Raw genomic sequence first — 85,986 nt, 5'->3', positions numbered from 1 at the left:
GGTTCCGTCGATTCGGTGACGCCGGCGTCGATGACGCAGAGGTCTCCGTACGGGAGCATCGCAGCGTGCTGACGGCCATCGCCGAGGCCGACCCGGCCGCCGCCCGAGCGGCCATGGCCGACCACGTGCGCGCCGTGACGGAGCGGGCGCTGGAGCTGCCCTGACCTCGAGCCCATCCGGCCCTGCACCGCCGCGGAAGCCCGCGCCGAGCAGTTCGTGGAGTGCTGAGCCGTCCGTGGTGCGGGATCGGTCCGTGGAGAGTGATCGGTCCGGGGTGCGCGATCAGTCCTCGGGATCCAGGTACAGCTCCTGGACGACGGTGTGGTCCTCCTGGCCGTGCCCCTTCTCGACCGTCTCGGTGTACAGGGTGAGAAGCGCGGGCAGGAGCTGGGCGGGCAGACCGACGCGCTCGCCGGCGGCGGTCGCGTAGCGGAGGTCCTTGACCTGGTTGTCGGCGGACCCGCCGAGCGAGTACTCCCGGTCCAGGAGCTTGTGCTTCTTCTGCGTCAGCACTTCGCTGCGGGCGAGGCCTCCCTCCAGCAGGGTCACCAGCTGCTGGGCGTCGAGGCCGGAGCGCCGAGCCAGACCGAAGGCCTCGGCGAGCGCCGCGAGCGTCCCGCCGACCACGATCTGGTTGCAGAGCTTGGCGATCGAGCCGGTGCCCAGCTCGCCCAGGTGCAGGACCGTCCCGCCGACCAGCTCGAGGACGGGGCGCACCAGGGCGACGTCCTCGTCCGCACCGCCCACCATGATCGACAGGGTGCCGGCCTCCGCGCCGGCGACGCCGCCGGACATCGGGGCATCGACGACGGCGATGCCCGCTGGGGCGAGGTCCTCGGCGAGCGCGCGCACCTGATCGGGCCCGCTGGTCGACATGATGACCACGCGCGCTCCGGCGGCGCCCCAGGCTGCGAGCGTCTCGTCATCCAGGAGCTCGCGGAGCTGGGCCACGTCGGGGAGCACGGAGAGGATCACCGGGGCCGCGGCCTGCGCCGGGGTGTGCGCACGGATCGCGCCGGCCGCGACGAGATCGTCGGCCCGCTGCGCGGTGCGGTTCCACACGATCGGTGGGGCGCCGGCGGCCAGGAGGGTCGCGGCGAGGGGATGCCCCATCGGGCCCAGGCCGATCACGGATGTCCGGGTGGGGACCATGGGATCTCCTTCACAAGCAGGGGGAACGGACCGTACACTTCGAATCATATTTTATATTCCGTCGCGAGGGGCGGTCGACCGCCCTCTCGCTCGTGCACAGGAGCATCCCATGGCCGTGACCCCGTACCCCGCCGCCGACTTCCCGGAGCAGCCGGCCGCCCTGGTCACAGGGGGCGCCTCCGAACGGGGCATCGGCCGTGCCACCGCGCACCGCCTCGCCCGCGAGGGCTGGGCCGTCGCCGTGATGGATCTCGACGGCCCCGCCTCCGAGACGCTCGCCGCGGAGATCACACAGCGCTACGGCGTCCCGTCCCTCGGCCTCGGGGTCGACATCTCCGACGAGGCGCAGGTGGTCGAGGCCGTCGCCCGGATCGATGCGGAGCTCCCGCAGCTGGTCGGCGTGGTCAACAACGCCGGCATCTCCTCGCCGACACCGTTCACCGAGGTCAGCACCGAGGAATGGAAGCGGGTCTTCGACGTCAACGTCCATGGCACGTTCTTCGTGACCCGAGAGGCCGTGAAGGTGTTCCGCCGTCACAGCCTGGGCCGCATCGTCAACATCTCCAGCGCCTCCGCCGAGCGCGGTGGCGGGGTCTACGGGCGCGCCGCCTATTCCGGGTCGAAGGCCGCGCTGCTGGGGCTCGCGAAGACCTGGGCGCGGGAGCTCGGCGAGTACGGCATCACGGCGAACTCGGTCGCCCCCGGCTCGATCGACACGGACATCATGGGCGGCCGGCTCACCGACGAGCGCAAGGAGGTCCTGCTCCAGGAGCTCCCCGTGGGCCGGGTCGGGACGGTCGACGACGTCGCCGGCGCCGTCCACTTCCTGCTCGGGCGCGACGGCGGCTACCTCACAGGCGTCACACTGGACGTCAACGGCGGATCCCACATCCACTGATCTCGATCCACCGACCCCGATCTCCGACGACCTCTCACACCAGGAGCGATGATGCCCTTCCCCGGAACCTTCGACGTGGACCTCTCCGGCGCGACCGCGGTGGTCACCGGGTCGACCCGCGGGATCGGCCGCGCCATCACGCAGCGCCTGCTGGACTCCGGGGCGAACGTGATCGGTCTGCAGCGCGGCGCCGGCTCCCTGGGGCCCGGCCATTCCTGCGTCGGGGTGGATCTCTCCGACCCGGCTGCTCGCGCGCAGGCCGTCGCCGAGGTGCTCGCCGAGCATGAGGTCGACATCCTGGTCAACAACGCCGGCATCAACCTCCGCCACAGCGTCGAGGACTTCCCGTTGGACGAGTTCTCCCAGGTCATGAGAGTGAACCTGGATGCGGTGGTGCAGCTGACGCAGGCCTTCGGCGGCCCGATGCTCGAGCGTGGCAGCGGACGGATCGTCAACATCGCCTCGATGCTCTCGTTCTTCGGGGGAGTCCAGGCCTCCGCCTATGCGGCGTCCAAGGGCGCGGTCGCCCAGTTCACGAAGTCCGTGGCCAATGAATGGGCCGGGCGGGGCGTCGCGGTCAACGCGATCGCCCCGGGATACATCGCCACCGAGCTCAACGTGGTCCTGCGGGAGGACGCCGTGCGCAACGACGAGATCGTCAGCCGCATCCCGGCCGGGCGATGGGGACGGGCCGACGACATCGCCGGTACCGCGCTGTTCCTGGCCAGCGAGGGCGCCGCCTACGTGCACGGGGCCGTGCTCCCCGTCGACGGCGGCTACCTGGCCCGCTGAGCCTGCCGCGCAGGCCACATGCTGTGACGGTCCGACAACCATCTGCTCGTCGTGGAAGGATCACCTCATGACTGCTCACCCGCCGCTGCTGATCGCCATCCTGAGAGGACTCACCCCCCAGGAGGCCCCTGCTGTCGGGGATGCCCTGGTCGGTGCCGGGATCACCCATCTCGAGGTGCCGCTGAACTCCCCGCAGCCCTTCGAGTCGATCCGGATCCTCGCTGAGCGACTCGGCACCGAGGCGCGGATCGGCGCCGGTACCGTCGTCGACCTCGCGGACGTGCAGCGCGTCGCCGCCGCCGGCGGGGAACTGGTGGTGGCGCCGAACACGGACCCCGAGATCATCGCCCGCTCCCTCGAGCTCGGGATGACCCCGTATCCGGGCGTCGCGACCGCGACCGATGTGTTCGCCGCGCTCCGCGCCGGGGCCCGGCACCTGAAGATCTTCCCGGCCGACGCGCTCGGCGAGAGCCTTCTGAGGGCGTGGAGCGCCGTCGTCCCCGAGGGCACCGCGTTCCTGCCCGTCGGCGGCATCACCACCGAGACCATCCCGGGATGGATCCGGGCCGGGGCGGCTGGCGCCGGGATCGGCTCGTTCCTCTACGCACCGGGGCGGTCTGCCGACGAGGTGGGCACGATCGGCGCGGACCTCGTGCGTGCGGCCCAGGGCGCACAGCAGCGAGAGGACACGGCGCTGTAGCCACGTGATCCTCACGTGACGCCGGCACGCCCGGGCACGGAGTCCCCCGGCACGGAGTCCCCCTGCACGGAGTCCCCCTGCGCGGGGTCGCCCCTGCGCGGGGTCGCCTCGGCACGGAGTTGCCCTTGACCGAAGTCGCCCCTGCCGGGGTCAGCGCGCCGGGCGCTCCAGCACCTCGGGATTGAGGATATTGCGCGGCCGGCGTCCGGCGAGGACCTCCACGACGTTCTCGATCACCCGACGCTTGAGCTCCGTCTCGGATTCCTCGCTGTACCAGGAGGCATGCGGGGTGAGCACCGCCGTCGGGCAGTCCCGCAGGGCGCTGTCCTGGGGAAGGGGCTCGGTCTCGAACACGTCCAGGCCCGCGCCGCGGAGGTGCCCGGACTGCAGGGCCTCGACCACGGCGGCCGTGTCCACGACCCCGCCGCGGCTGGTGTTCACGAGCATCGACCCCGGCCGCATCCGGGCCAGGGCCTCGGTGGAGATCAGGTGATGGGTCTGCTCGGTCAGCGGCACGTGGATGCTGATCACGTCGGACCCTGCCAGGACCTCTTCCTGCGTGCGCACCGCGATCCCGTCCTCCGTGGTGGTGCCGGGCTCCCTCATCGGGTCGTAGCCGTGCACGGAGAATCCGAGTGCCCGGGCCTTGCGCGCGGTGGCGGCGCCGATGCGACCCAGACCGATCACGCCGACGGTCCGGGTGGACAGCCGGTGCAGGGGCTTCACAGGCGCGAGGGAGGTCGTCCCTGCGCGGAGGTTGCGATCCAGTTCGACGATGCCGCGGGACAGGGAGACGGCGAGCGCCACCGCATGGTCGGAGACGTCCTCGGTCCCGTAGTCGGGAACGTTGCTGACCGCGACGCCGAGCTCCGTGGCGGCGACGAGATCGAGGGTGTCCACCCCGACGCCGTAGCGTCCGATCGCCCGCACCTGCGGCAGGGACTCGAGCACGCGACGGGTGATCGGCGCGTACTGCACCAGGAGCGCATCCGCCCCCTGGGCGGCCTCGATCACCTCGTCCTCGGTGCCGGCCTGGGTGAGGACCAGGTCGACTCCGGCGGCTTCGGCGACGGCCTGTTCCTCCGTGATGCGGTCCTGGTCCAGGTCGGTGATGACGATCTTCATGGATGCTCCTCCTCGAGTCCCGACGGGTCGGCAGTGCAGTGTCGGCCGCGCACTGCCTGCAGCGCTGATCAGCTCATTCTGCGGCGAGACACAGGATCACTGCTCCCGCGTCAGCCATCTGGACGGTCCCGTCGGGGGAGAGGGTCGCCTCGCCGAAAGCGCTCAGGATCTCCAGGGCGCGCGGTGCGCCGGCGAGCGGTCCGGAGCTGCCGGCGACTGGATCGGAGCTGCCAGCGAGCGGACCGGGACTGCCGGCGAGCGGACCGGGGCCGCGGTGGGCGAGGACGCCCAGCGTGCCGCGGCGCAGCAGCACGGATTCCTCGGCGAGGATCTCGACGCTCGCGCGGTGCAGATCAGGGTCCTCGAAGGCGGGGTGGGTGCGACGCAGGGTGATGAGCGTGCGGTACCAGTCCAGGATCCGGGCGTGCTCGCCGTCCGTGCGCTCCTCATGGCGCAGGATCGAGGACTCGAAGGTGCTGGCGGCCTGGGGATCGGGCACGGTCCCTTCCCACCCCATGGCGGCGAACTCCTCGACCCGGCCCGCACTGACCAGCGGGCCGATCTCGTCGTCATGATCGGTGAAGAAGGCGAACGGCGTCGAGGCCGCCCACTCCTCGCCCTGGAACAGCATGGGCGTCCCCGGACCCAGCAGGATCAGCGAGATCGCCGCGGCATGCTGCCCCGGGGTCAGCGAGTGATGGATCCGATCGCCGGTGGCCCGATTGCCCACCTGGTCGTGGTCCTGGAGGAAGGTCACGAAGGACTGCGCGTCGTAGTGACGGCTGTCGGGGTCGACGGGGGAGCCCCAGACCTTCCCGCGGAACGTCGAGTGCGTGCCCGCATGGAGGAACATCCGGGTCAGGACGGTGGCCAGGGCCGCGGCCGATCCGAAGTCCGCGTAGTAGCCGGCACGCTCGCCGGTGATCCATGCGTGGACCCCGTGGTGGACGTCGTCGGCCCACTGCATGTCCATGCCCAGGCCGCCGGCGGCCACGGGGGTGACGGTCAGGGGATCGTTCCGGTCGGATTCGGCGATCAGCGTCAGCGGGCGCCCGGTCTCCTCCTCCCAGGAGTCGACGGCGTCGGCGAGCTCGGCCAGGACATGCTGGGGGGAGTCGTCGTGCAGCTCATGGACCGCGTCCAGGCGCAGCGCGTCGATCCCGACATCGACCAGCCACTGCCGGGCGCTGCCCACGAGGAAGTCCCGCACCTGGCGGGACCCGGGCTGATCGAGGTTCACCGCCTCACCCCACGGGGTCTCGTGCTGGTCGGTGAAGTACGGGCCGAACATCCCCAGGTAGTTGCCGGTGGGGCCCAGATGGTTGTGGACGACGTCGAGCACCACCGCGAGACCGCGCGAGTGCGCGGCGTCGACGAACCGTCCCAGACCCTCCGGCCCGCCGTAGTCCGCGTGGGTGGCGTACAGGCCCACCCCGTCGTACCCCCAGCCGCGATGGCCGGGGAAGGTGGCGATCGGCATCAGCTCGACCGCCTCGATCCCGAGGTCCACGAGGTCGTCGAGCCGCTCGATCGCCGAGTCGAAGGTGCCGCCGCGGCCGGTCGGCCCTGAGGTGAACGTGCCCACGTGCAGCTCGTACAGGACGGCTCCGCGCAGGCTGCGGCCGGCCCAGGAGGAGGGTCCGCGCAGCGCACGGGGGTCGACGACCTCGCTCTCCCCGTGCACGCCGTCCGGCTGGGACGCCGAGCGCGGATCGGGCAGCCAGAGCTCGGCGTCATCGAGCCGGAAGGCATATCGGGCCCCGGGGACGGCGTCGACGCCGGGCAGCGTGAACCATCCCTCCGGCGCGGACTCCATCGGATGCTCGACCCCGTCGATCCGGATCGTCACCGCGCTCGCCCGGGGAGCCCAGACCTCGTAGCGGTCGTACGCGCGAGGGGCCGGCCCGTCGGTGTGCGGCGTGCTCATCGGTCCTCCCCCGTCGTGCCGTCGGCTGCTGAGACCTCGTCCCGCACCAGCAGCGCCACCGGCCAGTCGGTGAGCAGCGACTGGAGCGGCACCATCCCGCCGGCGACCTCGACACCGCTGAGGAGGTCGCGCCAGCGCCCCTCGGGGAGGGCGAGCTGTGCGTCGCCCCAGCCACCCCGCTGGGCGAGACCGTGGGCGAGGCGCGTGACCACGGTCGCCGCCTCGATCTCGCCCTCTCCCACCGCACGACCGAAGGCGACCGCGTGACCCGTGGTGGTGGGCAGCGGCCGGTAGCCGGCGTCACGGCCCTGGAACAGCTCGGGCCGCTCCCGGCGCAGCACGAGGGCGCTCCGGGTCAGCCAGAGCTTCTCGTCACCGATCCCGTCGGGGCCGGCGCCCTCGAGCATCCGGGTCAGCCGCTCGGCATGCGCGGCGTGATCGACGGCGCGGCGGTTGTCGGGATCCACGAGGGAGAGGTCGATGGTCTCGTTGCCCTGGTAGACGTCCGGCACTCCGGGCATGGTCAGCTGGATCAGCTTCTGGCCGAGGATCGCCGTGCGCTGGGCGGCGTGCGTGCGCCGTGTCCAGTCGGTCAGGAGCCGGTCCACCTCCTCCGAGGCGAGGGCGGCTCGTCCGAGGTCGAGCACCTGCTGCTCGTACTCGGTGTCCTGGTCGGTCCACGTCGTGAGGGTCTTCGCCTCGCGCATCGCCTTGAGGAGGTAGCCGTCCAGACGCTCCGCCGTGATCCGCGGGGCATCGGCCCCGGGGAGGTCCCAGCACGAGACCAGGACCTGCCACAGGAGCAGTTCCATGGCGCCGTCGACGCGGTCCCCGCGAGAGGTGCTCGTGGCCCGGTCCAGGTCCTGCACCAGCATCGCCCATTCCAGGGGCTGCTCGGTGAGGACCGCGAGCCGTGCACGGACGTCCTCGCTGCGCTTGGTGTCATGGGTGGACAGCGTGGTCATGGCATCGGGATGGGTGTGCCGCTTCTCCAGCGCGTGGTCGTGGAGATCGTCCGGCTCCACCCCGATCCGTTCAGGATCCGACCCCACCTCGTTGACCGCGAGGAATCGCGTGTAGCGGTAGAGGGCCGTGTCCTCGAGCCCCTTCGCGTGCACCGGTCCGCAGGTCTGGGCGAAGCGCACGATGACCTCCGACCGCGCGGCGCTCGCCGTCCGGCCCGCGCTGCCCACCTCGTCACCGCACACCAGGGCCACCACGGTCTCCAGAGTCATGACGACGTCCTCGTCGTCGCCGAGCACCTGCAGGGCCCGGGCCGCCGCCTGGTCGATGACGGCACGTTCGGAGCCGGGTGCCGGTTCCCCGGGCACGATGTAGGCCCGATAGCGGTCCATCGCGCCGAGCAGGGCCCGCACGACCTTCTGGATGTTCCGACGGGTGGTGTCCCGCAGACGGATGTCCTCCTGGCAGATGTGGTGGATCAGCGTGGTCAGGCGTTCGAGCTCCGCCCACAGGCTCGTCGAGACGATCTGCTCGGTGGACTCGGCGGCGATCTCGGAGAAGGGGCGCAGATCCTCCGTGCGGCGCTGCCACAGGTGCGTGAGCCCGAGCGCTCCGTGCGGATCGTGGAACAGGCCGCCGACCCGCCACAGGGCGTCGTAGCCGGTCGTGCCCGCGCACGGGAAGTCCCCGGGCAGCTGCTCGTCGGCCTCCAGGATCTTCTCCACGACGGTCCAGGCCCCGCCGGTCGCCCGCTCGAGATCCCGGAGATAGCCGCGCGGATCGGTCAGACCATCGGGATGATCGATGCGGTAGCCGTCGATCACGCCCTCGCCCTGCAGCCGCAGCAGCGTCTCGTGGGTCGCCTCGAACACCCGCGGCAGCTCCACGCGGATCGCGGCGAGCGTGTCCACGTCGAAGAACCGTCGATAGTTCAGCTCGTCGTCCGCGACCTTCCAGTAGGCCAGGCGGTACCACTGGCGGTCCAGCAGATCCGTGAGTCCCAGATGCTGGGTGCCGGCGGCGACCGGGAGCACGTGGTCGAAGTACCGCACCACGGTCTCCTCGGCGGTGGTGCCGTCGGGCTGCGGGATCTCCTCGACCCCCAGCTCGATCTCGCCGTCGGCCAGCACCGACCCGATGGGTCGCCCCAGGACCGGCACCAGGATCGAGCGCTCGGAGGACGGATCGATGTCGAACCAGTCCGCGTAGGGCGACTCCGGGCCGTCGCGCAGGGTCGACCACAGGGCACGGTTGTGCCAGATCGGGGTGGGGATCGCCATGTGGTTGGGCACCACATCCACGATCAGTCCCAGGCCGTGGTCGTGCGCCGCCGCGGCGAGACGGCGCAGACCGTCCTCGCCGCCGATCTCCGTGCTGATCCGGGTGTGGTCCACGACGTCGTACCCGTGGGTCGAGCCGGGCGCGGCCTGCAGGACGGGGGAGCAGAACACGTGGCCCACCCCGAGCTGCGCGAGATACGGCACCAGGGCGGCTGCGTCGTCCGTCGTGAAGCCGGCATGCAGCTGCAGGCGGTAGGTCGACGTCGGGACGGTCCGCGGGGAGAGCCCGGGGCGGGTGGTGCCGCTGCCGGTGCCGGCCTGGTCGGGATCCGGGGACACGGTGCTCAGGTCGGGGGTGGCCATGGGGTGCTCTCCTTCGTGCCGGGAGCGCTCCCGGGCGGACTCGTCGTCTCAGGCGCGGGTGGTCTGCTCGTGGTTCCCGTCGGCGGGCTCCTCGATGTCCTCCATCGGGGCACGCATGAGGATCAGCAGGGACTGGGCGGGCCGGGTGATCGACTGCGCGGCGCTCACGGTGGCCCCGACGTCATCCGTCTCCCCGGTGCCGAGCGCGACGGTCCACTCCGCGCCATGATCAGCCGGCGGGAGGACGAAGTCGACGTCATTGCCCGAGGCGTTGAACAGGAGCAGGGCGGAATCATCGATGATGCGCTCGCCGCGGAGCGTCGGCTCGGGGATCGAGGAGCCGTTGAGGAACATCGCCAAGCACTTGTTCTGCGGGGATTCCCAGTCCTCGGCGGTCATCTCCATGCCGTCGGTGCCCAGCCACTCCACGTCCGGGAGGGCGGAGTCCGCGTCGTCCCGCACGACGCCCTGCAGGAAGCGGCGCCGACGGAAGATCGGGTGGTCACGGCGCAGGGCGATCATCTGCTGAGTGAACCAGAGCATGTCCATCTGGTCGGTGTCGAGCTCCCAGCTCATCCAGGACAGTTCGTTGTCCTGGCAGTAGGTGTTGTTGTTGCCGCTCTGGGTGCGGCCCATCTCGTCGCCGTGCAGGATCATCGGGACGCCCTGGCTGACCAGGAGCGTGGCCATGAGGTTCTTGGCGCGGCGCAGGCGCAGTGCACGCACGTCAGGGTCCTCGCTGGGCCCCTCGACCCCGGAGTTCCAGGAACGGTTGTGGCTCTCCCCGTCGTTGCCGCCCTCGCCGTTGGCCTCGTTGTGCCGGTCGTTGTAGGAGACCAGATCCCGCATGGTGAAGCCGTCGTGCGCGGTGACGAAGTTGATCGAGGCGATCGGCGTGCGGCCCGTGTGCTGGTACAGGTCGGAGCTGCCGGCCAGACGGGAGGTGAAGTCCCCGATCACGCCGGGTTCGGACCGATGGAAGTCACGGACGGTATCGCGGTAGTGACCGTTCCACTCCGACCACAGGGGCGGGAACCCGCCCACCTGATAGCCGCCCTCGCCGAGGTCCCAGGGCTCGGCGATCAGCTTGACCTGGGAGATGATCGGGTCCTGCTGGATGATGTCGAAGAAGGCGGAGAGCCGATCCACCTCGTGCAGCTCCCGGGCGAGCGTCGAGGCGAGGTCGAAGCGGAAGCCGTCGACGTGCATCTCGGTGACCCAGTAGCGCAGCGAGTCCATGATCAGCTGCAGCACATGCGGGGTGCGCATGAGCAGCGAGTTCCCGGTGCCGGTGGTGTCGTAGTAGTGCGCCTTGTCGTCCTCGACGAGTCGGTAGTAGGCCGCATTGTCGATGCCGCGGAAGCACAGGGTGGGGCCCATCTGGTTGCCCTCGGCGGTGTGGTTGTACACCACGTCGAGGATCACCTCGATGTCCGCCTCATGGAGGTTCTTCACCATCTGCTTGAACTCCTGGACCTGCTGCCCGGTATCGCCGGCGTGGGCGTACTCGTTGTGCGGGGCGAAGAAGCCGATGGTGTTGTAGCCCCAGTAGTTGCGCATGCCCTTCTCGACCAGGTGCCCGTCCTGCACGAACTGGTGGACGGGCATCAGCTCGATCGCGGTCACGCCGAGCTCGGTGAGGTGCTCGATGATCGCGGGCTCACCCATCGCGACGTAGGTGCCACGGATGTCGTCGTCGATGCCGGGATGGAGCATCGTGAGGCCCTTGACGTGGCCCTCGTAGATCACCGTGTCGTGGTACTCGTGCGCCGGCGGATGATCATTGCCCCAGTTGAAGAACGGGGAGACCACGACGGAGTGCATCGTGTGCTGCGCCGAGTCGTCGGTATTGCGCTCCGCGTGGTTCTCGAAGCTGTAGCTGTACAGCGAGGGATGGTTGCTCGCCATACCCGCGATCGCCTTGGCGTACGGGTCCAGCAGGAGCTTCGAGGGATCGCAGCGATGCCCTCCAGCCGGGTCGTAGGTTCCGTGGACCCGGTAGCCGTACCGCTGCCCGGGCTGCACCGACGGCAGGTAGACGTGCCACACGAAGGCGTCGACCTCGGTGACCTCGACGCGACGCTCGGTGCCGTCCTCGCCGAGGAGGCACAGCTCGACGCGATCGGCCGCTTCCGAGAACAACGCGAAGTTGGTGCCGGAGCCGTCGAAGGTGGCCCCCAGGGGGTAAGACTGTCCGGTCCAGATCTGCATGTGGCCAGAGTAGACGCAGAGCCCCTGAACCGGGACCGCGACGTGGGGTACCCGTCTCCCCGGCACGCGGATCCGCTGACCGGTGGGTAGCGGAGCCGTCGGCGGCCGGACAGAGGAGGGACGACGAAGGCCCCCTCGGTGCTCCGAGGGGGCCTTCCGTGGTGGGCGATACTGGGATCGAACCAGTGACCTCTTCCGTGTCAGGGAAGCGCGCTACCGCTGCGCCAATCGCCCAATGCATCCGAGGATGCGGGTGGAGGATGGAGCGGACGACCGGATTCGAACCGGCGACCCTCACCTTGGCAAGGTGATGCTCTACCAACTGAGCTACGTCCGCACATCGGCTGGGCCGACGATCGATAACTTTAGGGCGGTCCTGGCGTCCGCGCAAATGCAGGTGGCCTGCAGTGTCGGACGTCACGGGCTGACGTCGCAGGTAGATGTCTCGGGCCGGTGCCACGGACCCTCAGGTCGGCGCGGGCGGATGTCGGCGCAGTGGTGCCGGAAAGGCAGAGAGGATTCAGGGGTGGGTGCGGCACCCCGTGTGAGTGGAATAGCCCGTGTGAGTGGAATAGAGGGTCGGGTTCCGCGCCTCGGGCTCAGGGCTCCGGATTCCGGGCCCAGGGCTTCGGGCCGTGAGGCTCCGGCTCCGGTGGTCGCGGGCTGCTCGGGGGTGTTCCGGGCGCGACCGTCGGTCGGGCGGTCCGGGGCGCGATGTACGTCACGTCGGATGTGGTCTTCGAGGCCGTTGGACCTCATGTAAGCTTCTTCGAGTCCACTCGGAAGGGTGGGCGACGGCGGTGGAGACACCATCGGGCGATTGGCGCAGGGGTAGCGCGCTTCCTTCACACGGAAGAGGTCACTGGTTCGATCCCAGTATCGCCCACGACGAGTTCCTCGGATCTCGTTGCGCGGACGTAGCTCAGTTGGTAGAGCATCACCTTGCCAAGGTGAGGGTCGCCGGTTCGAATCCGGTCGTCCGCTCCGGGGAGCGGCGCGCTCGACGTCCTGTCGGGAGCGCCGTTTCATATAGATGCGGAAGCATCTCCGGTGGGTTGGCCGAGAGGCGAGGCAACGGCCTGCAAAGCCGTGTACACGGGTTCGAATCCCGTACCCACCTCCGTCGGTGCCTTCGGGTGCCGCCCCGGGCGATTGGCGCAGCGGTAGCGCGCTTCCCTGACACGGAAGAGGTCACTGGTTCGATCCCAGTATCGCCCACCAGCACAGAAGGGCCCCGGTCTTCGGACCGGGGCCCTTCTGCTCTCCCGCGAACACCTCTGCGAAGACGTCGACGAGGGTCCAGGTGGCGCGCAGCCCGTCGGCTCGTCGACGGGGTCCTGGCCCGATACCATCGTCCGTGGAGCCGGCATCGTCGGCCGGCTCGACCCGAACATAAGGAGCACCCCCGTGGCCCAGATCGCCATCACCCTCGACGGATCCCCCCAGCAGCTCGAGGAGGGGACCACGGGCACCGAGCTGTTCGCGGACCGGACCGAGATCATCGCCCTGCGCATCGACGCAGAGCTGCGTGATCTCTCCACGCCGCTCGCCGACGGACAGGCCGTCGAGGGCGTCGAGATCTCCAGCGAGGACGGGCTCTCGATCCTCCGTCACAGCGCCGCCCACGTCCTCGCCCAGGCCGTGCAGGTGACGAACCCCGAGGCCAAGCTCGGCATCGGACCGCCCATCACCGATGGCTTCTATTACGACTTCGATGTCGCCGAGCCCTTCACTCCCGAGTCGCTCAAGGCGCTCGAGAAGGAGATGAACCGGATCATCAAGTCCGGCCAGCGCTTCGTGCGTCGCGAGATCACCGACGACGCCGCTCGCCTCGAAGAGGCAGAGGAGCCCTACAAGCTCGAGCTCATCGGTCTGAAGTCGACCGCCGGTGACGCCGCCGAAGGGGCGAGCGTCGAGGTCGGCGAGGGCGGGCTGACCATGTACGACAACGTGGACAAGAAGGGGCAGACGGTCTGGACCGATCTGTGTCGCGGCCCGCACCTGCCCACCACCAAGCTGATCGGCAACGGTTTCGCGCTGACCCGCTCCGCGGCCGCCTATTGGCGCGGCAGCGAGAAGAACCCGATGCTGCAGCGCGTCTACGGCACCGCCTGGCCGTCGAAGGACGAGCTTCGCGCCCACCAGGAGCGCATCGCCGAGGCCGAGCGTCGCGATCACCGCCGCCTCGGCAACGAGCTGGATCTGTTCTCCTTCCCCGACGAGATCGGGTCCGGGCTGCCGGTGTTCCACCCCAAGGGCGCCACGATCAAGATGGAGATGGAGGACTACTCCCGCCGCCGCCACGTCGAGGCCGGCTATTCCTTCGTCTCCACCCCTCACATCACGAAGAAGAACCTCTTCGAGACCTCCAAGCACCTCGAGTGGTACGCCGAGGGCATGTACCCCCCGATGCACGTGGACGAGGAGGTCGACGCGGACGGCAACGTCACCAAGCAGGGCCAGGACTACTACCTCAAGCCCATGAACTGCCCGATGCACAACCTCATCTACAGCTCCCGCGGCCGCTCGTACCGCGAGCTGCCGCTGCGTCTGTTCGAGTTCGGCAGCGTCTACCGCTACGAGAAGTCCGGCGTGGTGCACGGCCTGACCCGCGCCCGCGGGTTCACCCAGGACGACGCGCACATCTACACCACCCGGGAGCAGATGCGCGAGGAGATCGCCTCCACGCTCGACTTCGTGCTGGGGCTCCTGAAGGACTACGGGCTGGACGACTTCTACCTCGAGCTGTCCACCCGCGATCCCGAGAAGTCCGTCGGCGACGACAGCACCTGGGAGGAGGCGACGGCCACCCTCGAGGAGGTCGCCACCGCGTCGGGCCTCGACCTGGTCCCGGACCCGGGCGGCGCCGCCTTCTACGGCCCGAAGATCTCCGTCCAGGCGAAGGACGCGATCGGGCGCACCTGGCAGCTGTCCACGATCCAGCTCGACTTCTTCGAGCCGGAGCTCTTCGAGCTCGAGTACGCCGCTTCGGACGGCTCCCGTCAGCGTCCGGTGATGATCCACCGTGCCCTGTTCGGCTCCATCGAGCGCTTCTTCGGGGTGCTGCTGGAGCACTATGCCGGGGCCTTCCCGGTGTGGCTCGCCCCGGTCCAGGTGGTCGGCATCCCGGTCGCCGCCGAGTACGCGCCCTACCTCGAGGAGGTCGCCGCGAAGCTCCGCGCCCACGGCATCCGTGTCGAGGTGGACTCCTCGGATGACCGCATGCAGAAGAAGATCCGCACGCACACCAAGGAGAAGGTGCCCTACCTGCTGATCGCCGGTGGCGAGGACCAGGCCAACGGCGCCGTCTCCTTCCGCCTGCGCGACGGCAGCCAGGACAACGGCATCGACGTCGACACCGCCGTCCAGCGCATCGTCGAGGCCGTTGCGACGAAGGCGCAGGTGTGAGCGAGCAGCGCGACCGCGAGGAGCCCTCCATCCCGGAGGGCTCCTCGCACCCGGGCTCCCCGCAGCCGGTCGTCGAGGACGCCCGCCGTTTCGCGGGCGTCCCGGACGACTCCCAGAGGCTGTGGACCCCGCACCGCATGGCGTACATCGGCGGCGAGAACAAGCCCACGGACCCGCACGACGACGAGCAGTGCCCTTTCTGCGCGGGGCCGCAGCGCTCGGACGAGGACGCGCTGATCGTCCACCGCGGCGAGGTCGCCTACGTGATCCTGAACCTGTACCCCTACAACGCCGGACACCTCCTGGTGTGCCCGTACCGGCACGTCGCGGACTACACGGAGCTGGATGACGACGAGGTGCGCGAGGTCGCCGAGCTGACGCGGACCGCGATGCGCGTGATCCGGCAGGTGTCCGATCCGGCCGGCTTCAACCTGGGCATGAACCAGGGGCCGGTAGCCGGGGCGGGGATCGCCGCCCATCTGCACCAGCATGTGGTGCCGCGCTGGATGGGCGATGCGAACTTCCTGCCGATCATCGGCCGCACGAAGGCGATCCCGATCCTGCTCGCGGACACCCGCCGGCTGTACGCCGACGCGTGGCCCTGAGCTAGCATGACCGAGGTCGCCGGCCCCGGGAACGGGCCGACGGCAACCGGCGAGCGGCGTGCGGGGACCACCGGCGCATCCAGGGCAGGGGAGGAACGACCTCGATGAACACGACCGGATTCCCAGTGCGCCCCGCGCACGGGACCGCTGTCCTGGACTCCGGCTACGGGTACGACGTCGAGCGCCCGGATCCCCGCGGACCTGCTCGGCTCGGTGAAGGCGGGTCGCAGCGCTCCCGACGGCGACCTCCCTGGGTGCGCTGGGCGGCCTTCGCGCTGTCCTTCCTGCTCCTCGCCGGCGGCGCGGTGCTCCTCTATCTCTTCGTCATCCTCCCGCTCGGCTTCGGCACCTCCCTGGTCGCCTTCACCGCGGCCCTGGTGCCCGTGGCCATCGTGTTCATCGCGGTGTGGTGGATCGACCGGTACACCCCGCAGCCGCGGATCTCCTTGGTCTACGCCTTCATCTGGGGTGCCGTGGGCTCGGTCGCGCTGACCTTCGTGATCGGCGGCCCCTTCACCAGCTGGATATCGCCGAGCGAACCCAGCGAGGTGACCGCCTCGTTCCTCGGCGCGGTGATCCAGGCGCCGATCATCGAGGAGAGCATGAAGTCCGCCGGCCTGATCGGGCTGCTGATCTGGGGGCGTCGCTACATCGCCGGACCGATCGACGGGGTGGTCTATGCGGCGCTGATCGCCGGTGGGTTCGCGTTCACCGAGAACATCCTCTACTTCGGGAACTCGTTCCATCAGGCGCAGGCCGCCGGCGAGGTCGACGTCTTCTGGCAGACCTTCTTCCTGCGCGGCGTGCTCTCACCCTTCGCCCACGTCTCCTTCACCGCACTGTGCGGACTGGGACTGGGCATCGCGGCGGAGCGGCGCTCGCTGATGCTGTACTTCGGGCTCGGCGTCGGCGGGCTCTCGCTCGGCATGGTCCTGCACGCGCTGTGGAACGGGTCCTCGTTCTTCCTGCCGGTCGATCCGGCGAGCCCCCTCGCCGGATTCCTGCGCTACTACGCCACGGTGCAGGTGCCGATCTTCCTCCTCCTGGCAGGGATCGTGCTCTTCCTGCGGCTGCGGGAGCGCCGCATCCTGCGCCGGCAGCTCTCGGACTACGGGCGGGCCGGATGGTTCGCCCCGTCGGAGATCGACCTCCTGGTCGCGATGGGCCGTCGCCGCAAGGCCGAGAAGTGGGCCGGCCGCCATGGCGCCGTCGCCCGCATGGGGATGCGCGACCTGATCCGCGCCTCGATCGAGCTGGGCATGCAGCGACACAGCGTGCTGCACGGACGCGCCACGGCGAAGACCCGCCGGCAGGAGCGGGAGCTGCTCGAGCGGATCACGGCCGATCGTCGCCTGATCGGATCGCTCACCGAGCCCGTCGTCCGTCGCTGACCCGCGTCTGTCCGTGACCGTCCTGACAGGGACGATGCCGCCGTGGCCCTAGAATGGATCCGCACTGCGCCGGTATCCGGCGTATTCGTCGGGAGGAGAGAGATGTCAGGGCATTCCAAGTGGGCGACCACGAAGCACAAGAAGGCCGTCATCGATGCCAAGCGCAGCAAGGCATTCGCCAAGCTGGTCAAGAACATCGAGGTCGCGGCACGCATGGGCGGGCCCGATCCCTCCGGCAACCCGACCCTCTTCGACGCGATCCAGAAGGCCAAGAAGACCTCGGTCCCCAATGACAACATCGACCGTGCCGTCAAGCGCGGCGGCGGGCTCGACGGCGGAGGGGTCGACTACGAGACCCTGATGTACGAGGGGTATGCCCCGGGCGGCATCGCCGTGCTGGTCGAGTGCCTCACCGACAACAAGAACCGCGCGGTCTCCGAGGTGCGCCTCGCCTTCAACCGCAACGGGGGGAACATGGCGGAGTCCGGCTCCGTCTCCTACCTGTTCGAGCGCAAGGGCGTGGTGACGGTCCCCAAGGGCGACCTCACCGAGGACGCGCTGCTCGAGGTCGTGCTCGACTCCGGCGCCGACGAGATCACCGACGAGGGCGAGTCCTTCGAGATCCTCTCCGAGGCCACCGACGTGGTCGCCGTGCGCACCGCGCTGCAGGAGGCGGGCATCGACTACGACAGCGCCGAGGCGCAGTTCGTCCCCACCATGCGCACCCCCGTCGACCTGGACGGCGCCCAGAAGGCGCTGCGCCTGATCGACGCCCTCGAGGACAGCGATGACGTGCAGAACGTCTTCTCGAACCTCGACATCCCGGACGACGTCGCCGAGCAGCTCGCGGACGCCGAACCCGAGTGATGAGCATCCCCGTAGTGCCGGCCGTCGCCGCACGACGGGGCGCCGTGGGGTGTCCGATCGCCCGGCGCACGACAGCACCGACAGCACCGACAGCACCGACGGCACGGACAGCACGGACGGCAGCGAGAGCGCCGCAGGCAGGGGGGGGGGGGAGGACCGGATGACCTTGAGGGTTCTCGGCGTCGACCCGGGCCTCACGCGATGCGGCGTCGGGGTGATCGACGCCGCCGGCGGACGCCGCGCGACCTTCGTCCACGCCGGGGTCATACGGTCCGGCACCGAGGATCCGCTGGATCAGCGTCTGCTCGCGATCGCGAGGGGTCTGCGTGCGGTGATCGAGGAGTACTCCCCGGATGTCGTGGCGGTGGAGCGGGTGTTCAGCCAGAACAACATCTCGACGGTCATGGGGACCGCTCAGGTCTCGGGGATCGCACTCCTGGAAGCTGCTGAGCGGGGAATACCCACGGCTCTGCACACACCCTCCGAGGTGAAGGCCGCGGTCACCGGCAGCGGCCGCGCCGACAAGAAGCAGATCCAGACGATGCTGGTCAAGCTGCTGGGTCTCGAGGCGCCCCCGCAGCCCGCCGATGCGGCCGATGCGGTCGCGATCGCGCTGACCCAGCTGTGGAGGGGGCCCGGCCCGGTGGCGCTGGATGCCACCGGTGGTTCCCGCACCAGCGCACAGGGCGTCTGGGCACGTGCGGAGCGCGAGGCACGACGCGCCCGGGAGCGCTCGACCTCCCGCCACTGATCGAACACTCGTTCTAGAGTGGGGCCGTGATCGCATCCCTGACCGGCCGCGTGGCCCGCATCGACCTCGACGCCCTCGTGCTCGAGGTGGGTGGCGTCGGCTACCTCGTCCGCACCACACCCCAGGCCCTGAGCTCCACCCGTCACGGCGCGGAGCTGACCCTGCACACCGAGCTGGTGGTCCGCGAGGACTCGATGACCCTCTTCGGGTTCCCGCACCCGGAGGAGGCGGAGACCTTCCGCATCGTGCAGTCCGTCTCCGGCATCGGGCCGCGGACCGCGCTCGCGGTGCTCGCGGTGCTCGAGCCCGAGGAGCTGCGCCGGGCCGTCGCCGACCAGGATGCGAAGACCATCACCCGCACGCCCGGCATCGGCCCCAAGGTCGCCAGCCGCATGCTCCTCGAGCTCGGGGGGAAGCTTCCGGCACCGGCAGGTCCTGCTGCGTCGGAGGGAACGGCGGGGGCGGCGGAGACGAGCTCCCTGCCCTCCGGCGTCGACGCTGACGTCGTGGTCGCCCTGGTGGGGCTCGGCTGGGCGGAGAAGGGTGCTCTCTCCGCCGTCGAGGGCGTCCGTGCCGGGACCGACGATCCCTTGGACGCCGCGGAGCTCCTGCGCCGCGCACTGCGCCAGCTGGGCGGCAGCCGATGAGCCCCGAGGGCGCCCCCGACAACGATCCGCGGGACGCAGGACCGCACGCGCGCGAGGACTCCGTGATGAGCCCGGAATCGGCGCCGCCGGAGCGCACCGCGGAATCAGCGCTGCGGCCCCGCCACCTCGACGAGTTCGTCGGCCAGCAGGTGGTGCGCGACCAGCTCTCGCTCGTGCTCGATGCCGCCTCCGCGCGCGGCAGGACACCGGAGCATGTGCTCATGTCCGGACCGCCAGGGCTGGGCAAGACCACGCTGGCGATGATCATCGCCGCTGAGCTCGAGGCGCCCTTGCGCATCACGTCCGGTCCGGCGATCCAGCACGCCGGTGACCTCGCGGCGATCCTCTCCTCCCTCGACGAGGGCGAGGTGCTGTTCATCGACGAGATCCACCGGCTGGCGCGTCCGGCCGAGGAGATGCTCTACATCGCGATGGAGGACTTCCGGGTCGACGTCGTGGTGGGCAAGGGGGTCGGTGCCACCTCGATCCCGCTGGATCTGCCGCCGTTCACCGTCGTCGGGGCGACGACCCGGGCCGGCCTGCTCCCCGCTCCGCTGCGCGATCGCTTCGGATTCATCGGGCACCTGGACTTCTATGCGCCCGAGGAGCTGCGCGAGGTGGTGCGGCGCTCCGCGACACGGCTCGAGGTGGACCTCGCCGACGAGGCGTCGCAGGAGATCGCGTCGAGGTCCCGCGGGACCCCGCGCATCGCGAACCGGCTCCTGCGCCGGGTGCGGGACTGGGCACAGGTGCGCGGCAGCGGGCGCCTGGACCTGGCCGCTGCGAAGGAGGCGCTGCGCGTCTACGAGGTCGACGACCGCGGCCTGGATCGTCTGGATCGCGCTGTGCTCAGTGCTCTGTGCGGGCGATTCGCCGGGGGGCCGGTGGGTCTGTCGACCCTGGCTGTGGCCGTGGGGGAGGAGATCGAGACCGTCGAGACCATGGTCGAGCCCTATCTCGTGCGGGAAGGATTCTTGCTGCGCACCCCACGGGGACGGTCCGCCGCCCCGGCAGCCTGGACCCATCTGGGGCTCGAGGCTCCGGCCGGAGCCGCGGGGGCGGCCCCGATGCTCGGGCGTTTCTGACCGAGTCCTGCCGCCGCTTCCCGTCCGGATCCCGGCTGGGAAGCATGCCCGGGGGCGGCAGGTACAGTGGGGCGGTCAGTCGTCCGCGGCAGGACGGGCAGGGAGCATGCGCTCCTGGGCACGTCGCTGTCCGCCGAAAGGAAATCCGTGGAATCTCTCCTCCCGCTCCTGCTCATCTTCGCAGTCATGATGCTGCCCCTGCTGTTCATGTCGAATCGCCAGAAGAAGGCGCAGGCGAAGCAGCGTGATGCGGTCTCGCAGCTCGGCATCGGGGACGAGGTGCGCACGCACTCCGGGTTCTACGGTCTGATCGTGGACTCGTTCGACGATGTCGTCATCCTCGAATCCGAGAACGGCGCCCAGACCAAGTGGGCCCGCCAGGCGATCGCCATGGGCGTGGACCCCGTCGACGCCGATGCGGCCGACGCGACCACCGAGGACGAGACCGTCGAGTCCGAGCTCGACCGCGGCACGAACCCCGGCGTCACCGTGGCCGACGACTTCGCCCGCCCTGAGGACCAGCGCGACCGCTGATCCCTCCGGAGGTGCGCCCGTCACAGGACGTGATGGCGCGCATCTCCACACGTAGGTGGCCAGGTGGTGTTCCCGCATGCTGCGGTACCCGGCCCCACGACTCCGAGCGTCTGCTCGGTCCGACTTGTCCGTCGTCCTGAGGAATCCTGCCCCATGCCCGCACGTCGCATCGCCCTCATGGCCCTTGCGGTGCTGATCCTGCTGCTGGGCGGCGGGATCGGTGCCGGGGTCTGGAAGGGGGGCTGGCAAGCCGCTCCCAAACTCGCCCTCGACCTCGAGGGCGGCACCCAGATCATCCTGCAGACGCAGTCCCGCGACGGCGCCGAGGTCGACAGCACTGCCATGGAGCAGGCACGCCAGATCATCAGCCAGCGCGTGAACGCGATGGGTGTCTCCGAGACCGAGATCAGCGTGCAGGGCGGGACGAACATCGTCATCGATGTCCCCGGCACCCTCGACCAGGAGACCTCGAAGGCCATCCGGCAGACGGCCTCGATGTCCTTCCGTCCGGTTCTGGGGGTCGTCGCCCCCGAGAGCACGACAGAGGGCCAGCCCTCCGACGGCGGCGGCGCCTCCGACGGCGGGTCGGCGTCCGATGCCGGGGGAGCGGACGGCAAGGAGACCTCGTCGGCCCCCGCGGATCCGTCCGAGATGCAGTTCGACGGTCTGGTCAGCGATGACACCGAGCAGGCACCGCCCGAGGCACCGGCCGAAGGCGAGCTGAAGTACCCGGCCTGGTCGATGGAGTGGATGACTCCCGAGATCCAGACCGAGCTGATGGAGGCGGACTGCACGGACCCCAGCTCCCAGCAGGAGACGGTCTCCGCGACCCCTGCCGATGAGCCCGTCGTGGCCTGCGACCCCGACGGCACGCAGAAGTTCCTGCTCGGCCCCGAGGTCGTCGCGGGCTCCTCGATCTCCAGCTCGAGCGTCGCGGCCGATGTGAACCCGACCGGTCAGTCCACGGGCTTCTACGTCGTGAACATGAGCTTCAAGGAGGACGCCGCACAGTCGTTCTCCGACATGACCAAGGCGCTGTACAACGGTGAAGTTGCCAGTCCTCCCTTCGGCATCGAGCTGGACGGCATGGTCATCTCGGCGCCCCAGGTGCAGGAGCCGTCCCCGGGCGGCGAGGCGTCCATCTCCGGTGACTTCTCGCAGGACCAGGCGAGCCAGCTCTCCGATCAGCTGCGCTTCGGCGCGCTTCCGCTCGAGTTCGACGTCGCCTCCGAGCAGCAGATCTCCGCGACGCTGGGCACCGATCAGCTCCGGATGGGACTCATCGCCGGTCTCATCGGACTGGCTCTCGTGGTCGCCTACGCCTTCGTCCAGTACCGCACGCTCGCGCTCGTGACCACGACGAGCCTGATGGTCATGGGCATGCTCACCTATGCCACGCTCACGGTGCTCTCGAACATCCCCGACATCGGGTATCGCCTGTCCCTCGCCGGGGTCGTCGGCATGATCGTCGCTGTCGCGTTCACCGCGGACTCCTTCATCGTCTACTTCGAACGTGTGCGGGACGAGATCCGTGACGGACGAGGGATCGTGGGCGCCGTCGACCATGGCTGGGACCGTGCCAAACGCACGATCCTCGCCTCGGACTCGGTGAACCTGATCGCCTCGGTGGTCCTCTACCTGCTCTCGACCGGTGGCGTGCGCGGCTTCGCCTTCGTGCTCGGGGTGACCACGCTGCTCGACCTTCTGGTCGTCTTCCTGTTCACCCATCCCATCCTCCAGGTGCTCGTGCGCACGCGGTTCTTCGGCAAGGGACACCCCTGGAGCGGTCTGGATCCGGCGATGCTGGGCCGGCAGGTCCCCGCCTATGCGGGCCGTGGCCGGGTGCGGACGCTCGAGGAGCGCGGCGAGATCGAGGAGGAGGGACCGCGGGAGACGCTCGCGGAGCGCAAGGCTCGCCTCCGCCGAGAAGCAGCCCCTCAGGACGAGGCGCCCACGGCGGCGTCCGCCGACGGCGGCGGGATCGACCCGATGGATGACGACACCGAGGAGACGAGCCGATGACCGCGACATTCTCCCGGTTCGGGAACGACCTCCACGCAGGTCGCCGCACCGTCCCGATCGTGCGTCGCCGCCGCACCTGGTATCTCTTCAGCCTCATCGCGATCGTGCTCCTCGCCGGTATCGCCGGGCTGCGTGGCCCGAACCTCGGCATCGAGTTCACCGGCGGGTCCGAGTTCCAGATCGCGGGCGTGGCCGATACCGACCAGGTCGCGGCTCGGGACACGGTGCGCGATCACCTTCCCGACAACGAACCCAAGATCACGGTCCTGGGGCGGGACACGATGCGCGTCCAGACCGAGCAGCTGGACTCCGCGGAGACCGCCGCACTGGCGGAGGACCTCGCCACGGCTTACGACGTCCCCGTCGATGCGGTCTCGACCTCCTACGTCGGCCCGGTCTGGAGCGGCGATATCACGCAGAAGATGCTGCGTGCCGTCGTGGTCTTCCTCGTGCTCGTCGCGGTGACCATGGCGCTGTACTTCCGCAATCTGAAGTCCTCGTTGGCGGCCATGGGCGCCCTGTTCCACGACATGCTGATCACCGCCGCGGTCTACGGCGTGGTCGGTTTCGAGATCACCCCGGGCACGGTGATCGGGTTCCTCACCGTGATGGGCTACTCGCTGTACGACACCATCGTGGTCTTCGACAAGGTCCGCGAGAACGTCTCGGGGCTGACGGATCAGACGCGTGCGAGCTTCGCCGATCAGGTCGAGCTCGCCGCGAACCAGACCCTCGTGCGGTCGATCAACACCTCAGTGGTGGCCCTGCTCCCGGTCGGCTCGATCCTCGTGATCGGTGCCTTCCTGCTCGGCGCCGGCACGCTGAAGGACATCTCCCTGGCACTGTTCATCGGCATCATCGCGGGCACCTACTCCTCGATCTTCCTCGCACCGGGCTTCCTCGTGGACCTGCGCCGCAAGGAGCCGGAGATCGCCGCGCACACGGAGAAGGTGCACACGGCCCGTCGCAGCGGCGGCACGGGCGTCGGCACCGCCGGCGATCGACTGATCGACCGCGCCGACGACGCTGACGACGCCGACGATGCCGATGCCGATGATGCCGACGACCTGCCTGCAGGCAACGCCGAGGACGTCACCGATGACCGGGTCGAGGAGGCCTCCGCGCCCGCCTCGGACCAGCAGCCACCGGTCGCAGCGCCCGTGCGTGACGCGAGCCGGCAGCCGCGACGGAGCTCCCGGAGACGGCGCCCTGCCTCAGGAGAGGGTTCCCGATGAACGAACAGGTGGCAACGCCCGAGGAGATCGAGGCGCTGCGCGCGACGCATATCTCCGAGTACCCGGACTTCCCCCAGCCCGGGATTCTGTTCCGCGACATCACTCCACTGCTGCGGGACGCCGAGGCCTTCCGCACGGTGATCCGGTACTGGCTCTCGCTGCTTCCCGACGACATCGAGTACGTCGTCGGGACCGAGGCCCGCGGTTTCGTGGTCGGAGCGCCCCTCGCGTACGAGCTGGGCGCGGGATTCGTCCCGGTGCGCAAGGCCGGGAAGCTGCCGGGGGACCCCGCCAGCCTCAGCTATGACCTCGAGTACGGCAGTGCGGTCGTGCAGATCCCTGAGGGGTCGCTCCCGAGAGGTGCCCGCACCCTGATCGTCGATGACCTCCTGGCCACCGGCGGCACCGCGGCGGCCACGCTCGAGCTGACCCGGCGTTTCGACGTCGAGGTCGTCGGCGTCTCGTTCCTCCTCGAGCTCGAGGGGTTGCACGGCCGCGAGAAGCTGCCCGATGTGCCTCTGACGAGCGTCTGGTCGCTGCCGAACTGAGCCGTCCTCCTGCACCGTTCTGCAGGGTGTCCGCGGACCGCGGACCGCGGACGGCGGTCCTGGGCTCGGTGACCCGCGCGTAGACTGGCGCTCCTAGAGCAGGAGGTGTGCAGTGCAGGAGCGGCCCGCATCCGAGACCACGGGAGACGGCGTGGAGACGCCGCGCGCCCCGTCGCCGGCCTCGCCGAACACCCGACCGATGACGCAGGGACCCCGGAAGTCGCGTTCCCGGCTGGCCTTCTTCTCCTCGCGCTCCGGCACCCCGACCGATCCGCTGCTGTCTCCGCTCCTGGAGACCATGTCCGCTGTGAATCCCAAGGAGAGCCTCGTGCTCGTCCAGCGGGCCTACACGGTCGCGGAGCGGGCTCATCGCGGGCAGACCCGCAAGAGCGGGGATCCGTACATCACCCACCCTGTCTCGGTCGCGACCATCCTCGCCGAGCTCGGTTCGCCGGCCGACGTGGTGGCGGCGGCACTCCTGCACGACACGGTCGAGGACACCGACTATTCCCTCGAGCGGCTCCGCGCGGAGTTCGGGGAGGTCATCGCCGTCATGGTCGACGGCGTGACCAAGCTGGACAAGGTCACCTACGGCGAAGCCGCGCAGGCGGAGACCGTGCGCAAGATGATCGTGGCGATGAGCCGCGACGTCCGGGTGCTGCTGATCAAGCTCGCTGATCGGCTCCACAACGCACGCACCTGGAAGTACGTCCCGGCCGTCTCTGCCGAGCGCAAGGCCAAGGAGACCCTCGAGATCTACGCGCCCCTCGCGCACCGGCTCGGCCTGAACACCATGAAATGGGAGCTCGAGGACCGTTCCTTCCAGGTCCTCTACCCCAAGGTCTACGAGGAGATCGTCGCGCTCGTCGCCCAGCACGCCCCCGCCCGGGAGCAGTATCTGAAGCTGGTGTCCTCCAAGATCCAGGAAGACCTGAAGAAGGCCAAGATCAAGGCGGAGGTCACGGGCCGTCCGAAGCACTACTACTCGATCTATCAGAAGATGATCGTGCGGGGCCGCGACTTCGCCGACATCTACGATCTGGTCGGGATCCGGGTGCTCGTCGACTCCGTCCGCGACTGCTACGGGGTGCTGGGCACTCTGCATGCCCGGTGGTCCCCGGTCCAGGGCCGGTTCAAGGACTACATCGCCCTGCCGAAGTTCAACCTCTACCAGTCGCTGCACACCACCGTCATCGGGCCCACCGGCAAACCGGTCGAGGTGCAGATCCGCACCCGGGAGATGCACCGACGCGCGGAGTACGGCGTCGCGGCGCACTGGAAGTACAAAGCGATGGCCGTGGGCACCGACAGCGGCGACTCGAAGCCGGTGAGCAACGAGGCCGCCTGGCTCCGGCAGCTGATGGACTGGCAGAAGGAGACCACGGACTCCGGCGAGTTCCTGGACTCGCTGCGCTTCGAGATCAACACCCAGGAGGTGTACGTCTTCACCCCGAAGGGAGACGTGCTGGCGCTTCCGCAGGGATCCACCCCGGTCGACTTCGCCTACACCGTGCACACGGAGGTCGGGCATCGGACGATCGGTGCACGCGTCAACGGCCGACTGGTGTCGCTGGAGTCCGTGCTGTCCACCGGGGACGTCGTCGAAGTCTTCACCTCGAAGGCGCTGGAGGCGGGCCCCAGCCGGGACTGGCTGGGCTTCGTGAAGTCCCCTCGCGCACGCAGCAAGATCCGTCATTGGTTCTCCAAGGAGCGTCGCGAGGAGGCCCTCGAGCGGGGCAAGGAGGATCTCGCCAAGGCCCTGCGTCGCCAGGACCTCCCGATGCGCCGGCTGCTCACGCACGAGACCCTGGCCACGGTCGCGTCCGACCTGAACCTCCCGTCGGTGGACTCCCTGTACACGTCCATCGGTGAGGGTCATACCGGGGCGCAGCACGTGGTGGAGAAGCTGCGTGCGGTCTTCGGCGGATCGGACGGCGCGGAGGAGGACGTCGCGGAGATGACGCTGCCGTCCCGCGCACGGTCCCGTCCCCATCGCGGGGACCGCCACACCACGGAGTCCGATCAGGGCGTCGTCGTCGACGGGCAGACGGACCTCTGGGTCAAGCTGGCCAAATGCTGCGCCCCGGTGCCGGGGGATCCGATCGTCGGCTTCGTGACCCGGGGGTCGGGGATCTCCGTGCACCACACCAGCTGCACCAACGCGATCCAGCTGCAGGAGCAGCAGCCCGATCGCATCGTGGACGTGAAGTGGTCCGGCCGTCACAGCGCCGCCTATCTCGTGCACATCAAGGTGGAAGCGCTCGATCGGCCGCGCCTGCTCACCGATCTCGCCCTCGTGATCTCCGAACAGCAGGTCAATCTCCACTCTGCGGCCGCGCAGTCCAACACCGACCGTCTGGCCACGACGTTCTTCTCCTTCGAGCTCGCGGACCCCTCGCATCTGCAGTCGGTGCTGGCCACCGTGCGCCGCGTCGAAGGTGTCTACGACGTCTACCGGGTGACGGCCGACGGCAAGCCCGTCGGCACGGCCGAGCCGCTCTCCGTCTCCTGACCGCAGGGGCCGCGACGTCGGCTCATGCAGCCATCGACGGCGGCTCCAGCAGTGTTCCGACGCGCTCGCGGGCTGCTCCGGCACCGGGATAGCGCTCCATCCGCTGGAGCCGCCGGCGGATCGCGGCCTCGGTGACGTGGCCGTCGTGGATCAATCCGGACAGCCATGGCGCCGCGACGTGGTCAGGTGCGAACCGCAGCAGATCCACGGCCGTGCGCAGCGGACCTGTCACCGGAGCCCCGCCGATGGTCTCCACCTCGCGGGGATGCAGGCGTGCCGTACGCACGGTGGCGCCGACGAGTGATCCCCGATGGGCGGGGGAGAGGAGCTCGGCCGGCGCCGGTGGGTCCCCTCCGAGCGCGACCCAGGCCGCCGAGGGGCCGGCGATGACGTAGTAGGACTGCAGGCGCGACCCCAGTGCACATCCCAGCGCGAGGGCGCGCTGGATCGAGGTACCCAGGATGTCCGGAGGAAGGAACACGCCGGGAAGGATCCGGGCGAGCAGCTGCTGCTCGACCATCCCCGCCGTCGACGGGTTCTCCTCCCACCGCTCGAGGTGCGCGGCGAGCGGGACGGCGAGCTCCGCCGCATGATGGGACCAGGCGGCACAGGCGCCGGTCAGGGGAAGGGCATGCCTGCCAGGTCGGTCGGGAGTGCCAGGTCTGCCGGGAATTCCGGTTCCGCCGAGAAGACCTGACCGACCGGGAACGGCGGGAGCGGCGGGATCAACCGCGCGACGGGAACCAGCGCCCCGTTGCTGCTCTTCGCGTCCGCTCTGTGTCATGGACCGACTCTTGCTCCTCTGCGCACGGACGGCAAACGCCCCGCCTGCCACTGTGGACAGACGGGGCGGGGGAGGAACGGTCCTGCCCGGAAGTCGGCTCAGCTCAGCTCAGCGCGGCTCAGCTCGGTTCAGCTCCAGGGCAGCACACGATCAGTCGAGATCGCGTGCGGACCGCTCGATGACGGCCAGCCACTCCTTGCGCGCTTCGAGGGCGGTCTCCGCCTCGGCGATCTTGCGAGGGTCGCCGCCGGCACGAGCCTTGTCCAGAGCGTCCTCGTAGGAGGCGATCGCGGAATGCAGCTGCGAGGAGGCACCTTCCACCCGTGCCTTGGTCCGCGGGTCGGTGCGGCGCCATTCGTCCTGCTCGGCGTTCTTCACGGCCCGTTCGACGCTGCGTAGGCGGTCGTCGACGCGTCGCATGTCCGCCCGCGGAACCTTGCCTGCTTCCTCCCAGCGGTCCTGGACGGACCGCAGCGCAGTCTTCGCCGCGTCGAGGTCCTTCGCCGGGTCGATCGCCTCGGCCTCGGCGAGCAGCGCTTCCTTCGTCTCGAGGTTCTTGCGCTGCTCCTCCTCGGTCTCGTGGAGGTCGGCGTTGCGAGCCGTGAAGAAGCGGTCCTGGGCGGCCTTGAACCGCTTCCACTGCGCGTCATCCTTCTTGCGGCTGCCGCGCGGTGCCTCGCGCCACTGGCTCATCAGATCCTTGTAAGCGCGGACCGTCGGACCCCAGTCCGTCGAGTCCTGCATCTCCTCGGCGCGCGCGATCAGCGCTTCCTTGGCGCCTGCCGCCGCCGTGTGCTTCTCGTCGAGCTCGGAGAAGAACTGCTTGCGCATGCGATCGAAGGTCGCGCGCGCCGCCGAGAGCCTCTTCCACAGGCCTTCCTCGGTGGGACGGTCCAGGGACACGTCCTCGGCCTGCATCGACTTCCACGTGGGGACCATCTGACGCATGGTCTCGCCGGCGTTCTTCCAGGAGAGCTGTTCCGGATCCGTGGCGACGAGCGCCTCGATCGACTCGACGAACTCGGTGCGTCGCTGCACGGAACCAGCTCGCTCCTCGGCACGCTTGGCCTCGAGCTCCTGGATCTTCTCCTTGGCCTTCTCGCGCAGCTCGTGCGCTCGTGCGCGCAGAGCCGGGATGTCGCCGACGACCTGCGGCTCCTTCATGTTCTTGCGCAGGTTCTCGAGCAGCCGGTTGAGCTCGTTCTGGGTGTGCTCGGGAGCGTTCAACGTGGTCTGCGTGAGATCCAGGAAGGCCACGAGATCGAGGTAGGCACGGGCGAACGGATCCAGCGCCTGGTCATGGTTCGACTCGGTCGTGGTGCCGACGGTCCGGACCTGCGTGCCGTCCTGCACCGTCACCGACCCGTCCTCGGTGACCGCGCCGAAAGCCTTCGCGGCGGCGAGCTGCTCGGGGTCGTACTCGGTGACGGGGGGCATCACCGGCAGCAGAGCGGCACTGGGCTTCTTGCCGGCCAGGGCGGCCGGCGACGGGATTCCGGGCTTGTGGCCCGGCGCCGGACGCGGCGCGGCCGCGGGCGTCGGGCGAGCGGCGGGAGTCTCTGCGCTCTCGGTGCTCTCCGCGGTCTCTGCGTTCTCCGGGGTCGTCTGAGGGGTGGTCTCCTCGGCAAGTGCCGTCCCCGCGGCCTCCTCGGACTCCGAGGTCGCGGCCGGCTCGGACTCCGAAGTGGCGACCTGCTCGGGTTCCGGAGCGGCGGCCGGCTCGGCTTCCGTCGTGGCGGCCTGCTCGGGTTCCGGAGCAGCGGCCTGCTCGGGCTCGGCGGCGGTGACGGGATCCGCGGCGGAGGCGGGCTCCGTCTCCGGTGCAGCGGCAGACTCGATATCCGTCGTGGCGGCCGGCGCCAGCTCTGCTTCCGGGGCCGGTGCGGACTCCGGGGCCGCTGCTGGCTCGGACGAGGTGACGGCCTCGGGGGCGGTGGGCTGCTCGACAGCCGGATCAGTGGTCTGATCGGCGGGGGTCGATGCGGGGAGGGGAGTCTCGGACTCGCTCACGATTGAGCTCCTTCGGAGGGGATCCGCTGCAGGGCGGGACACTGCCACCATGATCGGCGGCCGGGCTGGTACGCGGACGTGCCCCGCATGACGGAGCGCACCACGTCCCGGAACTCTACCGTGACCGGCGCGTCGGGATCGCCCTGTCCGGGGTCGGCCCCCACGGTCGGCGTCGGGGATACTAGGAACCGGCCGCCCAGGCCGACGACCGACGAAGGATGTGCACGCAATGGCGAAGACCTCGAAGAACTCAGGACTGTCCGGATTCCCCGAGTGGCTCCCTGCCGAGCGACTCGTGGAGCAGCACGTGATCGACGTGTTCCGCGAGGTCGCCGAGCTCCATGGGTTCTCCGGCATCGAGACGCGCGCGGTCGAGCCCCTCGACCAGCTGCTGCGCAAGGGCGAGGTCGACAAAGAGGTGTACGTGCTGCGTCGTCTCCACGCCGAGGAGGGCTCGGAGGATGCCGGTGCCGACCCCGCCCGTACCCTCGGCCTGCACTTCGACCTGACGGTGCCGCTGGCCCGGTACGTCCTTGAGCACCAGAACGAACTGGTCTTCCCGCTGCGCCGCTTCCAGATCCAGAAGGTCTGGCGCGGTGAGCGGCCGCAGGACGGACGGTTCCGCGAGTTCTACCAGGCCGATCTCGATGTCATCGGCCAGGACACCTTGCCCGGGCACATCGAGGCCGAGGTCGCGGTGGTGATGGCCGAGATCCTCGACCGTCTGCCGCTTCCCCCGTTCACGATCCACGCCAACACCCGTCGGCTCTCCGAGGGGTTCTTCCGCTCCCTGGGTCTGGAGGACCACACGGCCGTGCTGCGCAGCCTCGACAAGCTGCCCAAGATCGGCGCCGACAAGGTGCGCGATCTGCTGCTGGCCGAGACCGGGGCGACCCCGGAGCAGGCCCAGGCGTGCCTGGACTTCGCCGCGATCCGCACCCGGGACGCCTCCTTCGCCGACAGGGTGCGCGAGCTCGGCGGCACGGGTGAGATGGTCGAAGAGGGCATCGCCGAGCTCACGGCGGTCCTCGAACGGGTCGAGGCCGTCGTCCCCGGCGTGATCCTCGCGGATCTGTCGATCGCCCGTGGGCTGGACTACTACACCGGGACGGTCTTCGAGACCTTCGTCAGCGGCCACGAGAACCTCGGCTCGGTCTGCTCCGGAGGGCGCTACGACTCGCTGGCCGCGGACAATCGGCACACCTATCCCGGGGTCGGGCTGTCCATCGGGCTGTCCCGTCTCGTCTCGCGGATGCTGTCCGCAGATCTCGCCCGCGCCACTCGCGCCGTACCGACCTGCGTGCTGGTGTCCGTCGCCGATGAGGAGGCCCGCCATCTCAGCGACGACGTCGCGCGGAGCCTGCGCGCTCGCGGCGTCTCCTGCGAGGTCGCGCCGACGGCGGCCAAGTTCGGCAAGCAGATCCGGTACGCCGATCGTCGTGGCATCCCTTTCATCTGGTTCCCCGGCGACGCCGGCGAGCAGGGGGAGGTCAAGGACATCCGCAGTGGTGAGCAGTCCGTGGCGGATCCGACGAGCTGGGAGCCCCCGGCCGCGGACCGCACGGTGCGTGTCGTCTCGGCACCGCTGGCTCAGGACTGACGTCCGAGCAGGACGGGCCTCCGCGCAGGACTGGTATCCGATGAGCTGAGTCACATCGCGGCGCTGCGGGAATGATCCGCGGCGCCGCGGCGTTCCACCGGTCATGGCTACCGTCACGCTGACCGCAGAGAACCACGATACGACCGTCGAGGACGGCATCGTCCTGATCGACTTCTGGGCGGGCTGGTGCGTGCCGTGCCAGCGCTTCGCCCCCATCTTCGAGGAGTCCTCCGAGACTCACGAGGACGTCACCTTCGCCAAGGTGGATACCGAGGACCAGCAGCAGCTGGCCATGCGCTACGGCGTCACCTCCATCCCCACCCTGGTCGCCTACCGCGAGGGCATCCCGGTGTTCTCCCAGGCCGGCGCTCTTCCGCAGTCCGCCCTCGAGGACCTCATCGGTCAGGTCAAGGGCCTGGACATGGACGAGGTCAAGAAGGCCTACGCCGAAGCGCAGGAGAACGAGAAGGCCTGATCAGGCCCCGATCGACGCGGAGCCGAAGCGGCTCCCACCACGACGAGAAGGCCCCTCCTCCGAGTAATCGGAGGAGGGGCCTTCGTCGTGCGTGGACGGTCCTGCGGGGGCCGTCCTGCATGGGCGATCCTGCCCGGGCCGGAGGGCCCGGGCGGACCGATCAGCTGTCGGAGGACCGCCGGAAGGGCTTGCGCTTGCCCTCGTAACGGCTGCCGCTGTCATGCCGGCCGCCGCTGCTCTCGGGGCGGCCGCCCCGAGCACCGCCCCCGCGGGGACCGTTGTCCGGACCGATGCGCAGCGAACGACCGCCGACGCGGGCCTTGCCGATGCGCTCGATCTGCGCCGAGTCGAGGGAGCCACGGATCTGCACCAGTGCGAAGGTCGGGAAGATCTGGATCTTGCCCACGTCCTTGCCGTTCAGGCCGCCCTCGCCGGTGATCGCGCCGACGATGCTCGGCGGACGTGCGCCGTGGGTGTGGCCCACTCCGATCTTGTAGGAGGTGTAGCCCTTCTCCGGCTGCATGGACTCGGCGCGCGGGCCGCGGTCGCCGCGACCGCGGTCATCGCGCCCACGGTCGTCGCCGGAGAACTTCGAGGCGGTGAACTCCTCGTCCTCGGACGGGGCACCGGGGCCGTCGTCGCCGACGGACATGGCGCCCAGTGCCGCAGCGAGCTCGAGCGGATCGATATCGTTCTCGGCCACGTACTGACCGACCAGCTCGCGGTACAGCTCGAGGCGACCGCGCTCGACGCGCTCGGGAACCTTGGTCAGCAGCGCGGCCAGACGGTGCTTGGAGACGTCGCGGGGCGACGGGATGACCGCCTCCTCGAGGGTCTGCTTGGTGGCGCGCTCGATGTTCTTCAGCGTGCGTCGCTCGTGGGGGCCGATGAAGGTCAGGGCCTCGCCCGAGCGGCCGGCGCGTCCCGTGCGGCCGATGCGGTGCACGTAGGACTCCGGCTCCTTGGGCACGTCGAAGTTCACGACGAGTCCGATCTTCTCGACGTCCAGGCCGCGGGCGGCGACGTCGGTCGCGACGAGGACCTGCAGCGATCCCTCGCGCAGGCGCTCCACGATCTTCTCGCGCTCCTTCTGGGGAACGTCGCCGCTGATCGACGCGGCCACGAGTCCGCGCCCGACGAGTGCCGTGCCGACCTCTTCGGCGGCGGCGCGGGTGCGCACGAACACGATCGCGGCCTCGGCCGAGGAGGTGGCGAGCACGCGGGCGAGAGCGCCGGTGCGGTGCTTGAAGGGCACCACTGCGTAGGTCTGGTGGACGCTCTTGACCGTCGAGGTCTGCGGGGACACGCTGACGCGCACCGGGTCCTTCATGTGCGTCTGTGCGACGCGCTGGATCGCCGAGGGCATCGTGGCGGAGAACAGGGCGACCTGTCGGCTCGCGGGGGAGTGGGAGAGGATCTCCTCGACGTCCTCCGCGAAGCCCATGCGCAGCATCTCGTCGGCCTCGTCGAGGACGGCGAAGCGGATGGTGTCCAGGCGCAGGTTCGTGCGGCGCATGTGGTCCATCACGCGACCGGGGGTGCCGACGACGACCTGGGCGCCGCGCGCGAGGGCACGCTCCTGCGGGCCGTAGGGGGAGCCGCCGTAGACGGCGAGCACGTCGAGGCCGCCGATCGAGGTGGCGAAGGAGGAGATCGCGTCCGCGACCTGCATGGCGAGCTCACGGGTCGGGGCGAGCACGAGGGCCTGCACCTGGCGCAGGTTCGGGTCGATCGCGGCGAGCAGCGGGAGGCCGAAAGCTGCGGTCTTGCCGGTACCGGTCTGGGCGACGCCGATGACGTCCTTGCCCTCGAGCAGCGGCGGGATCGCACGGGCCTGGATCGCGGACGGGACCGTGAAGCCGAGCTCGTCGACTGCGCGGCGCAGGGGTGCGGGCAGGTCGATGTCGTCGAAGGTGGGGCCTGCCGGGACCTCGGGGGCGGCTGCCTCGGAGGTGGGGGCCTCGGAGGCGGGCGCCTCGGGGGCGTCGGCGACGGAGGCAGGAGCCTCGGTGGCGGGAGCCTCGGCCGCGGCAGAGGCGGGTGCCTCAGCGGCAGGAGCTGCGGCGGAATCCGTGCTCAGGGCAGGATCAGAGACAGGTGAAGCGTCAGACATAACGTCCTTTGAGGGGTGGAGTGAAATCGACAGCCCTCACGAATGGCAGGGCTGATGCCCTGGCAGGTCGCGATGTGAGACGCACACGGAGTGAACAGCGCAGCACGAGCGACAACGGGCTCGAATGACCTGCAATTCCGCAGGTCGGACAAGGTCCCAGTCTACGGGCGGGATGTCCTCAGGGACAGGGGTGCGTGGGCGATATCGCTCACCCTGCGCGGTACCCTGGAGTCTGCCCACCCTGGACACGGAGGTCAGGGGCTCGCCATCGCGATGCCTCGACCCCGCCCCAACGCCCCACTGTGAAGGACACCTCGTGCTGCGCACCCATTCCGCCGGCGCGCTCCGCTCGGAGCACATCGGACAGACCGTCACCCTCACCGGCTGGATCGGCCGTCGCCGTGACCACGGCGGCGTGACGTTCCTTGATCTGCGCGACGCGAGCGGCGTCGCCCAGGTGGTGGTCCGGGAGGACGATGCCCTCCACCTCCGCAACGAGTACGTGCTGCAGGTCGTCGGCACCGTCGGCAAGCGCCCCGAGGGCAATGAGAACCCGCTGCTCCCCACGGGCGAGATCGAGGTCACGGCCCAGACCGTCGAGGTGCTGAGCGCCTCCGCTCCGCTGCCGTTCCAGCTCGATGAGCACTCGGAGGTCGGCGAGGAGGCGCGGCTGCGCTACCGCTACCTCGATCTGCGCCGCCAGGGGCCCGCGAAGGCCCTGCGCCTGCGGTCCGAGGTCAACCGAGCAGCGCGCGACACCCTCCTGGACCAGGACTTCATCGAGGTCGAGACCCCCACGCTGACCCGCTCCACGCCCGAGGGCGCACGTGACTTCCTGGTGCCCGCGCGGCTCGCGCCGGGCTCCTGGTACGCGCTGCCCCAGTCCCCGCAGCTGTTCAAGCAGCTCCTCATGGTGGGCGGGGTCGAGAAGTATTTCCAGCTGGCCCGCTGCTACCGCGACGAGGACTTCCGCGCGGATCGTCAGCCCGAGTTCACCCAGCTCGATGTCGAGATGAGCTTCGTGGACCAGGAGGACATCATCGCCCTGGCCGAGGAGATCCTCACCAACGTGTGGGCCAAGAGCGGCCGCGAGATCAGCACGCCGTTCCCGCGGATGACCTACGCCGAGTCGATGCGCCGCTATGGCTCCGACAAGCCCGACCTCCGTTTCGACCTCGAGCTGATCGAGATGACGGAGTACTTCCAGGAGACGCCGTTCCGGGTCTTCCAGTCCCCGTACGTCGGCGCGATCGTCATGGCCGGCGGTGCCTCGCAGCCACGTCGTCAGCTCGATGCCTGGCAGGAATGGGCCAAGCAGCGCGGAGCCAAGGGCCTCGCCTACGTGCTCGTCCAGGAGGACGGGACCTTCACCGGGCCGGTCTCCAAGAACATCTCCGATGCAGAGAAGGCCGGCCTGCTCGAGGCCACCGGCGCCAGCCCCGGCGACTGCATCTTCTTCGCCGCCGGTGAGGCGAAGGCATCGCGAGCACTGCTCGGTGCGGCCCGCAACGAGATCGCGGAGCGACTGGGACTGATCGATCGCGACGCCTTCGCCTTCGTGTGGGTCGTCGACGCGCCGATGTTCGAGCCTGCGGCCGATGCCCGTGCCGCCGGGGACGTCGCCGTGGGCGAGGGCTCGTGGACTGCGGTGCACCACGCCTTCACCTCTCCGAAGCCGGAGTTCATGGACTCCTTCGACACTGATCCGGGTTCGGCCCTGGCCTATGCGTACGACATCGTGTGCAACGGGAACGAGATCGGCGGCGGCTCGATCCGAATCCACGACCAGTCCGTGCAGGAGCGCGTGTTCAAGGTGATGGGCATCGGCGAAGGGGAGGCGCGGGAGAAGTTCGGCTTCCTGCTCGACGCCTTCCAGTTCGGTGCCCCGCCGCACGGCGGCATCGCCTTCGGCTGGGACCGCATCGTCGCGCTGCTCGTGGGGGAGGACTCCATCCGCGAGGTCATCGCCTTCCCCAAGACCGGTAACGGCTATGACCCGCTGACGGCAGCGCCGGCCCCGATCACTGCGCAGCAGCGCAAGGAGGCCGGCGTCGACACGAAGCCCGCCGCGAAGGGCGCGGACGCCGGGGCGGCCGGCACGTCGGGTGCCCAGTCGGAGGGCGTCGCTCCCAGCGCCTGATCGATCCCGCAGACGACGACGGCCCACGCGAGTGCTCGCGTGGGCCGTCGTCGTCGTGCATCCTGCGTCGTGCATCCTGCGTCGTGCGTCGTGCGTCGTGCGTCGTGCGTCGTGCGTCGTGCGTCGTGCGTCGTGCCCCGGCATCGGAGGGGCCGGAGGAGCCGACGGACGTGCCGAGTGGGCCGGTCGGTCAGCTGCGGAGGATCAGCGGGGGTCCTCGCCGTGCTTGATCTGGGCACGGGGGAGGCGGAAGCGGCGGATCTGGATCGCCCGCATGATGCCGTAACCGACCAAGCCGCTGCCCACGGAGCCGAAGCGCTCGGTGAGGTTCTTGCGCAGATGACGACGCAGCAGGAACGAATCGATCACGCACACCAGGATCCCGCCCCAGAGGACGACGATCATGCCGGTGCTCATCATGAGGTACATCTCCGGACGGATCAGCGGCATGATCAGTGCGACCAGCATGAAGATCAGCGCGATGGGGAAGAAGTACTCCGCCACGTTGCGGCGCGAGTCGACGAGGTCACGCACCAGGCGACGCTCGGGGCCGCGATGCTGCATGGGCATCTTCTTCTCGTCACCGGTCATCAGCGCCTGCTGAGCCTCGGCCCGCTCCTTCGAGGCGCGCTCGCGATCACGCCGACGCGCCTCCTTGCGATCGTCGACCACAAGAGGCCGACGACGGGCCGCTTCGGCCTCCTTGCGGGTACGGGTGGGCCGACCCTTGGAACCGGGGCGCACTGACTGCTCGGGTTCGGGGGTCTCGGGAGTCTCAGACTTGCGGAAGATCACCGGGGCAGTCTAGGCACTGCCGGCTGAGATTCACCGGTATGTCCGCCGTGACATGCTTCTCCGCGCCCAGACGGCAGCCGCCCCCGGCGGTACCGTGAGGGACATGAGCACCACGAACGGACCGTCGACTTCCGCCGCTGCCCCCGACGACGAGGCGAGGGAGATCCTTCGCACGCGGCTTCACGCCCTCCTGCCGGACGCCATCGATGATCTGAAGGATCTCGTGCGTATCCCCTCCATCGCCTTCGAGGGGCACGACCAGGAGCCCGTGCGTCGCAGCGCCGAGGCTGTCGCCGCCCTTCTGCGCGACGCCGGGATGGCCGAGGTGACCATCGAATCCGTCGGCGAGGGCGCTCCTGCCGTCATCGGTCGCACCCCGGCCGCCGCCGGCCGACCCACCGTGCTGCTCTATGCCCACCACGACGTGCAGCCCACCGGCGATCCTGCTGAGTGGACGAGTCCGCCCTTCGAACCGGTCCAGCGCGGGCGCCGGCTCTACGGCCGCGGCGCCGCGGACGACAAGGCCGGGGTGATGGCCCATGTGACCGCGCTGCGACTCGTCGGCCAGGAGCTGGCCGAGGAAGGCCTCGGCGTCACCGTCTTCGTCGAGGGGGAGGAGGAAGCCGGGTCGCCGACGTTCCGCCCCTTCATCGAGGCGCACCGCGATGCGCTGGAAGCGGACCTCATCATCGTCGCGGACTCCGCCAACTGGGCCGTCGGGACCCCGGCACTGACCACCAGCCTGCGCGGTCTCGTCGACGTCGTCGTCGAGGTGCGTGCCCTCGACCACGCGGTGCACTCCGGTCTCTTCGGTGGTCCGGTGCTGGATTCGCTCACCCAGCTCTCCCGCCTGCTGGCCACGCTCCACGACGAGAACGGAGAGGTCGCGGTCGATGGGCTCACGCACGCACCGGATCCGACCGTGGAGATGGACGAGGCGGACTTCCGCCGGGACGCCGGCGTGACGGACGGCCTCGAGCTGTCGGGGACGGGCTCGCTCACGGCGCGGCTGTGGACCCGGCCGGCCCTGTCGGTCATCGGCATCGACGCGCCGGCGGTCCGCGAGGCTTCCAACACCCTCGTGCCCGTCTCCCGGGCGAAGGTCTCCCTGCGGATCCCGCCGGGCGAAGACCCTGAAGCGGCCATGGACGCTCTGGTGGCTCACCTGGAGCAGCATGCGCCGAGGACAGCTCAGGTCACCGTGCACCCGGGGGAGAAGGGCAAGCCCTACAGCGCCCGACAGCACTCTGCGGCGATGGACCTCGCCCGCACCGCTCTCGGGGACGCGTGGGGGACTGCGGCCGTCGACACCGGCCTGGGCGGATCGATCCCCTTCATCGCCGACCTGCTCGAGGTCTTCCCCCGGGCAGACGTCCTGGTCACCGGCGTCGAGGACCCGGAGTCCCGAGCCCACGGCGTCGACGAGTCCCTTCATCTCGACGAGTTCGCCCGGGTGTGCCTCGCGGAGGCGCTGCTGCTGCGCGGCGCCGGGTCCTTGGCCGAGCGGGATGACGAGCGGGACGAGACGTTGGCATGAGCACCCCGCGTCGGCAGCCTGGGCACGAGAGCCCCCGGGTCTCCCCGGCGACGATCCCGCTGCTGTTCCTCGGACTGGTGATCGGATTCCTCGCTGCGTACTTCCTCCTGTGGTGGGGGCTGCTCGCTGTCCTCGCGGTGTGCGTGATCGCCTTCACCCGGGTGCTGGCCGGGAAGAGCCGCGACGCGGCGACCGCGGCGATCCTGGGCGTCGTGGCCGGCTACCTCATCGTGATCCTGCTGGCACTGTTCCGCGGGATCCTCTGACCGGAGGCGGACCGCACGGCGCGGCGCACGACGACGCCGCCCCTCGTCGTGCCCCGCGAGGCCTTCCCCGTTCCTCGGTGCGGGGGCGTACTCTGGCAGGAACACGAGCTTCGAGGAGGACCTCATGACCACGCCCACGACCGAGCGCCCCACCCAGGCGCATGCCGTCACCCTCACTTCCGGCGCGGCCGAGAAGGTCACGTCCCTGCTGCAGCAGGAGGGGCGCGACGACCTTCGTCTGCGGATCGCGGTGCAGCCAGGCGGCTGCTCCGGCCTGATCTACCAGCTCTACTTCGACGAGCGCACGATGGACAGCGATCTCGTCGCCGACTTCGACGGTGTCGAGGTCGTCGTCGACAAGATGAGCAGCCCGTACCTCACCGGCGCAGTCATCGACTTCGCCGACACGATCGAGAAGCAGGGCTTCACGATCGACAATCCCAACGCGGGGAGCTCCTGCGCCTGCGGGGACTCCTTCGGCTGATCCGTCTGCGACGGGCGCCGCATGGCACCGTGAAGGATGGTTCGGGCCCGGCCCGGTGACGATCTCGTCACCTGGTCGGGCCCGTTTTCTGTGCAGCGGCCGTGGGAGACGGATCACGGAGCGGTCTCGAGAGGATCTCGGTGCGTGCCGATGCAATACGCGCTCCGCAGAAGCCGTATGATGACAGCGTGCCGTCAACTGCTGGGCCTCGTGCCTGGCATGGCCCGTTCTCCGGGACGAGCGCGGCACTGTGGGCATGTCTTCGCCCATACAGGTACACACTCCGCAGTCCGGGGCCGTTCGCGCAGCACAGAGTGCGGGCAGGCACCGGGAGCCGGAGACGACGAGCGGAAGGTCATCCCCTGTGATCCCCCAGGTCCCCCAGCGCTCGCGGCGCGGACGCCGCGTGGCGACAGCAGGCCTAGCCCTGGCCACCCTCCTCCTGTCGGGTTGCACCGACGAGCAGCGTCGCGGCTTCCTGCCCGGATACTCCGACGGTCAGGTCACCGACCAGACCGGTCGGATCATGAACCTCTGGGTCGGCTCCTGGTCGGTGCTGGTCATCGTCGGCCTCATCGTCTGGGGCCTGACCATCTGGTGCGCCGTGGCCTACCGTCGCCGTAAGAACGACACCGGCTTCCCGGTGCAGCTGCGCTACCACGTGCCACTGGAGCTGATGTTCACGCTCGTGCCCGTGGTCATGGTGCTCACCCTCTTCTACTTCACGCAGCGCGACGCCCGCGAGGTCGAGATGCACGTGGACGAGCCGGATGTCACGGTCAACATCGTCGGCAAGCAGTGGAGCTGGGACTTCAACTACGTCGACGCCGACGTCCACGAGCCTGCCGGCGTGCAGTCCTTCGCCACCGGACAGGAGGGCGCGGCCGAGTCGCTGCCCGTGCTCTACCTGCCCGTGGGTCAGAAGGTCGAGTTCCGTCTCGACTCCCGCGATGTCGTGCACTCCTTCTGGGTCGTGGACTTCCTGTACAAGAAGGACATGATGCCGGGCCACACCAACAGCTTCCAGGTGACCCCGACTCGTGAGGGCACCTACGAGGGCAAGTGCGCCGAGCTGTGCGGCGAGTACCACTCGGACATGCTGTTCAACGTGAAGGTCGTCTCCCAGGAGGAGTTCGACGCCCACATGCAGGACCTCCGGGACCAGGGGCTCGAGGGCCAGCTCGGTGTGGACCTGAATCGCAACCAAGAGGAGTGGAGCATGCGCGAGAAGCATGACGATGCCGGGAACCGGTACACCACTCCTGCCACCGAGGGAGAGAGCAAGTGAGCGCCGAGACGACGGCCGCGCCGGTCACTTCGGCGCCGCAGCAGCGGTTCGAGAAGTCCGAGAGCACCAGCCTCGGCAGGCACTTCTTCAACCTGCTCACCACCACCGATCACAAGCTGATCGGCATGATGTACATGGGCATGGCCTTCGCGTTCTTCGCGTTCGGCGGCCTGCTCGCCCTCGGTATCCGTACCGAGCTGTGGGAGCCCGGCCTCCAGGTCGTGGTCTCCAAGGACCAGTACAACCAGCTGTTCACCATGCACGGCACGATCATGCTGCTGATGTTCGGCACCCCGCTGTTCAACGGCTTCGCCAACTACCTGGTGCCGCTGCAGATCGGCGCCGTGGACATGGCGTTCCCGCGTCTGAACATGTTCGCCTTCTGGATCACGCTGTTCGGTTCGCTGATCGTCGTGGCCGGCTTCCTCACCCCGCAGGGTGCCGCGTCCTTCGGCTGGTTCGCCTATGCGCCGCTGTCGGACACGACGTTCACCCCTGGCCTGGGTGGTGATCTCTGGGTCTTCGGATTGGCCTTGCAGGGCTTCGGCACGATCCTGGGCTCGGTCAACTTCATCACCACGATCCTGTGCATGCGGATGCCCGGCATGACCATGTTCCGCATGCCGATCTTCACCTGGAACATCCTCATCACCGCCGTGCTGGTGCTGATGGCGTTCCCGCCGCTCGCCTCGGCGCTGCTGGCACTCGGTGCGGATCGTCGATTCGACGCGCAGATCTTCAACCCGGAGAACGGCGGCGCCGTCCTCTGGCAGCACCTCTTCTGGTTCTTCGGCCACCCCGAGGTCTACGTGCTCGCGCTGCCCTTCTTCGGCATCGCCTCGGAGATCATCCCGGTCTTCTCCCGCAAGCCGATCTTCGGGTACAAGACCCTGGTCGGCGCCACGATCTCGATCGCGGCACTGTCCGTCACGGTGTGGGCGCACCACATGTACACCACCGGCGCGGTCATGCTGGACTTCTTCGCCTTCATGACAATGCTGATCGCGGTCCCGACCGGCGTGAAGTTCTTCAACTGGCTGGGCACCATGTGGCGAGGGTCGCTGACCTTCGAGACACCGATGCTGTTCACCCTCGGCTTCCTGACCACCTTCATCTTCGGTGGTCTGACCGGAGTCATCCTGTCCTCGCCGGTCCTGGACTTCCACATCTCCGACACCTACTTCGTCGTGGCGCACTTCCACTACGTGATGGCCGGTACCGTGGTCTTCGAGATGTTCGCCGGCTTCTACTTCTGGTGGCCGAAGATGTTCGGCTACAAGCTCCACGAGGGCATCGGCAAGCTGCACTTCTGGCTGCTCACCATCGGCTTCCACATGACCTTCCTGGTCCAGCACTGGCTGGGCGTCGAGGGTGCACCGCGTCGTTACGTGAACTACCTCGTGGAAGACGATTTCGGCTGGCTGAACCAGGTGTCGACGATCGGTGCGGTCATCATGGGCGCGTCCACGCTGCCCTTCCTCCTCAACGTGGTGCTCACGCACACGAAGGGGAAGAAGGTCGAGGTCGACGATCCCTGGGGCTACGGTGCGTCGCTCGAGTGGGCGACCTCCTGCCCGCCGCCGCGCCATAACTTCCATTCCCTGCCCCGCGTTCGGTCCGAGCGTCCCGCCTTCGATCTCCATTACCCGGAGGTGGCGCTCCAGGACCACATGCTCGAGCAGGAACCCGCTGTGAACCCGAGGACGAACTGACATGAGAGCATCTGCAAAGATCTTCTGGATCCTGGGAGTCTTCTTCCTGATCGTCGCCGTGGCCTACGGCTTCCTGACGGGGACCTTCCAGCCCATGGGCGTGGAGCCCGTCGGATTCCCGGCGATGCTCGCTTTGGCTGGCCTCGCCTTCATGATCGCCATGGTGCTGAGCCTGACGGCTCGCAAGAACGATGTGGGCCCGTCGGATGATCTGAATGCCGAGGTCTCCGAGCACGGAGGCGTGCAGGGCAGCTTCTCCCCGTACAGCTGGGCTCCGCTGTGGACCGCGATCGGGGCGGCCCTGTGCTTCCTCGGTGTCGCCGCCGGCTGGTGGATTCTTGCCTTCGGCGTCATCTTCGCCGTCTACGGACTGCTGAGCTGGGTCCTGGAGTTCTCGGTCGGCCAGCACCAGCACTGAGAGCCTGCCGCTGAACCTGGCGTCCGTCGGGACGCGAATGACGTCGGCCCCGCATCGATCTTCTCGATGCGGGGCCGACGTTTTTGCTGGGTGCGCCGGTGCTGTCTGTGAGCAGTGACGCGAGCTCTGGGTTCCGGTGACCGGCGGCAGTGCTCCGCGGCCGGTGTCTGGTCGGTCCAGCGGGCACGGACCAGGTGCCGTGACTCCTCCGCCACGCACGGCGGAGAGCACTGGGGGTGGGGGCGGGTCTGATCACCAGCAAGCAAGGGCCTTCAGCCGGGTCTGCGCCGAGGCGCCTGGGAGCCGCGGACCGGCTGCGTGGGCCTCGCGACATGGTGGCCAGCTGCCGTGCGGGTCGCTCTGACGCCGTTGACGACCTCCTCGTTCACCAAGACCAGGTCTTCACCCTCTCCGGCGACTCCTCCCGCATTCGAGCCCGCCGCGAGCTCCTGGAGGTCACCATGACCAGCACCACGACGACGAAGCAGACGAACTCGACCCCCGGGCAGAGGGATCGCTAGTCAGCCGTCGACAGAGGGGCCTTCTTCCCGCCGTTGGCAGCGTCCGGATACCAAACCGTTGTGACTACGCACCTTCGCACCTTCGCACCTCCGTACGCCGGGCCTCCCAGGTAACAGATGATAAATGGCGTACCACTGTCTACGCATTGTAAGCAGCGTCATGGTGGTCGGAAGCTTCGAAGGAGCTGAGACGTGGAGGCTTCGAGGCGTTCCTGGCACACGTTGTCTACGCCTGGTCGCTCCACTGAAGTCCGGACCGGGCGCTCATGAGCGACGGTGCTAGCGTGAGCGAGTACACGGGGGCCGGTGAATGTGGATTCCCAACCGGCAGCATCAGCGGCATGCAGGAGGCTTTGACGATGATCAGCGACGACGTGAATCCATCAGCACGCGCTGAACGCCAGCTCGCCGCGGTGTATGCACAGGACGGCGGCATCGACGGCGCCGTCGCATGGGCTCGTCGCACGCTGGAGGCCGCACGCCGGGATCCGTCGAAGCGGCCGCTGCAGTCCGCTCGAGCACTTCGCCGCGCAGACCGCAGGTTGAGCTTGGTCTCCGCGCGCTATCTGGTGAACGCCGTTTCCGGTCGGTCCGATCAGGGGAGAGGGCTCCGCGCGCGGAATCCGCTGCTGCGGTGAGACGGTCTCTGCGCTGAGACCATCCCCGTGCCGGGACGATCTCTGCCGCGATGTCCTGCTCTCGAATTCTGCCGCGATGTCCAGCTCTCGAGCAGAAGGCCGATAGGGCTGTGGAGGGGAGTGGCTGGGCGATCGAGCTCGGTGCGATCGAGCTGGGTAGATCGCAGGACGTCGGCAGACCTCGACGTGCTGCGGGGAGCGAGGGTGCCCGCGGGCCGTGGGCCGTGGGCTGGTGGCCGAGACTCGAGTGTGCCAGCTCGCTCACGAGGGATCCCGCGTCTGTCAGTTCGCTCACGAGGGTTCTCGGGTTTGCCAGCTCGTTCACGAGGGCGCCCGGGCCTGCGCGTCAATATCCCACCGGGATGCGGGGGATGACGTCCGTGTTGTCCGCCGGACGGAAAAGAAGGATGGGCCCCGGGAAACGAATCCCGGGGCCCATCCTTCAACATTGTCCGCGTCAGCGCGGCAGAGAATCAACCGGAGTGGTGTGCCATCTCCGCCGGGGTGCGGTAATCGCCACCGGTTGCCGAGTCGATCTCGTGCTTCTCGTGAGCGAAGTGCTCGAAGGCTTCACGCAGCTCGGCCGGGGAGACGGGCTCGATGCGGTCCTTGAAGAAGAAGCTCGTGGCCTTGGCGCGGAGCGAGGAGACGCCCTTGCCGGCCTGCAGCGGGCGGTAGTCGTCGTGCTGGACGAGCACCCACCGATCGAACTCGTTGAGCGGCTCATGGATCTCCAGCATCTTGCCGGACTCCGTCCGGACCACTCGCGAGGTCTCGGAGCCGTGGAGGGCCTTCTGACGCGCCTGACGCTGGAGCGACAGACAGATTCGTTTCGTGATGAAGAAGACCAGAACCGGGACGACGAAGATGCCGATGCGGAACGCCCACGTCAGATCGTTTATCGACAGATGCAACCCGATGGCGATGATGTCATTCGTCGCTGCGAGGGCAAGGATCAGATAGATGCTGATCCACGAGACGCCGAGACCCGTACGGACCGGGGCGTTGTACGGCAGATCCAGAAGGTGGTGCTCGCGGTCGTCACCTGTCACCCAGGACTCGATGAACGGGTACAGGGCCAGGGAACCCAGCAGGGCACCATAGATACCCATCGGGATCAGCATGTTCAGCGAGATCACGTACCCGAAGATCGTGAACTCCCAGCCCGGGATGAGCCGCAGCCCGCCATCGGTCCAGAGCATGTACCAGTCCGGCTGCGAACCCGCGGAGACGGGGGACGGGTCGTAGGGGCCGTAGACCCAGACGCCGTTGATCGACGTGGTCGCCGAGATCAGGGTGATGATGCCGAAGACCAGGAAGAAGAACCCGCCGGCCTTGGCCGCGTACACCGGGAACACCGGGAAGCCGACCACGTTGCGCTCGGTGCGACCAGGCCCGGGGTACTGCGTGTGCTTGTGCAGCACGAGCAGGACCAGGTGGATCGCGATGAGTCCGAGGATCATGGCGGGAACCAGCAGGATGTGGACGGTGAACAGGCGCGGGATGATGTCGGTCCCGGGGAACTCGCCACCGAACAGGAGCATCGACAGGTAGGTGCCGATGATCGGGATGGCCTTCATCAGACCATCGATCACGCGCAGGCCGTTGCCGGAGAGCACATCATCGGGCAGCGAGTAGCCGGAGAACCCGGCGACCATGCCCAGGACCATCAGGGTGAAGCCGACGATCCAGTTGAGCTCGCGGGGCTTCCGGAACGCACCGGTGAAGAACACGCGGAACATGTGCACGAAGATCGCGACCATGAACACCAGTGCTGACCAGTGGTGCATCTGGCGGAAGAGCAGGCCGCCCTTGACCTCGAAGGAGAGCTGGAGGGTCGACTCGAAGGCACGGGAGACGGTCTCGCCCTGCAGCGCCCTGTACGGGCCGTTGTAGATGACCTCCTCCATGGAGGGGTCGAAGAACATCGTCAGGAAGGTTCCCGAGATCAGCAGGATGACGAAGCTGTACAGCGCCACCTCACCGAACATGAACGACCAGTGGTCGGGGAAGATCTTGCGGGCGATGAACTTGACGAAGCCGCCGCCGGAGAGGCGCTGGTCGAGCCAGTCGCCGCCCACTGCACCGAGCTTGTATGCGCGCGAGCTGCTCGCATCGTCGGAAGTCTGCTTCCGGGTATCGGGAGTCGTGGTCGTCACGGGATCACTTGTCCTTGTGGGTGTCCCAGAAGCTGGGACCGATCGGTTCGGGGAAGTCACCGGTGGCCACCAGGTAGCCCTCGTCGTCGACCTCGATCGGGAGCTGGGGGAGCGGCCGGTGCGCCGGGCCGAAGATCACCTTGGCGCCATCAGTGACGTCGAAGGTGGACTGGTGGCACGGGCAGAGCATGTGGTGGGTCTGCTGCTCGTAGAGGGCCACCGGGCACCCGACATGCGTGCAGATCTTGGAGAATGCGAGGATGCCGTCGACACCGTTCGCCATGCTCTCCGGGTTCTTGCTCAGCTTCGGGTCGATGCGCACGATCACCGTGGCGGCCTTGGCGCGCTCCTCGAGGAAGTGCGGGGTCTCCTCGGTCAAGCCCTCGGGCATGACGTGGAAGATCGAGTTCATGGCGACGTCCGACAGCTTGATGGGAGTGCCGTCGTGGTCGCGCGCGAGCCGCTGACCGGGGTTGTGGCCCCAGAAGGTGTGGTGGAGCTTGTTGCCCGGCAGCGGGCCGAGCGTCGACAGCGGTGCGAGCACGGCGATCGGCAGCGCGGCGAACGCGGCGACCATCGCGGTGACGATCACGGGCCGACGCGCGATCCCGGATTCCTCCAGGCCGTCGGTGATGATCCCGACGGCGATGTCCCGCGTCTCGTCGGAGCTGCGGATGTCGTGGCGCTCCTCGACCATCTCCTCATCGGGCATGAGCGTCTTGGCCCAGTGGACCGCTGCCGCACCGATGAAGAAGACGGCGATCGCCAGCCCGAGGCCAGTGATGAGGTTGGACCACCACAGGGCGTCGGGCGATCCCTTCTCGGCGAAGATGTTCGTGCCGGTCGGCGTGACCAGGAAGTAGGCGGCGATGAAGATCGCCGTTCCGATCACCGAGAGGAGGAACATGGCGGCGACGAGCCGCTCCGCGCGCTTCTCCGCGGCCTTGGAGACATCGGCCTGGCGATGGACGTGCGGGGGGAGGCCCGGGTTCGGGAAGCCTCCACCCTCCTTGGGGGCGATCGCACTGACTCCGCGCGCGGGAGTGGTGCCGTCGAGATTGGTGTTCATGCTCGCATTCACTTGGCCTTCGCCCCCAGCCACACGGCACAGCCGAGAAGCAGGGTCAGGATGATCGTCCAGGCATACAGTCCCTCGGTCACGGGACCGACGGAGCCCAGGGAGATGCCGCCGGGGGAGCCGTTCTCCTCCAGGGCCTCGAGGTACGCGATGACATCACGCTTGTCCTCGGGGGACAGGTTGTTCTCGTTGAAGACCGGCATGTTCTGCGGCCCGGTGTCCATGGCCTCGTAGACGTGCTGGGGGTCGACCCCGATCACAGGCGGCGCGAACTTGCCGCGGGTCAGGGCGCCGCCGGCGCCGGCAGCGTTGTGGCACATGGCGCAGTTGATGCGGAAGATCTCCCCGCCCTTGGTGGCGTCACCCTTGGAGGTGTCGAGGTACTCCTCATCGGGCACAGCGGGGCCGGGGCCGAGCGAGGCGACGTAGGCCGAGAGCTGACGAGTCTGCTCCTCGTTCATCTGCGGCGGCTTGCGCCAAGCCTGTGCGCCGGAGTTCTCCATCGGCATACGGCCGGTGCCGACCTGGAAGTCGACGGCGGCAGCGCCCACACCGATCAGCGAGGGTCCGATCGCGGAGCCGTCGGCGTCCTGCAGACCCTCCGCGTTCCGTCCGTGGCAGGTGGCGCAGTTGGCGAGGAACAGTGCCTCGCCGGCGTCGACGTCGTCCTGGGTGTAGGCCTCGGCCTGAGCTGTCTGCGGCTGGAATGCGACGTACAGCCCGCCGGTCGCCACCAGGGCGAGCAGAAGAATCACGAGTAGCGCCATCGGGTGATGGCGACGTGCGGCGAGTGCCTTCACGGTTCGGACCTCGATTCGTGGAGCGAGCGAGCGGGGGAGGGGATAGAGCTGGTGATCGCACCAGGCGGCGGAGCCTGTGCGGGCGTGGCGATCAGAAGATGGTCCAGTCGAAGTTCACCGGGATGAAGTGCCCGGCGTTGAACGCGTTCGACAGCGGGTCGAGCATGTACACGATGAAGAACAGGACGATCCACACGATGTCGACGAAGTGCCAGTAGTACGAGATGCAGATCGCGGAGACCTGTTCGTGCTGGGTGAACTCGTCAGCGACCATGGAACGCATCAGCACCATCAGGAAGGCGATGAGACCGCCGACGACGTGGATGCCGTGGAAGCCCGTGGCGAGGAAGAAGATCGAGCCGAACGGCGAGGACGACAGCGTGACGCCGTTGTGGATCAGCTCGGTGTACTCGTAGGCCTGGCCGGAGACGAAGACCGCGCCCATGAGGAAGGTGAGCGTGTACCACTCGATCATTCCCCAGCCGGCGATGTTGAAGATCGACCCGGTGCGGCGCTTGCGCGGCGCGAAGGGCTTGCCGCCGGGGAATTGGCCCTCGGCGAGGAACACACCGATCTGGCACGTCACGGAGCTCAGCACCAGGATCGTCGTGTTCACCATGGCGAAGCCGTGGGCGAAGTGGGCCTCGCCGGCGGCGAAGGTGTCCGGAGCCATGGAACGAAGCGTGAAGAACATGGCGAACAGACCGCCGAAGAACATCAGCTCGCTCGAGAGCCAGACGATCGTGCCGATCTGCGTCGGATTGGGTCGGCCTACCGCTGGTACAGCGGAGGCGGAGCGCTCAGGCAGGGTCGCAGTAGTCACGTCACCATTATGTCGTGTCGTCAGGTTCGGTGTGCCGGTTCACGACGCCCGGGCACACCGCAGGGCTCAGCCCCGGGAGGACCAGGCCAGCATATCCCTCCTGACGCCGTGTCACGAACCGGGACACGCATCGGATCGCCGCAGGTGACCGTGCTCTACGGGGGCTGTGATGCATCTGTGATCCGATCCGTGACCGGAACGACCTCAGGGAGCTCCGAGGTGCGATCATCGATGCATGAGCGAGAACACTCCGACCTGGCCCAGGATCACGTCGCGCCTCGTGCGCGGGCAGGAGCTGTCACGGTCCGAGGCCACATGGGCGATGGATGAGGTCATGTCCGGCAATGCGACGGCGGTGCAGCTCGCCGGGTTCCTGGTCTCCCTGCAGTCCAAGGGGGTCAGCAGTGACGAGCTCGCCGCACTTGCGGACTCGATGGTGGCCCACGCCCGGCCGGTGAATGCTCCGCAGCGGTCCATCGATATCGTCGGCACCGGCGGCGACCTGGCGCAGACGGTGAACATCTCCACGATGGCCTCGATGGTCATCGCGTCGACGGGACGCCCGGTCGTCAAGCACGGCAATCGGGCGTCGAGCTCCAAGTCGGGCAGCGCGGACGTGCTCGAAGCGCTCGGCGTCCGTCTGGACCTTCCGGTGCCCGTCGTCGAGGAGCTGGTCGGCAAGATCGGTATGACCTTCCTCTTCGCGCAGGTGTTCCATCCCTCGATGCGCTTCGCGGCCGAAGCGCGACGTGGACTGGGCATCCCGACCGTGATGAACATCCTGGGTCCGATCACCAATCCGGCGCGGCCGCGCGCGAGTGCGGTCGGCGTCGCAGATGAGCTCGTCGCCCCGACGGTCGCGGGCGTCTTCGCGTCACGGGGCACGAGCGCGCTGGTGTTCAGGGGGCAGGACGGCCTGGATGAGCTGACGGTGACCGCGCCCTCCGACGTGTGGGAGGTGCGCGGAGGCGAGGTGCGTCGGCACGTGCTGGATCCTCGGGCTCTTCTCTGCATCGAGAGATCGGCGCACGATGCCCTGCGCGGGGGGACTGTCGAGGAGAACGCCCAGGTCGTGCGGGACCTCTTCGACGGCGTCGACGACGGGCGCATGGGCCCGATCCGGGACGCCGTCCTCCTGAACGCTGCAGCCGGGGTGACGGCCTTCGACGGGATCGGTCAGAGCGCGGAGGACGGTTTCGAGGACAGGTTCGCCGCTGCGTTCGCCCAGGCACGGGATGCGCTGGACTCCGGGCGGCCCGCCGACCTGATCAGGCGCTGGGCCGTTGCCTCGCAGGAGGCGTTCGGCGCTGACAGCTGAGTACGTCCCGGGATCAGCCGGTGCCGCCTGGAAGTGCCCGGCACCGCCGGGGCCGTCCGGGCCGCCCGGAGCGGTGGTCTCTCAGCCGTTGATGCCAAGGTCGAAGGCGGCATCGAGATCTCGCTTCGAGTACGTCTTGAAGGCGATGTTCGTCGAGGTGTTCACCACACCCTGGACCTTGCTCAACTGGTCGGCGATGACCCCGGCGAGGTCTTCGTGGGCACGCACACGGACCACGGCGATGAGATCGACGTCGCCGGTGACCGAGTAGACCTGCTCGACACCGTCGAGGTCGACGATCGAGGCGGCGACCTCGGGGATACGGGCGGACTCCACGACGATCGAGACGATGGCGGTGATCATGAGTTCTCCTTGGACAGGGCGCTGGTCGCGCCGGGACGTGTGCACCGAGCCTATGCCCCGGGAATGGTCGCCGTCCGGGCGAAGCGCTCTGCGAGATGCTGGGCGTCGAAGCGGGCCCGGGAGGGCTGGTGCCACTCGCCGTCGACGAGGACGGTGCGGACGCCGTCGCCCTCGAGCCAGGTGAGCAGGATCTCGGCCTCCTGGTGGTAGCCCTGGCACATCGGGGTGGCGAGCTCCGCCTCGCCGACCCCCGTCGCGGCAAGAGATCTCGCCACAGCGACAGGATCGGCATGGACGTTGACGAGGGCGGTTCCGGAGAAGCGTCCATGGCGGACCGCCAACAATTCCCATCCGCGCCCTCCGACCACCGGATCCGTGCTGGGACGGGCGGCGACCAGCAGGGGCACGTTGCCGATGGCCCGCAGCCGGGCCGCGCGCCGGCCGGCCGCCAGGAAGGTCAGAGCGAGTTGACGCACCTTCTCCGCCTCCTCGTAGCGGCCGCCCTCGACATGACCGCGCATGCGCCCGGCGACGTGGTCGAGCACCTCGCGGGGGTCCGTGAGCATCGCAGCCCGGATCCTGTCGTGGTGCCCGGCATCCTGCGAAGCGGCTGTTCGTGATCCGAGCTCGAACGAGGCCGCGCGGCCCAGCACGGCACCGGTGAGCAGTCCGCGCAGCGGCTCCACGTCGTGGCGAGAGGACAGCGGTCCGATCTGGGCGGATCCGTCGGCCTCCGAGCGGGCGATGCGCGCCGCGCGCAGCCCGTCGGAACCGCTCCCCAGTCGGAGCCAGTTCGCCTTCTCCGGATTCAGGCCGTGGCGGTTGGATGGTGGTTTCTCGGCACCGATGATCCGCAGCTCGCGCACTGCCGCCTCGGTCGCCGTGGTGCACTCGATGACCCGGATCGACTCCGCTCGCGGAAGCATGTCCAGGACTTTCCGCCGCGTCTCCGCGGCGGTGAAATAGGTGCGCACCCGGGACCGGAGGTTGCGGGAGGTTCCCACGTAGAGCACAGCGCCCTGGGCATCGAGGAACTGGTAGACCCCCGGAACCGAGGGGACGGACTCGACGAGGTGCTTCTTGCGCAGCTGCACCGGGGTGGCCCGGCGATGGGCCGAGGCGAGGTCCTCGAGGGTCGAGGCGCCCCGGGCCCCGAGGCGCTCGATGATCGCGTGGAGCACGTCGACTGTCGCCCGGGCGTCCGAGAGGGCCCGGTGGTCCGGCGTGATGCTCGCGCCGACGTGCGCCGCCAGCGTCGAGAGCTTGTGGTTGCGCACTTCGTCGCGCCGGAAGACGGTCCGGGCGAGCGCGAGAGTGTCGAGCACCGGGGGCTTGGCCCACGTGATGTCGCACTGCGCCGCCTGCGCGGAGAGGAAGGAGATGTCGAAGCGTGCATTGTGGGCCACCAGGGCGGCATCCCCGACGAAGTCCAGGAACATCGGGAGCACGACGTCGATGGTCGGGGCACCAGCCACCGACGCGTCCGTGATCCCGGTGAGCGAGGCGATGTACGCGGGGATCGGTCGCCGCGGATCCACGAAGGTGCGGAACTCGCCGACCACCTCGCCTCCGCGCACCTTGACCGCGCCGATCTCGGTGATCGCATCGGCGGAGGGATCGGTCCCGGTGGTCTCGAGGTCGACGACGACGAGCAGAGCATCCACGAGTGGGGTACCGAGGTCGTCGAAGCTCAGCTGGCGGCGGGCGGACATACCCGCAGACTACGACGCGGCTCCGACAGTCAGACACGGCCCCGACGGTCGGGATCTCTGCGCGACAGGCGCACGATCACCCCGGCGTCGGGGCCGCGGTCGAGGAGCGGGTCGGCGTTCTCCCCGAGGATCTCGCCGATGGAGCCAGCCAGTCGACCAACAGACTGACCCGTCGGCCGGTCGACCAAGAGACTGACCCGTCGGCTGACCAGCCAGCGGGCCGAACCGTCGGCCAGCTGGCCAGCAGGCAGATCCGCCAACAGGCCGATCCGTCAGCCAGCCGGCTTGGACTGGGAGTAGATCTTGTCGATGACCTGCGCCATGTCCTTGACGACGACGTTGCGCTTGAGCTTCAACGAGGGGGTGAGATACCCGTTCTCCTCCGTGAAGTCGGTGTCGATGACCTCGAAGGAGCGGATCGACTCGGCGCGCGAGACGGTCTGGTTGGCCTTGTCGACGATCGTCTGCAGCTCGGCATGGACCTTCGGGTCCTCGGCGGCCTCGGCGATCGTCATCTCCGGCAGGGAGTTGTTCTTCAACCAGGTGGGGAGCATCTCGGCGTCGAGGGTGAGGATCGCGGCGACGAACGGCTTCTGGTCGCCGATGACCACGCACTGGCTGACCAGCGGATGTGAGCGCAGCTGGTCCTCGAGCTGGGCCGGGGAGATGTTCTTTCCGCCAGCAGTGACGATGACCTCCTTGATGCGGCCCGTGATCGTCAGGTCGCCGACCTCGTCGAGAGTGCCGAGATCGCCGGTGTGGAACCAGCCGTCCTGCAGCGACTCCGCCGTGGCCTCGGGGTTGTTGTGATAGCCGGCGAATACCATCACGCCCTTGACCAGGATCTCGCCCGTCTCGTCGATCGCGACCGTGGAGCCCGGCAGCGGGGGACCGACGGTGCCCGGCGTGACCGCCCAGGGAAGGTTCACGCAGATCGGTGCGGTGGTCTCGGTGAGGCCGTAGCCCTCCAGGATCGTGACCCCGATGCCGCGGAAGAAGTGTGCGAGGCGCGCTCCCAGCGGCGCGCCGCCGGAGACCGCCCACTTCACGTCTCCGCCCATCGCGCTGCGCAGTGTGCCGTAGACGAGCTTGTCGAACACGGCGTGCTTGATCTTGAGCGCCATCGGCACCTTGCCGGCGGCCTGCGCCGTCGAATAGGCGATCGCGGTCTCCGCGGCGGCACCGAAGATCTTGCCCTTGCCGCCGGTGATCGCCTTCGCCTCGGCGCCGTTGTAGACCTTCTCGAACACACGGGGGACAGCCAGCAGGAAGGTGGGCTTGAAGGCCGCGAGGTCCGGCAGCAGATTCTTGGTGTCCGGAGTGAACGCAGTCGTCACCGGCCAGGACGCGGCGAGGACCGTGATCAGCCGGGCGAAGACATGCGCCATCGGCAGGAACATCAGCAGGCGTGAGCCGGGAGGCAGCACCTGCTTGCCGAGGAGGTTGAGGGCGCTGCGCGTCGTGTCCACGAAGTTCCCGTGGGTCAGCAGTGCGCCCTTGGGCCGGCCGGTGGTTCCCGACGTGTAGATGATCGTGGCGACGTCGTCGAGGCGTCGGGAGGTGCGGCGGGCCTCGAGGTCCTCGTCGCTCACCTCGGCTCCGCGGGACTTGAGCTCGTCGATGATGCCGTTCTCGAGCACGCCGATGTGTTCGAGGGCGGGCAGCTCCCCGCGCACGGAATCCATGTCCTCCTGATGGCGGGAGGCTTCGACCAGGGCGAAACGTGCCCCGGTGTCCGAGGCGATCCATTGGATCTGGCTCGGGGAGGAGGTCTCGTAGATCGGGACGCTGACGCCTCCGCTCCACCACACCGCCCAGTCGGCCAGAGCCCATTCATAGCGGGTGCGGGAGAGGATCGCGACCACGTCGCCGGACTCGAGACCGATCGCGATCAGACCCTTGGCGACCTCCTTGACCTCGTCGATGAAGTCGGAGATCGACAAGGGGAGATAGCTCCCGTCGTCCTGTGTCAGTTCGAAGATGGGGACGGAGGGGTCGTTGCGGAACCGGTCCAGGAGCAGATCCGTCGTGTTCTCGTCGGGCCGGCTCTCGTGCTGTGGGGCAGAGGTGAACTGCTTCATCGAATCTCCTTCGATCCGGACACAGGCTGACTCCGGCATGCCGGACGCCTGAGCGGAAGCGCTGGTGGGGTCGGTCCGATCCTACGGCAGAGCGACCTACGATAGGACACGACAAGCTGGGCACCGGGGAATCCGGACGACGCGATCAGCAGTGATCGGGAAGGAGCAACATGCTCTCCATCGGAGTGGACATCGGGGGCACCAAGATCGCGGCTGGCGTGGTCGACGAGGACGGTGGGATCATCGCCGCGACGACGCGGAGCACCCCGGCCACGGATGCTGAGCTGATCGAGGCCGGAGTGGCTGACGCCGTGGCAGAGCTGCGCGCGGAGCATGAGGTCGTCGGGGTGGGCGTCGGTGCGGCGGGCTTCGTCAGCGCCGACCGCCGCACGGTCCGGTTCGCCGCGAACCTCGCGTGGCGCCAGCGCCCCCTGGCCGACGAGCTCGAACGGCTGACCGGGCTCCCCGTGGTCGTCGAGAACGACGCGAACGCGGCCGGGTGGGCCGAATATCGCTTCGGGGCCGCGACCGAGGCCAAGCACATGCTGATGGTCACCCTCGGTACCGGCCTGGGCGGCGCGATCGTCCTGGACGGGCAGCTGATCCGCGGTGGCGACGGGTTCGCCGGAGAGGTCGCGCACATGACCGCGGTCCCGGACGGCCAGTGGTGCGGATGCGGTCGCAAGGGCTGCCTCGAGCAGTACACCTCAGGGACAGCGCTGGTGCGCACCGCCAAGCGCCGCGCAGCGGCGGGGGACCCCGTGATGGGCCCTCTCGTGCAGGCGGCCGGCGGTGCGAAGAAGGAGATCGACGGGCCGTTGATCACGCGGGTCGCGCAGCAGGGGGACCCCGGCGCGCAGGAGCTGATCGCCGAGCTCGGCACGTGGCTCGGGCTCGGCATGGCGTCGATCTCCTCGCTGCTGGACCCCGAGGTCATCGTCGTCGGCGGCGGTGTCGCAGCCGCCGGGGAGATGCTGCTGGCCCCGGCGAGGGAGGCGTACGCCGCCAACCTGACGGCGCGCACCCATCGCACGCTGGCTCCGTTCGTCCTGGCGAGCATGGGGAATCGGGCCGGCATCGTCGGCGCGGCGGATCTCGCACGCTGACACGGCCTCCGCCTCGTCCTCTGTCCCCGCCACTGCTGCTGGCGGGGGCGGCGCCGGCCGGGCCCCGCTCGCGGAGGAGCGAGCAGGCAGGCGCAGAAATGTTGGCGCCGATCTGTGGGAACAGTGCAGTTAGCACGGACCTGCTGGAACAGTGCTCCTAGAGCTCGGCGCCGTCGTCGTCCCCGTGTCGCGAGCGCGGGACCCGCAGCAGCAAGGAGATGACCCCTCCCAGCGCAGCCAGCCCGCCCAGCCAGCCCAGGATGCCGGGCAGGACCGAGAACATGGGGACGATGACCAGCAGCAGGAAGCCGCCGATGAGGGCTGTCCAGGACCACAGCGACGCCGAGGTCGGCTGCGGGAAATCGGGGTCCGGGGGCTCGAAGTCCCCGTAGAGGACCTCGTCGTCGTCCAGCTCGCGAGGCCGCGGCGCGTCGCGCGGACCGGCGACGGGCTCGGGCGGGCGGGCCGAGGGATGTGCGGCGCGGGCCCGGGCGCGGGACTCGGCGCTCGGTGGCTCCGGCGGGGACTCTGCGCTGTAGGACCACAGGTCGTCACCGGCGGCGTCGTCCGTGGGATCCGGCGTACGCGCCGCGGGCTCATGCGGTGCCTCGCCGGGACGGAGCACCATGCCCTCGCTCTCGAGCATGCGGGCGAACTCGGCGTCGACGTCACGTGGATCGTGGGCGCTGCCCCGCTCCGGGCTCATCGCTCTTCTCCCGGACGGTGGGGGACATGCCGCTCGAGGAACTGGGCGGAGGCCTCGAAGAGACGCTGGGCGTCATGGTCCAGCGGTGCGAGGTGATAGCTGCGGGGGAGGGCGAGCCGCTCGACGCTGCCGCTCACGCCGGCCGCGACGATATCGCTGTCCGACGGAGGGACCGTGTGGTCTTCGCGCGAGGTGGCCAGCAGCAGCGGAGCCGTCACGCCGTCCAGTCCTCGTCGTGTACGACGGAAGAGCCGGCGCAGCTGGGCGACGGCGCGCAGCGGGGTCCGGTCATAGGCCTCCTCAACGGCACCCTCCCGGGCGACATCGGACCCGATGCCTGCCACCGTGGGGACCACCGGGGCCAGCAGCTCGGCGATGCCGGCCACCGGCGTCAGGGTCATGCCCGGGTTGACGGCCACGAGCGCTGCGATGCGGCCGCGGAGCTCGGGATCCTCTCCGAGTGCGAGGGTGAGAGCCCCTCCCATGGAGAGCCCGCCCACGGCGATCGGGCCGAATTCGTCGGAGAGGTCGATCGCGGCGTCGCGCACCTGCTCGTACCAGTCCTGCCAGCGGTACCTCGTGAGGTCCTGCCACGTGGTCGCATGCCCAGGGAGCAGGGGCAGCTCCACCGCCCATCCCCGGGCCGCATGATCCTCGGCCCACGGCCGCAGGGACTGCGGAGATCCGGTGAATCCATGGCACAGGAGCAACCCACCGCGCGGGTTAGAGTGACCCCGCGCGCTCCAGGGGCGGGACAGTTCGCTGAACGCCATGGGTACATCGTCGCACCCGCGCGCGCATGCTTCATCCCCGTTCCCCCCTAGCCGCCCGATCGGACGTCGCTCTCCCGCGCATCCACGAGGAGTCCGCTGTGCTGTACGAGCTCGCCAAACCGGTGGTCATGGCCATCTCCCGCCTGCTGTGGAACCCCGCGATCACCGGAGCGGAGAATGTCCCCGAGAGGGGGCCGGTCATCCTCGCCTCGAACCATCTGGCGTACTGCGACACCGTGTTCCTGCCCGGGCAGCTGCGCCGGACCGTGCACTTCCTCGGCAAGTCGGACATGTTCTCCGGCAGCTCGCTCCCGCAACGGATCGGAGCGCGCATCATGCATGGACTCCATGTGATGCCCGTGGACCGCAGCGGAGGCCGCGCGGCGAGGCCGGCGATCGATGCCGGGGCGGCCGTGCTCGAGGCAGGAGGGATCCTCGGCATCTACCCCGAGGGCACCCGCAGTCCCGACGGGCGCCTCTACCGCGGCAAGACGGGAGTGGCCCGCATCGCCCTCGCGACGGGGGTGCCGATCGTGCCGGTCGCGATGCTCGGAGTGCACGAGGCCCATCGCGGGCGGAAGTACTTCCCGCGCAGACGGCCGCAGATCCGCGTGGTGATCGGCGAGCCGCTGCTGGCCCAGGAGATCGCGAGCTCCTGGGACGGCACCGACGAATCGGCACTGGTCCGCGCGATCACGGAAGCAGTCATGGATCGCATCCAGGAGATGTCCGGGCAGGAGCGCAGCGAGGAGTACTCGGCAGACGTCAAGCGGCGGCTGCGCGCCGCCGCCGGGCGCTCGGACCGGCCTCGGAGCGGCTGACGGGCCGACGAGGTGGAACCACGCGCGCAGTGTGGTCCTGCCCACTGGAACACGTCCGCTGAGCGGCCGCGCACTGCGTACCCTGAGGGGGTGACCCAGTTCAGCTCTGATGCCCCCGCCCGCGCCCACGCCTTCACCCTGTCCTCGGCCGATGACGGCCTGGCAGCGCTCGGTGCCTGGCGCGACTATCCGAGGGTCCAGCAGCCGGTATGGCCCGACGAGGACGAGCGCGCACAGGTCTTCGAGGATCTGCGCTCGGCTCCGCCGCTGGTCTTCGCCGGTGAGGTCGATGTGCTGCGCGACCGGGTCGCAGCGGCAGCCCGCGGTGAGGCCTTCCTGCTCGCCGGGGGAGACTGCGCGGAGACCTTCGCCGACTCCACCGCGGATCGCATCCGCAACAAGATCCGTACGATCCTCCAGATGTCGGCGGTCCTGACCTACGGGGCCTCCGTCCCCGTGGTGAAGATGGGCCGCATGGCGGGCCAGTTCGCCAAGCCGCGCTCCTCCGACGAGGAGACCTACGAGGGACAGACGCTCCCGACCTACCGCGGCGACGCCGTCAATGCGTACGCCTTCACGCCCGAGTCCCGCATCCCCGATCCGAAGCGGCTGTGGAAGACGTACACCACGAGCTCGGCGACCCTGAACCTGCTGCGCGCCTTCACCGGTGGCGGCTTCGCGGACCTGCGTGAGGTGCACTCCTGGAACCGCGGTTTCACCTCGGGCGCCGGCTACGACCGGTACGAGGAGCTCGCAGGTCAGGTCGACAAGGCCATTCGCTTCATGGATGCGATCGGTGCGGACTTCGACGCCCTCAAGGTCGTCGAGTTCTACGCCTCGCACGAAGCGCTGCTGCTGGACTACGAAGAGGCGCTGTCCCGGATCGATTCCCGCACCGGGGAGATCTACGGCTGCTCCGGTCACTTCCTGTGGATCGGGGAGCGGACCCGCCAGCTCGAGGGCGCCCATGTGGACTTCATGGCGCGCCTGCGCAACCCGATCGGCGTCAAGCTCGGGCCGGATGCATCGGTGGACGATGCACTGCGCCTGATCGACAAGCTCGACCCGGAGCGCGAGCCCGGCCGGCTGACGTTCATCACCCGCATGGGAGCAGGGAAGATCCGTGAGCGGCTCCCTGCGCTCGTGGAGGGCGTGCACGATTCCGGGGCGCAGGTCGCCTGGGTCACCGATCCGATGCACGGCAACACGATCACGTCGTCCAACGGATACAAGACCCGTCGGTTCGAGGACATCCTCGACGAGGTCGTCGGCTTCTTCGAGGTGCATCAGGCTCTGGGCACGATCCCGGCCGGGCTGCACATGGAGCTCACGGGTGATGACGTCACCGAGGTCCTCGGCGGCGCCGGAGAGATCGATGAAGAGGGCCTGACCCGTCGGTACGAGACGCTGGTGGATCCACGGCTGAACCATCAGCAGTCCCTCGAGCTCGCCTTCCTCGTCGCCGAGATGCTCTCCCGGCGCTGAGCGGACGCTCGCCGCGCGCGAGGTCGGAACGCCAGCCCGCGGGGTGCGGACGCTGGCTCCCGGGATGAGTCGACCTGCCCACCCCGCATGGTGTGTCGGTGAGGCGCCGCTCGACGACACGTGCTGCTGGATACCTATGGGTAACCCGCCGTCGGTCGCTTCGCCTTCGGGGGCTTCCCGTTCGAGCGCTTCCCGTTGGGGTGTTTCCCGCCCGGCCGCTTCCCGTTGGGGGGCCCGCTCGGCCCGCACCATCGGTTTCGGACTCGACCGGGCTCTGCGCGAGGTGAGTTCTGCACGAGGCGGGCTATGTCGTGCAGGTCGTGGCCCCTCTCCGTCAACGAAGGGGCGGGGCATCCACCGTCACGTGGATGCCCCGCCTCATCCTGCGCACTGGTGAGAAAGTCCTCGAGGTCAGAACACGGTGATGGTGATCGCCGAGCCCTTCTCGACCTCGGACCCTGCTGCTGCGGACTGCTCGTAGACGAGGCCGAACACCGGCTTGCCGCGATCGTGCTCCACGGTGACGGCGAATCCTGCGGCCTCGAGCGTGGCCTTCGCCTCGGCCTCGGGCTTCTGGAACACGTCGGGCACCTTCACCATCTCCGGCCCGAGCGAGGTCACGACGTTGACCGTGTCGCCGCGGTATCCGGTGCCCGACGCCGGCGACTGGGAGATGACCGATCCGGCAGGCACGCTGCTCGAGTGGGCCGATGAGCTCGTCACCGTGAATCCGGCGCTCTCCAACGCGCTGCGAGCGCTCTCACCGCTCTTGCCGGTCTGGTCGGGGATGGTGATCGGCTGTCGACCCTGGGAGACGACGACGTGCACCTCGCCACCGGCGGGCAGTGCGTCCTCCTCCTGGGATTGAGAGATGACCTCGCCCTTCGCAATGGTCTCCGAGTACTTCGGGTCGTCCTCCACCAACTCGAGACCGGCGTCCTCCACCTCGCTGCGAGCCGCCTCGAGGGTCTTGCCCTGGACATCCGGGACCGGGAAGGTCTGCACGCCCTTGGAGACCACGAGATCCACGCCCGAGCCCTTCTTGACCGTGGTCCCGGTCGAGGGGCTCGAGGAGATGACGTGGCCGGCGGGAACGGTGTCGTCGAACCGCTCCTCGGTGTGCACGGCGAGGTCGGCGGAGTCGAGTACGGCCTCGGCGTCGGTCAGCTGCGTGCCGGTGAGGATGGGAACGGTGCGATCCGCCCCAGGGCCCGTGTTGAAGTACCAATCCCCGCCGGACCATGCCCCGAGCACCAGTGCGGCCGCGAGGCACAGCGCCGCCACGACCGCGAGCGGGCGGGAACGGTGCCGTGTCCCGAGGGGCAGATGGCGGCCACGACGTCCCTTCGGGGTACGCAGCACGACGGTGCGCGAGCTGGAGTCCTCGTCGGCTGTGTCCTCAGAGCCCTCAGGGCCCCCAGAGGTTTCGGAGCCCTCAGAGCTCTCGGGGCTGCCTGCGCCGTAGGAGCCCTCTGCTGCCTCTGCGCCGTCGAGATCGGGCGTGAGCTCCGAACTTGTCTCGCCCCCTTCGCCCTCCTCGCCCCCCTCGACCTTTTCGACGGCCGACGCCTCGTCGACGAGGTGGTCGGAAACGGGAGACTTCTCGTCGCCGTTGTCGCGGTGATCGTCCTCGAGCAGTCCGGCCGGGAACGCCCGGGGGCCGCGCCGCAGTTCGGCGACGACGTCATCGAGATGGGCGGTCGGCAGCTTCACGTCCGAGGTGTCGTCGAGCTCGCGCGGGGTGGGGCGGGTGCTCAGGACCGTGGCTGGGAGGGTGTCCTGGAGCTCTCGGACCGCGCGCAGGAGATCAGCGGCGGTGGCGGGGCGCTGCTCGACCGGTCGGGCAGCGGCCCAGGTCACCAGGGAGTCGAGTTCACGAGGGATGCCGGAGGCGACGGTGGACGGTGCGGGGATGTCCTCGTGCACGTGCTGGAAGGCGATGTGGACGGGCTGCTCGCCGCGGAACGGCTGGACCCCGGTGAGCATCTCGTACAGCACTATCCCCAGGGAGTACAGGTCGCTGCGCTCGTCGCTGTGACCTCGGGTGACCACCTCGGGGCTGATGTAGGCGACGGTGCCCAGAAGCGTCGCGCTGGCGGAGGAGTTGCTCGACCCGATAGCACGGGCCAGGCCGAAATCGGCGACCTTCACGAGCCCGTCAGGGGCCATGAGGATGTTCTCGGGCTTGATGTCGCGGTGGACGATCCCGGCGGCGTGGGCGGCCACCAGGGCCTCGAGCACCTGCGCGGTGACATCGAGGGTCTCGCCGATGGTGAGACGGCCACGGTCGAGGATCCGCGCGCGGAGGGTCTCGCCCTCGACGAGCTCCATGGCGAGGTAGATGCGGTCCTCGTCGGCCCCCTGGTCGAAGACCCCGACGACGTTGCGATGCGCGAGCCTCGCGGCGGCGCGGGCCTCCCGACCGAAACGTCGACGGAAGTCCTCGTCCATCGCGAGGTGGGGATGCATGATCTTCAGGGCGACGACGCGGTCCAGCCGCTCGTCGTGGCCGCGGTGCACCGTCGCCATTCCGCCGCGCGCGATCGGCTCCTCGACCCGATAACGGTCGTCGAGGAGCAGGCTGATGCCGGGGGAAGTCGACGTCGCCGCGCTCACGTGGTCAATCTACGACGCACTGCTGCGAGGAGTTCGCACCGACACACGGCGATCGGGCTCGGGAGTGTGACGTCGGTCGGCGTGATGTCCATGGCCGATGGCGCGCTCGGGGTGCGCGCCGGTCCTCGGGCGTGGCACCCTGGTGTCGTGAATGCCCTCGATGAACTCATCCCTGACTGGCTCGCCCTCCCCGATGTGGCCCTGCACCTGGACGTGGAAGTCTCCCGCGTCCGTCGACTCGTCGACGAGGGGGAGCTCATCACCGTGCGTCGTGGTGACCCCGTCGTCCGGATGGTCCCGGCGCTGCTGCTCACGGACGAGGGCATCGCCCCGCACCTCCGCGGCACGATCACGATCCTTCGCGACGGTGGATTCGACGATGTGGAGCTGCTGACCTGGCTCTTCACCGAGGATGAGTCGCTTCCCGGTCGTCCGATCGATCAGCTGCGCATCGGTCAGCGCGGCGAGGTGCGACGTCGGGCCCAGGCGCTCGCCCTCTGACCAGCCGTCCGGCTCGACCCGTACGGGCTTCTTCTGAGCGCCTCGCGTAATCTTCCAGGTCCACGGGAGCGCCTCGCGCCTCACGTCCCGTCCACGTACGCGTGATCCCCGGGATCGCTCAGCCCGGCAGCGAGTCGACATCCGTCGCCTGCTCGGCGAGGGCTGCGAGTCCGGCCCGCCCGGGATCTCCGATGCCGGTGGCGCCGGCCAGCAGCTCGCGCGCATGCGCTGCCCGAGCACGGACCTCGTCGGCGACCGAGCGGACGGCGCCTGAGGCGACCATGAGGTGATGCACCTGCTGGATCTGCGCCGGCGACGCGTCGGAGCGGCCGATGACGCTCTCCAACAGCTCTCGCCCGGCCGCATCGGTGGCGGACTCGGTCCGCGCCAGCAGCACGGTGCGCTTGCCCTCGACGATGTCGCCGCCGATCGGTTTGCCGGTCTCGTCCTGGTCACCGATCACGCTGAGCAGGTCATCACGCAGCTGGAACGCCGTGCCGACCTCGATCGCCCAGGCGGACAGCTGGTCGAGGGAGGTGTCGTCCCCGCCCATCAGCGCCGCGCCGATCCGGACCGGCCGCAGCACCGTGTACGGAACGGTCTTCCAGCGGATCACGGACAGAGCCGCGCTCTCCGCATCGGGCGCGGAGGAGAAGCCCCCTGCTTGGTGGAGGATGTCCAGGAACTGACCGGACATGACCTCAGTGCGCAGGTCATCGAACTCCCGGCGGGCCCGGGCGGCCCTCGTCGGCTCGACATCGACAGCGGCAGCGAGCTGCTCGGCCCAGCTGAGCGCGAGATCGCCGAGCACGATCGCGAGCGCGATCCCGTAATCCTCGGACGAGCCGACGAGGCTCGCGAGCTCGTGGTCCGTCGCGGCCTCGACATGGAGGGCCGGGCGTCCCCGGCGCACGGGGGAGTGGTCGATGACGTCATCGTGCATGAGGGCGGCGGCCTGGACCAGCTCGATCGCCGCGCCGTAGCGGGCGAGCGCGTCCAGTTCGTCCTCGGTGGGCTCTCGGTGCAGAGCGGAGGCCCCTCCCCAGAAGCAGAAGCGTGGGCGCAGCAGCTTCCCTCCGTCGAGATAGCGGGCGAGGGTGTCGACCAGCTGTGCGGACTCCGGAGAGATCTCCGCGAGATGACCGCGTCGCCGTGCGAGCTCGTCGGCGGTGATCGACTCGACCCGCTCGACCAGACGTCGATCGAGCTCACGGAGGTCGGCACCGGTCAGCGGCGCTCCAGCAGAGGACATCGGTACTCCCTTTCGACGGTCCCGATGATCTTCCCACGGCGTCCTGACCGCGTGCCGCACGGGCACAGGGTCCTTTCCTCCACACGGGGTGTCCGTCCCCAACTCGGGCAGGAGGACTGCGTGGACGCGAACGGTGCACGAAGGTCGGTCCATGACGACCAACACCCCACCAGCCGGCTCCGCTCGGCGTGTCCTGCACCCCTACGACCCCTCCGAGTTCCTCGCCGAGACCAGGATCTGCCTGCGTCAGATCCCGACCGACTGCCTCATCGTGATGGGGTGCGGGGAGAGCGGGCAGCCTCCGGTGGTGACCACGTCCGAGTTGTCCGACCTCCTCGCCCCGGGCTGGGCGGACCGGCTCGAGCAGCATCTGGAGCTCCTGCTGAGCCGGGGCTGTCGTCGGGCCTCTGCCATGATCGTCGTCGGCGACGGAGACGGTGAGCTGCCCGAACCCGCCGTGGAGGAGCTCACGGTGCGGTTGTCGGCGAGGTTCCTCGCGACGGCCGCTCACCTGCTTCCGGACCCCTTTCCGCTGGAGTCCCTCTGGCTCGTCGCGAACGCGCAGTGCCGGCAGGTGATCCGGGGCGAGCCCGACGGCGACGAGGAACGCCTCCTGGTCTCACCGCCGCAGCCGCTGCGTCCCTTCCAGGAGACTCGCGCCGCTGCCGACGAGGTCCTCGTCGGACGCTCCATACCGCGGCCGCCCCGGGACGAGCCGCGGCTCGAGCTGGTGGGTCGCCACCTGCATCTCACCCGGACGGCCCTCGACGCCGCCGTCGATCCGGGGGAGCTCTTCGCCAGAGCACGGGACGCGCTGCGCAGGCTGCGCGCCGGGGCCGAGGGTCCTGCGGCTCCGCGCTTCGTGACGGACTGTGAACACATCTCGGAACTGGTGTCCGCCGTCGCCGTCGAGCGCCTGCACTGGGAGCTGCTCGCGCGCTGCGTCGATCGGGGGAACGCCGCCCCGATCGATCGGGAGCAGCTGCTGCAGATCCTCGTCCGGGACGGGTCCTGGACCCCGGATGTCGACGTCTGTGCAGGTGGCGACTGGTATGTCGCGATTCAGCAGCTGCGCGATGTCGTGGCGGCAGGATGCGCGGATCCGGCACTCCCGAACCACGGGATCGCCCGGGAGGCGTGGCGAGGGCTGACCGCGATGCTCGTCCTGCTGGCCTGGTGGAACCACCGGTTCGCGACGGCGGGCGGTCTCGTGGATGAGCTCTGGGAACGGGAACCGGCATCGACTCTGGCACCCTTGTTGGCACGTATGACCGACACGCCGATCTTTCCGGCCTGGTGGCCCAGTCCCTGACTCCGGGACGACTGGTGCGAGCCGGCCGGAGCGCAGGGAGGAGGAGCCGCCGATGACCGCACTCGGAGCTCTGCACCGGACGACGGCGACCACCTCGTCGACCCCGAGCCGACGGGCCGCGACCTCGTCCCCGGACCGACAGGTGACCGGAGAGCCCGCCCCGGATGTCCCGCCGGCCGCTTCAACGGGCGCCTGGACCGCCGCGCACGGGGCAGGGGACCGGAAGTTCATGTCCATCGGCTCTCTCGAGCTCGAGAGCGGCACGGTGCTCCAGGACGTCACCATGGCATACGAGACCTGGGGTGCCCTCGACGCGGATGGCGGCAACGCCATTCTCGTGCTGCACGCGCTCACCGGGGACTCGCACGTGCGTGGAGGCGTGAGCGCCGCGCATCCGAGTCCTGGATGGTGGGAGGACGTGGTCGGTCCCGGTCTCCCGATCGACACCGACCGTTGGTTCGTGATCGCGCCGAACATCCTCGGTGGTTGTCAGGGGAGCACCGGGCCCAGTTCCCTGGCTCCCGATGGACGTGCCTGGGGTTCCCGGTTCCCGGTGCTGACAGTGCGGGACCAGGTCGCCGCTGAACGACGTCTGCGCGACCAGCTCGAGATCGAGCGCTGGAGTCTCGTGATCGGTGGATCGATGGGCGGGATGCGAGCGGTCGAATGGGCGGTGAGCCATCCGGACGAGGTGGAGCGGCTCGCTGTCATCGCCAGCTCGGCTCGGGCGACCGCTGATCAGATCGCCTGGAACAGCGCCCAGAGCGCTGCGATCCGCGTCGACCCCGAGTTCCGGGGCGGCGACTACTACGACGTCGTCGGTGGCCAGGGTCCGCAGCTGGGACTCGGCATCGCTCGCCGCATCGCCCACACCACGTATCGCACCGCGACGGAGCTCGAGACCCGATTCGGGAATCGCCCCCAGGAGTCCGAGGACCCCTTCGACGGGGTCGGGCGTCACCAGATCACCAGCTATCTGGACCACCATGCCGGCAAGCTCGCGCGTCGCTTCGACGCGAACTCCTATCTCGTGCTCGCCCATTCGATGAGCACGCACGACGTCGGCCGGGGTCGCGGCGGGGTCGACGCGGCGCTGTCCCGGGTCAGCGCTCGTGCGCTCGTCGTGGCGATCGATTCCGATCGTCTCTTCCCTCCGTCGCTGGTGGCGGAGATGGTCGAGCACATCCCACGCTCCAGCTGGCATGTCGCGCACTCGGAGGTCGGGCACGATGCATTCCTGCTCGCCCATCCGGAGCTCGACGGGTGGATCGCGGACCTGCTCGATGGCTAAGCTGGTGGGATCAGTCGACGGCCCTCGAGCGAGGCGTCTCGAGAACCGTCCCGAGTTGGGAGCTGGCGAATGACAGTTGTCGTGGGCTACACACCATCGAGCCAGGGCATGGCTGCCCTGCGCTCTGCAGTCCGGAGCGCCAAGCGGGACAGAACGGACCTGGTCGTCGCCTATTACCAGTTCTGCGAAGCTCCGGACGGGCTCGCCGCCCCGTCGGAGGAGGACGTGCAGGACGCTCTGGCCGAGGCGGATGCGGAGGGGGTCGACGTCGTGCTGCGTCGTCGATCGCTGCCGGACATCGGTGAGTTCCTGCTGACCGTGGTCGATGAGTTCTCGGCGACCCTGCTGGTGATCGGGCTGAGGCGGAAGTCGCCCATCGGGAAGCTCAACCTCGGCGCCGCCGCACGACGTGTCGTGCTCGGAGCGCCGTGCCCCGTGCTCGCCGTGAAGGACGATGACCGGCACGCGGGCACCAGCAAGCACTCGGTCGCCTGAAGTTCGTGCCGCGCCCTTCGGGGGTGCGGCAGCAGGCGCAGCAGGAGGCGCTGCCGGGGTGCGGAGAGACGCTGCCGAGGCTTCTGGGCGCGGCCGGGAATAAGTGCTCGCGCAGGACGTTATACTTGTGAGGCTTGACGGCACCGTGCCTTCGTGCGCCGTGAACCCGGTAGACACCGGTTCGACGGTTGCCCCAGGACCCGAGCCGCGCCGAGATGACTGATCGCCCGAGTGTGGCGGTGCACCCCAGGGTCACCGCCGGAAGAAGGAACTCTGTGACCTCCTCCAAGACCGCTGAGACCGCCACCGAGACGACCGCTGAGGCGGCCGTCCCCGAGGCGGACGCGACCTCGAAGCGTTCCGCGTCGACCGCGAAGAGCACGACCGCGAAGACCGCCGGAACCCCGAGCAAGCGCACGTCCAGTACGAAGACCGCCGCGGAGCCGGCGGATGATGCCGAGGCTCCCGCCGCCGAGAAGCCTGCGGCCAAGAAGCCTGCCGCGCGCAAGCCCGCTGCGAAGAAGAAGCCCGCCGCCACGAAGGCGTCCAAGGCCGCCGCGTCGAAGGACGCGGAGGACGAGGCCGACGAAGAGGTGGAGGAGTCGGAGCCCAAGAAGGAGGCGTCGGCGGCTGACGCCAAGGTCGAGGCCTCAGGTGGCTTCATCTTCAATGCCTCGGAGGATGACGCACCTGCCCAGCAGGTCGTCACCGCTGGTGCGACCGCCGATCCGGTCAAGGACTACCTCAAGCAGATCGGCAAGGTGGCGTTGCTGAACGCCGCGCAGGAGGTCGAGCTCGCCGAGCGTATCGAGGCCGGTCTCTTCGCGGAGCAGAAGCTCAAGCGCGACGAGTCGATCGCCAAGACGAAGGCCGGCCGTGAGCTCGGGATGATCGCCGAGGACGGGCGGGCCGCCAAGGACCACCTGCTCGAGGCCAACCTCCGACTGGTGGTCTCCCTCGCCAAGCGCTACACCGGCCGCGGCATGCTGTTCCTGGACCTGATCCAGGAGGGCAACCTCGGTCTGATCCGCGCCGTGGAGAAGTTCGACTACTCCAAGGGCTACAAGTTCTCGACCTACGCGACCTGGTGGATCCGTCAGGCGATCACCCGCGCCATGGCGGACCAGGCCCGCACGATCCGCATCCCGGTGCACATGGTCGAGGTCATCAACAAGCTCGCTCGTGTCCAGCGGCAGATGCTGCAGGACCTCGGCCGGGAGCCCACCCCCGAGGAGCTCGCCAAGGAACTCGACATGACCCCGGAGAAGGTCGTCGAGGTCCAGAAGTACGGCCGCGAGCCGATCTCCCTGCACACCCCTCTGGGTGAGGACGGCGACAGCGAGTTCGGTGACCTCATCGAGGACTCCGAGGCTGTGGTCCCGGCGGATGCCGTGAGCTTCACCCTGCTGCAGGAGCAGCTGCACTCGGTGCTGGACACCCTCTCCGAGCGCGAGGCCGGAGTGGTCTCCATGCGCTTCGGTCTCGAGGACGGGCAGCCCAAGACCCTTGATGAGATCGGAAAGGTCTACGGCGTCACGCGCGAGCGGATCCGTCAGATCGAGTCCAAGACGATGTCGAAGCTGCGTCACCCCTCGCGCTCGCAGGTGCTGCGCGACTACCTCGACTGAGGGCGACCCCGCACGACCTCGACGGCCGCGCCGGGACCTGTGAACAGGTCCCGGCGCCGCCGTCGTCCGAAGGCAGTCGGTGTCTGAAGGCAGCCAGCGTCTGCGCAGAGTCGCCGTCTGGACGTACGGGCCGTCGGCGTCCGAGACCACGAGAGGGCACCCACCAGCGGTGGGTGCCCTCTCGTCTGAGGTCCGGGGTGACGTCACCCGGGCCGTGGTTCAGACGGTGATCAGTCCTCGACCGGTTCCGGCTTGGCGTGGAGCCTCTCCGTCTCGTCGATGACCTCGGAGGCGACGTCCTTGAGGGCGTCCTGGTGGGCGCGGGCGTGATGTGCACAGAACATCAGCTCGCCGCCGGCCTCCAGGAGCACCTTGACGTACGCCTGGGCGCCGCAGCGGTCGCAGCGGTCGTGTGCGGTCAGCCGGGGGGCTTCAAGAGTCAGGTTCATAGTCCTTTTCTAGCATCGGATGCGCCCCCTGGGGAGTGCTCGGGCCCGTGGTTCGCTCGGGGCGCAACGAATCTGTGAGCGGTGCCGCAATGCGCGGTTCCACGGCGCCGGGCACGTAGGATCCCAGGCGTGGCCACCTCCAGCAGCACGAAGAAATCCGCATACGACGCACGCAACCTCCAGGTCCTCGAAGGGCTGGAGGCGGTGCGGAAGCGTCCCGGCATGTACATCGGCTCGACGGACTCCCGCGGGCTCATGCACTGCCTGTGGGAGATCCTCGACAACTCGGTCGACGAGGCCCTGGGCGGTCACGGCGATTCCATCTCGGTGATCCTGCATCCCGACGCCTCCGTCGAGGTCCGCGACACCGGTCGTGGTGTCCCGGTCGATGTCGAGCCGCGCACGGGCCTGACCGGTGTCGAGGTCGTCTATACGAAGCTCCATGCCGGGGGGAAGTTCGGCGGCGGCTCCTATGCGGCCTCCGGCGGCCTGCACGGTGTCGGCGCGAGCGTCGTCAACGCGCTCTCCGGCCGGCTCGACGTCGAGGTGGACCGTGCCGGCAAGACCTACGCGATGAGCTTCCGGCGAGGTCAGCCGGGGACCTTCGAGGACGGCGACCAGCCGGACCCCGACGCGCCCTTCACCCCTGCTCAGGGACCGGGGGAGCTGCGCGTGATCGGCACGGCGAAGCGCGGAGTCAGCGGGACCCGGGTGCGGTACTGGGCGGATCCGCAGATTTTCATCAAGGGATCCCACTTCGCGCTCGACGAGCTGCACCGGCGGGCCCGACAGACGGCGTTCCTCGTGCCCGGCCTGCAGATCTCCGTTACCGATCAGCGTCCCGAGGCCTCCCCGGACCAACCGGCCACACGCAGCTACAAGTACGACGGCGGGATCAGCGAGTTCGTCGAGTACCTGGCGCAGGACGAGAAGATCACCGACGTGATCCGCCTGCAGGGATCGGGCGACTACACCGAGACCGTGCCCGTGCTCGACAAGAACGGGCACATGGTCTCCACCGACGTGGAGCGTTCCTGTGAGGTCGATATCGCGCTGCGCTGGGGTGCCGACTACGACTCCACGCTGCGCTCGTTCGTCAACATCGTCGCCACGCCCAAGGGCGGCACCCATATGTCCGGCTTCGAGCAGGCCCTGGTCAAGACGATGCGCAAGCAGGTCGAGAACCAGGCTCGACGGGTGAAGTTCAACGCCAAGAACGAGAAGATCGAGAAGGACGATGCGCTGGCAGGCCTGACCGCTGTCGTGAGTGTGCGCATCGACGAGCCGCAGTTCGAGGGCCAGACCAAGGAGATCCTCGGCACCCCGGCGATCCGCGCGATCGTCGGGAAGATCGTCGAGCAGCGGCTGACCACCTTCCTCACCTCGACCACGAAGGGCGAGAAGGAACAGGCCGCGCTGGTCGTCGACAAGGTGGTCTCCGAGATGCGTGCACGCATCGCGGCACGGATGCACAAGGAGGTCTCGCGGCGGAAGAACGCCCTGGAGTCGTCCACGATGCCGACCAAGCTCGCCGACTGCCGCACCCATGACGTCGAGCGCTCCGAGCTGTTCATCGTCGAGGGTGACAGCGCCCTGGGCACCGCCAAGAACGCGCGCTCCTCGGAGTACCAGGCGCTCCTGCCCATCCGCGGCAAGATCCTCAACGTGCAGAAGGCGTCCATCACGGACATGCTCAAGAACACCGAGTGCGCGGCGATCATCCAGGTCATCGGGGCCGGTTCCGGGCGCACCTTCGACCTCGACGCCGCTCGCTACGGCAAGATCATCATGATGACGGATGCCGACGTCGACGGTGCCCACATCCGCACCCTGCTGCTGACCCTGTTCCATCGCTACATGCGGCCGCTGGTCGAGGCCGGGCGTGTCTACGCCGCGGTCCCGCCGCTGCACCGCGTGGAGATCATCCACGGCGGCAAGAAGAAGAACGAGCTCGTCTACACCTACTCCGAGGCAGAGCTGAACAAGCTCCTGAAGAACCTCGAGCGGCGGGGGAAGAAGTACAAGGAGCCGATCCAGCGCTACAAGGGTCTGGGTGAGATGGACGCTGATCAGCTGGCGGACACCACCATGGATCCCGGTCACCGCACCCTGCGTCGGGTGCGTATCGAGGATGCGGAGGCCGCCAGTGCGGTCTTCGAGCTCCTGATGGGCTCCGAGGTCGCGCCCCGCAAGCAGTTCATCATCGAAGGAGCCGAAGAGCTCGACCTGGAGAGGATCGACGCATGAGTGTCGCCGTCCGTGTGATCCCGTGCCTGGATGTCGACGCCGGCCGTGTCGTCAAGGGCGTCAACTTCCAGGGCATGCGCGATGCCGGGGACCCGGTCGAGCTCGCCGCCCGGTACGGGGCGGAGGGGGCCGATGAGCTCACCTTCCTCGATGTCACCGCCTCCTCCGGGGGCCGGGCGACCATGATCGATGTGGTGCGCCGCACCGCGGAGCAGATCTTCATCCCGTTGACCGTCGGCGGCGGGGTGCGCTCGGTGGACGACGTGGATCAGCTCCTCCGGGCGGGCGCCGACAAATGCGGGGTCAACACCGCTGCGATCGGACGTCCCGAGCTGATCAGCGAGATCTCCCACCGTTTCGGCAACCAGGTTCTGGTGCTCTCGATCGACGCCCGGCGCGTCACCAAGGACACCCCGGAGGGCACGGCCCGCACCGGGTCCGGCTTCGAGGTCACCACCCACGGCGGCCGTCGCGGCACCGGCATCGATGCGATCGCATGGATCCGCGAGGTGACGCAGCGAGGCGCCGGGGAGATCCTGCTGAACTCCATGGACGCCGATGGCACCGAGCAGGGCTTCGACCTCGAGCTGATCCGGCTCGCGCGAGGGGCCACCAACCTTCCGCTGATCGCGTCAGGCGGTGCCGGGAAGCCCGAGGACTTCGCGCCGGCCGTGCACGTCGGCGCTGACGCCGTGCTCGCGGCGAGCGTGTTCCACTTCCAGCAGATGACCATCGCCGACGCGAAGAAGGCGATGGCCGCCGACGGCATCACCGTGCGCTGATCGCGCCGCGCTGGCGACAGGACCCCGTCCGGGAACGGACGGGGTCCTGTCTTATGAGCCCGGAGCCCGGAGCCCGGAGCCCGGAGCCCGGAGCCGTCGGAGTCATCGCCGAGGCATGGCGGTGGTCGCCAGAGCGTTCAGGAACAGCTGATCCCGCTCCTGGAGGGCCTGCTCGGCGGCTTCGCGCCGGCGTGCGCGCTCGATGGCACGACGGCGGACTCGTGCGGCGCGCACGTCAACACTCGGAACGACGCTCGCAGCGATGCCCGGTTCGGACGGAGCGCGCTCCGGCGAAGCCTGCAGCGCCCGGCGGTGCTCCGGGAGCGGAGCTCGCAGCGTCGACAGCGGTGTGAGGGCGGTGGTGGTGGTGGGTGGACGGTCGAGGGGTGTCTGGACGGACATGGCGGCCTCCTGGCCGATGGGGTGCGTTCGAGTCTTCTCGCGCCAGCGGACACGATGTGTCCGCAGAGAGAGGAGGGCGTCACGAAGCGCTCGACGAGCGTCGAGAGAGGTGTCGTGACGAGGATCGGCGCGACGGGCCGATGGGTGTGCGACGCGGAGCGATCTCCGGCGTCGGGAGGGCCTATGCGGCCTTGCCGGTGGTGCGGGGTACCCCACCGGTCGCTGCCCTGCGCACGGTCGATCCGTGACGCCCGAGGGGGGACGCAGCGCAGCCGACCAGGACCGCGGCCGTACGAGCCGGGAACGGGGTGGTGTGCATCTCCATGAGGACAGTCGACCATCGCAGAGTGCGGACCACAAGCGAATAAATAGTGCTCACCTCGACGGAGAACCACGCCGAGAAGGGCCGAGCAGGACGGCAGAGGACCCGGTCCCGCCCGGCGAAGGGCAGGACCGGGTCCTCAAGGTGAACGGTGAACGTCGAACGGCGAACGGCGAACGTCGAACGGCGAACGGTGGGCGGTGAGCGGTGAGCGGGCAGCGGTGCGCTCAGAGCCCCGGACGGATCAGTGCTCGATGCGGTAGGTGACGCCGAGCGTATGTGCGGCGCCCGGGTCGAGGGTCACGAAGCGATCCTTGGCCACGGCCGGTTCGACGCACACGAACTCGGGCCAGGCATCGTCGGGCAGGTCGCCCATCCCGGCGGCGAGCTCGGGCCAGGGGTTCCACACCACGGTCTTCGTCGTGCCGCGCGGGCTGGACACGATGCGGCGGGACCCCGCCTCGTCGAGGATCGTGACCTCCCCGTGCGCGTCGAAGATCTTGTCGGTGGAGCCGGTCAGGCGCAGCGCCTGATCACCCTGCACGTCGGCGGCCAGTCCTCGCGTGTTGTCGAGGTACGCGGCCTCTCGGAGCCCGTCGATCGCGATCTGCCGCACGTCCGCGACGGCGAGATAGGTGTGCAGCGCGGCCTCGATCTCGAGGGCCTCCTGCCCGGCCGTGAGCGTGAGATCCACGGAGAGCTCGGCACCGATGCGGAAGACGACCCTCCCCGTGAGCTCTGCGGCGTCCTGCGGGGTCTCCAGCTCCAGGACGACATCATCGCCGTCGAGGGCCGCGGAGACGAGATCCCAGCGGACCGTGCGCAGCCAGCCGTGCTTGACCGCCATGGTCCCGTCGCGCCCGGGGCCGAACCAGGGGCCGACCAGCGGGATGCCGCCGCGGATGGCCTCGCCGGGTCCGAAGGCCGAGTCGGGGCTGAGCCACAGCAGATCGGACTCCCCGGCGGGAACCCAGCTGGTCAGATGCGCGCCGTCGAGATGGACGACTGCGCGGGCAGCCGGGACGTCGACGACGATCGCGTCGGCGCCGTGGAGCTGCTCGAGGAGGACCCCGTCAGGCAGGGAGACGGATGCGGCAGTGCTCGAAGTGTTCATGGCACTCATCGTCCCACGGGGGATGGGCTCTCGAACGGCGGGTGTCAGGGAGTTGCCGTCGTCTCGCGGACGCCGTCCCCGGCTGCGGAGACCGCCCGGATCAACAGCAGGAGCCAGACGTACACCGTCACCGCCGTGCCGATCTCGAAGGCCGTCATGTTCAGATAGCCCACCACCTCGAACAGGACGATCAGCATCACCAGGATCGCGAACGCTATGCCGGTGAACAGGAGCAGACCGCCGGGCAGCCGGCGCAGCAGCACCGGGAAGACGACGAGTGCGAGTCCGAAGACCACCACGAGGGACTCGGCGACGACGTTGTGCCAGTACTCGCTGACGTTCAGGGAGATCAGGGCGACCAGGGCGAGCAGCGCTCCCAGCACCGCCAGGGTCCCATGCACCACCTGGACCTTCCACCGTGGTTCGCCGGCCGCACGAGCCCACAGCCCGAGGTCGTGCCCGAGGAAGTCCCCGACCGCGACGAAGGCCAAGCCTGTCAGCAGCAGGGTGAGGTTGAAGGCGAGCCCGGCCCGATCCGATCCTGCGCCGAGCTGGGAGAAGAACTGCTCCCACCAGTAAGGATCCGGGGCCAGCATCGCGGCGGACAGCACCCCGACGGTGAGGAAGGCCATGAGCAGCGTGGCGAGCGAGCGGCCATCGAGGGCCGCTGAGCCCGCCCCGACGATGTAGGCCCAGGCCCCGGTGCTGGCACTCACCCAGAACGTGCTCGCGAAGCGATCCAGCGCCACGCCCTGGAACGCCAGCTGCAGCACCGCGAACATCGCACCGGTCAGCAGGAACGCGAGCACCGCGTACACCAGGGACGGCCCGGCGACGGCCAGAACTCGTCGCCACCACGGCATGTCCTGCATCCACGGGTGGACCCGCGGGGCGAGCACGAGGAGGGCACCCGTGGCGACCAGACCGGAGACGGCGAGCGCGCACACGGCGGCGAGCTCCCCGATGGACCCCGGGCCGGACAGGGGAGCTGTGCCGCGCAGGACGAGGAGGCCGACCACCAGGCCCGTGACCGCCCCGGCGAGGCCGAGCGTGAGGCTGATGCCCTCCGCCCGGATCGGTTCCGTCGATCGCAGCCGGGCGCGGGTGCGTGACATCACGGAGGTGCTGGTGCCGGGACGCGTCATCGGGATATCTCGCCGAGGAGGGGTCAGCCGACCGCAGCGATCGGCACGGCGACCGGGGTGCCGGAGCCGTCTCGTCGGCCCGTGGGCTCGGGCAGATCGATCGGCTGGCCCGCCTCGGAGCAGGCCCGGGCGGGGTGCGGCACCACCCAGGCGCCGATGAGGGTGTCCTCGCCGCGGAGGAAGCGGTGGCAGCGCATCCCGGCGGTGGCACGCCCCTTGGCCGGGAACTCGGTGAGGGAGGAGACCTTCAGCGAGCCGGTCTGCAGCAGGGGCAGGGTGCCGGAGCTGCCGGAGACCGTGACGACGTCCGCTGCAGCAGTGACGTCGACCGTCCCGAAGGCGATCACGTGGGCATCGGCGGCGAGCTTGATCCCGGCGACCCCACCGGCACCACGGCCCTGCGGCCGGACCCCGGAGGCGGGGAAGTGCAGCAGCTGGGCGTCCGAGCTGACGAAGACCAGGTCCAGGTCGCTGTCCTCCTCCAGGTCGACCACACCCACCACGGTGTCCCCGTCCTTGAGCGCGATGATCTCGAAGCCGTCGGTCCGGGGGAAGTCGAGCTGCACGCGCTTGACCACACCCTGGCGGGTGCCGAGCGCGATCGCTCCGCCGCGGGCCACGTCCGCTTCGGAGAGTCGGATCAGGCCCAGCGGTCGTTCCTCGCGGTCGAGGTCCAGGAGATCGCTCAGCCGGGTTCCGCCGGCCAGCGACGGGGCGCCTGCGGTGGGGGCGAGCGAAGGCAGCTCCACGACCGACAGATGCAGCACCCGGCCGCGATCCGTGACGACCCCGATCGTGGACCGCGTCGAGGTCAGCACATCCGAGACGATGACGTCGTGGGAGCTGCGCCGGCCCTCGCGCAGCACGTCGTCCTCCCCGGCGACTCGCGCCACCAGCGACGTACCGGTGAGCAGCACCCGGCAGGGCTCGTCGGCCACCTCGAGGGATCCGGAGGCGGTGACGGCGGGCTGATCGGCCGCTTCCAGCAGGACCGTGCGCCGGGAGTCCCCGTGCTCGGCGGCGACGGCGGCGAGCTCCGTGGAGACCAGCGTGCGCAGGACCGTGTCGGAGCCGAGGATCTCCTCGAGCTCCTCGATCTCCCGACGCAGGTCATCACGCTCGGCCTCGAGGTCGATCTGCGAGAACTTCGTCAGCCGGCGCAGCCGCAGCTCGAGGATGTACTCGGCCTGCAGCTGCGAGAGATCGAAGACGCCCATCAGGCGGGTGCGTGCGGACTCCGCGTCGTCGCTGCTGCGGATGATCTGGATGACCTCGTCGATGTCGACGATCGCCAGCAGCATGCCCTCGACCAGGTGCAGGCGCGCCTTGCGCCTGCCGAGCCGGTGCTCGGTGCGTCGGCGCACCACCTGCAGCCGATGGTCGACGAAGACCTCGAGCATCTGCTTCAGGCCCAAGGTGCGCGGCTGACCGTCGACCAGGGCCACGTTGTTGATGCCGAAGGACTCCTCCAGCGGCGTGTACCTGTACAGCTGCGAGAGCACCGCTTCAGGGTCGTAACCCGACTTCACGGTCAGCACGAGGCGCAGGCCGTGGTGGCGGTCGGTCAGGTCCTGATAGTCGGTGATGCCCTGCACGCGCTTGGCCTGGACCGCGTCACGCAGCTTCTCGGCGACCTTCTCCGGCCCCACCTGGTAGGGGAGCTCGGTGACGACGATGCCCTTGCGCCGCGAGGTGATGTTCTCGATGCGCGTCGTGGCCCGCATCTTGAACGAGCCGCGACCCGTGCGGTACGCATCACGAACACCGTCGAGCCCGACGATCCGCCCTCCGGTGGGCAGATCGGGCCCGGGGACGAAGCGCATGAGGGCTTCGAGATCGGCGTCGGGGTGGTCGATCAGGTGGCGGGCCGCAGCGATCGTCTCGACCAGGTTGTGCGGCGCCATGTTCGTGGCCATCCCGACCGCGATGCCGGACGCCCCGTTGACGAGGAGGTTCGGGTACTGCGCAGGCAGCACCTCGGGCTGGGTGAGCTGGTTGTCGTAGTTCGGGATCATGTCCGCGACGTCCTCGTCCAGCGAGTCCGTCATCAGCAGAGCCGCCTTGGCGAGGCGGGCCTCGGTGTACCGGGCCGCCGCCGGGCCGTTGTCGAGGGAGCCGAAGTTGCCGTGCCCGTCCACGAGGGGCATGCGCATGTTGAAGCTCTGGGCCATGCGCACCAGGGCGTCGTAGATCGCGGTGTCGCCGTGGGGGTGGAGCTTTCCCATCACCTCGCCGACGACGCGCTGGCTCTTGACGTGCCCGCGCTCGGGGCGCAGCCCCATCTCGGCCATCATGTAGAGGATGCGGCGCTGGACCGGCTTGAGCCCGTCTCGGGCGTCCGGAAGCGCCCGGGAATAGATCACGGAGTACGCGTATTCGAGGAACGACGTCTCCATCTCGCTGGTGACGTCGATGTCGACGATCGTCTCGTCGACCTCGTCATCCCCGGCGGGCGGCTGGGTGCTTCGTGATCGGGCCATGAGGGACATCATGGCGCATGACCGGCCATGATTCCGGGAGCCAGGGCCCGGACGGGACGTGAATCCCGTCTATTCCACGATCGTCGACGATAGGATCCGATCATGCCCGACAGTCGTGTGCCCCGGCTCGAACCGCTGCGCTCCCTGCGGCGTCGTGCCGCCGACGCCGCCGGTGACCCCGCTGAGGAGTACCCGGCGCACTGGGAGGCCGACATCGCCCTGCGTGACGGTTCCGCGGCACATCTGCGGCCCATCCGCCCCGCGGACGCGGACGCCCTCCAGGACTTCCACACACGGCAGTCCGAGCATTCGCGCTATCTCCGGTTCTTCGCGGCGATGCCGCAGCTCTCCCCCCGGGACCTCGCACGGTTCACGCACGTCGACCACCACGACCGGGTGGCCTTCATCGTGCTGGTGGGGGACGAGATCATCGCTGTGGCCCGGTACGACCGGATCGATCCACGAGCGGCAGAGGTCGCGTTCAACGTCTCCGACGCGCGCCAGGGCTCCGGTCTCGCCTCGGTGCTGCTCGAGCACCTGGCGGCCGCGGCCCGCGAACGGGGCATCAGCTTCTTCACCGCCGAGGTGCTGCCGCAGAACGCGAAGATGATCAACGTGTTCACCGAGGCCGGTTTCGACGTGGAGCGCACCATGGACGACGGCGTGGTCCTGGTCTCCTTCCGCATCGACCCCACGAAACGCTCCCTCGCGGTGATGGCGGAGCGCGAGCACCGTGCGGAGGCCCGCGCCATGGAGCGCCTCCTGACCCCGGAGTCCGTCGTGCTGATCGGGGTGTCCTCCCGCGCCGACTCCGCCGGGGGCCGGTTCCTCACGGCGCTCGAGAACTCCGGATACTCCGGCGCCGTCCACGTCATCTCCCGGGACGCGTTCGAGGTGCGCGGTCACCGTACCCGTGCTCGGATCGAGGACATCCCGGGCACCGTCGATCTCGCGGTGATCGCCCTGCGCCCCGAAGCCTGCCTCGACGCCATCGAGCAGTGCGCGGAGATCGGGGTGCGCAGCGTCGTGATCCCCACCGAGGGGTTCACGGACAGCGAGCAGGGCCGCCGGCTGCAGAGGCGGCTCGTGGCCCGTGCCCGCCTGCACGGCATGCGCCTGCTGGGCCCGGGGTCGCTCGGTTTCCTGCGCACGGGCGAGGAGGCGATCAGCCTCTCCCTCGCCCCGAAGATGCCGCACCCGGGTCCCGTGGCGCTCGCCGGGCAGTCCAGCGCGCTGTCCGCGCTGCTGCTGGCAGGGACCGACACCCGCGGGATCGGCATCCACGAGTTCGTCGGCGTCGGCAACCGGGCGGACGTCTCCCTCAACGACACCCTGCAGCACTGGGAGGACGACGACAGCGTCCGGGTGATCGCGCTCGCCCTGGAATCGATGGGCAACCCGCGGAAGTTCACACGGCTCGCCCGTCGCCTCACCCGGAAGGTTCCGCTGATCGTGCTGCGGCCGCCGGGGATCGATTCCACGACGCCCCCCGGTCACGATGTGCGCCGCTCGGTGCTGCCGCGCCGCGCCCTGGACCAGGTGCTCGGCTCCTCCGGTGCCGTGCAGGCCTCCGGGGTCGACCATCTCCTGGACATCGCCGACGCCATCGGACGCCAGGGACTGCCCCCGGGGCAGCGCGTCGGGCTGCTCTCGAACACCGCCGCGCTCGGCGCCTCCCTGCGCGGAGCGACCGACCAGGCGGGTCTCGAGGTGGTGGCCGAGAACCACAGCGTCCCCCTGGCGTCGGACCCTCGTCTGATCGAGCGCGCGTTCACCTCGATGGCCGCCCTCGGACAGGTGGACCTGGTCATCGCCGGCTTCCTCGACCCCCTCAGCGGGAACGCCCTCGAGGTGATCCGGGCGATGGCGACCGTGGCCCGCCACTCCGAGGTGGTGCTGCTGGTCTGCCTGATCACCGACGCCGACCGGTTCGCCCAGGTGCAGGCGTCGATCCGACGGGACCAGGACCTTCCTCCCCTCCATGCCACGCCCTACGGGGTGGTCCGCGCCGGGGCCGGGATGCTCGCGGCCGCACTGCGTCCGGCGGTCGACGACGACGAACCCGCGCACCGCGAGGACGTCGACCGCGCCGGCGCCCGCGATCTCGTGGACCGGGCCCTCGCCGCCAGCGGCACGTCGACCCCTGCACGCGACCTCACCGCCGGCGAGGTCAGAGATCTCCTGTCGGCCTATGGGATCGAGGTGCTGGAATCCCACGCGGTCCTCGACGCCGACGATGCCGTGGAGCGGGCACGCGGCCTCGGCTATCCCGTCGCCCTGAAGAGCACCGATGAGGTGCTGCGTCACCGGGCGGATCTCGGGGGAGTGCGCCTGGCGATCCCCGATGAGATCCAGCTGCGCCATGCGGTCGCGGCGATGCGGCGCGACCTGTCCTACTCGAGCGCCCCGCTCGAGGTGCAGGCGATGGCCCCGCCGGGCGTGCCGATGGTGGTGCGCAGCGTCGAGGACCCCTCGCTCGGCCCTGTCGTGTCCCTCTCCGTCGCGGGGGACGCCACCGACCTGCTCGATGACATCGCCTACGCCATCCCGCCGTTCAGCGAGGACGCCGCGCGCGCCCTCATCGACACCCCGGCGAGCGCGGTGAAGCTCCAGGGGAGCCGGGGGCTCCCGCCCGCGGATCGTGAGGCGCTCGCCGACCTCCTGGTGCGCATCGGTCTGCTCGCCGAGGACCTCCCGGAGCTCGCGATGCTCGAGCTGTACCCGGTGCTGGTGGGGCAGGAGGGCGTCAGCGTGGTCGGTGCCGCCGTCCGGCTGAGCCCGGCCCCCAACCGGACCGACGGCTCCCGTCGCGCCCTGTCGGGACCGGCGGGCTCCTGAGCCCGGGAGCGTGGGACACTGGTCCGATGACCACAGCTCTTCCCGCTGATCTCCTCACAGAGCTCGAGACCGCCGGATACTTCCCGCAGACGGCCGCTCAGAGCCTGAAGCGTTCCCTGCATGGTGCGCGGCCGCTGGCCCACCTCGTACGGCCGGAGACCACCTTCGACGGCCCTGAAGTGCGCCGGCACCTCACGGTCCTCGTCCTGACGGCCACCCACCTGCTGGTCACGCACCTCGATGACGACCCGGCCGACGCCCTGAACCCGAGCCAGGTCGTCTCGACCACGGAGCGGGTCCGGCTGCAGAGGATCGCCTCCACCGGTCTCTCCCAGGTCTTCGACACCGATGGGCAGCAGACCCCGGGCCGGGAGGCCGAGATCACGCTCGGCATCACGTGGAGCGGCAGCCACCGCGTGGATCTCGAGCGCGCCGTCTGCGAGGACCCCAGCTGCCAGGCCGACCACGGATACACCGGCACGATGGCCCCGGCGGACCTCGCCCTGCGTGTCAGCGCCCTTGCCGATGGCGACGATGCCGTCGAGGCCGCTCTGCGCTTCCACGACGAGCTGGTCGACGCGGTCGACGCCCTGGATGCCTGAGAGGACCACCATGGCCGATCCGGAGCACGGCGCCCCCAGCGCCCGGGCCGACGGCCCGGCTGTCCCGGCGCAGCCCATCGACTGGCCCGACGACCTGCTGCCCGCCCCGTTCGCAGACGGCGCACGACCAGCCCTCCTGGACGTCCTGGCACCGCTGGTCTCTGCGCCGGAACCGGGACGCGACGTGGTGATCCTGCTCGACGGAGTGGGCTCCAGGCTGCTCTCCACGCACCGCGCCCTCACCCCGACCCTGCGCCGGCTGGACGGGCAGATCACGCGTATCCGCACCGTGTCCCCGGCCACCACCGCCACGGCGATGGTCTCGCTGCACACCGGCCTGCCCCCGCTCGTGCACGGGGTGCTGGGATATCTCACCTACGACCCGGATTCCGGCCAGCCCCTGAACCAGATCTCCGGTGACCGATCGGTGGATCCGCGACGGTGGATGCCCGCACCGACTCTGGTCGAGCAGGGCACCCGCCGGGCGGTCCAGGTGGCCCCGTCCAAGCACGCCGGGTCTCACCTCAGCGGTGTGGCGTACCGCGGCTGGGAGTTCCTGGGCCACGGCCGGGGGGACAGGGTCGAAGCGGTGCGCACCGCGCTCCACCGCGCCGGCCCCGACGGCCTGGTCCATCTCCACGTCGACGACGTCGATCACGCCGGGCACCATCACGGGGTGGACAGCGACCAGTGGCGCACGGCTCTCGCCGAGGTCGATGCGCTCCTCGGATCGCTGCTGCGCCGACTGCCACGTGGCACGCGGCTCCACGTCACAGCGGATCACGGCATGGTCGACACCTCGCCGAGCACCACGATCGATCTCGCCGACCATCCGCGGCTGCAACGACTGGCCGCGTCGGTCGCGGGGGAGTCCCGTGCGCTCGCACTGCGAGCTGTCGAGGGGGACGGTGCCGCCGAGGAGCTCACGAGCGGACTCCGCGATCTGCTGGGAGGGCGTGCCCTGGTCCTGGACCGGGCCCAGGTGCTCTCCTCGGGGCTGCTCGCCTCGGTGGGCACCGAGGTGTCCGGGCGGGTCGCCGGGCGCCTGCCCGACGTGCTGGTGCTCGCTCGGGACCGGTGGAGCGTGGACGACTTCTCACGGCGTCCGGCGTCCGCCCGCGCGATGATCGGCGTGCACGGATCGCTCACGAAGGCCGAGAGCGTCGTCCCGCTCCTGCGCGTCATGGTCTGAGCGCCTCTCTGATCGGTGCGGGCAGCGGCACCGATCAGAGAAGCGGTGATCCGGTTCGGTCGTGAGTCCGGATCAGTGGTGCATCAGGATCAGTGGTGAATCAGGATCAGTCGTGCTTCGAGCCGAAGACGATCTCGTCCCAGCTGGGCATCGAGGCCCGCTTGCTCTTGGCCTTGGAGCCCTTCGGGGACTTGGCCGGCTTGGGCTGCTCGGCCGGATCGACAGGATCCGACGGTGATGGCGCGGACGTCGCGCTGAAGCCCGGCAGCGGCGTCAGATCGACGGTGTCCTGGAAGTGCCGCTCGTCGAGGACCTTCCCACCGGGAGACGAGCTGGTCGACGCGCTCGAGGCATGCTCGCCCGTGACGTCGGCGGCATCAACGTCGTCCTGGTCCTCGGGACCGTCGGCCGCGGCATCCGTGGCGTCGTCCGTCGCGTCGTCATCGGTCGCCTCGTCGAGGAGATCCGCGTCGCTCGTGGTGTGCTCGAGGAAGGCATCCCGGTCGGAGTCCGCGACCTCCTCGAACGCGACGCCCGCCGACTCCGCAGTCCCTCCTGCAGCGCCCGACGCGCCCGGCGCGTCCGTCCGGGCGAACTCGTCAGCGCCGTCGGTCCCGTCGGTGCGTGCCGCCTCCTCGGCGGAGCCCGCCGGCTCACCGGATGCCGCCGAGGCATCGTCGGTCCGGGCGTCGTCCAGGAGATCCTCATCGAGGCTGGTCCATACCGAGCCGGAGTCGTCCACCGGCGGGGGGACCGAACGCAGGCCACGACGGGCATTGAGCGCATCGAGCTCGCTGTCGTCGAGGGGCGCGGCCGGGCCGTCGGTCGTCGGGTGCTGGGTCGGCCAGGGGGCGCGGCCGCGCCGAGGAGCGGCCGTCCTCTCGTCGAAGGAGCCGTCGGCCTCGAGGTCGTAGACCGAGCTCTTCACGGCCTGCAGGCGCGCACGGCCGCGCGTCGGCTCGGGCGGGGCGTCCTCGTCGCTGATCCAGCGCGCTTCGTCATCGACCGGTGCGACCGAGCGGTTGTCGATCTCGGCGACCCAATGCGCCTGGCGGGTGCGGCCCGCCGCGGAGAAGGTCAGCTCCAGGGTCCACGTGCCGTCGGCTCGGCGCCATGCGTCCCAGGCGGTCTCCTCGGTCGCCTCCCGGGCGGCAAGACGCTCGGCGACGACATCATCGAGGCTCGGGCCACCACGGCCGACGGGGAAGGTGCGTGCTCGCTGAGCGGTCCATTCCCGCTCGGCGAGGACGGGGCCCTCGTAGCGGCGGACATGGTCCACCGGGATGTCGGCGGCCTCGGAGATGTCCTCGGCGCTGCGTCCGGAACGGAGCATCGCCTGGATCTCGCGAGGGCGCAGCGGCGCAGCATCGGCAGCCTGGATCATGCCGAGCGCCGGTCGGTCCGTGCGCACCGCGGCGCGCAGCGCCTTGTCGATCCGCAGCGTGTACCGCTCGCCATCGGAGTCGACCAGGATCACATGCTCTCCATCGTCATGGATCCCGTCGAGTTCGATCTCTCGCATCGTCGTCCTCTCCGTCGCAGCCTGGTCGGTGGCGTGCAGAAGTCTAGGCAGCGACCATATCCCGTAGCAGTGCTCCCCGGCGGCGTCCGCGCCGGGAAGCAGGGCGTGTTGCGCCCCCGAATGTGACGTCGGTTGCCGAGCACAGACCTCTCTGCAATAATGCCGCCGCATTCAGCGTTTCGATCCGGACCGGCCCAGAGGGGGCGAGGGCGATCGCGATGTGCTGGATGACAGCAAGCCTCCCCAGGTCGGACGACCGCCGCGAACCACGAGAACGGACCGTAGATGGCCACAGATTACGATGCCCCGCGCAAGAACGACGATGAGTCGAACGATGATTCGATCGAGGAGCTGAAGGGTCGCCGCAACGAGTCGGCGGCCCCCACGGTCGACGAGGACGAGGCAGAGGCGGCGGACTCGTACGAGCTCCCCGGCGCAGACCTCTCCGGCGAGGAGCTCTCGGTGCGGGTCCTGCCCCGTCAGGCCGATGAGTTCACCTGCGCCAGCTGCTTCCTGGTGAAGCACCGCAGCCAGATCGACCACGTCGAGGGAACCCTCATCATCTGCAAGGAGTGCGCGGCCGCCTGAGCGACCGGAGCCTCCGTGCATCACGGCGCCGCACCCTCGGGGTGCGGCGCCGTTCGTCATGCCGGGTGCGTGCACTGCGGTGACGCGTGGTGCGGTGTCTCTCGTGGGCTCTCGTGGGCTCTCGTGGGCTCTCGTGGGCTCTCGTGGGCTCCCGTGCTCCGCCCCGGAGGCGTCCGGATCGGCGTGGGTGGGTGGTCAGGCGTGCTGCTGGGCGGTGCGCAGCGCGAGGGCGAGATCCTGCGGGTGGCGCGAGGAGGCGACCCAGGCGCTCGTCGGATCCTCCTCGTCGTGGACCTCGACACGGATCCCGCCATGGATCCAGCCGCGCACGCAGTGGTACGCGAGAGGTTCGAAGTCCTGACCGACCAGCAGGCGCCACTCCTCGCCCTCGAGCACCACGGGGTCTCCGAGCTGGTCGACGTCGATCTGGGCGCTGCCCAGGGAGAGCTTCCCGTCGGAGACCGTCACCACGGGGGAGTAGAGCACGGCGAGCACGATCGCGATCGCGATGCTCACGATCGCCACGATGAGCGCGAGCATGCTGTTCAGCGGCACGATGACCAGGCCGACGATCGAACCGAGCGCGATCACCACGATCCAGGCGCCGGGGCTGGGCAGCAGCCGCTCGCGGTACGGCGGTGCCGTGGGGGCCGTGGGGGCCGTGGGGGCCGTGGGGGACGCAGGGCGCGGGGGCGACGAGGCGGCGTCGTCCGCCGTCGTCCCGGGGACGGGATCGGGTGCTGCGGTCATGCTCCGATGGTCTCACGCGCGTGCTGGGAGCTCTCGGGCTGGACGGCATACCCTGTGCCCATGCCTGAAGAGTCTGACACCACGAACGCGGCCGCCCGCGCCGCCGCCCCTGACGCGCCTCCGCTGCGGATCGCGCTCGCTGCGGGGACCGAGATGCCGCGTCGAGCCCACGCCGATGATGCTGGCCTGGACCTGACCAGCGCCGTCGATCTCGAGATCCCCCCCGGCGGGCGCGCCCTCGTCGACACGGGGACGTCCGTCGCCCTGCCGGGAGGAACGGTGGGCCTGGTCTGCCCCCGTTCCGGTCTGGCCGCTAAGCATGGGATCACCGTGCTGAACGGCCCCGGTGTCGTGGACGCCGGATACCGCGGCCCGATCAAGGTCTCCCTGCACAACACCGATCCTGTGGAGAGCTTCACGCTCCGAGCCGGTGACCGGATCGCCCAGCTGGTCGTGGTCCCCGTGATGACCCCCGTGCTGCAGCAGGCCGACGACCTCGATGCCACCGACCGGTCCACCTCGGGCTTCGGCTCCAGCGGCGGTTTCGGGCACGCAACGGCAGCGACCGCCACCGACGAGAACCAGGAGGGTTGAACAATGGGACTGTTCTCCCGCAAGAAGCGTCAGGACGTCGACGCCGTCGACGCCCACGAGGACATCGAGAAGAACGCAGCAGCAGACGGCGCCGCAGCTGACGGGACTGCAGCCGACGGGACCGCGGACGACGGCGCATCCACCGCTGTGGGTGACGAGGGCTCCGCGGCCGACGTCGTGCAGGCCTCCCCCGAGCAGGAGGCGGACGAGCAGGAGGTCGGGGCCCCGTCGGACGGGACCGCAGATGAGGCCTCCGGTGAGACCGGCGACGCAGGCGCCGAGGAGACCACCGGGCGCGGTGATCACCTCGCCGAGGGACCGTTCGACGAGAGCGACGCGCCCGAGGAGGATCGCATCGACCTCGGCGGCCTGCAGGTGCCGACGATCGACGGCATGGAGCTGCGGATGGAGGTCGATCAGCGCACGAGCGCCGTCACCGGCGCGAACCTGGTGATCGGCGGATCCTCGGTCCAGGTGCAGGCTTTCGCCGCTCCGAAGTCCCGCGGCCTGTGGGACGACGTCCGGACCTCGCTGCGGGACTCCGTCGTGAAGCAGGGCGGGACGGCCGAGACCCGTCCCGGAGCGTTCGGGACGGAGCTGATCACGCGCCTGCCCGTGAAGCGTGCCGACGGGCGCACGGGGTACCGACCCGCCCGGTTCATCGGGATCGACGGCCGACGCTGGTTCCTGCGGGCCATCCTCACCGGCAAGGCCCTGAGCGACGCGGAGCAGGCCCGGGCCATCGAGACCGTCATCTCCCGCCTGGTGGTGGTGCGCGGCGGTGAGGCGATGGCCCCGCAGGAGCTGATCCCGCTCAACCTTCCCGGTCAGCGTCCCGGTCT

The 85,986-nt window shown here is 69.3% G+C and carries 70 protein-coding genes and 6 tRNA genes; 47 read left to right on the top strand and 29 right to left on the bottom strand.

What is annotated here, in order from left to right; translation table 11 throughout:
- Nucleotides 1–164 (top strand): FCD domain-containing protein (locus ACT3UL_RS14955; protein WP_444579094.1); only part of this gene is annotated, 164 nt, incomplete at its 5' end.
- Nucleotides 165–282: 118 nt separating this feature from the next.
- Here the strand turns inward: ACT3UL_RS14955 and ACT3UL_RS14950 are convergent.
- The gene (locus ACT3UL_RS14950) at nucleotides 283–1,152 is read right to left on the bottom strand and encodes an NAD(P)-dependent oxidoreductase (RefSeq protein ID WP_444579092.1); all 870 of its coding nucleotides are present in this window, start codon (nucleotides 1,150–1,152) and stop codon (nucleotides 283–285) included.
- A 109-nt stretch (nucleotides 1,153–1,261) separates the two neighbouring features.
- Here ACT3UL_RS14950 and ACT3UL_RS14945 point away from each other — a divergent pair, with 109 nt between their 5' ends.
- The 3 genes from ACT3UL_RS14945 to ACT3UL_RS14935 all read left to right on the top strand — a co-directional run bounded on the left by ACT3UL_RS14945 (nucleotide 1,262) and on the right by ACT3UL_RS14935 (nucleotide 3,542).
- Complete coding sequence (locus ACT3UL_RS14945; RefSeq protein WP_444579090.1) at nucleotides 1,262–2,050, top strand: SDR family NAD(P)-dependent oxidoreductase; 789 nt, start codon at nucleotides 1,262–1,264, stop codon at nucleotides 2,048–2,050.
- Between the two features lie 51 nt (nucleotides 2,051–2,101).
- Nucleotides 2,102–2,842, top strand: coding sequence for an SDR family oxidoreductase (locus ACT3UL_RS14940; protein ID WP_444579088.1), 741 nt, complete (start codon nucleotides 2,102–2,104; stop codon nucleotides 2,840–2,842).
- Between the two features lie 67 nt (nucleotides 2,843–2,909).
- On the top strand, nucleotides 2,910–3,542 hold the full coding sequence (locus tag ACT3UL_RS14935) for a 2-dehydro-3-deoxy-6-phosphogalactonate aldolase (protein ID WP_444579086.1): 633 nt from the start codon (nucleotides 2,910–2,912) through the stop codon (nucleotides 3,540–3,542).
- 150 nt (nucleotides 3,543–3,692) lie between these two features.
- Here the strand turns inward: ACT3UL_RS14935 and ACT3UL_RS14930 are convergent, their stop codons facing one another.
- The 6 genes from ACT3UL_RS14930 to ACT3UL_RS14905 all read right to left on the bottom strand — a co-directional run bounded on the left by ACT3UL_RS14930 (nucleotide 3,693) and on the right by ACT3UL_RS14905 (nucleotide 11,748).
- The gene (locus tag ACT3UL_RS14930) at nucleotides 3,693–4,667 is read right to left on the bottom strand and encodes a C-terminal binding protein (RefSeq protein ID WP_444579084.1); all 975 of its coding nucleotides are present in this window, start codon (nucleotides 4,665–4,667) and stop codon (nucleotides 3,693–3,695) included.
- Between the two features lie 73 nt (nucleotides 4,668–4,740).
- Nucleotides 4,741–6,594, bottom strand: coding sequence for a malto-oligosyltrehalose trehalohydrolase (treZ, locus tag ACT3UL_RS14925; RefSeq protein ID WP_444579082.1), 1,854 nt, complete (start codon nucleotides 6,592–6,594; stop codon nucleotides 4,741–4,743).
- Nucleotides 6,591–9,200, bottom strand: a complete 2,610-nt coding sequence (treY, locus tag ACT3UL_RS14920) for a malto-oligosyltrehalose synthase (RefSeq protein ID WP_444579081.1) — start codon at nucleotides 9,198–9,200, stop codon at nucleotides 6,591–6,593. The genes treZ and treY overlap by 4 nt, the downstream gene beginning before the upstream one ends.
- A 48-nt stretch (nucleotides 9,201–9,248) precedes the next feature.
- Nucleotides 9,249–11,411, bottom strand: coding sequence for a glycogen debranching protein GlgX (gene glgX / locus ACT3UL_RS14915; RefSeq protein ID WP_444579079.1), 2,163 nt, complete (start codon nucleotides 11,409–11,411; stop codon nucleotides 9,249–9,251).
- A 159-nt stretch (nucleotides 11,412–11,570) separates the two neighbouring features.
- Nucleotides 11,571–11,645 (bottom strand) — tRNA-Val (locus ACT3UL_RS14910).
- A gap of 27 nt (nucleotides 11,646–11,672) precedes the next feature.
- Nucleotides 11,673–11,748, bottom strand: a tRNA-Gly gene (locus tag ACT3UL_RS14905).
- Between the two features lie 477 nt (nucleotides 11,749–12,225).
- Between ACT3UL_RS14905 and ACT3UL_RS14900 the strand changes: the two genes are divergently transcribed.
- From ACT3UL_RS14900 to ACT3UL_RS14825, 16 genes are all read left to right on the top strand, one after another.
- Nucleotides 12,226–12,297, top strand: a tRNA-Val gene (locus ACT3UL_RS14900).
- Between the two features lie 25 nt (nucleotides 12,298–12,322).
- Nucleotides 12,323–12,395: transfer RNA gene (locus ACT3UL_RS14895), tRNA-Gly, on the top strand.
- A 65-nt stretch (nucleotides 12,396–12,460) separates the two neighbouring features.
- A tRNA-Cys gene (locus ACT3UL_RS14890) sits at nucleotides 12,461–12,531 on the top strand.
- Between the two features lie 26 nt (nucleotides 12,532–12,557).
- Nucleotides 12,558–12,632 (top strand) — tRNA-Val (locus ACT3UL_RS14885).
- 186 nt (nucleotides 12,633–12,818) lie between these two features.
- The gene (gene thrS / locus ACT3UL_RS14880; protein ID WP_444579078.1) at nucleotides 12,819–14,819 is read left to right on the top strand and encodes a threonine--tRNA ligase; all 2,001 of its coding nucleotides are present in this window, start codon (nucleotides 12,819–12,821) and stop codon (nucleotides 14,817–14,819) included.
- Between the two features lie 29 nt (nucleotides 14,820–14,848).
- A complete protein-coding gene (locus ACT3UL_RS14875) occupies nucleotides 14,849–15,424 on the top strand; it encodes an HIT family protein (RefSeq protein WP_444579093.1) in 576 nt (191 codons plus the stop codon).
- 104 nt (nucleotides 15,425–15,528) lie between these two features.
- Nucleotides 15,529–16,815 carry a PrsW family intramembrane metalloprotease gene (locus tag ACT3UL_RS14870; RefSeq protein WP_444579077.1) on the top strand — a complete coding sequence of 429 codons (1,287 nt, stop codon included), beginning with the start codon at nucleotides 15,529–15,531 and terminating at the stop codon, nucleotides 16,813–16,815.
- Nucleotides 16,816–16,917: 102 nt separating this feature from the next.
- Complete coding sequence (locus tag ACT3UL_RS14865; protein ID WP_444579075.1) at nucleotides 16,918–17,682, top strand: YebC/PmpR family DNA-binding transcriptional regulator; 765 nt, start codon at nucleotides 16,918–16,920, stop codon at nucleotides 17,680–17,682.
- 160 nt (nucleotides 17,683–17,842) lie between these two features.
- Nucleotides 17,843–18,433 (top strand): crossover junction endodeoxyribonuclease RuvC, encoded by a 591-nt coding sequence (gene ruvC / locus ACT3UL_RS14860; RefSeq protein WP_444579074.1) that lies wholly within the window; start codon nucleotides 17,843–17,845, stop codon nucleotides 18,431–18,433.
- A gap of 26 nt (nucleotides 18,434–18,459) precedes the next feature.
- On the top strand, nucleotides 18,460–19,080 hold the full coding sequence (gene ruvA, locus ACT3UL_RS14855) for a Holliday junction branch migration protein RuvA (RefSeq protein ID WP_444579072.1): 621 nt from the start codon (nucleotides 18,460–18,462) through the stop codon (nucleotides 19,078–19,080).
- Nucleotides 19,081–19,145: 65 nt separating this feature from the next.
- Complete coding sequence (ruvB, locus tag ACT3UL_RS14850; protein ID WP_444579070.1) at nucleotides 19,146–20,165, top strand: Holliday junction branch migration DNA helicase RuvB; 1,020 nt, start codon at nucleotides 19,146–19,148, stop codon at nucleotides 20,163–20,165.
- A gap of 147 nt (nucleotides 20,166–20,312) precedes the next feature.
- Entirely contained in the window at nucleotides 20,313–20,699 is a 387-nt protein-coding gene (gene yajC / locus ACT3UL_RS14845; RefSeq protein WP_444579068.1) for a preprotein translocase subunit YajC, read from the top strand.
- Between the two features lie 153 nt (nucleotides 20,700–20,852).
- A complete protein-coding gene (secD, locus tag ACT3UL_RS14840) occupies nucleotides 20,853–22,721 on the top strand; it encodes a protein translocase subunit SecD (protein WP_444579067.1) in 1,869 nt (622 codons plus the stop codon).
- Nucleotides 22,718–23,956, top strand: a complete 1,239-nt coding sequence (secF, locus tag ACT3UL_RS14835) for a protein translocase subunit SecF (protein WP_444579066.1) — start codon at nucleotides 22,718–22,720, stop codon at nucleotides 23,954–23,956. The genes secD and secF overlap by 4 nt, the downstream gene beginning before the upstream one ends.
- The gene (locus tag ACT3UL_RS14830; RefSeq protein ID WP_444579065.1) at nucleotides 23,953–24,504 is read left to right on the top strand and encodes an adenine phosphoribosyltransferase; all 552 of its coding nucleotides are present in this window, start codon (nucleotides 23,953–23,955) and stop codon (nucleotides 24,502–24,504) included. The genes secF and ACT3UL_RS14830 overlap by 4 nt, the downstream gene beginning before the upstream one ends.
- A gap of 199 nt (nucleotides 24,505–24,703) precedes the next feature.
- Nucleotides 24,704–27,016, top strand: a complete 2,313-nt coding sequence (locus ACT3UL_RS14825; RefSeq protein ID WP_444579063.1) for a RelA/SpoT family protein — start codon at nucleotides 24,704–24,706, stop codon at nucleotides 27,014–27,016.
- Nucleotides 27,017–27,038: 22 nt separating this feature from the next.
- Here the strand turns inward: ACT3UL_RS14825 and ACT3UL_RS14820 are convergent, their stop codons facing one another.
- Both ACT3UL_RS14820 and ACT3UL_RS14815 read right to left on the bottom strand, forming a co-directional pair.
- Nucleotides 27,039–27,536, bottom strand: coding sequence for a hypothetical protein (locus tag ACT3UL_RS14820; protein WP_444579062.1), 498 nt, complete (start codon nucleotides 27,534–27,536; stop codon nucleotides 27,039–27,041).
- A gap of 414 nt (nucleotides 27,537–27,950) precedes the next feature.
- Complete coding sequence (locus ACT3UL_RS14815; RefSeq protein WP_444579061.1) at nucleotides 27,951–29,810, bottom strand: DUF349 domain-containing protein; 1,860 nt, start codon at nucleotides 29,808–29,810, stop codon at nucleotides 27,951–27,953.
- Nucleotides 29,811–30,039: 229 nt separating this feature from the next.
- Between ACT3UL_RS14815 and hisS the strand changes: the two genes are divergently transcribed.
- Nucleotides 30,040–31,410: a histidine--tRNA ligase gene (gene hisS, locus ACT3UL_RS14810; protein ID WP_444579059.1), complete on the top strand. Its 1,371-nt coding sequence runs from the start codon at nucleotides 30,040–30,042 to the stop codon at nucleotides 31,408–31,410.
- 103 nt (nucleotides 31,411–31,513) lie between these two features.
- Complete coding sequence (gene trxA / locus ACT3UL_RS14805) at nucleotides 31,514–31,885, top strand: thioredoxin (RefSeq protein ID WP_444579057.1); 372 nt, start codon at nucleotides 31,514–31,516, stop codon at nucleotides 31,883–31,885.
- Nucleotides 31,886–32,045: 160 nt separating this feature from the next.
- Here trxA and ACT3UL_RS14800 read toward each other — a convergent pair whose 3' ends face one another.
- Nucleotides 32,046–33,998, bottom strand: a complete 1,953-nt coding sequence (locus tag ACT3UL_RS14800; protein WP_444579056.1) for a DEAD/DEAH box helicase — start codon at nucleotides 33,996–33,998, stop codon at nucleotides 32,046–32,048.
- A gap of 316 nt (nucleotides 33,999–34,314) precedes the next feature.
- Between ACT3UL_RS14800 and aspS the strand changes: the two genes are divergently transcribed.
- Nucleotides 34,315–36,138, top strand: a complete 1,824-nt coding sequence (gene aspS / locus ACT3UL_RS14795) for an aspartate--tRNA ligase (RefSeq protein WP_444579055.1) — start codon at nucleotides 34,315–34,317, stop codon at nucleotides 36,136–36,138.
- Nucleotides 36,139–36,342: 204 nt separating this feature from the next.
- On the opposite strand, the gene ACT3UL_RS14790 is transcribed toward aspS, so the two are convergent.
- Nucleotides 36,343–36,933 (bottom strand): DUF3043 domain-containing protein, encoded by a 591-nt coding sequence (locus ACT3UL_RS14790; protein WP_444579053.1) that lies wholly within the window; start codon nucleotides 36,931–36,933, stop codon nucleotides 36,343–36,345.
- A 103-nt stretch (nucleotides 36,934–37,036) separates the two neighbouring features.
- On the opposite strand from ACT3UL_RS14790, the gene ACT3UL_RS14785 reads away from it, so the two are divergent.
- The 7 genes from ACT3UL_RS14785 to ACT3UL_RS14755 all read left to right on the top strand — a co-directional run bounded on the left by ACT3UL_RS14785 (nucleotide 37,037) and on the right by ACT3UL_RS14755 (nucleotide 43,797).
- Nucleotides 37,037–38,470, top strand: a complete 1,434-nt coding sequence (locus ACT3UL_RS14785; protein WP_444579051.1) for a dipeptidase — start codon at nucleotides 37,037–37,039, stop codon at nucleotides 38,468–38,470.
- Complete coding sequence (locus tag ACT3UL_RS14780) at nucleotides 38,467–38,736, top strand: hypothetical protein (protein ID WP_444579049.1); 270 nt, start codon at nucleotides 38,467–38,469, stop codon at nucleotides 38,734–38,736. The genes ACT3UL_RS14785 and ACT3UL_RS14780 overlap by 4 nt, the downstream gene beginning before the upstream one ends.
- 124 nt (nucleotides 38,737–38,860) lie before the next feature.
- Nucleotides 38,861–39,220: a HesB/IscA family protein gene (locus tag ACT3UL_RS14775; protein WP_444579048.1), complete on the top strand. Its 360-nt coding sequence runs from the start codon at nucleotides 38,861–38,863 to the stop codon at nucleotides 39,218–39,220.
- 364 nt (nucleotides 39,221–39,584) lie between these two features.
- Nucleotides 39,585–40,508: an aa3-type cytochrome oxidase subunit II gene (gene ctaC / locus ACT3UL_RS14770; protein ID WP_444579047.1), complete on the top strand. Its 924-nt coding sequence runs from the start codon at nucleotides 39,585–39,587 to the stop codon at nucleotides 40,506–40,508.
- Nucleotides 40,505–42,220, top strand: coding sequence for an aa3-type cytochrome oxidase subunit I (gene ctaD, locus ACT3UL_RS14765; RefSeq protein WP_444579045.1), 1,716 nt, complete (start codon nucleotides 40,505–40,507; stop codon nucleotides 42,218–42,220). Before ctaC ends, ctaD begins: the two co-directional genes overlap by 4 nt.
- A 1-nt stretch (nucleotide 42,221) precedes the next feature.
- The gene (locus ACT3UL_RS14760; protein WP_444579043.1) at nucleotides 42,222–42,638 is read left to right on the top strand and encodes a cytochrome c oxidase subunit 4; all 417 of its coding nucleotides are present in this window, start codon (nucleotides 42,222–42,224) and stop codon (nucleotides 42,636–42,638) included.
- An 805-nt stretch (nucleotides 42,639–43,443) separates the two neighbouring features.
- Complete coding sequence (locus ACT3UL_RS14755; RefSeq protein ID WP_444579042.1) at nucleotides 43,444–43,797, top strand: hypothetical protein; 354 nt, start codon at nucleotides 43,444–43,446, stop codon at nucleotides 43,795–43,797.
- 473 nt (nucleotides 43,798–44,270) lie between these two features.
- Here ACT3UL_RS14755 and qcrB read toward each other — a convergent pair whose 3' ends face one another.
- From qcrB to ctaE, 4 genes are all read right to left on the bottom strand, one after another.
- Nucleotides 44,271–45,956 carry a cytochrome bc1 complex cytochrome b subunit gene (qcrB, locus tag ACT3UL_RS14750; protein WP_444579041.1) on the bottom strand — a complete coding sequence of 562 codons (1,686 nt, stop codon included), beginning with the start codon at nucleotides 45,954–45,956 and terminating at the stop codon, nucleotides 44,271–44,273.
- A gap of 4 nt (nucleotides 45,957–45,960) precedes the next feature.
- A complete protein-coding gene (gene qcrA / locus ACT3UL_RS14745) occupies nucleotides 45,961–47,025 on the bottom strand; it encodes a cytochrome bc1 complex Rieske iron-sulfur subunit (RefSeq protein WP_444579039.1) in 1,065 nt (354 codons plus the stop codon).
- Nucleotides 47,026–47,033: 8 nt separating this feature from the next.
- Nucleotides 47,034–47,834 carry a cytochrome bc1 complex diheme cytochrome c subunit gene (qcrC, locus tag ACT3UL_RS14740; RefSeq protein WP_444579037.1) on the bottom strand — a complete coding sequence of 267 codons (801 nt, stop codon included), beginning with the start codon at nucleotides 47,832–47,834 and terminating at the stop codon, nucleotides 47,034–47,036.
- Between the two features lie 91 nt (nucleotides 47,835–47,925).
- Nucleotides 47,926–48,657 (bottom strand): aa3-type cytochrome oxidase subunit III, encoded by a 732-nt coding sequence (gene ctaE, locus ACT3UL_RS14735; protein ID WP_444579035.1) that lies wholly within the window; start codon nucleotides 48,655–48,657, stop codon nucleotides 47,926–47,928.
- Between the two features lie 235 nt (nucleotides 48,658–48,892).
- Between ctaE and trpD the strand changes: the two genes are divergently transcribed.
- A complete protein-coding gene (gene trpD / locus ACT3UL_RS14730; RefSeq protein WP_444579034.1) occupies nucleotides 48,893–49,975 on the top strand; it encodes an anthranilate phosphoribosyltransferase in 1,083 nt (360 codons plus the stop codon).
- A gap of 81 nt (nucleotides 49,976–50,056) precedes the next feature.
- Here the strand turns inward: trpD and ACT3UL_RS14725 are convergent, their stop codons facing one another.
- The 3 genes from ACT3UL_RS14725 to ACT3UL_RS14715 form a co-directional block, all read right to left on the bottom strand.
- On the bottom strand, nucleotides 50,057–50,338 hold the full coding sequence (locus ACT3UL_RS14725) for an Lrp/AsnC family transcriptional regulator (RefSeq protein WP_444579033.1): 282 nt from the start codon (nucleotides 50,336–50,338) through the stop codon (nucleotides 50,057–50,059).
- Between the two features lie 50 nt (nucleotides 50,339–50,388).
- Nucleotides 50,389–52,050, bottom strand: coding sequence for a DEDD exonuclease domain-containing protein (locus ACT3UL_RS14720; RefSeq protein ID WP_444579031.1), 1,662 nt, complete (start codon nucleotides 52,048–52,050; stop codon nucleotides 50,389–50,391).
- Between the two features lie 272 nt (nucleotides 52,051–52,322).
- The gene (locus tag ACT3UL_RS14715) at nucleotides 52,323–54,131 is read right to left on the bottom strand and encodes an AMP-dependent synthetase/ligase (RefSeq protein WP_444579029.1); all 1,809 of its coding nucleotides are present in this window, start codon (nucleotides 54,129–54,131) and stop codon (nucleotides 52,323–52,325) included.
- Nucleotides 54,132–54,301: 170 nt separating this feature from the next.
- On the opposite strand from ACT3UL_RS14715, the gene ACT3UL_RS14710 reads away from it, so the two are divergent.
- Nucleotides 54,302–55,237, top strand: coding sequence for an ROK family glucokinase (locus ACT3UL_RS14710; RefSeq protein ID WP_444579028.1), 936 nt, complete (start codon nucleotides 54,302–54,304; stop codon nucleotides 55,235–55,237).
- 157 nt (nucleotides 55,238–55,394) lie between these two features.
- Here the strand turns inward: ACT3UL_RS14710 and ACT3UL_RS14705 are convergent, their stop codons facing one another.
- On the bottom strand, nucleotides 55,395–55,943 hold the full coding sequence (locus ACT3UL_RS14705; protein WP_444579027.1) for a hypothetical protein: 549 nt from the start codon (nucleotides 55,941–55,943) through the stop codon (nucleotides 55,395–55,397).
- Nucleotides 55,940–56,716: an alpha/beta hydrolase gene (locus ACT3UL_RS14700; protein ID WP_444579026.1), complete on the bottom strand. Its 777-nt coding sequence runs from the start codon at nucleotides 56,714–56,716 to the stop codon at nucleotides 55,940–55,942. The genes ACT3UL_RS14705 and ACT3UL_RS14700 overlap by 4 nt, the downstream gene beginning before the upstream one ends.
- A 98-nt stretch (nucleotides 56,717–56,814) precedes the next feature.
- Between ACT3UL_RS14700 and ACT3UL_RS14695 the strand changes: the two genes are divergently transcribed.
- Together ACT3UL_RS14695 and ACT3UL_RS14690 are read left to right on the top strand one after the other, a co-directional pair.
- Nucleotides 56,815–57,537 carry a lysophospholipid acyltransferase family protein gene (locus ACT3UL_RS14695; RefSeq protein WP_444579024.1) on the top strand — a complete coding sequence of 241 codons (723 nt, stop codon included), beginning with the start codon at nucleotides 56,815–56,817 and terminating at the stop codon, nucleotides 57,535–57,537.
- A 90-nt stretch (nucleotides 57,538–57,627) separates the two neighbouring features.
- Nucleotides 57,628–59,022, top strand: coding sequence for a class II 3-deoxy-7-phosphoheptulonate synthase (locus ACT3UL_RS14690; RefSeq protein WP_444579023.1), 1,395 nt, complete (start codon nucleotides 57,628–57,630; stop codon nucleotides 59,020–59,022).
- 411 nt (nucleotides 59,023–59,433) lie between these two features.
- Here the strand turns inward: ACT3UL_RS14690 and ACT3UL_RS14685 are convergent, their stop codons facing one another.
- Nucleotides 59,434–61,638, bottom strand: a complete 2,205-nt coding sequence (locus ACT3UL_RS14685) for a PASTA domain-containing protein (protein ID WP_444579021.1) — start codon at nucleotides 61,636–61,638, stop codon at nucleotides 59,434–59,436.
- A gap of 147 nt (nucleotides 61,639–61,785) precedes the next feature.
- Here ACT3UL_RS14685 and ACT3UL_RS14680 point away from each other — a divergent pair, with 147 nt between their 5' ends.
- On the top strand, nucleotides 61,786–62,139 hold the full coding sequence (locus ACT3UL_RS14680) for an Rv2175c family DNA-binding protein (protein WP_444579020.1): 354 nt from the start codon (nucleotides 61,786–61,788) through the stop codon (nucleotides 62,137–62,139).
- Between the two features lie 118 nt (nucleotides 62,140–62,257).
- Here ACT3UL_RS14680 and ACT3UL_RS14675 read toward each other — a convergent pair whose 3' ends face one another.
- Entirely contained in the window at nucleotides 62,258–63,391 is a 1,134-nt protein-coding gene (locus tag ACT3UL_RS14675; protein ID WP_444579018.1) for a polyprenyl synthetase family protein, read from the bottom strand.
- 151 nt (nucleotides 63,392–63,542) lie between these two features.
- Between ACT3UL_RS14675 and ACT3UL_RS14670 the strand changes: the two genes are divergently transcribed.
- From ACT3UL_RS14670 to ACT3UL_RS14655, 4 genes are all read left to right on the top strand, one after another.
- Complete coding sequence (locus ACT3UL_RS14670) at nucleotides 63,543–64,703, top strand: hypothetical protein (RefSeq protein ID WP_444579017.1); 1,161 nt, start codon at nucleotides 63,543–63,545, stop codon at nucleotides 64,701–64,703.
- A 52-nt stretch (nucleotides 64,704–64,755) separates the two neighbouring features.
- A complete protein-coding gene (gene metX / locus ACT3UL_RS14665; RefSeq protein WP_444579016.1) occupies nucleotides 64,756–65,994 on the top strand; it encodes a homoserine O-acetyltransferase MetX in 1,239 nt (412 codons plus the stop codon).
- A gap of 69 nt (nucleotides 65,995–66,063) precedes the next feature.
- A complete protein-coding gene (locus tag ACT3UL_RS14660) occupies nucleotides 66,064–66,489 on the top strand; it encodes a universal stress protein (protein ID WP_444579015.1) in 426 nt (141 codons plus the stop codon).
- 215 nt (nucleotides 66,490–66,704) lie between these two features.
- Nucleotides 66,705–68,117 carry an RNA polymerase sigma factor gene (locus ACT3UL_RS14655; protein ID WP_444579014.1) on the top strand — a complete coding sequence of 471 codons (1,413 nt, stop codon included), beginning with the start codon at nucleotides 66,705–66,707 and terminating at the stop codon, nucleotides 68,115–68,117.
- Nucleotides 68,118–68,347: 230 nt separating this feature from the next.
- On the opposite strand, the gene ACT3UL_RS14650 is transcribed toward ACT3UL_RS14655, so the two are convergent.
- The gene (locus ACT3UL_RS14650) at nucleotides 68,348–68,566 is read right to left on the bottom strand and encodes a DUF7455 domain-containing protein (protein WP_444579012.1); all 219 of its coding nucleotides are present in this window, start codon (nucleotides 68,564–68,566) and stop codon (nucleotides 68,348–68,350) included.
- A gap of 129 nt (nucleotides 68,567–68,695) precedes the next feature.
- Here ACT3UL_RS14650 and ACT3UL_RS14645 point away from each other — a divergent pair, with 129 nt between their 5' ends.
- Nucleotides 68,696–70,813, top strand: a complete 2,118-nt coding sequence (locus tag ACT3UL_RS14645) for a DNA gyrase/topoisomerase IV subunit B (RefSeq protein ID WP_444579010.1) — start codon at nucleotides 68,696–68,698, stop codon at nucleotides 70,811–70,813.
- Nucleotides 70,810–71,595 carry an imidazole glycerol phosphate synthase subunit HisF gene (gene hisF / locus ACT3UL_RS14640; protein WP_444579009.1) on the top strand — a complete coding sequence of 262 codons (786 nt, stop codon included), beginning with the start codon at nucleotides 70,810–70,812 and terminating at the stop codon, nucleotides 71,593–71,595. Before ACT3UL_RS14645 ends, hisF begins: the two co-directional genes overlap by 4 nt.
- Before the next feature lie 102 nt (nucleotides 71,596–71,697).
- Here the strand turns inward: hisF and ACT3UL_RS14635 are convergent, their stop codons facing one another.
- From ACT3UL_RS14635 to ACT3UL_RS14620, 4 genes are all read right to left on the bottom strand, one after another.
- Nucleotides 71,698–71,997, bottom strand: coding sequence for a hypothetical protein (locus ACT3UL_RS14635; RefSeq protein WP_444579008.1), 300 nt, complete (start codon nucleotides 71,995–71,997; stop codon nucleotides 71,698–71,700).
- A gap of 566 nt (nucleotides 71,998–72,563) precedes the next feature.
- Nucleotides 72,564–73,433, bottom strand: coding sequence for a D-hexose-6-phosphate mutarotase (locus ACT3UL_RS14630; protein WP_444579007.1), 870 nt, complete (start codon nucleotides 73,431–73,433; stop codon nucleotides 72,564–72,566).
- Nucleotides 73,434–73,477: 44 nt separating this feature from the next.
- Nucleotides 73,478–74,548 carry a DUF998 domain-containing protein gene (locus tag ACT3UL_RS14625; protein ID WP_444579005.1) on the bottom strand — a complete coding sequence of 357 codons (1,071 nt, stop codon included), beginning with the start codon at nucleotides 74,546–74,548 and terminating at the stop codon, nucleotides 73,478–73,480.
- 53 nt (nucleotides 74,549–74,601) lie between these two features.
- Nucleotides 74,602–77,058, bottom strand: a complete 2,457-nt coding sequence (locus tag ACT3UL_RS14620) for a DNA gyrase/topoisomerase IV subunit A (protein ID WP_444579004.1) — start codon at nucleotides 77,056–77,058, stop codon at nucleotides 74,602–74,604.
- 102 nt (nucleotides 77,059–77,160) lie between these two features.
- On the opposite strand from ACT3UL_RS14620, the gene ACT3UL_RS14615 reads away from it, so the two are divergent.
- Genes ACT3UL_RS14615 through ACT3UL_RS14605 form a run of 3 tightly spaced genes read left to right on the top strand, consistent with a single transcriptional unit; the run spans nucleotide 77,161 to nucleotide 81,690 of the window.
- Complete coding sequence (locus ACT3UL_RS14615) at nucleotides 77,161–79,896, top strand: bifunctional acetate--CoA ligase family protein/GNAT family N-acetyltransferase (protein WP_444579003.1); 2,736 nt, start codon at nucleotides 77,161–77,163, stop codon at nucleotides 79,894–79,896.
- Between the two features lie 26 nt (nucleotides 79,897–79,922).
- Nucleotides 79,923–80,498, top strand: a complete 576-nt coding sequence (locus tag ACT3UL_RS14610) for a DUF5998 family protein (RefSeq protein ID WP_443335441.1) — start codon at nucleotides 79,923–79,925, stop codon at nucleotides 80,496–80,498.
- Nucleotides 80,491–81,690 carry an alkaline phosphatase family protein gene (locus tag ACT3UL_RS14605; RefSeq protein WP_444579001.1) on the top strand — a complete coding sequence of 400 codons (1,200 nt, stop codon included), beginning with the start codon at nucleotides 80,491–80,493 and terminating at the stop codon, nucleotides 81,688–81,690. The genes ACT3UL_RS14610 and ACT3UL_RS14605 overlap by 8 nt, the downstream gene beginning before the upstream one ends.
- A gap of 106 nt (nucleotides 81,691–81,796) precedes the next feature.
- Here ACT3UL_RS14605 and sepH read toward each other — a convergent pair whose 3' ends face one another.
- The gene (sepH, locus tag ACT3UL_RS14600; RefSeq protein WP_444579000.1) at nucleotides 81,797–83,212 is read right to left on the bottom strand and encodes a septation protein SepH; all 1,416 of its coding nucleotides are present in this window, start codon (nucleotides 83,210–83,212) and stop codon (nucleotides 81,797–81,799) included.
- Nucleotides 83,213–83,497: 285 nt separating this feature from the next.
- On the opposite strand from sepH, the gene ACT3UL_RS14595 reads away from it, so the two are divergent.
- Complete coding sequence (locus ACT3UL_RS14595) at nucleotides 83,498–83,800, top strand: DUF4193 domain-containing protein (protein WP_444578998.1); 303 nt, start codon at nucleotides 83,498–83,500, stop codon at nucleotides 83,798–83,800.
- 195 nt (nucleotides 83,801–83,995) lie between these two features.
- Here the strand turns inward: ACT3UL_RS14595 and ACT3UL_RS14590 are convergent, their stop codons facing one another.
- On the bottom strand, nucleotides 83,996–84,550 hold the full coding sequence (locus ACT3UL_RS14590; protein WP_444578996.1) for a DUF3093 domain-containing protein: 555 nt from the start codon (nucleotides 84,548–84,550) through the stop codon (nucleotides 83,996–83,998).
- A gap of 60 nt (nucleotides 84,551–84,610) precedes the next feature.
- On the opposite strand from ACT3UL_RS14590, the gene dut reads away from it, so the two are divergent.
- Nucleotides 84,611–85,144, top strand: coding sequence for a dUTP diphosphatase (dut, locus tag ACT3UL_RS14585; RefSeq protein WP_444578995.1), 534 nt, complete (start codon nucleotides 84,611–84,613; stop codon nucleotides 85,142–85,144).
- Between the two features lie 3 nt (nucleotides 85,145–85,147).
- Nucleotides 85,148–85,986: DUF3710 domain-containing protein (locus ACT3UL_RS14580; RefSeq protein WP_444578993.1), on the top strand; the 839-nt coding region annotated here is incomplete at its 3' end.

This window comes from Brachybacterium sp. 107 (assembly GCF_052379725.1).
Lineage (GTDB): Bacteria > Actinomycetota > Actinomycetes > Actinomycetales > Dermabacteraceae > Brachybacterium.
Note: the sequence above shows the minus strand (reverse complement) of the source record. Positions and strands in the feature narration are given on the sequence as shown.

Bases quoted from the DNA above. Each gene is read 5' to 3' on its own strand.
- ACT3UL_RS14950 (WP_444579092.1), bottom strand. From the start codon at position 1,152: ATGGTCCCCACCCGGACATCCGTGATCGGCCTGGGCCCGATGGGGCAT.
- ACT3UL_RS14945 (WP_444579090.1), top strand. From the start codon at position 1,262: ATGGCCGTGACCCCGTACCCCGCCGCCGACTTCCCGGAGCAGCCGGCC.
- ACT3UL_RS14940 (WP_444579088.1), top strand. From the start codon at position 2,102: ATGCCCTTCCCCGGAACCTTCGACGTGGACCTCTCCGGCGCGACCGCG.
- ACT3UL_RS14935 (WP_444579086.1), top strand. From the start codon at position 2,910: ATGACTGCTCACCCGCCGCTGCTGATCGCCATCCTGAGAGGACTCACC.
- ACT3UL_RS14930 (WP_444579084.1), bottom strand. From the start codon at position 4,667: ATGAAGATCGTCATCACCGACCTGGACCAGGACCGCATCACGGAGGAA.
- treZ (WP_444579082.1), bottom strand. From the start codon at position 6,594: ATGAGCACGCCGCACACCGACGGGCCGGCCCCTCGCGCGTACGACCGC.
- treY (WP_444579081.1), bottom strand. From the start codon at position 9,200: ATGGCCACCCCCGACCTGAGCACCGTGTCCCCGGATCCCGACCAGGCC.
- glgX (WP_444579079.1), bottom strand. From the start codon at position 11,411: ATGCAGATCTGGACCGGACAGTCTTACCCCCTGGGGGCCACCTTCGAC.
- ACT3UL_RS14870 (WP_444579077.1), top strand. From the start codon at position 15,529: ATGAACACGACCGGATTCCCAGTGCGCCCCGCGCACGGGACCGCTGTC.
- ACT3UL_RS14865 (WP_444579075.1), top strand. From the start codon at position 16,918: ATGTCAGGGCATTCCAAGTGGGCGACCACGAAGCACAAGAAGGCCGTC.
- ruvC (WP_444579074.1), top strand. From the start codon at position 17,843: ATGACCTTGAGGGTTCTCGGCGTCGACCCGGGCCTCACGCGATGCGGC.
- ruvB (WP_444579070.1), top strand. From the start codon at position 19,146: ATGAGCCCGGAATCGGCGCCGCCGGAGCGCACCGCGGAATCAGCGCTG.
- secD (WP_444579067.1), top strand. From the start codon at position 20,853: ATGCCCGCACGTCGCATCGCCCTCATGGCCCTTGCGGTGCTGATCCTG.
- secF (WP_444579066.1), top strand. From the start codon at position 22,718: ATGACCGCGACATTCTCCCGGTTCGGGAACGACCTCCACGCAGGTCGC.
- ACT3UL_RS14830 (WP_444579065.1), top strand. From the start codon at position 23,953: ATGAACGAACAGGTGGCAACGCCCGAGGAGATCGAGGCGCTGCGCGCG.
- ACT3UL_RS14825 (WP_444579063.1), top strand. From the start codon at position 24,704: ATGACGCAGGGACCCCGGAAGTCGCGTTCCCGGCTGGCCTTCTTCTCC.
- ACT3UL_RS14820 (WP_444579062.1), bottom strand. From the start codon at position 27,536: ATGGTCGAGCAGCAGCTGCTCGCCCGGATCCTTCCCGGCGTGTTCCTT.
- hisS (WP_444579059.1), top strand. From the start codon at position 30,040: ATGGCGAAGACCTCGAAGAACTCAGGACTGTCCGGATTCCCCGAGTGG.
- trxA (WP_444579057.1), top strand. From the start codon at position 31,514: ATGGCTACCGTCACGCTGACCGCAGAGAACCACGATACGACCGTCGAG.
- ACT3UL_RS14800 (WP_444579056.1), bottom strand. From the start codon at position 33,998: ATGTCTGACGCTTCACCTGTCTCTGATCCTGCCCTGAGCACGGATTCC.
- ACT3UL_RS14785 (WP_444579051.1), top strand. From the start codon at position 37,037: ATGAGCACCACGAACGGACCGTCGACTTCCGCCGCTGCCCCCGACGAC.
- ACT3UL_RS14780 (WP_444579049.1), top strand. From the start codon at position 38,467: ATGAGCACCCCGCGTCGGCAGCCTGGGCACGAGAGCCCCCGGGTCTCC.
- ACT3UL_RS14775 (WP_444579048.1), top strand. From the start codon at position 38,861: ATGACCACGCCCACGACCGAGCGCCCCACCCAGGCGCATGCCGTCACC.
- ACT3UL_RS14760 (WP_444579043.1), top strand. From the start codon at position 42,222: ATGAGAGCATCTGCAAAGATCTTCTGGATCCTGGGAGTCTTCTTCCTG.
- qcrA (WP_444579039.1), bottom strand. From the start codon at position 47,025: ATGAACACCAATCTCGACGGCACCACTCCCGCGCGCGGAGTCAGTGCG.
- trpD (WP_444579034.1), top strand. From the start codon at position 48,893: ATGAGCGAGAACACTCCGACCTGGCCCAGGATCACGTCGCGCCTCGTG.
- ACT3UL_RS14725 (WP_444579033.1), bottom strand. From the start codon at position 50,338: ATGATCACCGCCATCGTCTCGATCGTCGTGGAGTCCGCCCGTATCCCC.
- ACT3UL_RS14720 (WP_444579031.1), bottom strand. From the start codon at position 52,050: ATGTCCGCCCGCCGCCAGCTGAGCTTCGACGACCTCGGTACCCCACTC.
- ACT3UL_RS14715 (WP_444579029.1), bottom strand. From the start codon at position 54,131: ATGAAGCAGTTCACCTCTGCCCCACAGCACGAGAGCCGGCCCGACGAG.
- ACT3UL_RS14710 (WP_444579028.1), top strand. From the start codon at position 54,302: ATGCTCTCCATCGGAGTGGACATCGGGGGCACCAAGATCGCGGCTGGC.
- ACT3UL_RS14705 (WP_444579027.1), bottom strand. From the start codon at position 55,943: ATGAGCCCGGAGCGGGGCAGCGCCCACGATCCACGTGACGTCGACGCC.
- ACT3UL_RS14700 (WP_444579026.1), bottom strand. From the start codon at position 56,716: ATGGCGTTCAGCGAACTGTCCCGCCCCTGGAGCGCGCGGGGTCACTCT.
- ACT3UL_RS14675 (WP_444579018.1), bottom strand. From the start codon at position 63,391: ATGTCCTCTGCTGGAGCGCCGCTGACCGGTGCCGACCTCCGTGAGCTC.
- ACT3UL_RS14670 (WP_444579017.1), top strand. From the start codon at position 63,543: ATGACGACCAACACCCCACCAGCCGGCTCCGCTCGGCGTGTCCTGCAC.
- metX (WP_444579016.1), top strand. From the start codon at position 64,756: ATGACCGCACTCGGAGCTCTGCACCGGACGACGGCGACCACCTCGTCG.
- ACT3UL_RS14660 (WP_444579015.1), top strand. From the start codon at position 66,064: ATGACAGTTGTCGTGGGCTACACACCATCGAGCCAGGGCATGGCTGCC.
- ACT3UL_RS14655 (WP_444579014.1), top strand. From the start codon at position 66,705: ATGACTGATCGCCCGAGTGTGGCGGTGCACCCCAGGGTCACCGCCGGA.
- ACT3UL_RS14650 (WP_444579012.1), bottom strand. From the start codon at position 68,566: ATGAACCTGACTCTTGAAGCCCCCCGGCTGACCGCACACGACCGCTGC.
- hisF (WP_444579009.1), top strand. From the start codon at position 70,810: ATGAGTGTCGCCGTCCGTGTGATCCCGTGCCTGGATGTCGACGCCGGC.
- ACT3UL_RS14635 (WP_444579008.1), bottom strand. From the start codon at position 71,997: ATGTCCGTCCAGACACCCCTCGACCGTCCACCCACCACCACCACCGCC.
- ACT3UL_RS14630 (WP_444579007.1), bottom strand. From the start codon at position 73,433: ATGAACACTTCGAGCACTGCCGCATCCGTCTCCCTGCCTGACGGGGTC.
- ACT3UL_RS14625 (WP_444579005.1), bottom strand. From the start codon at position 74,548: ATGTCACGCACCCGCGCCCGGCTGCGATCGACGGAACCGATCCGGGCG.
- ACT3UL_RS14620 (WP_444579004.1), bottom strand. From the start codon at position 77,058: ATGGCCCGATCACGAAGCACCCAGCCGCCCGCCGGGGATGACGAGGTC.
- ACT3UL_RS14615 (WP_444579003.1), top strand. From the start codon at position 77,161: ATGCCCGACAGTCGTGTGCCCCGGCTCGAACCGCTGCGCTCCCTGCGG.
- ACT3UL_RS14610 (WP_443335441.1), top strand. From the start codon at position 79,923: ATGACCACAGCTCTTCCCGCTGATCTCCTCACAGAGCTCGAGACCGCC.
- ACT3UL_RS14605 (WP_444579001.1), top strand. From the start codon at position 80,491: ATGCCTGAGAGGACCACCATGGCCGATCCGGAGCACGGCGCCCCCAGC.
- sepH (WP_444579000.1), bottom strand. From the start codon at position 83,212: ATGCGAGAGATCGAACTCGACGGGATCCATGACGATGGAGAGCATGTG.
- ACT3UL_RS14595 (WP_444578998.1), top strand. From the start codon at position 83,498: ATGGCCACAGATTACGATGCCCCGCGCAAGAACGACGATGAGTCGAAC.
- ACT3UL_RS14590 (WP_444578996.1), bottom strand. From the start codon at position 84,550: ATGACCGCAGCACCCGATCCCGTCCCCGGGACGACGGCGGACGACGCC.
- dut (WP_444578995.1), top strand. From the start codon at position 84,611: ATGCCTGAAGAGTCTGACACCACGAACGCGGCCGCCCGCGCCGCCGCC.